This window comes from Enterobacter sp. BNK-18 (assembly GCF_047456135.1).
In the GTDB taxonomy this organism is placed as follows: domain Bacteria; phylum Pseudomonadota; class Gammaproteobacteria; order Enterobacterales; family Enterobacteriaceae; genus Enterobacter; species Enterobacter ludwigii.
This window is the reverse complement of record NZ_CP179899.1, coordinates 1943384-2058726: the sequence shown is the minus strand read 5'-3', so window position 1 is coordinate 2058726 and position 115343 is coordinate 1943384. Positions and strand designations below refer to the sequence as shown.

Annotated in this window: 112 protein-coding genes, 3 tRNA genes and 1 pseudogene (2 of these 116 running past the window's edge); 79 read left to right on the top strand and 37 right to left on the bottom strand. The window is 52.4% G+C overall.

Features of this window, described 5'->3' with window-relative positions; genetic code table 11:
- Nucleotides 1-1280: the 3' portion of a host specificity factor TipJ family phage tail protein gene (locus ACMGG3_RS09885; RefSeq protein WP_414149825.1), read on the top strand. 1204 nt of this gene lie to the left of the window's left edge; 1280 of the gene's 2484 nt are visible here — the last part of the coding sequence; its start codon lies off the left edge, out of view; the stop codon is at nt 1278-1280.
- Nucleotides 1281-1337: 57 nt separating this feature from the next.
- A complete protein-coding gene (locus tag ACMGG3_RS09880; protein ID WP_414149824.1) occupies nt 1338-3269 on the top strand; it encodes a hypothetical protein in 1932 nt (643 codons plus the stop codon).
- A 23-nt stretch (nt 3270-3292) separates the two neighbouring features.
- Here the strand turns inward: ACMGG3_RS09880 and ACMGG3_RS09875 are convergent, their stop codons facing one another.
- From ACMGG3_RS09875 to ACMGG3_RS09865, 3 genes are read right to left on the bottom strand one after another with little or no spacing between them, the layout of a single operon-like run.
- Complete coding sequence (locus ACMGG3_RS09875; RefSeq protein ID WP_414149823.1) at nt 3293-4726, bottom strand: glucosyltransferase domain-containing protein; 1434 nt, start codon at nt 4724-4726, stop codon at nt 3293-3295.
- Between the two features lies 1 nt (nt 4727).
- Nucleotides 4728-5642, bottom strand: a complete 915-nt coding sequence (locus tag ACMGG3_RS09870; protein WP_406767131.1) for a glycosyltransferase family 2 protein — start codon at nt 5640-5642, stop codon at nt 4728-4730.
- On the bottom strand, nt 5639-6001 hold the full coding sequence (locus ACMGG3_RS09865) for a GtrA family protein (protein ID WP_406767132.1): 363 nt from the start codon (nt 5999-6001) through the stop codon (nt 5639-5641). The genes ACMGG3_RS09870 and ACMGG3_RS09865 overlap by 4 nt, the downstream gene beginning before the upstream one ends.
- A 113-nt stretch (nt 6002-6114) precedes the next feature.
- Here ACMGG3_RS09865 and ACMGG3_RS09860 point away from each other — a divergent pair, with 113 nt between their 5' ends.
- The 4 genes from ACMGG3_RS09860 (at nt 6115) to ACMGG3_RS09845 (ending at nt 9336) form a co-directional block, all read left to right on the top strand.
- Nucleotides 6115-6423 (top strand): hypothetical protein, encoded by a 309-nt coding sequence (locus ACMGG3_RS09860; protein WP_333178903.1) that lies wholly within the window; start codon nt 6115-6117, stop codon nt 6421-6423.
- A gap of 179 nt (nt 6424-6602) precedes the next feature.
- Nucleotides 6603-7022 (top strand): translesion error-prone DNA polymerase V autoproteolytic subunit, encoded by a 420-nt coding sequence (locus tag ACMGG3_RS09855; RefSeq protein ID WP_041162631.1) that lies wholly within the window; start codon nt 6603-6605, stop codon nt 7020-7022.
- Between the two features lie 2 nt (nt 7023-7024).
- Complete coding sequence (locus ACMGG3_RS09850; RefSeq protein ID WP_414149822.1) at nt 7025-8293, top strand: Y-family DNA polymerase; 1269 nt, start codon at nt 7025-7027, stop codon at nt 8291-8293.
- 41 nt (nt 8294-8334) lie between these two features.
- Complete coding sequence (locus ACMGG3_RS09845; protein WP_414149821.1) at nt 8335-9336, top strand: hypothetical protein; 1002 nt, start codon at nt 8335-8337, stop codon at nt 9334-9336.
- Here ACMGG3_RS09845 and ACMGG3_RS09840 read toward each other — a convergent pair.
- Nucleotides 9329-9997 (bottom strand): SOS response-associated peptidase, encoded by a 669-nt coding sequence (locus ACMGG3_RS09840; RefSeq protein WP_414149820.1) that lies wholly within the window; start codon nt 9995-9997, stop codon nt 9329-9331. The genes ACMGG3_RS09845 and ACMGG3_RS09840 overlap by 8 nt on opposite strands.
- 393 nt (nt 9998-10390) lie before the next feature.
- Here ACMGG3_RS09840 and yedD point away from each other — a divergent pair, with 393 nt between their 5' ends.
- The gene (gene yedD / locus ACMGG3_RS09835; RefSeq protein ID WP_020883340.1) at nt 10391-10804 is read left to right on the top strand and encodes a lipoprotein YedD; all 414 of its coding nucleotides are present in this window, start codon (nt 10391-10393) and stop codon (nt 10802-10804) included.
- Between the two features lie 64 nt (nt 10805-10868).
- Here yedD and amyA read toward each other — a convergent pair whose 3' ends face one another.
- The 4 genes from amyA to fliD form a co-directional block, all read right to left on the bottom strand.
- Complete coding sequence (amyA, locus tag ACMGG3_RS09830) at nt 10869-12356, bottom strand: alpha-amylase (RefSeq protein WP_079231920.1); 1488 nt, start codon at nt 12354-12356, stop codon at nt 10869-10871.
- Nucleotides 12357-12420: 64 nt separating this feature from the next.
- Entirely contained in the window at nt 12421-12783 is a 363-nt protein-coding gene (gene fliT, locus ACMGG3_RS09825; RefSeq protein WP_086463537.1) for a flagella biosynthesis regulatory protein FliT, read from the bottom strand.
- A 5-nt stretch (nt 12784-12788) separates the two neighbouring features.
- Complete coding sequence (gene fliS / locus ACMGG3_RS09820) at nt 12789-13193, bottom strand: flagellar export chaperone FliS (RefSeq protein ID WP_086463538.1); 405 nt, start codon at nt 13191-13193, stop codon at nt 12789-12791.
- A 13-nt stretch (nt 13194-13206) separates the two neighbouring features.
- Nucleotides 13207-14625, bottom strand: coding sequence for a flagellar filament capping protein FliD (gene fliD / locus ACMGG3_RS09815; RefSeq protein ID WP_044856850.1), 1419 nt, complete (start codon nt 14623-14625; stop codon nt 13207-13209).
- A 365-nt stretch (nt 14626-14990) separates the two neighbouring features.
- Here fliD and ACMGG3_RS09810 point away from each other — a divergent pair, with 365 nt between their 5' ends.
- The 15 genes from ACMGG3_RS09810 to sdiA all read left to right on the top strand — a co-directional run bounded on the left by ACMGG3_RS09810 (nt 14991) and on the right by sdiA (nt 32087).
- Nucleotides 14991-15827, top strand: a complete 837-nt coding sequence (locus ACMGG3_RS09810) for a flagellin (RefSeq protein ID WP_020883343.1) — start codon at nt 14991-14993, stop codon at nt 15825-15827.
- Between the two features lie 203 nt (nt 15828-16030).
- Nucleotides 16031-17425, top strand: a complete 1395-nt coding sequence (locus tag ACMGG3_RS09805) for a hypothetical protein (protein WP_414149819.1) — start codon at nt 16031-16033, stop codon at nt 17423-17425.
- Nucleotides 17426-17467: 42 nt separating this feature from the next.
- Nucleotides 17468-20818: a methyltransferase regulatory domain-containing protein gene (locus ACMGG3_RS09800; RefSeq protein WP_414149818.1), complete on the top strand. Its 3351-nt coding sequence runs from the start codon at nt 17468-17470 to the stop codon at nt 20816-20818.
- Between the two features lie 64 nt (nt 20819-20882).
- Nucleotides 20883-22022 (top strand): DegT/DnrJ/EryC1/StrS family aminotransferase, encoded by a 1140-nt coding sequence (locus ACMGG3_RS09795; protein ID WP_041162748.1) that lies wholly within the window; start codon nt 20883-20885, stop codon nt 22020-22022.
- 44 nt (nt 22023-22066) lie between these two features.
- Nucleotides 22067-22759, top strand: a complete 693-nt coding sequence (locus ACMGG3_RS09790; protein WP_041162747.1) for a WbqC family protein — start codon at nt 22067-22069, stop codon at nt 22757-22759.
- Nucleotides 22760-22763: 4 nt separating this feature from the next.
- Nucleotides 22764-23759 (top strand): hypothetical protein, encoded by a 996-nt coding sequence (locus ACMGG3_RS09785; RefSeq protein ID WP_148264542.1) that lies wholly within the window; start codon nt 22764-22766, stop codon nt 23757-23759.
- Nucleotides 23756-25033, top strand: a complete 1278-nt coding sequence (locus ACMGG3_RS09780) for an ATP-grasp domain-containing protein (protein WP_014170716.1) — start codon at nt 23756-23758, stop codon at nt 25031-25033. Before ACMGG3_RS09785 ends, ACMGG3_RS09780 begins: the two co-directional genes overlap by 4 nt.
- Nucleotides 25008-26168, top strand: coding sequence for an FkbM family methyltransferase (locus ACMGG3_RS09775; protein WP_187290410.1), 1161 nt, complete (start codon nt 25008-25010; stop codon nt 26166-26168). The genes ACMGG3_RS09780 and ACMGG3_RS09775 overlap by 26 nt, the downstream gene beginning before the upstream one ends.
- Nucleotides 26169-26398: 230 nt before the next feature.
- A complete protein-coding gene (locus ACMGG3_RS09770) occupies nt 26399-27118 on the top strand; it encodes an RNA polymerase sigma factor FliA (protein ID WP_014170714.1) in 720 nt (239 codons plus the stop codon).
- A gap of 54 nt (nt 27119-27172) precedes the next feature.
- The gene (gene fliZ, locus ACMGG3_RS09765) at nt 27173-27724 is read left to right on the top strand and encodes a flagella biosynthesis regulatory protein FliZ (protein WP_014170713.1); all 552 of its coding nucleotides are present in this window, start codon (nt 27173-27175) and stop codon (nt 27722-27724) included.
- Nucleotides 27725-27810: 86 nt separating this feature from the next.
- On the top strand, nt 27811-28611 hold the full coding sequence (tcyJ, locus tag ACMGG3_RS09760) for a cystine ABC transporter substrate-binding protein (protein WP_414149817.1): 801 nt from the start codon (nt 27811-27813) through the stop codon (nt 28609-28611).
- A gap of 107 nt (nt 28612-28718) precedes the next feature.
- Nucleotides 28719-29705: a D-cysteine desulfhydrase gene (gene dcyD / locus ACMGG3_RS09755; protein WP_047366323.1), complete on the top strand. Its 987-nt coding sequence runs from the start codon at nt 28719-28721 to the stop codon at nt 29703-29705.
- A 20-nt stretch (nt 29706-29725) separates the two neighbouring features.
- A complete protein-coding gene (tcyL, locus tag ACMGG3_RS09750) occupies nt 29726-30394 on the top strand; it encodes a cystine ABC transporter permease (protein ID WP_014170710.1) in 669 nt (222 codons plus the stop codon).
- Complete coding sequence (gene tcyN, locus ACMGG3_RS09745) at nt 30391-31143, top strand: L-cystine ABC transporter ATP-binding protein TcyN (protein ID WP_414149816.1); 753 nt, start codon at nt 30391-30393, stop codon at nt 31141-31143. The genes tcyL and tcyN overlap by 4 nt, the downstream gene beginning before the upstream one ends.
- A gap of 221 nt (nt 31144-31364) precedes the next feature.
- Nucleotides 31365-32087 (top strand): transcriptional regulator SdiA, encoded by a 723-nt coding sequence (gene sdiA / locus ACMGG3_RS09740; protein WP_014170708.1) that lies wholly within the window; start codon nt 31365-31367, stop codon nt 32085-32087.
- A 66-nt stretch (nt 32088-32153) separates the two neighbouring features.
- Here the strand turns inward: sdiA and ACMGG3_RS09735 are convergent, their stop codons facing one another.
- On the bottom strand, nt 32154-32378 hold the full coding sequence (locus ACMGG3_RS09735; protein ID WP_003859644.1) for a DUF2594 family protein: 225 nt from the start codon (nt 32376-32378) through the stop codon (nt 32154-32156).
- 465 nt (nt 32379-32843) lie between these two features.
- Here ACMGG3_RS09735 and uvrY point away from each other — a divergent pair, with 465 nt between their 5' ends.
- From uvrY to ACMGG3_RS09705, 6 genes are all read left to right on the top strand, one after another.
- Nucleotides 32844-33500 carry a UvrY/SirA/GacA family response regulator transcription factor gene (gene uvrY / locus ACMGG3_RS09730; RefSeq protein ID WP_013096026.1) on the top strand — a complete coding sequence of 219 codons (657 nt, stop codon included), beginning with the start codon at nt 32844-32846 and terminating at the stop codon, nt 33498-33500.
- Nucleotides 33497-35329, top strand: a complete 1833-nt coding sequence (gene uvrC, locus ACMGG3_RS09725; RefSeq protein ID WP_014170707.1) for an excinuclease ABC subunit UvrC — start codon at nt 33497-33499, stop codon at nt 35327-35329. The genes uvrY and uvrC overlap by 4 nt, the downstream gene beginning before the upstream one ends.
- A gap of 56 nt (nt 35330-35385) precedes the next feature.
- Nucleotides 35386-35934 carry a CDP-diacylglycerol--glycerol-3-phosphate 3-phosphatidyltransferase gene (pgsA, locus tag ACMGG3_RS09720; protein WP_014170706.1) on the top strand — a complete coding sequence of 183 codons (549 nt, stop codon included), beginning with the start codon at nt 35386-35388 and terminating at the stop codon, nt 35932-35934.
- Nucleotides 35935-36086: 152 nt separating this feature from the next.
- Nucleotides 36087-36162 (top strand) — tRNA-Gly (locus tag ACMGG3_RS09715).
- Nucleotides 36163-36208: 46 nt separating this feature from the next.
- Nucleotides 36209-36282: transfer RNA gene (locus ACMGG3_RS09710), tRNA-Cys, on the top strand.
- Between the two features lie 11 nt (nt 36283-36293).
- A tRNA-Leu gene (locus ACMGG3_RS09705) sits at nt 36294-36380 on the top strand.
- 269 nt (nt 36381-36649) lie between these two features.
- Here the strand turns inward: ACMGG3_RS09705 and ACMGG3_RS09700 are convergent.
- Nucleotides 36650-36892 (bottom strand): annotated as a pseudogene (locus tag ACMGG3_RS09700) (iron-containing alcohol dehydrogenase); the annotation flags it as partial.
- Between ACMGG3_RS09700 and fucR the strand changes: the two are divergent.
- On the top strand, nt 36850-37572 hold the full coding sequence (gene fucR, locus ACMGG3_RS09695; RefSeq protein WP_414149912.1) for an L-fucose operon activator: 723 nt from the start codon (nt 36850-36852) through the stop codon (nt 37570-37572). The pseudogene ACMGG3_RS09700 and the gene fucR overlap by 43 nt on opposite strands.
- Before the next feature lie 194 nt (nt 37573-37766).
- On the opposite strand, the gene ACMGG3_RS09690 is transcribed toward fucR, so the two are convergent.
- Both ACMGG3_RS09690 and ACMGG3_RS09685 read right to left on the bottom strand, forming a co-directional pair.
- Entirely contained in the window at nt 37767-37994 is a 228-nt protein-coding gene (locus ACMGG3_RS09690) for a hypothetical protein (protein WP_014170703.1), read from the bottom strand.
- A 57-nt stretch (nt 37995-38051) separates the two neighbouring features.
- On the bottom strand, nt 38052-38246 hold the full coding sequence (locus ACMGG3_RS09685; RefSeq protein ID WP_032669962.1) for a hypothetical protein: 195 nt from the start codon (nt 38244-38246) through the stop codon (nt 38052-38054).
- Between the two features lie 125 nt (nt 38247-38371).
- On the opposite strand from ACMGG3_RS09685, the gene ACMGG3_RS09680 reads away from it, so the two are divergent.
- The gene (locus ACMGG3_RS09680) at nt 38372-38542 is read left to right on the top strand and encodes a YnfU family zinc-binding protein (protein ID WP_305961753.1); all 171 of its coding nucleotides are present in this window, start codon (nt 38372-38374) and stop codon (nt 38540-38542) included.
- A 296-nt stretch (nt 38543-38838) separates the two neighbouring features.
- Here the strand turns inward: ACMGG3_RS09680 and ACMGG3_RS09675 are convergent, their stop codons facing one another.
- On the bottom strand, nt 38839-39057 hold the full coding sequence (locus ACMGG3_RS09675) for a cold shock domain-containing protein (RefSeq protein WP_014170702.1): 219 nt from the start codon (nt 39055-39057) through the stop codon (nt 38839-38841).
- A 285-nt stretch (nt 39058-39342) separates the two neighbouring features.
- Between ACMGG3_RS09675 and cspF the strand changes: the two genes are divergently transcribed.
- Nucleotides 39343-39555, top strand: coding sequence for a cold shock-like protein CspF (gene cspF / locus ACMGG3_RS09670; protein WP_025203826.1), 213 nt, complete (start codon nt 39343-39345; stop codon nt 39553-39555).
- 103 nt (nt 39556-39658) lie between these two features.
- Here the strand turns inward: cspF and ACMGG3_RS09665 are convergent, their stop codons facing one another.
- The 5 genes from ACMGG3_RS09665 to ACMGG3_RS09645 all read right to left on the bottom strand — a co-directional run bounded on the left by ACMGG3_RS09665 (nt 39659) and on the right by ACMGG3_RS09645 (nt 44666).
- Nucleotides 39659-40375: an ABC transporter ATP-binding protein gene (locus ACMGG3_RS09665; RefSeq protein WP_014170701.1), complete on the bottom strand. Its 717-nt coding sequence runs from the start codon at nt 40373-40375 to the stop codon at nt 39659-39661.
- A complete protein-coding gene (locus ACMGG3_RS09660) occupies nt 40372-41247 on the bottom strand; it encodes an ABC transporter ATP-binding protein (protein WP_414149815.1) in 876 nt (291 codons plus the stop codon). The genes ACMGG3_RS09665 and ACMGG3_RS09660 overlap by 4 nt, the downstream gene beginning before the upstream one ends.
- Nucleotides 41244-42518: a high-affinity branched-chain amino acid ABC transporter permease LivM gene (gene livM, locus ACMGG3_RS09655; protein ID WP_020883360.1), complete on the bottom strand. Its 1275-nt coding sequence runs from the start codon at nt 42516-42518 to the stop codon at nt 41244-41246. Before livM ends, ACMGG3_RS09660 begins: the two co-directional genes overlap by 4 nt.
- Before the next feature lie 11 nt (nt 42519-42529).
- Complete coding sequence (locus ACMGG3_RS09650; protein WP_025203827.1) at nt 42530-43444, bottom strand: ABC transporter permease subunit; 915 nt, start codon at nt 43442-43444, stop codon at nt 42530-42532.
- Between the two features lie 100 nt (nt 43445-43544).
- A complete protein-coding gene (locus ACMGG3_RS09645) occupies nt 43545-44666 on the bottom strand; it encodes a branched-chain amino acid ABC transporter substrate-binding protein (RefSeq protein ID WP_020883361.1) in 1122 nt (373 codons plus the stop codon).
- Nucleotides 44667-45091: 425 nt separating this feature from the next.
- Between ACMGG3_RS09645 and ACMGG3_RS09640 the strand changes: the two genes are divergently transcribed.
- The gene (locus ACMGG3_RS09640) at nt 45092-45760 is read left to right on the top strand and encodes a YecA family protein (protein ID WP_020883362.1); all 669 of its coding nucleotides are present in this window, start codon (nt 45092-45094) and stop codon (nt 45758-45760) included.
- A gap of 31 nt (nt 45761-45791) precedes the next feature.
- Here ACMGG3_RS09640 and tyrP read toward each other — a convergent pair whose 3' ends face one another.
- A complete protein-coding gene (tyrP, locus tag ACMGG3_RS09635; protein ID WP_414149814.1) occupies nt 45792-47003 on the bottom strand; it encodes a tyrosine transporter TyrP in 1212 nt (403 codons plus the stop codon).
- A gap of 246 nt (nt 47004-47249) precedes the next feature.
- Here tyrP and ACMGG3_RS09630 point away from each other — a divergent pair, with 246 nt between their 5' ends.
- Nucleotides 47250-47591: a hypothetical protein gene (locus ACMGG3_RS09630; protein WP_414149813.1), complete on the top strand. Its 342-nt coding sequence runs from the start codon at nt 47250-47252 to the stop codon at nt 47589-47591.
- 53 nt (nt 47592-47644) lie between these two features.
- Here ACMGG3_RS09630 and ftnA read toward each other — a convergent pair whose 3' ends face one another.
- From ftnA to ACMGG3_RS09615, 3 genes are all read right to left on the bottom strand, one after another.
- Nucleotides 47645-48142, bottom strand: coding sequence for a non-heme ferritin (ftnA, locus tag ACMGG3_RS09625; protein WP_014170693.1), 498 nt, complete (start codon nt 48140-48142; stop codon nt 47645-47647).
- A 202-nt stretch (nt 48143-48344) separates the two neighbouring features.
- A complete protein-coding gene (gene yecR, locus ACMGG3_RS09620) occupies nt 48345-48683 on the bottom strand; it encodes a YecR family lipoprotein (protein WP_086463542.1) in 339 nt (112 codons plus the stop codon).
- A gap of 103 nt (nt 48684-48786) precedes the next feature.
- The gene (locus ACMGG3_RS09615; protein ID WP_414149812.1) at nt 48787-50940 is read right to left on the bottom strand and encodes an HD domain-containing phosphohydrolase; all 2154 of its coding nucleotides are present in this window, start codon (nt 50938-50940) and stop codon (nt 48787-48789) included.
- A gap of 247 nt (nt 50941-51187) precedes the next feature.
- Here ACMGG3_RS09615 and ACMGG3_RS09610 point away from each other — a divergent pair, with 247 nt between their 5' ends.
- From ACMGG3_RS09610 to ACMGG3_RS09600, 3 genes are all read left to right on the top strand, one after another.
- On the top strand, nt 51188-51826 hold the full coding sequence (locus ACMGG3_RS09610) for an RpiB/LacA/LacB family sugar-phosphate isomerase (RefSeq protein WP_163326612.1): 639 nt from the start codon (nt 51188-51190) through the stop codon (nt 51824-51826).
- 150 nt (nt 51827-51976) lie between these two features.
- Nucleotides 51977-52060, top strand: coding sequence for a stress response protein AzuC (gene azuC / locus ACMGG3_RS09605; protein ID WP_014832437.1), 84 nt, complete (start codon nt 51977-51979; stop codon nt 52058-52060).
- Between the two features lie 109 nt (nt 52061-52169).
- Complete coding sequence (locus ACMGG3_RS09600) at nt 52170-52421, top strand: DUF2766 family protein (protein WP_014170688.1); 252 nt, start codon at nt 52170-52172, stop codon at nt 52419-52421.
- Between the two features lie 49 nt (nt 52422-52470).
- Here ACMGG3_RS09600 and ACMGG3_RS09595 read toward each other — a convergent pair whose 3' ends face one another.
- Together ACMGG3_RS09595 and ACMGG3_RS09590 are read right to left on the bottom strand one after the other, a co-directional pair.
- The gene (locus ACMGG3_RS09595; protein ID WP_020883368.1) at nt 52471-53814 is read right to left on the bottom strand and encodes an anaerobic C4-dicarboxylate transporter; all 1344 of its coding nucleotides are present in this window, start codon (nt 53812-53814) and stop codon (nt 52471-52473) included.
- A gap of 176 nt (nt 53815-53990) precedes the next feature.
- Nucleotides 53991-54494 carry a non-heme ferritin-like protein gene (locus ACMGG3_RS09590; RefSeq protein WP_020883369.1) on the bottom strand — a complete coding sequence of 168 codons (504 nt, stop codon included), beginning with the start codon at nt 54492-54494 and terminating at the stop codon, nt 53991-53993.
- A 506-nt stretch (nt 54495-55000) separates the two neighbouring features.
- On the opposite strand from ACMGG3_RS09590, the gene ACMGG3_RS09585 reads away from it, so the two are divergent.
- From ACMGG3_RS09585 to otsA, 6 genes are all read left to right on the top strand, one after another.
- Entirely contained in the window at nt 55001-55558 is a 558-nt protein-coding gene (locus tag ACMGG3_RS09585) for a DJ-1 family glyoxalase III (protein WP_032679709.1), read from the top strand.
- A gap of 316 nt (nt 55559-55874) precedes the next feature.
- Nucleotides 55875-56864, top strand: a complete 990-nt coding sequence (gene araF / locus ACMGG3_RS09580; protein ID WP_020883371.1) for an arabinose ABC transporter substrate-binding protein AraF — start codon at nt 55875-55877, stop codon at nt 56862-56864.
- A 71-nt stretch (nt 56865-56935) separates the two neighbouring features.
- A complete protein-coding gene (gene araG, locus ACMGG3_RS09575) occupies nt 56936-58450 on the top strand; it encodes an L-arabinose ABC transporter ATP-binding protein AraG (RefSeq protein WP_050736994.1) in 1515 nt (504 codons plus the stop codon).
- 14 nt (nt 58451-58464) lie between these two features.
- A complete protein-coding gene (gene araH / locus ACMGG3_RS09570; RefSeq protein WP_014884358.1) occupies nt 58465-59445 on the top strand; it encodes an arabinose ABC transporter permease AraH in 981 nt (326 codons plus the stop codon).
- A 176-nt stretch (nt 59446-59621) separates the two neighbouring features.
- Complete coding sequence (otsB, locus tag ACMGG3_RS09565; RefSeq protein ID WP_331704428.1) at nt 59622-60425, top strand: trehalose-phosphatase; 804 nt, start codon at nt 59622-59624, stop codon at nt 60423-60425.
- Nucleotides 60400-61824 carry an alpha,alpha-trehalose-phosphate synthase gene (gene otsA, locus ACMGG3_RS09560; protein WP_014170680.1) on the top strand — a complete coding sequence of 475 codons (1425 nt, stop codon included), beginning with the start codon at nt 60400-60402 and terminating at the stop codon, nt 61822-61824. The genes otsB and otsA overlap by 26 nt, the downstream gene beginning before the upstream one ends.
- A 15-nt stretch (nt 61825-61839) precedes the next feature.
- On the opposite strand, the gene uspC is transcribed toward otsA, so the two are convergent.
- Complete coding sequence (uspC, locus tag ACMGG3_RS09555; RefSeq protein ID WP_040017806.1) at nt 61840-62268, bottom strand: universal stress protein UspC; 429 nt, start codon at nt 62266-62268, stop codon at nt 61840-61842.
- 797 nt (nt 62269-63065) lie between these two features.
- Here uspC and flhD point away from each other — a divergent pair.
- From flhD to cheW, 6 genes are all read left to right on the top strand, one after another.
- A complete protein-coding gene (flhD, locus tag ACMGG3_RS09550; RefSeq protein WP_020883374.1) occupies nt 63066-63416 on the top strand; it encodes a flagellar transcriptional regulator FlhD in 351 nt (116 codons plus the stop codon).
- A 2-nt stretch (nt 63417-63418) separates the two neighbouring features.
- Nucleotides 63419-63997: a flagellar transcriptional regulator FlhC gene (flhC, locus tag ACMGG3_RS09545; RefSeq protein ID WP_014170677.1), complete on the top strand. Its 579-nt coding sequence runs from the start codon at nt 63419-63421 to the stop codon at nt 63995-63997.
- Nucleotides 63998-64120: 123 nt separating this feature from the next.
- Nucleotides 64121-65008, top strand: a complete 888-nt coding sequence (gene motA, locus ACMGG3_RS09540) for a flagellar motor stator protein MotA (protein ID WP_008500417.1) — start codon at nt 64121-64123, stop codon at nt 65006-65008.
- Nucleotides 65005-65934: a flagellar motor protein MotB gene (gene motB, locus ACMGG3_RS09535; protein WP_014170676.1), complete on the top strand. Its 930-nt coding sequence runs from the start codon at nt 65005-65007 to the stop codon at nt 65932-65934. The genes motA and motB overlap by 4 nt, the downstream gene beginning before the upstream one ends.
- A gap of 4 nt (nt 65935-65938) precedes the next feature.
- Nucleotides 65939-67972 carry a chemotaxis protein CheA gene (gene cheA, locus ACMGG3_RS09530; protein WP_020883375.1) on the top strand — a complete coding sequence of 678 codons (2034 nt, stop codon included), beginning with the start codon at nt 65939-65941 and terminating at the stop codon, nt 67970-67972.
- A 19-nt stretch (nt 67973-67991) separates the two neighbouring features.
- Nucleotides 67992-68495 carry a chemotaxis protein CheW gene (gene cheW, locus ACMGG3_RS09525; RefSeq protein ID WP_020883376.1) on the top strand — a complete coding sequence of 168 codons (504 nt, stop codon included), beginning with the start codon at nt 67992-67994 and terminating at the stop codon, nt 68493-68495.
- 189 nt (nt 68496-68684) lie between these two features.
- Here the strand turns inward: cheW and ACMGG3_RS09520 are convergent, their stop codons facing one another.
- Nucleotides 68685-69944, bottom strand: coding sequence for a dicarboxylate/amino acid:cation symporter (locus tag ACMGG3_RS09520; protein WP_025203835.1), 1260 nt, complete (start codon nt 69942-69944; stop codon nt 68685-68687).
- Between the two features lie 430 nt (nt 69945-70374).
- On the opposite strand from ACMGG3_RS09520, the gene ACMGG3_RS09515 reads away from it, so the two are divergent.
- The 16 genes from ACMGG3_RS09515 to ACMGG3_RS09440 all read left to right on the top strand — a co-directional run bounded on the left by ACMGG3_RS09515 (nt 70375) and on the right by ACMGG3_RS09440 (nt 88878).
- The gene (locus tag ACMGG3_RS09515; protein WP_020883378.1) at nt 70375-70947 is read left to right on the top strand and encodes a spore coat protein U domain-containing protein; all 573 of its coding nucleotides are present in this window, start codon (nt 70375-70377) and stop codon (nt 70945-70947) included.
- Between the two features lie 12 nt (nt 70948-70959).
- Entirely contained in the window at nt 70960-71508 is a 549-nt protein-coding gene (locus ACMGG3_RS09510) for a spore coat U domain-containing protein (protein ID WP_025203836.1), read from the top strand.
- Nucleotides 71509-71524: 16 nt separating this feature from the next.
- Complete coding sequence (locus ACMGG3_RS09505; protein ID WP_395016292.1) at nt 71525-72286, top strand: molecular chaperone; 762 nt, start codon at nt 71525-71527, stop codon at nt 72284-72286.
- Entirely contained in the window at nt 72262-74646 is a 2385-nt protein-coding gene (locus ACMGG3_RS09500) for a fimbria/pilus outer membrane usher protein (RefSeq protein ID WP_150344113.1), read from the top strand. Before ACMGG3_RS09505 ends, ACMGG3_RS09500 begins: the two co-directional genes overlap by 25 nt.
- Nucleotides 74643-75605 (top strand): spore coat protein U domain-containing protein, encoded by a 963-nt coding sequence (locus ACMGG3_RS09495; protein ID WP_032680768.1) that lies wholly within the window; start codon nt 74643-74645, stop codon nt 75603-75605. Before ACMGG3_RS09500 ends, ACMGG3_RS09495 begins: the two co-directional genes overlap by 4 nt.
- Before the next feature lie 84 nt (nt 75606-75689).
- Entirely contained in the window at nt 75690-77354 is a 1665-nt protein-coding gene (tar, locus tag ACMGG3_RS09490; RefSeq protein WP_020883382.1) for a methyl-accepting chemotaxis protein II, read from the top strand.
- Nucleotides 77355-77398: 44 nt separating this feature from the next.
- Entirely contained in the window at nt 77399-79000 is a 1602-nt protein-coding gene (tap, locus tag ACMGG3_RS09485; protein WP_032680769.1) for a methyl-accepting chemotaxis protein IV, read from the top strand.
- Between the two features lie 19 nt (nt 79001-79019).
- Nucleotides 79020-79886: a protein-glutamate O-methyltransferase CheR gene (gene cheR, locus ACMGG3_RS09480; protein ID WP_083599652.1), complete on the top strand. Its 867-nt coding sequence runs from the start codon at nt 79020-79022 to the stop codon at nt 79884-79886.
- Nucleotides 79883-80932 (top strand): protein-glutamate methylesterase/protein-glutamine glutaminase, encoded by a 1050-nt coding sequence (locus tag ACMGG3_RS09475; protein WP_014170663.1) that lies wholly within the window; start codon nt 79883-79885, stop codon nt 80930-80932. The genes cheR and ACMGG3_RS09475 overlap by 4 nt, the downstream gene beginning before the upstream one ends.
- 17 nt (nt 80933-80949) lie before the next feature.
- Nucleotides 80950-81339, top strand: coding sequence for a chemotaxis response regulator CheY (cheY, locus tag ACMGG3_RS09470; protein ID WP_000763862.1), 390 nt, complete (start codon nt 80950-80952; stop codon nt 81337-81339).
- Nucleotides 81340-81352: 13 nt separating this feature from the next.
- Nucleotides 81353-81997 carry a protein phosphatase CheZ gene (gene cheZ / locus ACMGG3_RS09465; RefSeq protein ID WP_013096065.1) on the top strand — a complete coding sequence of 215 codons (645 nt, stop codon included), beginning with the start codon at nt 81353-81355 and terminating at the stop codon, nt 81995-81997.
- 277 nt (nt 81998-82274) lie between these two features.
- The gene (flhB, locus tag ACMGG3_RS09460; protein WP_014170659.1) at nt 82275-83423 is read left to right on the top strand and encodes a flagellar biosynthesis protein FlhB; all 1149 of its coding nucleotides are present in this window, start codon (nt 82275-82277) and stop codon (nt 83421-83423) included.
- A complete protein-coding gene (gene flhA, locus ACMGG3_RS09455; RefSeq protein WP_014170658.1) occupies nt 83416-85494 on the top strand; it encodes a flagellar biosynthesis protein FlhA in 2079 nt (692 codons plus the stop codon). Before flhB ends, flhA begins: the two co-directional genes overlap by 8 nt.
- Entirely contained in the window at nt 85491-85886 is a 396-nt protein-coding gene (gene flhE, locus ACMGG3_RS09450) for a flagellar protein FlhE (protein ID WP_123266835.1), read from the top strand. Before flhA ends, flhE begins: the two co-directional genes overlap by 4 nt.
- Before the next feature lie 264 nt (nt 85887-86150).
- Entirely contained in the window at nt 86151-87734 is a 1584-nt protein-coding gene (locus tag ACMGG3_RS09445; protein WP_025203842.1) for an MFS transporter, read from the top strand.
- A 4-nt stretch (nt 87735-87738) separates the two neighbouring features.
- Complete coding sequence (locus ACMGG3_RS09440; RefSeq protein WP_032680772.1) at nt 87739-88878, top strand: glycoside hydrolase family 105 protein; 1140 nt, start codon at nt 87739-87741, stop codon at nt 88876-88878.
- 34 nt (nt 88879-88912) lie between these two features.
- Here ACMGG3_RS09440 and argS read toward each other — a convergent pair whose 3' ends face one another.
- Nucleotides 88913-90646, bottom strand: coding sequence for an arginine--tRNA ligase (gene argS / locus ACMGG3_RS09435; RefSeq protein ID WP_014170653.1), 1734 nt, complete (start codon nt 90644-90646; stop codon nt 88913-88915).
- A gap of 239 nt (nt 90647-90885) precedes the next feature.
- Here argS and ACMGG3_RS09430 point away from each other — a divergent pair, with 239 nt between their 5' ends.
- Both ACMGG3_RS09430 and cutC read left to right on the top strand, forming a co-directional pair.
- Complete coding sequence (locus ACMGG3_RS09430) at nt 90886-91446, top strand: VOC family protein (RefSeq protein WP_044867377.1); 561 nt, start codon at nt 90886-90888, stop codon at nt 91444-91446.
- Nucleotides 91447-91522: 76 nt separating this feature from the next.
- Nucleotides 91523-92266, top strand: a complete 744-nt coding sequence (gene cutC / locus ACMGG3_RS09425; protein ID WP_041162738.1) for a copper homeostasis protein CutC — start codon at nt 91523-91525, stop codon at nt 92264-92266.
- Between the two features lie 184 nt (nt 92267-92450).
- On the opposite strand, the gene cmoB is transcribed toward cutC, so the two are convergent.
- The 5 genes from cmoB to ACMGG3_RS09400 are packed head-to-tail and all read right to left on the bottom strand — an operon-like array spanning nt 92451 to nt 96031.
- Nucleotides 92451-93422: a tRNA 5-methoxyuridine(34)/uridine 5-oxyacetic acid(34) synthase CmoB gene (gene cmoB / locus ACMGG3_RS09420; RefSeq protein ID WP_020883389.1), complete on the bottom strand. Its 972-nt coding sequence runs from the start codon at nt 93420-93422 to the stop codon at nt 92451-92453.
- Nucleotides 93419-94162 (bottom strand): carboxy-S-adenosyl-L-methionine synthase CmoA, encoded by a 744-nt coding sequence (gene cmoA, locus ACMGG3_RS09415; RefSeq protein ID WP_014170649.1) that lies wholly within the window; start codon nt 94160-94162, stop codon nt 93419-93421. Before cmoA ends, cmoB begins: the two co-directional genes overlap by 4 nt.
- A gap of 40 nt (nt 94163-94202) precedes the next feature.
- Nucleotides 94203-94598 carry an MAPEG family protein gene (locus tag ACMGG3_RS09410; protein ID WP_020883391.1) on the bottom strand — a complete coding sequence of 132 codons (396 nt, stop codon included), beginning with the start codon at nt 94596-94598 and terminating at the stop codon, nt 94203-94205.
- 51 nt (nt 94599-94649) lie between these two features.
- Nucleotides 94650-95468 (bottom strand): DUF72 domain-containing protein, encoded by an 819-nt coding sequence (locus tag ACMGG3_RS09405; RefSeq protein WP_020883392.1) that lies wholly within the window; start codon nt 95466-95468, stop codon nt 94650-94652.
- On the bottom strand, nt 95465-96031 hold the full coding sequence (locus tag ACMGG3_RS09400) for a hydrolase (protein ID WP_032678431.1): 567 nt from the start codon (nt 96029-96031) through the stop codon (nt 95465-95467). The genes ACMGG3_RS09405 and ACMGG3_RS09400 overlap by 4 nt, the downstream gene beginning before the upstream one ends.
- 264 nt (nt 96032-96295) lie before the next feature.
- Between ACMGG3_RS09400 and aspS the strand changes: the two genes are divergently transcribed.
- From aspS to ruvB, 6 genes are all read left to right on the top strand, one after another.
- Entirely contained in the window at nt 96296-98083 is a 1788-nt protein-coding gene (aspS, locus tag ACMGG3_RS09395; RefSeq protein ID WP_032678430.1) for an aspartate--tRNA ligase, read from the top strand.
- 1 nt (nt 98084) lies between these two features.
- Nucleotides 98085-98528, top strand: coding sequence for a dihydroneopterin triphosphate diphosphatase (gene nudB, locus ACMGG3_RS09390; RefSeq protein WP_014170644.1), 444 nt, complete (start codon nt 98085-98087; stop codon nt 98526-98528).
- A 27-nt stretch (nt 98529-98555) separates the two neighbouring features.
- On the top strand, nt 98556-99296 hold the full coding sequence (locus ACMGG3_RS09385) for a YebC/PmpR family DNA-binding transcriptional regulator (RefSeq protein WP_014170643.1): 741 nt from the start codon (nt 98556-98558) through the stop codon (nt 99294-99296).
- A gap of 34 nt (nt 99297-99330) precedes the next feature.
- Entirely contained in the window at nt 99331-99852 is a 522-nt protein-coding gene (gene ruvC, locus ACMGG3_RS09380) for a crossover junction endodeoxyribonuclease RuvC (RefSeq protein ID WP_025203848.1), read from the top strand.
- Nucleotides 99853-99932: 80 nt separating this feature from the next.
- Nucleotides 99933-100544 carry a Holliday junction branch migration protein RuvA gene (ruvA, locus tag ACMGG3_RS09375; protein ID WP_020883395.1) on the top strand — a complete coding sequence of 204 codons (612 nt, stop codon included), beginning with the start codon at nt 99933-99935 and terminating at the stop codon, nt 100542-100544.
- An 8-nt stretch (nt 100545-100552) separates the two neighbouring features.
- Nucleotides 100553-101563, top strand: coding sequence for a Holliday junction branch migration DNA helicase RuvB (gene ruvB, locus ACMGG3_RS09370; protein ID WP_414149811.1), 1011 nt, complete (start codon nt 100553-100555; stop codon nt 101561-101563).
- Between the two features lie 39 nt (nt 101564-101602).
- Here the strand turns inward: ruvB and znuB are convergent, their stop codons facing one another.
- On the bottom strand, nt 101603-102388 hold the full coding sequence (gene znuB / locus ACMGG3_RS09365) for a zinc ABC transporter permease subunit ZnuB (protein WP_032680775.1): 786 nt from the start codon (nt 102386-102388) through the stop codon (nt 101603-101605).
- Nucleotides 102385-103140, bottom strand: a complete 756-nt coding sequence (gene znuC, locus ACMGG3_RS09360; protein WP_014170638.1) for a zinc ABC transporter ATP-binding protein ZnuC — start codon at nt 103138-103140, stop codon at nt 102385-102387. Before znuC ends, znuB begins: the two co-directional genes overlap by 4 nt.
- Before the next feature lie 77 nt (nt 103141-103217).
- Here znuC and znuA point away from each other — a divergent pair, with 77 nt between their 5' ends.
- From znuA to lpxM, 3 genes are all read left to right on the top strand, one after another.
- On the top strand, nt 103218-104162 hold the full coding sequence (gene znuA / locus ACMGG3_RS09355; protein ID WP_410398260.1) for a zinc ABC transporter substrate-binding protein ZnuA: 945 nt from the start codon (nt 103218-103220) through the stop codon (nt 104160-104162).
- Between the two features lie 15 nt (nt 104163-104177).
- Entirely contained in the window at nt 104178-105497 is a 1320-nt protein-coding gene (mepM, locus tag ACMGG3_RS09350) for a murein DD-endopeptidase MepM (protein ID WP_014170636.1), read from the top strand.
- 119 nt (nt 105498-105616) lie between these two features.
- Nucleotides 105617-106588, top strand: coding sequence for a lauroyl-Kdo(2)-lipid IV(A) myristoyltransferase (gene lpxM / locus ACMGG3_RS09345; protein WP_032678429.1), 972 nt, complete (start codon nt 105617-105619; stop codon nt 106586-106588).
- A gap of 55 nt (nt 106589-106643) precedes the next feature.
- Here the strand turns inward: lpxM and pyk are convergent, their stop codons facing one another.
- Entirely contained in the window at nt 106644-108086 is a 1443-nt protein-coding gene (gene pyk / locus ACMGG3_RS09340; RefSeq protein ID WP_020883399.1) for a pyruvate kinase, read from the bottom strand.
- 124 nt (nt 108087-108210) lie between these two features.
- Nucleotides 108211-109080, bottom strand: a complete 870-nt coding sequence (locus ACMGG3_RS09335) for a MurR/RpiR family transcriptional regulator (RefSeq protein WP_025203851.1) — start codon at nt 109078-109080, stop codon at nt 108211-108213.
- A gap of 357 nt (nt 109081-109437) precedes the next feature.
- Between ACMGG3_RS09335 and zwf the strand changes: the two genes are divergently transcribed.
- The 3 genes from zwf to kdgA all read left to right on the top strand — a co-directional run bounded on the left by zwf (nt 109438) and on the right by kdgA (nt 113640).
- Entirely contained in the window at nt 109438-110913 is a 1476-nt protein-coding gene (gene zwf / locus ACMGG3_RS09330) for a glucose-6-phosphate dehydrogenase (RefSeq protein WP_020883401.1), read from the top strand.
- Nucleotides 110914-111147: 234 nt separating this feature from the next.
- Nucleotides 111148-112959 (top strand): phosphogluconate dehydratase, encoded by a 1812-nt coding sequence (gene edd / locus ACMGG3_RS09325; protein WP_014170631.1) that lies wholly within the window; start codon nt 111148-111150, stop codon nt 112957-112959.
- Nucleotides 112960-112998: 39 nt separating this feature from the next.
- Complete coding sequence (kdgA, locus tag ACMGG3_RS09320; RefSeq protein WP_020883402.1) at nt 112999-113640, top strand: bifunctional 4-hydroxy-2-oxoglutarate aldolase/2-dehydro-3-deoxy-phosphogluconate aldolase; 642 nt, start codon at nt 112999-113001, stop codon at nt 113638-113640.
- 41 nt (nt 113641-113681) lie between these two features.
- Here the strand turns inward: kdgA and purT are convergent, their stop codons facing one another.
- Nucleotides 113682-114860, bottom strand: a complete 1179-nt coding sequence (gene purT, locus ACMGG3_RS09315) for a formate-dependent phosphoribosylglycinamide formyltransferase (RefSeq protein ID WP_414149810.1) — start codon at nt 114858-114860, stop codon at nt 113682-113684.
- A 170-nt stretch (nt 114861-115030) separates the two neighbouring features.
- Here purT and ACMGG3_RS09310 point away from each other — a divergent pair, with 170 nt between their 5' ends.
- Nucleotides 115031-115343, top strand: partial view of a tellurite resistance TerB family protein gene (locus ACMGG3_RS09310; RefSeq protein ID WP_014170628.1) — the beginning only. Its footprint extends 338 nt past the window's final position; the window shows 313 of its 651 coding nt (coding positions 1-313); its start codon is at nt 115031-115033; the stop codon falls past the right edge of the window.

The window sequence follows — 115343 nt, the reverse complement described above, 5'->3', positions numbered from 1 at the left end:
ATGACTACATGTCTGAGACTTTTAACAGGACAGATAAATTGATCCCGACTGGCGGGTATGGGCGCTATGCGATCACATTCCAGAGGACTGATAACAGCAGTGACGCCAGCAAACTGCAGGTAGAAGAAATCCATGCGGTAAATGTGAGGACAAACGTCGTTCACGCTGAAGATTCGCTGGTAATGGTAAAGGTCCGGGCCACTGAAAATGCAACGAGCGGCCGCGACAGAAAATACAACGCGCTGATCACCCGCCACGTCATCAGTTACAACATGACGACGCAGCAGGTAGATTACACGCTCAGGCCATCACGGAAATTTGCAGATATCGCCCTGTTTAACTGGCTTGTTGTCGGGCAGCAACCGGTATCCAGCATTGATATCTTCGGCTTGTACCAGATTCAGGCTGAGATAGACGCCATCGATCCACGACTCGGATACTTCGATTACACGTTTGACGATGAGGATGTATCGCTCGGTTCGCGGATGGAAACCATCTGTGACGCTGCCAGCGTGTCCGTATATGACGATAACGGTGTGCTGTCATTCACCCGAGACAGCAGGAAAACTTCTGCGGCCACGATATTCAACCGTTCAAACACAAAGCCAGATGGTTACTCGCTTTCGTACGATATGACGCTTCCAGGCGGCTATGATGGCGTTGAAGTACAGTTCCGCAATCCGGACACCAATAAGCAGGACTTTGTCCGGTACCGGATATCCGGCAATTCCATCATCGAAGGATCGCCGGCCAAAGCCAAGAAGTTTGAAATGCTGTACGTCAGAAACAGGTTTCAGGCGGACGAGCGGGCGCTGCGCGAGTGCAAGAGGCTCATCTTCTCCCGTATGACTATGGCTATTACAGCAATGGCAGATGGAGAGTGGGTTAATATTGGCGACATGGTTCAGGTGCCGGATACATATGACACCAACCAGCAGGCGGGATATATCGTTTCACGGGTCGGCAATGACTTCGAGACGAGTGAGCGTATCAACTTCTCCGGGACTATGTTTGTACAGGTCACGGATTCAACGGGCGCTACCACAGCCAGATACCCGGCATCTTCCCGCACTGACACCGCGTTTGGATTTACTGCTGCCATTCCAGACATTGACCTGAATCTGTTCGACGGTGTAGACGTCCAGTCTCCTTCCCGGTACGTCATTGCCACGTCACAGGAGCTCGATGCAGGTCAGTGGACTATTACAGCCAAGCAGCCAGACGGCAAGGGAAGTACCGCATTAACCCTTTCTGAGTATAGCGATCTGATTTACCAATAAGACCTATCCCGACCATCACAACCCGGCCACCGCGCCGGGTTTTTTTATGGAATAAATATGGCTACGCAACCTACCAATTTGCCTGTTCCGAGTGAATCGCCGCGCGACCTTAAGTTTAACGCGGGGAAAATTGATGAGTTCGTTACCTCGCTGGTAAACACTTATGTTGACCGGTTCGGGAATGAGCATTACACCATCGAAGGACTGCGCTGGCTGGCGCAGCAGGCCATTGCCCAGTATGGGTGGATCCCTGTTGGTACATTCCAGGCTGGGGCAACGTTAACCCTCCCGAACCAAATACTGAAAGACACAACTGATGGAGAATACTATCGGTGGGATGGATCATTCCTGCCAGATGGCAAAGTCGTGTCGAACGGTTCTACACCAGGAACGACTGGTGGTATTGGGGTTGGGGCATGGATAAGCGTTGGCGATTCTACACTACGGGCATTACTTGCTTCAGCGAATGGCGCTGCACAAGTAGGTACCAGTCATCGTGGACTGTTATCCTCAGATCTCAATGCTATAGACCGCAGGCCGAGCGGGTATGGTGATTCTGTTTCGGCAGTTCTTGGCAATGGTCATGATGTTCATATTGATGAGCAATACGCTATCAATGACGCCGCCGTTCTTGGCGATGGTCAGGTTATTTTCGGCGCTGGCGGGAGCCTGAATACTGTCAGCCCTGCATCATATGCCGTTTATATTGATAACCAGAGAATTAGCGCAGCACGCGCTATGCTGTTAGACCTTAATTTAACTGGCACTGTCACTCCTGAAGGGTCTCCGGGTTACTCCGTACTTGTGCGAGAGACTCAGGATAACGTTATTGCAAACATGCACTCATCAGGCTTCACTGGTGGTGTTGAAGCTAACCAAACCAAGTGGCTTCAGGTTCGCGGTATCCGAGTAACCGATTCAGTCTATCATCCATCAAGGACTGCTGGAGGTTATGCGGTCGTAACAGGAAACTCAGAAAATAGTCTTATTGATGGAGTTATGTTTGACGCTTCGTCAGGCAATGATGGCCGTCATATGATTTATATTTCTCGGTATGACAGGACCGATGGTGGATACGACGGTAGCAAAAACACCATTGCCACCAACATGATTGCACAGTATCAAGGGAAAGATGACCGCAATTTCCCGGCGATTAACTCCAGAAAGTCTGACAAAACGATTATCAGTAATTTCATTATAGATGGGGCCAATGGAGGGGTTGCTTCAAACGTTCAAAACGGGAACATTTTGACCCAGTTGGTTGGTAACGGCATCGTCAATGTTCTTAAATATGTTGACGGCACTACCGTTTATGGCGTTGGACAGCAAACAGTCGACACTTACACGCATATCGGCTTTCTTTATCATGATCTCATGGTAGAAGTTAAGCCTAAGGTGCAGGATGGAAGTTTAAATTATCAGGACTGCGTTGCTTTTAACATTGTAGGTCAGCATGGTTTGGTCACTGATTGCGTAACAAACGTGGCGAGAAGTGGCAGGCCGTTCTATATAGGTGCCGGTGCAACCAATGTCACTATAGACGGAGTAGTTGACTATATAAGTGATAATGGAACGGGCACCATAACGCCAATGTTTACATTCACTGGTCCATGCTCAAATATTTCAATCAAGAATATTAGAACTTCAAGACCAATGTTTTCTGGACTATCAAATGTAACCGATATGACAGTAGACTGGGTGCGTCGGGCAACAATTACTATAACATCTGGTGCTGCTGTTATCAGTAACGATACCTATGGTATTGTTAGCTCAGTGAATGCCGGGGCATCTGCAATTACGATAGTTCTCGCCTCACATGTGACGCAAGATTCAACTATTACTGCTCGGATCATTCCAAGAACGGCAAACCACTTGATAATTTCCACGACGTCAAACAAGACCCTAGGGGTGTCAGCTTATACCATTACAGGTACAGCTGTAACACCTTCAATTTCATCTCTTACATTTGATGTAATTCTGCAAAGTTGAAAAAAGGGGCATTGCCCCTTTTCCTATTTACAGTTGTTAAAGTCAAAAATCAAAGTGTTGCCACTCTTTATAGTGCTGAATAAAGAATTATTGCTAACTCTGTTTTTGCAATCATTTTTTATAATTGACTTAATATCAACGGCAGAGTCATGATCTACCTTCACACCCATTCTGTGTAACTGGAACGCGCCAAACATCCAATCACTTCTGATGTATGAAGGGGTGATGATTTTTATGATTCCGCTTTTCTCAGCCGCGTTTGATGCTGTAGGAGAAATGTCAACTGTGCCATTGAAACGTATTTTTTCAATACCAGGGTTGCTTATGACCTCTTTAGCAACTAATTCAAAAACGAAACCTTCCTTCTCCTTTTGAGCGCTCAATGAATTCCCATAACTGTAGGAGAGAAGAATGCTAGCCACAAGAGGAATAATCAGAACCGGCGTCATTTTCTTACAGAAGAGACTTGTCGCAACAAATCCAGAAAAAACAATGCCACAGAAACCGACTAAAACACGTGGATAGATGACTGGATCATGCAAGGCTATGAGTACACCAATGTAAGAAAAGGCGATAGATATTATTGACAGGATAGAAACAATAATAAATTTAGCGTCTTTTTTTGTTGCAGCGTGGTATGCGATTGCCGAAAGTGGAAGAATGGCCAGCAGTGACATTGCCTTGCCATAGTTGCCGATGAATGTTTCATTGAACATCCACGCATAAGCCTTCATTGTCTTGATTACAGATTCTATGCTTGAGGCTGACTCTGCGTGCGACTCACTATAAACACCACTGACAAAAACGGAGGCTATGCAGAATTTATAGATGAGGAGTGCGACCACTATTGTAGAGGCGTAACAAACTGATTCTAAGAACGTAGATTTGAATTGAGTGTTTCGATACGAAATTAGTGCATTAAGTCCAATCATCGCTATACATATGTTTGCAGACGATTGATAAAGGCTAAGGGAGGCAACGATCAACAAGCCAGAAAGAATAAATCTCGCATAACCACTTCTGTTTAATAAAACCGCTGAGCTAAGAACGCATGCGGCTACCGAAAGCGACATAGTAAAAACATCAAACCGGTAGGAAATGTTCTGAAGATAAAAAGGAGAGATCAGAAGCGAAACAGATGTAATGGCTACAGTTACTCTTCCTTCTATACTAGCCTTAAAGCAGTAATAATAACCAGATAACACCACTACCAGAACTGATAGTATTAAAGGCAAAGGTGCAAGGTCAATGACTCTTCCGCCAAAAGACATTCCTTTGATTATGTACTCAGCAAGAGGCCTGCCATTATCAGACCATCGGGCATAGCCAGCCACGCTTCTGGCTAAGTCATCAACGTAATAGAAATTTGCCAATATGATAGGAAGGACATAAAGCCCTCCCAGTGCTAGAGAGAAATAAATTCCATTGCGCTTTAAATAGTCCTGAAACGGATTCATATCACTTCCTTTTCAACACATATCGAGGTCTATTTTTTACCTCAACATAAATCCTGCCTATGTACTCTCCCAAAACCCCTATCCCTATCAGCTGTATGCCACCAAGAAACAGAATAGAGACGAGTAGTGACGGATACCCTCGAACAGCATTTCCAAACACCAGAGTGTCGAAAATCATCCACGCCCCGTACAGGAAGGCAGCGCCTGCAACAAACAGGCCGATATAAGTCCACATCCGCAGAGGGAAGGTTGAGAAGCTCGTGATGCCCTCAAGAGCCAGGTTCCACAACTTCCATCCGTTGAATTTTGTGCTGCCTGCTATGCGCTCTGCTCGGGCATATTCCACGACATCAGTACGACCGCCAACCCAGCTCAAAACTCCCTTCATGAACAGGTTTCGTTCTGGCATGAGCTTAATGTTTTCGACAACTTCGCGAGACATCAGACGGAAGTCACCAACGTTTTCCTCAATCTGAGGGTTACTGATTTTGTTGTGCAGCTTGTAGAACCACTCAGCCGTCTTGCGCTTCAGTCTGCCATCAGTGGAGCGGTCAGTGCGTTTAGCCAAAACCATATCAGCACCATCCTGCCATTTCTCTATCAGGTGCGGAATAACTTCGATAGGGTCCTGTAGGTCAACGTCAATCGGGATAATCGCTTCACCTGTAGCATGGTCAAGACCGGCGAACAGAGCAGGCTCTTTTCCGAAGTTACGAGTGAATGACAGTGGGACCACAAGCGGATCAGCAATAGCAAGCGCGTTAATAATTGATTCTGTAGCGTCTTTGCTGCCGTCATTTATGAAGACGATTTCGACTTCATGTTGCTGTAATGCCGCAAACTCACGAACCGTTTTATAGAAGATTGGAATTGCTTCCTCTTCATTAAACACCGGAACGACCAGAGAAATTTTCATTTCGCATCCCTAAAGACAATGAACTTTGAATAGATAAATCCGCACACCAGGCTGATGGCGGAGAAAAGAATTAAGGTGATGATTGGTGCCAGACCAGACTTATCCGCCGCCCAACCAACTGCAGCGCTCAGAGACCCCATGAACCCTACATAGAGCATGTAGCGCATGGTGGTCGTAGAAGACTTAAAGGTGAATCTGGCATTGGCGAAGAAACTAAATGACACAGCGACAACAAATCCTGCGAAATTAGCCAGAGCCTGGCCTGTATGGAAAACGTAAATGCAAATGGCAAACACAACCCAGTGGATGAGCGTGTTGATGACACCGATTGATGTGTACCTGGCGAAGAGCTTTAACATTATATAAATCAGTCAATTCTGAAAGGTCTGAAGTTTAGCACCAGATGATCACTTGATCGACCCTCAAAATTTACGATACTGAGTTTATATACAGTGGTCATTGTGAGGTGCTCATGCCACGCACAGCAGACATGCAAGCCGTCTTTGTTGCGATAGAGGAGCCATTAATTCCTCTTTCTGCAAGCATCGTTGAAACGCAGGAAGGTTATGATGTCATTGGGAAGGCAACGCTGCTTAAGCGCGGAGACATATTGCTCATCTGGTTTTGCGGTCGTCAGCAGCATGCATACTGGGCTGGTGACGCACTGATCACCGATGATGGTCAGGCCATCGAAGGCGATGCGCTTGATGACGTTTGCCTGGTTGGTGTAGTTACGCATACCATTCATCCAGTTTCTACAGACGAAAATCCCTTCATGTAGTATCTAAAGTGAGCAATCGAAGCTCTTTCTTCCGAAATTTACAAACACCAAAATTCCAACAGCGTTACAGGCTTAGAAACGAAGCGGCTATGAAGTAGCCAGCCACACACGAATGCCCATCTTGATCAGCGCCTCAGATGAAACTACTGTATATAAAAACAGTATTGGAGGTATGCATTATGGAATTCTACAGACCGGCTGAATTACGCGAAATTATTGCAATCCCGCTTTTCAGCGACTTAGTGCAATGCGGCTTTCCCAGCCCGGCAGCTGACTACGTCGAACAGCGCATCGATCTTAATGAGTTACTGGTGTCACACCCGAGCTCGACGTATTTCGTTAAGGCCGCGGGCGACTCGATGATCGAGGCCGGAATTAGCGACGGCGATCTGCTGGTGGTGGATAGCTCACGTACCGCTGAGCATGGAGACATTGTCATCGCCGCGGTAGAAGGTGAGTTCACAGTCAAACGTCTGCAGCTCCGCCCGACCGTTCAACTCAATCCGATGAATAGCGCTTATTCGCCGATTATCGTCGGCAGCGAGGACACGCTCGACGTTTTCGGCGTCGTGACTTTCATAGTTAAATCGGCGAGCTGAACATGTTCGCGCTCTGTGATGTGAACTCGTTCTACGCATCATGCGAGACGGTCTTCAGGCCCGATTTAAGAGGCCGGCCGGTTGTCGTTCTCTCAAACAATGACGGGTGTGTCATTGCACGCAGCGCCGAGGCCAAAGCCGCTGGAATTACCATGGGGGAGCCTTTCTTCAGGCAAAAGGACTTATTCCGGCGTGCCGGGGTTGTGTGCTTCAGCAGTAATTACGAGCTGTACGCAGACATGTCGAACCGGGTAATGACGACCCTTGAGGAAATGAGCCCTCGTGTCGAAATTTATAGCATCGACGAAGCATTTTGCGACCTGACAGGTGTTCGCAACTGCCGGGATCTGACGGATTTCGGTAAAGAGATCCGCGCTACGGTTCTGAAGCGTACGCATCTGACTGTAGGGGTTGGCATCGCGCAGACAAAAACACTCGCAAAGCTGGCCAACCACGCCGCAAAGAAATGGCAGCGGCAGACGGGTGGGGTAGTTGACCTCTCAAATGTTGATCGCCAGCGCAGGCTGCTTTCTGTGGTACCTGTAGAGGACGTCTGGGGTGTTGGTCGCCGAATCAGTAAAAAGCTAAACGCGATGGGTATTAAAACGGCCTTAGACCTCTCAGAGCAAAGCACATGGATTATCCGCAAACACTTCAACGTCGTGCTGGAAAGAACAGTGCGCGAACTGCGCGGCGAACCATGCCTCGATCTGGAGGAGTTTGCTCCGGCAAAGCAGGAAATCGTCTGCAGTCGTTCATTCGGCGAACGCGTTACCGACTATGAGCAGATGCGCCAGGCTATTTGTTCCTATGCTGCCCGTGGCGCAGAAAAGCTTCGTGGGGAGCACCAATACTGCCGCTTTATCTCTGCCTTCGTGAAAACCTCTCCATTCGCGCTTAATGAGCCGTATTACGGTAACAGCTCTTCAATTAAGCTTCTCACACCCACCCAGGATAGCCGCGACATCATTAACGCTGCAGTAAAGTGTCTGGACAAAATCTGGAAGGATGGTCATCGGTACCAGAAAGCAGGAATTATGCTCGGAGACTTCTTCAGCCAGGGAGTTGCTCAGCTAAACCTGTTCGACGAGAATGCGCCGCGAGAAGACAGTACCCAGCTGATGCAAGTGCTCGACCAACTGAATGCCAAGGGGGGAAAAGGCACGCTCTATTTTGCTGGCCAGGGCATTCAGCAGCAGTGGCAGATGAAACGCGAAATGCTGTCACCACGCTATACAACACGATATAATGATTTATTAGTCGTGAAATAAAAACGAACAATACAAACAATCATTTACTTCGAGGTGGCTAAGTGCACGGTATTTGTTATAAGAACACTCAAACAAACTTTCCTGGCTTTCCTTCAGATTATCATATTCGTTATCCATATGGATATGCATATGAATCAAACACACATTTCATACATTTTTATGGCGTTCATGATTCTTTTTATAGTATAGAAAACCTATCTTTTGTATCGGAAGGGAAGTCTGGGAGTTTGACAGATTGGGTAAAGAGAATTTTTGGTGCTCATGATATCAATCCCCTCTCCAATAAAATTGGAGAGGTGGTAGAGGGTATATGGCGGCCCGGATTCTGTTTTTTTGAAACAATACCTACTGCATTAAACATTGATCTCCATGAACAGATGTCATCAGGTCAGGCACTAAGAAATATTATTAATAAGATTGATGAGCTTTTACTGTATATTGAGCCTTCAATGCAGGGGTTACAATCTTACGGACATAAGTCTAGAGAACTATTGATTCTTGCATGCACTGAGGTGGAAAATCAGTGGGCATCATTGATTAAGAAATCGAATCTCTATCAGCCTAACAATAACAAGCAAAAATTTACTACAAATGACTATGTTAAATTGCTAGAACAATGTCATTTTAACGAGTATCAAATAGAATTTAAAAATTATGCTGGATTGAAATTCGTACCATTCGCAAACTGGAGCGCAACGGATCCTACACAATCACTGCAATGGTATAATGCTTATAATAAGACCAAGCACGACAGAGCTCAAGGATTCCAATTCGCAACGTTAGAGAATGTCATGAATGCAGTATCAGCTTGTTTAATAATGTATTGTGTAAAGTATGGACCACACGATTTATTATATAAAAACAATCAATTATCTGGGGTGATTAACGAGCATTTTGACATTTCGTTACAAAATAGTAATTTGGCGAGTCACTATATTGCTGAAGTGACTTTACCTCTAAATGCTGGGGAAACACTTAATGTTCAAAATATTTATAACGCTGATCAAATTTGCTCTTGGACAACCAAAAGTTTGATTATATAGGTTTAATGATTTCGCTTCCTTGATATTTCACATTGCCCATGGCACGTGTCACTGCGTGCCAGATAAACTTGTCTGCTGGCACTGAGCCATTTGCGATTATCTCTTCAGTTTCTTTCCCGCTGATATCCTGACGCATCCACTCGCGCGCCGCTTCAGGTGACAGAACCAGCGGCCGCCGATCGTGAATATCGACCAGTCCTTTATCAGCTGCCGATGTCACTATCAAGAAGCCTTCCGCTTCGTCACCACGTTCGAATGGTGTGCTGCCGATCGCCGCCATAAAAATCGGCTGGCCGTCAGCGCGGTGGATGAAGTAGGGCTGTTTCTTGTCGCCTTCCTTCTTCCATTCAAACCATCCATCAGCGAAGCAGATCGCCCTGCCATGCTGCCAGAGAGGTTTAAACATTCTGCTGGTGGCAGCGGTTTCGACGCGAGCGTTAATCAGTGGCGGTTTATCCCACCACCCGGGTGCGTATGACCACAGGACCGGATCAAGATGCAACTGCTCGTCTCGCTCGCTCAGCAGCAGCACTTTGGTACCGGGCGCCACGTTGTAACGTCCAATGGGTTCCGGGTCATATGCGATGTCGCGATCGCCTTCGTCGGCCAGGTAAGCCAGATATTCTTCACGGGTTTGAGCTTGTGCAAAACGTCCACACATAGAAACCTCCAGCCTGATGTCAGACTGAAAGTATAGGGCAGGGAGAAAAAACAGGTGCGCACCGAAACTTTATGATTTGAAACAGGGGCATGATGATGGAAATCAGCGAGGCGGTAAAGCGGGGCTTCGTGAAACTGGAAGGAGCTACGCAAAGTTTGGCGGTGGGGCATGGGTGGGACATAAAACAGCACTCGCTCTAAGGTGAACTTAGACGACTGATGTTTTCGACGACTCTAACCATCTGTTATTTAGTGCGCTCTTGGACGATCTTTGTCGTTTATGAAAAATGTATGCTCATGTGATGGGGATGCAGGTTTAAGCCCCGTCGATCTTCGCTGGCAGCCCAAGCGCTTTAATGCCACAATATTTTTTTCTTCGAATGCAGGAAAGATGATGAAAAAAATAGCAATTGCTGGCGCGCTGCTGGCACTGACCGGGTGCGTTCAGGTGGATAACTATCAGGAAGTGATCAAACACCCCGTCCCGGCGCATCTGGCAGGGTACTGGCAGTCAAAAGGGCCGCAGAGCAAAATGGTGAGCCCAGAAGCGATTGCCACGCTGGTGGTGACGGAGGAGGGCGATACGCTGGACTGCCGTCAGTGGCAGCGAGTAATCGCTGTACCGGGTAAAATCATGCTGCGTTCAGACAGTTATTATAACGTCACCCGCAAGCTGGATATTTATCCGCTGGAGCGCGATGGCTCTGTTCTTGAGTATGATGGTATGGAGCTACAGAAGGTCGATCGCCCGACGGTAGAGTGCGCAGATTATCTGAGCAAAAATCCGCTGGAGAGTAAACTTCCGTAGTGCATGTTGCCGGGTGGCAGCTTCGCCTGACCCGGCATTCAATTCACGTCAGATGCTTTTACAACTACAACGCATCCTCAATCACCCACACACTGACGCTTCCACCTTTGCAGGTAAAGGTGCCTTCGCCATCCGCTGCGGTAGTGACCGTTTCTTCGCGATTGCCGAGAAAATCACGCCACGTTTTATTGCCGTAGTTTTCACCCAGACAAATCACTTTCTCGCCGTCATCGCCATTCGACATCACCACCACACAGCCAGGATCGTCTTCGGTGCCGCTGCGGCTGAAGGCGATACAGTTTGGGTGATCGAAGAACAGCGTCTGCACGCCGTGGGCAAAACGCTGGCGGGCGAGGATCAGCTCGTGAAGCTGCTCGATGACCGGCATATCAATATGGTAGGTTTCGCCGTCACCGCCCGTATCGTCATAGCTGGCACCGAATAAATCCGGATAAAAGACGCTGGGCACTCCGTTTTCACGCAGCAGGATCAGGGCATAGGCCAGCGGTTTAAACCACGCTTCAACCGGCGCTTCCAATGCCTGCAAAGGCTGAGTGTCATGGTTGGCAACCAGAGTTACTGCATGGAACGGATCGGCTTCGACCAGGGTGCCGGTAAAGATTTGGCTCATGTCGTATACCCGACCCTGGCGCGATGCTTCGTGGAATTTCATCTGCAGGGGGGCATCGAACAGCATCGTCTTGCCATCGACCTGGTCAATATAGGCCTGCAGTTTATCCACTTCGTGGGACCAGTATTCCGCCACGATAAACAACGGTTGCGTTGCGACTTCCTGAACGTGCTCAATCCACTCCTTATAAAACCAGGCGGGAATGTGTTTGACGGCGTCCAGACGAAAACCGTCACAGCCAGTTTGTTCCATGACCCAGCGGGCCCAGTATTTGATCTCCTCGGTGACGGCATGGTTGCGAAAATCAATGTTTTCGCCCATCAGGTAATCAAAATTACCCATCTCATCATCAACCTGGTCGTTCCAGCCTTCACCGGTGTAGTCGTTGACGATTTTAAAAATGCCGTCTTCATCGGGGTTTTCAATATGGTCGACGCCGCTGAAGCATTTGTAATCCCAGATAAATTGCGAATATTGCCCGGCACGGGCAGGGAAGGTGTAGCGTGTCCAGGCTTCACACTCAATGATCTCATCGTCGATCTGCGTGCGATCCTGTTCGTTGACGCGCTGAACGCGGACGGGTTCTTTCTCGTCTGCGCCCATTTTGTGGTTAACCACCACGTCCAGGAGGACGGCGATCTCATTACTTTTGAGTGCGTCGATGGCCTCCAGCAGCTGAGCTTTGTCACCGTACTTGGTGGCGACGCTGCCTTTCTGGTCAAACTCACCGAGGTCGAAAAGATCGTAAGTATCGTATCCGACCGAGTACCCGCCGGATGCGCCTTTACAGGCTGGCGGCAACCAGATCATATTGATGCCGATTTCGTTAAGATTGGGGGCTAACGCCGTGACCTCTCGCCACAATTCACCGCCCGCAGGGTAATACCAGTGAAAACATTGTAACAGGGTGGGGTTTTTCATCGTCCGTGCTCCAGAAGCCGTTTGGCAGACTTCTGGAGTATGGATCAAGAATCGCTAATGTGAATTAATGATTCATCTCTCCGGGAAATAATATGTTGCCTGACAACTTCCCGTAGGTAACGTTAACGTTTTTTTGCTTGTTGGTTTGGGCAATAAGACCGCTCAACTCACTCATTCTTTCCTGCAACAAATCCTTGAGGAGGAGCTCATTCTGCAGCACCTGATTCAGTATCACCATCGCCTGATCCTGGATGTGTTTGCTGTCGGGTGGAAAAGGAGTCGTGCTGATCTCTTCAACCAGCGAAATGTATGCAACCTCCTGTTCGATGAGCTCATCCCATTTCCCGGATTGAGCAAGGCTCAGCATTGTATTGCTAAGCGCATAAAGAGCATGCCACTTTTTAAGGGATAAGCTGGAGTCGTTCATTAAAGTTAATCCTGCTTGGGAGTATAACCCGGGCCGATTTGCTTCCAGGCGTCGGAAATATTGAGCAGCAGAGCCTCGACTTCGGTAATAGCTTCGATGTCATTGCGCAGATTGGCATGTAACAAACGGCGTACCATATAGTCGTAAAGCGCAGAAAGGTTGCGGGGGAGTTCTCCTCCCACATCCATATTTAACCCAGCCTTAAGGCCATTTTCGATAATATTAATGGCCTTAGACAGGGCCTCTCCTTTTGCCTGGATGTCCCCTTGCTCAAGGAAAAGGCGCGCCCGGATAAGCGCGCTATGGATACCGTCGAACAACATGACAACCAACTGGTGCGGGCTGGCACTCAAGACAGCAGATTCAAGACCTACCTGCTGATAGGCTTGTACACCAGATTTGCTATACATATCGTTTCCTTTCTTACTTACTGCTGAACTGTTGGGTCAAATAAGTGGCCGTACCATTGAATTTAGTGACCAGCTTATCTAAATCGTTAAACTGCTTTTTATAGCGTGCCATCGTGGCTTCAATCGTCAACTCCATCGCGTCATAACGTTTACCGATGGATTTGAGCGTGGCGTTAATACCGTCCTTCGCATTCTGAATGACGCCTTCTTTACCTACAGAGGTGCTCAGCATGTCAGTCAGCGTATTGTTCATCTGGGTGGCGAAACCGGTGGTTTTACCATCCCCGACAAAATAGGCCTGCACGCCAGCCGGGTCATCCGTGAGAATCTTGGTTAATTTCTTATCATCAATTTTCAGGTTGCCAACCGCGCCGTCCGCGCCTTTGACCGGGTCCTGTGTGATGCCAAGTTGGGCCATAATGGCATAGGAACCGCTCTGCACATTGGTCAATAAAGCACGCAGATCGGATTGTACTCCGCGGATAGTACTGTCACCCATCAGTACGCCGTTATTCGAAGACTGGGCGGTTGCACCCACCGCAGGTGGCTCATATTTCGTCAATGAGGCAATGGTGGACTGCAGAGAGTTATAGGCAGTTACCCATTCTGTAATGGCTTTTTTGTTATCGTCTGTAGAGCGGGTTACGGTCAGGGTTTCATCGGCCGTGCTCTGTGCTTTCAGGGTTAATGTTACCCCTGGAATGGCGTCAGTGATGGTATTGGTCTGGCGGACAATCTGGATACCGTTGACGTTAACGACGGCATTTTGTGATTTCACCTGTTCGGTAAGTGCGCCACTGCCAATGATGCCTTTCAGCGTATCGTCGCCGGTCACAGTTACCGTCATATCAGAATCGGTACCGGTGGTTTTGGAGGTCAGCATCAGACGATAGTCGCCATCATCCGCTTTCACCACACTTGCCGAGACACCGCCGTTGGCAGCGTTAATGGCTTTAGCGATCCCGTTCAGGGAGGTATCGCCATCGGCCAGGGTTACCGTCAGTGGTTTACTGTCAGCGCCTGCCTGGGTAATGGTAATGGTTCGGCTGTTGGTGCCCGTGGTGCCACCTAACTGCTTAGTATTGCTGTCGATAGTGCCTGGCGTGGTCGTCAGCACCTGGCCTTTAGCAATCTTGCTGACGTTGACTGTCACATCACCAACGTTAGCGCCGGAGGTGCTGATAGCCGAAAATGCAGTATTGGTGCTGCTAATGGAGGTTGAGTTCCACGTATCTGTTTTTGCGAGCTTAGCAGCTGCGGTTTGCAGATTCGTCAGGGCGCTTTGTAATTTGCCGTAACCGGTAATCTGCGCGTCGTAGGTGGTTTTTTGCTTGGCAATAGCCGTCAATTTTGTTTCTTCTGCTGCCTGCAGCTTATCGTACAGATCTGACAGGCCGGGCATGCCCACCCCGAGATTACTGATAGTCGCCATGTAGTGTTCCTTCTTAATGGATGTTTCAGTCGTTTATCGGCCCGTTCGACGAAAAGTTTACGGCAAGCTTAAAAAATATATCGCTGAATAAGCGACCTAAATGACGCGTTTCAAATCAACAGGGTGCATGACGAAGAAATATACCGAAGAGAATAAGACGGTGATTTTTTGCGTTAATCTTTTATTCATCATGCACTCTGTAGCCGCTTTAGTGTAAAATAAATCTTTATAAAACAATCAATTAAATATTTTCTTCGATATTTTCTAAAGTCTGCTGTTCGAGCGTCGATAACCTTGTTGACGGTGAGAGACGCCGTGAGTGTTAGGCACCGACCCTAGAAACCATTTTTGAAGGAATTAAAATTATGTCAGTTATCAATACTAACCTGTTGTCCCTGACCACTCAGAACAACCTGAACAAATCTCAGTCTTCTCTGGGCACCGCTATTGAGCGTCTGTCTTCTGGTCTGCGTATCAACAGCTCTAAAGATGATGCTGCGGGTCAGGCGATTGCAAACCGTATGAACTCTCAGATTAAAGGGATGACTCAGGCTGCTCGTAACGCCAACGACGGTATCTCTCTGGTTCAGACCGCTGAAGGTAACCTGAACGAGATCAACTCCAACTTACAGCGTATCCGTGAGCTGGCTGTTCAGGCTGCGAACGATACTAACGGTACCACTGACTACACCTCAATCAGCACTGAAATTACTCAGCGTCTGGGTGAAATCGACCGTATCGCTGGCGCTGCTAACTTCAACGGCAAAAAACTGCTGGACGGTAGCCAGACTGCTTCTCTGAACATCCAGGTTGGCGCAGGTACTGGTGCAACTGATAGCATCGCTATCACCACTGGCGCACTGATTGATGCTAAAGCTACCAGCCTCGACACTGGCCTGACCGGTACTATCACCGATAACAGCACTGCTAAAGCTTTCATCACTGCAGCTGACAACGCTATCTCTAAAATTGATACCGCTCGTTCTAACATGGGTGCGATTCAGAACCGTTTCGAATCTACCATTAACAACCTGAACAACTCTATCACTAACCTGTCTGCTGCTCAGTCTCGTATCCAGGATGCTGACTACGCAACTGAAGTATCTAACATGTCCCGCGCGCAGATCCTGCAGCAGGCTGGTACTTCCGTGCTGTCTCAGGCAAACCAGGTTCCACAGGCGATGCTGTCCCTGCTGCGTTAATAGACGCACTATCTTTAAAAAAGGTTGCTGGAAACAGCAGCCTTTTTTTTCACTATTTTTCCGTAAAATCACCGGATCGTAATCTGTAAAATAAGGCTGCATTTAGCAGCGTTTTCCCGCCATCACCCCCCGAAACACAGTGTTACTCTGCCTAAAATCTCCTTTTCCGGTCGTCTGACGACAGTTTACCGAAGAGTTATAAGATGAGTGAATTCGCACGTAGCCGGGCTATGCGTCAGTTTTATCGGAATGTGTTTACCCGATTCATTGATCTGCCAGAAGCAGATGTTATGCCCGCCAACATCACGGCCGAAATTTTCAGTTTTAAAAGCACTAATTTCACTGCGCTCGAACCCATGATTCGTGTGGCCGAAACGGGACTGGATGCTGAAAAGGATACGGCTTTAAAAGACATGCTATGTGCCATCGTGCTGGCAAACACCGCACTGGATGAGTCCGTCATTGGCGAAAAACAAACTCTTTCTGCCGAGATGAGTACCCAACTGACAGAATATATTGTGTCGGCGTTAAAAGCCGATGACAACATTCACTATCTTGTCGCCGCCATTCAGCTTCTGTTCCGCGTCAATGAAATCAGCTCAGCGTTATTTTTAATTAACAACAACCTTTCGCTGGTCAGCAATTCGGCACCTGTGCTGAAAATCCTGCTGTTGATCTGTTTAATGGAAAATGATTTCAACCAGGCGATGGTTGTTATCCAGGCTCTGACGGCAGACGCTGCATTAATCGGCGAAGATCCTATGGCCCTGTTGATGATTACCTGCGGCATATACAGGCTGGGGGGCATACCCGATTCATACATCGATTTTCGATCGCTTCATATGAGCGAGCACGCGGTGGAAAATCAATCCTACGATTACTGGATCGCAAAAAGCACAGCTGCCAAAACAACGGTGCTAGTCACGTGCGACAGCGAGGATTATTTCGAGCACGCTGTGCCGATGCTTTATTCACTCTATGAGACCAATCGCGACGTCCTTGATGTGCACGTGCATCTAATTAACGGCAATGATGATGTTAAACATAGCCTGATGACCCTTCGCGAACAGCTACCTGAGCTCAACCTCTCTGCAAGCCATGAGCAAATAACCCGTAATGAGGACATGTCGGTAGTCCGTGCTGCACGTCGCATCGTTTTCCTGCACCACGCACTGCAGGCGTTTAACACTCCCATTATTGCCATTAACCCTAATGTGCTGGTGCGTAAGCCGTGGTGTGAGCCAGAAACGGCGCTGTTGCTCCTGCAAACCGAATCCTCACCTTTCTGGGAAGAGGTTTTTGCCGGTTTTATTTACGCAAAACCCGGCGGCGTAGCGCAACGATATTTCGACCGCGTTGTGCCGTTCATCCATACCAACCTCGCCAGCGGCAATCATGCGCCTGGTCTGGAGCAAGTCGCTCTCTTTTCCTGTCTGGACATGCTTTCGCCAGAAGACCGTCTGGCGATCGCGCGTGCCGAGCGTAGCGGAATATTCGATAGCCAGTCGGGTGAGGAGGCGTTCTGTTGGGTGGCAAGGAACACAGCAGGCCCATACCAGGAATATAAATCGTCGCTTATTCGCACGTATCAACGCTGAAGCATTTGCCCTGTGACCGTAAGAACAGAATCTGGAAAAAACGTGACGACACAGTACCCCTATTATCGGGTCAGCCCCGAGACCATTCATGCCGCTGCGGTGCTTAATCATCTGACCACGCCACTGCCTGCGTTTGCCCGTGTCATGGAGATTGGCTGTGGTTCAGCAACGCGTCTGATTATGCACGCATGGGCGCATCCTGAGAGTATCGCGCTGGGTATCGATATTGACGAAGAGGCGATCGAGAAGGGGCAGAAGTTTGCTGCCGAACTGGGATGTCACAATGTTGAACTGTTTGCTGCAGGATTAGGGGATTTGCTCGCCGCGGATCCGGGCGAGTTAGATTACATCATTATTCATCAGACCTTTGCTTTTCTTGGAAAAAGTGAACGGGAAGCGTTGCTGACATGGTGCCAGGCGCATTTATCTGCCAACGGCGTTATTGCCATTAAGTGGTCAGTACTGCCTGGCAGCATAGCGCGCATAACGTTGGGTGAAGCGTTACGGTTCCATCTTGATCGCGCAGAAGAGGGCAGCGACCTGCTGGCGTCAGCCCGCGCCATGCTGAGCTTTATGTTGCTCACGCTGGAAGAGGGTTCGCTGAAAAATGAAGTCCTTCTCGCTGAAGAAATGGATGATAACGCGCTCATTCTGGCCTATTTAAGCCCGAGTGACGGGGCATGCACCCTTGGGGATTTTAACGCACAGGCTGAACTCGCCGGTCTGCAGTTCCTGGGCGATTTGCTGCCACAGTCGGAACTGGGAAGCTTCTATAGTCCGAGAATCGAACAGTTACTGGGTGCCGTCAGCGACGGGGCAAGCAGAACCTTGTCACAGCAATATCTTGATTATGCCGTTCAACGCGAAGAACGCTTTTCCTTGCTGTGCCACCTAAATCACCTCTCGCCGCCGGTTCACCCGGATCTGAACCTCCTGAGAAACCTGCACTGGGCCGGAAGCTTTATGCCGATCGAACTGGATTCTGCAAAAGCGCCCCGCGTGTTCAGAAATAATAATGGACGGATCATGCGTACCGACAATGCCATTATTATCAGGATCATGGAGTTGTTGGGCAATGCCTGGCCTATGTCCTTAAGTTTCGAACAGCTTGTGCTCAATTGCCGGGCTCCTGAAACGCATGAGGATTATCAGGAGACGGTGTGGGAAGCATTAAAAACGCTGTTTATGACCTGTGCTGACGGATTTTTCTGGAGTGCCACCCCAGGGGCATACAACGCTGCGCAAAATGGTGAGCTGGCACCGGTAGGGCTGTTACCACCAGAGCGTCCTGCGAACAATGTAAGCATCATGAACCTGTGGGGAGAGTGGGTTTCATTGACCCCTGCTGAGTGGAATTATTTGCGCTTCGAAATGGGGCATGCCGGGCAGACGAACTGGGAACTCTACTCTTCATTGAAAATTAAAGGGTTGCTAACCGGCTCGCCTGAGGCCTGGAAAAAGCAACTGCAGTGTTTTCTGCGTGCAGGCATGCTCGACGTACTAAAATCGCAACTTTCTCTGTTGTTGTTGCTTAGTGTCGATCAACAGCAGGGCGGAATGCTTATCAAGAGCAATGCCGAACCCGTATTAGCCGACCCGGACGTGGACGCTATCTACGAGCGCGCAAACAGCCTTATCCAAAAAGGCCGTTCTAAAGAAGCCCGCGAGTATGCTCGTGGGTTAATGGAAAAAAATCCAGACAATATTCACGTCCTTCGCTGCTATTCAAAAACATGCGTGCTGACCTCCGCCTGGGATGACGCGCTGGCGTCGCTTTGTAAACTGATGGGCTATTATTTCTCGAGCCTTGATATCTATTATGATCTTGCCACGGTGTTGCAGCGTAAGCGTGAATTCTACGGTTCACGGCAAATTGTCCGTACCTTGCTTCGTCTGAATAATAAAAATATTGATTACTGGCTAAGTCTGGCATCGCTGCATCACGCCTATGGCGATATGACATTAGCGGAAAAATGCTGCAGGGAGATTATGCGCTTCCAGCACCCGGGGCCCAGTTCACTTGGGCTCACCGGGATTGTATTGAGTGACAACCATAAAATGGCAGAAGCGCGCTATTTTATGGAAAAGGCCGTAGAGCTTAGCAATTATAATTTCGGCTACTTCAGTAATTTACTGTTTGTAATGAGCCACGACGCTAGCGTAACGGCCGAGACGTTGCTGGAAAGGCACCTTGAATACGGCCGCCGCGCAGCAACCTGGGCAACAGAGAGCGGGGTAAAACTGGTTCTCAATAATTCCAGAGAACCTCAGCGTAAGCTTCGACTTGGCTTTGTTTCAGGCGATTTGCGTAAGCACCCGGTGGCGAATTTTCTTCTGCCTTATTGGGATGCCATCAATCGTGAACAGTATGATTTGGTGGCCTATAGCACCCTGTTCCTTGAAGAAGATGACACGTATTGTCACCTTCGCCAGAGCGCAACGCTATGGCGTCAGGTTGATGCTATCAGCGATATTGAACTGGCGAAACTGATAGCTGAAGACGGGATTGATATTCTGTTCGATTTATCGGGTCATACAGCCTACAACCGATTGCCTGTTTTCGCGTTGCGTCCGGCTCCGATTCAGATCACATGGATAGGTTATCCGGGCACTACGGGTCTGAAAGAGATGGACTATATACTTCTTTCGGCGAGCCTGGCGCAGTCTCAGGAGCTTGAAAAACAGCTGGTGGAAAACGCGATGTTCGTTGCGACACGCAAGAGTTTCGAACCTCATCCTCTCAGCCCGGACATCAATCCATTACCTGCGCTGCGTAACGGTTATATTACCTTTGCCAGTTTTAACCGCTCTAAAAAAATTAACGATCAAGTGCTGAATGCATGGGCATCTATTTTAACGGGTTACCCTGAAGCCAGGCTGTTAATCGGTAACATGACTGATGCCGAAATGATTTCGGCCATGACAAAACGCCTGCAACAGCGCGGAATTTCTCGCGACAGATTGCTCTTCCGGGGACTCGTGGAAATGGATGAGTACCTCGCGATGCACCATGAGATTGATATTTTACTTGATGCATTCCCTTATAGCGGTGGAACGACGACGCATCATGGCGCCTGGATGGGTATACCAACACTGACACTGAATGGAACAACAATCCCTTGTCAGCAGGGGGTGGAAATTATGCGTTCATATAAGTTAGAAGAGTTCATTGCATCTGATGTTGAAGATTATATTAAGAAAGCAATCAACTGGCGCGATCAAATTCCAAAGCTTGCTGAAATACGTAGCGCTATGCGTTCTCGTATTTCTCCTGGAGCTGACTATGATTTGAATTGCACTGAACATTTTGAGACAGCACTTCGAAAAGCCTGGGGGATATATTGCAGGGGGGAACTGCCCCGTAAATTTATTATCTCACAAACGAATTTTTAAGATTAAAAAATAGTTGTGATAACCGTTTTTACATATGTCAAACGGTATCAGTAAAGAGGTTAATATGGGAAAGGTATACGTAACAAGTCCGTTGATGCCCCCACTAGAAGAGTTTATACCTTATCTTGAGAAGATTTGGGAGAACAAAACATTAACGAATGGTGGCGTTTTTCATCAGCAATTAGAGAAAGAACTAGCTGATTTTCTCGGCGTAAAGCATGTATGTCTTTTTGCCAATGGCACGTTGGCTTTGCTAACGGCCTTACAGGCATTGAGAATAACAGGTGAAGTCATTACTACGCCATATTCGTTTGTTGCAACGTCCCATGCACTTTTGTGGAATGGATTGACACCGGTATTTGCGGACATTAACCCCCAAACATACAATATAAATCCAGAGCGTGTAGAAGAATTAATTACGCCTAATACAACCGCGATTCTTCCTGTTCACTGCTATGGTATTCCCTGCGATGTCGATAAGATTCAAGAAATCGCTGATATTTATGGGTTGAAGGTCATTTATGATGCAGCTCATGCTTTCGGTGTAAATAAAGGCGGGACAAGCATATTGAATTATGGCGACCTTTCTGTGCTAAGTTTCCATGCAACTAAAGTGTTTAATACATTTGAAGGTGGCGCCATCATTTGCCACAATGAACGTACAAAACAGCGCATAGATTATCTTAAAAACTTCGGTTTTGCTGGCGAGACCACCGTGGTGGCTGCGGGTATAAATGGCAAGATGAATGAAGTGCAAGCTGCTTTTGGTCTCTTACAATTGCAGAATATTGAAGGTGCGCTGAAAAAACGTCGCGAGATAGATGCGAGATACCGGAGTATTCTTAAGAATATTCCCGGCATATCTTTACTTGAAATAGCAGAGAATGTTGAATGGAATTATGCTTATTTTCCCATTAAAATAGAGGAGGATTATCCCATCAGTCGTGATGAGCTATATTCCATTTTGAAGGAAAATGACATTATGACACGTCGTTATTTCTATCCACTTATAAGCAACTTTCCAATGTATCGTGGATTGCCTAGTGCATCTAAAACTCTGTTGCCGCTGGCAAATAAGGTCGCAGATGAAATTCTTTGCTTGCCTATTTTTCCTCAATTAGAATATGATGAGCAGGATAAAATTGTGGCAATCATTAGATCGCCAGAAGTTGCGTGCAATGATCTTCTGGATAAAGTTTCTTGAATGTTAAAAATTTTAGATACATCAGCACTTATTGGAGGTGGCAAATGAGTATTGCTATTATGCAGCCGTATTTATTTCCATGGATTGGTTATTTCCAATTGGTGTGGCAGTCTGATGTCTTTGTACTCTATGATGATGCTAGATATATCAAGCAAGGTTATATAAACCGTAATAGTATTTTATCCTGTGGAAAGGCTCAACGTTTTACGCTACCCGTCCCAGGTGCATCAATAAACAAAAACATTAGTGAATTGGCCTTTAGTAAGCAGGTCGATAAAATACTCAAATCAGTAAAGCAAAATTACCAGAAGGCCCCTCATTTTGAAGAGGTGTTCGCCCTAATTGAGGGGGTTCTGACCTGCTCTGAACGTGATATTACAACCTGCTGTAGCAAAGCTATTTCAGACATCTTTTTTTATCTCGGTGAGGAAAAAAAACTGATGCGTTCCTCATCGCTTAATTATAAGCGCAGTGAAAATGCAGAAAATAAAGTCATAAGTATATGTCAGACACTGGGGGCTACAAAGTATGTTAACAGTATAGGTGGGCGTCAGCTTTATGATGCTCAAAATTTTGCCAGAGCAGGCATTGAGTTAAAATTTCTACAGACTCAGTCGCATTACTACCATCAGGGTCAGGATGGTTTTATACCAAATCTCTCCATTATCGACGTTCTTATGCACTGTGAGCCTATAATGGTAAAGAAATTGCTCACTAAATTTGAGCATGTGGGCTGACATTATGAATAATGAGACATTCGGCGGTTATTTACCATTGGAGCTTCCTACTCCTGTGGCACATTACTACCCGGCAGCGAAGTGTTACATGTCCGCTCGTACAGCATTATGCCATTTTTTGACAACTTTCAGGCCAGAACGGATGTGGCTTCCACATCTGATCTGTCACAGCGTGATAGATGCCGTTCGTCTGGCAAATGTGGAAATCGTGTGGTATCACCTTGATGATAAATTTTTTGCTATACTCCCACCCGAGCTTAATGAAAAAGAATATATTTTTTATGTTGATTATCTAGGGCAAGGAGTATTGCAAAAAAATGAGCTTTTACGACGCTATCCGAAGGGACAAATTATTTTTGACAATTCACAGGCTTTTTATGCACCACCATTGCCTGTTTTAGCGACGCTGTACTCACCACGTAAATTTTTTGGTTTACCGGATGGCGGCTTGCTAATAACTTCATTACCTTTACCGCCGCCAGAATTGCACGATAGCGCATCACTTAACCGCGTTTCACATCTGTTGCTGCAACATAACTTTGATATTCGTGAAGGATATAGTGCTTTTCAGCAGGCGGAGTTAACTTTGGAAAATACTCCAGTCAGCGGTATGTCACAGTTGAGTGAAAGGTTACTATTGTCCATTGATTATTTTAGTATCAAGCAAAAGCGTGAGCGTAACTTCAAATTACTACATGAAAGACTTAAGGGTATTAACTCATTCCCGCTAAATTTAGATTCTCCGCAAGGACCGCTTTGCTATCCACTATACTTCCCAGCTCGAAGTTTGCATTCAGTTTTAATAAAAAATGGTGTGTTTGTTCCAACTTACTGGAAGGAAGTACTACAACATGTGCCAGCCGAGTCTGTAGAAGCTAAATTTGTAAAATATATGGTTGCTATCCCTTGTGATCAACGTTACAGCCAGGGAGACATAGAGCGGCTAAGCAAAGTAATAATGAAAGTCGTCACTGATGACAGTATTGAGATAAATAAATGATGAAGTTAAATATACTTGTTTTTCCATGCGGTTCAGAAAATGCAGGTGAAATCGCTCATTCATTACGCTATTCATTACATGTCAATCGATTGATTGGCGCGTCAAGCGTAGAAGATCATGGACGATTCCATTTTCAAGATTATATTAGTGATGTTCCGTTCATTCATTCACCCGATTATGAAGATTATTTTGTCGATCTGATAGCTACATATAATATTGATGTTGTATTTGCAACACACGATTCTGTAGTTGAAAAACTTGCTAAGCTTGCGCACAAGCATGGCTTCCATTTGGTAAATGGTGACCTAAGAACAACGCATATAGCCAGATATAAAAGTCTAACTTACCGTTTATTTGCCAACATGCCGTGGGTACCAGAAATATGGGGGATAGATGAGCAACCCACTCGCTGGCCAGTAGTGGTAAAACCTGATTGTGGTCAGGGCGGAAATGGTGTAGCAATAGCTGAAAATCCTTCGCAGTTGGCAAAACATGTTGAGGATATAGAATTACCGGTTGTCGTGGAATATCTTCCCGGAAAAGAGTTAACTGTAGACTGCTTTACTGATCGTAACGGGAAGATAGTGTGGGTCAGTCCGCGAACTCGCGAACGTGTGCGGGCTGGAATTGCCATGCGCTCTTGTCTTCTTCCACCCAATGAGGAGATAACTAATATCGCAGAGCATATTAACCGTAACCTTACACTTCGTGGCCCTTGGTTTTTCCAGTTAAAAGAAGATATTGCGCAGAAATGGAAATTACTTGAGATCTCATGTCGTATAGCGGGAACGATGGTAGCACAGCGTGCGCATGGTATTAATTTACCACTCATGACACTTCATGATTTTATGGGCAGAGATGTTGTTCCACTGCCGGAACCTCACGTCAAGCTCATCGACAGGTCAATCAAAACACGTGCCCATACCGAGTTATATTGGCAACGGGTTTATGTTGATATGGACGATACATTAATTATCAATGGCTTAGCGAATCCCTCTCTACTTGCATTCATCTATCAGTGCCGTATGAAAGGAAATACTATCCATCTTATAACGCGGCATGACGCCGATCCTGTTAAAACCTTAGATAATGCAGCAATTTCTCCATACTTATTTGATGAGATTATTCATGTAAAGTCTAGCGAAAAAAAATCGCAGTATATTACTGGGCCAGCTGTCTTTATCGATAATTACTTTCCGGAACGAGTAGATGTTGCGCAGTATAAGGATGTCCTCGTGATGGATGTTGATGCAGTTGAATTTTATATTGAATAAGTTTGGGGTTTCTATGACTATAAATTCTGCAAATTCTGCAAATTCTGCAAATTCTGCAAATTCTGCAAATTCTGCAAATTCTGCAAATTCCGTGCGCGATTTGTGTGATGAATTTAATTTTGGCAGCTCACCTCGCTATATTTTTGGGCGGACACCTTACGCTGCGGATATCATCAAAAAATGTAAACCACATGCTGTTGTAGATGATTTCACGAACGAAAGTCATTTCAACGGCATCCCAGTCATTAAGCTTAATGAGATTGATGTTAATGGTATTGTAGTATCAGCCATTGTAGATGGAAGGCCGGTGACCGCAACTCGCACCTTAAAAAATAAAGGTATTCGATACCTTGATTATTTTAGCTTCAAGAAGTACGCACCTTACAAATTAAAGGAACCTCCCCATGTATCGTCTTCTGCTTTCTCGGCTGATTACTATATAAATAAAAAAAAATATGACGCAATCTATCAACTACTTGCCGATGAAACCTCAAAAGAAACCTTCTCCAGATTGGTTAAATTTCGCCTGACTGAAGATTTGACTCCAATGGAGTATTTTACTTTCCGTCCTGCGGATATTTACTTTGAATCCTTTGTAAATTTCAGGGTTGAAGGGACGGTTTTTGTTGATGTCGGCTGCTTCGATGGAAGTAATGTCATTGATTTTATTAGGCTTTGCCCTGATTATCGTAGCGTACATCTTTTCGAGCCTGAACCAAAACAAATGGAACAAATCAAGAAGAGTTTAGGCGATTTTCGCAATATTACATATCATCAATATGGTGCGTCAAATCGAGCAGGGGCATTAAGATTTACCTCTTCAGGAATTTGGTCGCATATGGATGATGCTGGCGAAACGGAAGTTAAAATCAACACCATTGATGCTCTAGTTAACGAAAAAATCACCTTCATGAAAATGGATATTGAAGGGCACGAGTGTTCCGCATTAGAAGGTGCACGACAGCATATAATAAATGACCATCCGTCACTGGCCATATGCGCCTACCATCTCGTAGATGATTTCTGGAAGATACCTGAACTCGTGTTATCGTTTCGCCCCGATTACCACGTTTATATGCGTCATTATACGGAAGGCGTACTGGAAACCGTCTTCTATTTTGTGCCCGTCCATTAATTTTGGCTTTGGGGCACGTTAATCTGATGTGTTTTATGGCAATGCTGCTAAAGAGTCGCAACATATTGACATTTACCCCTGCCCAGAATGCCTTACGGGCAGGGGGGGGTAGGGATGAAAATTTTTATTACTCAAAATAACCCCCCATTTTACCCACTATTCATCCAATTGAACGCCCTGCAGAATCGGATAATCATGCCGATAACTCAACTAACGCAGGGCTGTTTATCGTGAATTCACTCTATACCGCTGAAGGTGTAATGGATAAACACTCGCTGTGGCAGCGTTATGTCCCACTGGTGCGTCACGAAGCATTGCGCCTCCAGGTGCGTTTGCCGGCGAGCGTGGAACTTGACGATCTGCTACAGGCGGGCGGTATCGGGTTATTGAATGCAGTTGACCGATACGACGCTCTGCAAGGAACGGCATTTACGACTTACGCAGTTCAGCGTATTCGTGGTGCGATGCTGGATGAGCTGCGCAGCCGCGACTGGGTGCCGCGCAGTGTTCGCCGCAACGCGCGCGAAGTGGCGCATGCGATGGGGCAGCTGGAACAGGAACTGGGACGCAACGCAACGGAAACAGAAGTGGCGGAACGTCTTGGCATTGCTGTTGAAGAGTATCGTCAGATGTTGCTCGATACCAATAATAGCCAACTCTTCTCTTATGACGAGTGGCGAGAAGAGCATGGCGATAGCATCGAGCTGGTGACGGATGAGCATCAGCAAGAAAACCCGTTACACCATTTAATGGAAGGTAATTTACGCCAGCGCGTAATGGAAGCGATTGAGGCTTTACCTGAGCGCGAACAGCTGGTGTTGACCCTCTATTATCAGGAAGAGCTTAATCTCAAAGAGATTGGCGCTGTTCTGGAAGTGGGGGAGTCTCGGGTGAGCCAGTTGCACAGCCAGGCCATTAAACGTTTACGCACAAAGCTGGGTAAGTTATAGGTGATTGATTCACCTGAAAAATGCCGCACAACGTATTGACAACCAGGAGTTATCATGACGGTGCAGCAATCTAAAAGACGGCCTTTAAGCCGCTACCTGAAAGACTTTAAACACAGCCAGACGCATTGCGCCCACTGTAACAAGTTACTCGATCGTATCACGCTGGTTCGTCGAGGCGAAATCGTTAATAAGATCGCGATTTCACGCCTCGACACGTTGATGGATGAAGCAGCATGGCTCGAAGAACAAAAAGAGTGGGTGGCGCTTTGCCGTTTCTGCGGTGATCTCCACTGCAAAGAGCAAAGCGACTTCTTCGACATTATCGGCTTCAAACAATTCCTGTTTGAACAAACGGAGATGAGCCACGGAACCGTACGCGAATATGTCGTCCGCCTGCGCCGTCTCGGACAACATCTCACCGTGAACAACATCTCCCGCGATCTGCTGAAGACCGGCTATCTGGATGAGAATCTTGAGCCGTGGTTGCCTGCGACCAGCACCAACAACTACCGCATTGCGCTGCGCAAGTATGCACAATATAAGGTACAAATGCCGGGTGTCATAAAGCAGAAAGCCCACGCTGGAACAACTTCTGATATATATTAAAAAAGAATAAGATGTAGCGCAGTCGCCTTTGACCTTGCAGGTGATTTCTCTACACTACTCAAAAATTCCACTATATCGGGGTATTTATGAAATTAGCACTTCTGGGTCGTCAGGCGCTGATGGGTGTAATGGCAGTCGCGCTGGTCGCGGGTATGAGCGTGAAAACGTTCGCCGCAGAAAATCTGCTGAATAAAGTGAAAGAGCGCGGTACGCTGCTGGTCGGGCTGGAAGGAACCTATCCTCCGTTCAGCTTCCAGGGCGATGACGGTAAACTCACCGGTTTTGAAGTGGAATTTGCACAGGAACTGGCGAAACACCTTGGCGTGAAAGCCTCCATCAAACCGACCAAATGGGACGGTATGCTGGCGTCGCTGGATTCCAAACGTATTGATGTGGTGATTAACCAGGTGACCATTTCTGACGAGCGTAAGAAGAAGTATGACTTCTCCACGCCGTACACCGTGTCCGGTATCCAGGCGCTGGTGAAGAAAGGTAACGAAGGCACCATCAAAACGGCCGCTGACCTGAAAGGCAAAAAAGTCGGTGTCGGTCTGGGAACCAACTATGAAGAGTGGCTGCGCCAGAACGTTCAGGGTGTGGATATCCGCACTTACGATGATGACCCGACAAAATACCAGGATCTCCGCGTAGGTCGTATTGATGCGATTCTGGTTGACCGTCTGGCCGCGCTGGATCTGGTGAAGAAAACCAACAATACCCTGGCGGTAGCCGGTGATGCGTTCTCTCGTCAGGAATCCGGTGTAGCCGTTCGTAAAGGCAACGACGACCTGGTTAAAGCGATTGACTCTGCGATTGCTGACATGCAAAAAGACGGCAGCCTGAAAGCCCTTTCTGAGAAGTGGTTCGGGGTAGACGTCACGAAATAAGTCTTTGACGTTAAAAAAAGGCGCTTTTAAAAGCGCCTTTTTTATTTCTTACGCGTCTGCGTGCATAATGAAAAATATCACATTGAGTCAGTGTTACCGGAGAACCCATGTCACTACAGAATTTAACGCGCTTTCCCCGCCTGGAGTTTATCGGCGCGCCGACTCCACTGGAGTATCTGCCGCGATTTTCTGACTATTTAGGACGCGATATTTTTATTAAGCGCGATGACGTAACGCCGATGGCGATGGGGGGCAATAAGCTGCGTAAGCTGGAGTTTCTGGCCGCTGACGCCCTGCGTGAAGGCGCGGATACGCTCATTACCGCAGGTGCCATTCAGTCTAACCATGTCCGCCAGACCGCCGCGGTGGCCGCAAAGCTGGGTCTCCACTGTGTGGCATTGCTGGAAAACCCAATTGGAACGCAAGCAGAAAACTATCTGACTAACGGCAACCGTCTGCTGCTGGATCTGTTTAACGTACAAGTCGAAATGGTCGAGGCATTAACCGACCCGACCGCACAACTTGATGAACTGGCGACGCGTCTGGAAGCGCAGGGTTTTCGTCCCTACGTTATTCCTGTCGGCGGCTCGAATGCGCTGGGCGCGCTAGGGTATGTGGAAAGTGCGCTGGAGATTGCCCAGCAATGCGAGGGAGCGGTCAGCCTCTCTTCTGTCGTTGTTGCTTCCGGCAGTGCAGGTACCCACGCAGGGCTGGCCGTAGGTCTGGAGCAATTATTACCCGATGTCGAGCTTATTGGCGTGACGGTATCGCGTAGCGTCGCGGACCAGAAGCCGAAAGTGGTCACCTTACAGCAGGCGGTGGCAGAGCAACTGGCATTGAAGGCAACGGCTGATATCCAGCTCTGGGACGACTATTTTGCACCAGGCTACGGCACGCCTAATGAAGAGGGGATGGACGCGGTGAAATTGCTGGCGCGCCTCGAGGGTATCCTGCTTGATCCCGTGTATACGGGCAAAGCGATGGCCGGTCTTATCGATGGCATTGAACAGAAGCGCTTTAAGGATGAAGGGCCGATTTTGTTTGTTCACACCGGCGGGGCACCTGCGCTGTTTGCCTACCATCCTCATGTCTAAAATCAGGTCGAAAAATAATAATGCAAGAAAGTATTCAACTGGTTATTGATTCCCTGCCGTACCTGCTTAAAGGTGCGGTATTTACGTTACAGCTCAGTATTGGCGGGATGTTCTTCGGTCTGGTACTCGGGTTTGTGCTGGCCTTAATGCGTATGTCACCCGTCTTACCAGTACGCTGGGTGGCACGTTTTTATATCTCTGTGTTTCGCGGCACGCCGCTTATCGCCCAGCTCTTTATGATCTACTACGGTTTACCGCAGTTTGGTATTGAGCTGGATCCGATCCCGGCGGCGATGATTGGTTTGTCGCTCAATACGGCGGCATACACCTCTGAAACGCTGCGTGCGGCAATCTCGTCCATTGATAAAGGGCAGTGGGAAGCGGCGGCCAGTATCGGTATGACGCCCTGGCAAACGCTGCGCAGAGCCATTCTGCCTCAGGCGGCGCGTGTGGCGCTTCCACCGCTCAGCAACAGCTTTATCAGCCTGGTGAAAGACACGTCGCTGGCGGCCACCATTCAGGTACCGGAACTGTTCCGTCAGGCGCAGCTTATTACCTCGCGCACCCTGGAAGTGTTCACCATGTATCTGGCGGCCTCGCTGATTTACTGGGTAATGGCGACGGTGTTATCCGCCTTGCAAAACTATTTCGAAAACCAGCTTAACCGCCAGGAGCGTGATCCAAAATGAGTGCTATCGACGTTAAAAACCTGGTGAAAAAATTCCACGGTCAAACGGTGCTCCACGGGATTGATCTGGAGGTTGAGCAGGGCGAAGTGGTCGCCATTATCGGCCCGAGTGGTTCCGGGAAAACAACGCTGCTGCGCAGCATCAACCTGCTTGAACAGCCTGAAGAAGGCACGATTCGGGTGGGGAACATTACGATTGATACCGGCAAATCCATCAGCCAGCAAAAAGGTCTGATTCGCCAGTTGCGCCAGCATGTGGGCTTTGTTTTCCAGAACTTCAATCTCTTCCCACACCGGACGGTGCTGGAGAACATCATTGAAGGCCCGGTCATTGTAAAAGGGGAAGCCAAAGAGGACGCGACGGTTCGCGCGCGCGAGTTGCTCGCAAAAGTCGGGCTGGCCGGTAAAGAAACCAGCTACCCGCGCCGCCTGTCAGGTGGTCAGCAGCAGCGTGTGGCGATTGCCCGCGCGCTGGCGATGCGTCCGGATGTGATCCTCTTTGATGAACCGACCTCTGCGCTCGACCCTGAGCTGGTGGGCGAGGTGCTGAACACCATCCGCCAGCTGGCACAGGAGAAACGCACAATGGTTATCGTTACCCACGAGATGAGCTTCGCTCGTGATGTGGCGGACCGCGCCATTTTCATGGATCAGGGAAGGATCGTGGAGCAGGGGCCGGCAAAACACTTATTTTCCAACCCACAGCAGCCGCGAACCCGTCAGTTCCTTGAAAAATTCCTTATGCAGTAGAATTTTTGCACTAATTTGCTCCAGAAAATTCATCTGGGGCAAATTATTCTCCCCCTGCGCCCGACACCGTGTTTTTTTATTCCGCTCAGGCCCAATAAACCTTATCAAACGTAAAGTTAATTGTGCTGTTGCCGATATTTTGTAGTTAGAAATAAGTTTTATGTGTTAGGTTATATTCACCATAATAATGAATATCATTTCAGAGGCTTCATTTAGTAAGTATGAAGGATTCAGACTTTTTCACCTGGCGACGGGAATGCTCCCTCCGGTTTCAGAAATTGACCTGTGCCGACGAGGTATATCAGGAACTTCAGCGACAAACTCAGGCGCTAGAATTTGATTATTACGCACTCTGCGTACGCCATCCCGTGCCTTTTACGCGGCCTAAGATTTCTGTGCATACCACTTATCCGCCACAGTGGCAGGCGCAATATCAGTCGAAGAATTATTTCGCCATTGACCCGGTGTTAAAACCGGAGAATTTCATCCAGGGGCATTTACCCTGGACTGACGAATTATTCGCGGATGCTGAGGAATTATGGCATAGCGCACGGGAGCACGGCTTACGTACAGGAATAACGCAGTGTCTGATGCTGCCGAATCATGCTCTCGGTTTTCTGTCGGTTTCTCGTACTAGCATGCTGGAGAGCCCGTTAGACCACGAGGAAATAGAGCTGCGGTTACAACTGCTGGTGCAAGTGGCCTTAACATCGTTGATTCGATTTGAAGATGAGATGGTGATGCCGCCTGAGATGAAATTCAGCAAACGTGAACGGGAAATTCTTAAATGGACCGCGGAAGGGAAGACGTCGGCGGAAATTGCGATCATTCTCTCCATCTCAGAGAATACGGTTAACTTTCATCAGAAGAATATGCAGAAAAAATTCAATGCGCCTAACAAGACGCAGATCGCGTGTTACGCGGCGGCGACCGGGCTTATTTGAGTAGAGAGTACGTTCTGCGTGTCAGACGAGGCAACGGCTGAATGCACCGCATCCAGCCGTTTTTTATTACTGGCGGTAGGCTTGTTTAATTTGCTTAACGGTGTTGGCAAATACCGCGGATTCAGCCTGGTCTTCCATCTGCGCGATTTGTTTTTCCATTTTAATGATCACACGACCGGCGTCAGCCTGGCCCATCGCCTGTAGCATCAGCGTTAGCAGCGATTTCAGGCAGTTTACTTCCTGTGCCAGTTCCTGGTTATTCTCCGCAGTGGCAAATTCAGGTGTGCTCATTTATTTTCCTCATTATAAAACGGCGCTCGTGCGCGACGATGAAAGTCAAGGCGGCGGAGTATACCACAAGGCGCAGCAAAAAATGCAGCGGTTGTTTTTCGTACTTTTACACAGGATGTTTATTTGCGTAAACAACGCGTGCCGCTAAACTGTGCGGCGTTAATAGCGACGAATTGTTTATACCCGGTTCGCTTGCCGTTAATTATTGTTACAAAAATTTAAGAACTGTTTTTTACGGACTCAGGCGACAGGTTTTTTGTAACTTTTTGAATACAGATGCTTAAAAAAAGCTGCACAAGCCCTGGTGGCGCGGGCTCTCTTTCCACGTTCTGTACAGCCTAATTTCCAAAAACGAGAGCGAAATCGAATAGCCGATTTTTTAACGTTTTAATCTTGTGAGGAAAACCGTTAATATAAACCAAATTATCACTCAGTAGCGTTATCCCTATTCTGGAGACATTTCCTTTGATCAACGTCCTTCTTGTTGATGACCACGAACTGGTGCGCGCAGGGATACGACGCATTCTTGAAGATATAAAAGGTATTAAAGTTGCTGGTGAGGCTTGTTGCGGCGAAGATGCCGTAAAATGGTGCCGCACTAATTCGGCCGATGTGGTGTTGATGGATATGAACATGCCCGGTATCGGTGGTCTTGAAGCAACCCGCAAAATCGCGCGTACCTTTGTTGATACAAAAGTCATCATGCTGACCGTGCATACTGAAAACCCGCTGCCCGCGAAAGTGATGCAGGCGGGCGCTGCCGGTTACCTGAGTAAAGGTGCCGCGCCGCAGGAAGTTGTCAATGCTATCCGTTCCGTTTTTGCCGGTCAGCGTTACATTGCTTCCGACATTGCTCAGCAGATGGCCCTGAGTCAGATCGAACCCGAGAAAACGGAATCGCCGTTTGCCAGTTTGTCCGAGCGTGAATTGCAGATTATGCTGATGATCACCAAAGGTCAGAAGGTAAATGAGATCTCGGAACAGCTGAATCTTAGCCCGAAAACGGTGAACAGCTATCGTTATCGCATGTTCAGCAAACTGAACATTCATGGTGATGTTGAACTGACTCATCTGGCCATCCGGCATGGTTTATGTAATGCGGAGACGTTGTTAAGTCAGTGAGTGATGTGTTCGATTCAAAAGCATTTCTGAAAACCGTAACCAGCCAGCCTGGCGTCTATCGTATGTATGACGCTGGCGGTACGGTTATCTACGTGGGGAAAGCGAAAGATCTCAAAAAGCGCCTCTCCAGCTATTTTCGCAGTAACCTTGCCTCCCGCAAGACCGAAGCACTGGTCGCACTCATACAGAATATTGATGTTACCGTCACGCATACCGAGACGGAGGCGCTGCTGCTTGAGCATAACTATATTAAGCTCTATCAGCCGCGCTACAACGTGCTGTTACGCGATGATAAATCCTATCCGTTTATCTTCCTGAGCGGCGATACGCACCCCCGGCTTGCTATGCACCGCGGTGCAAAACATGCCAAGGGTGAATATTTCGGCCCGTTTCCCAATGGCTATGCCGTACGTGAGACGCTGGCGCTGCTGCAAAAAATCTTCCCTGTTCGCCAGTGTGAAAACAGTGTCTATCGCAATCGCTCGCGCCCGTGTCTGCAGTACCAGATTGGCCGCTGTCTGGGGCCATGCGTTGCCGGGCTGGTGAGTGAAGACGAGTATGCGCAGCAGGTCGAGTATGTGCGCCTGTTTTTAGCCGGGAAAGACGATCAGGTATTAACGCAGCTGATCGCCCGGATGGAGAAAGCCAGTGCAGCGCTGGAGTTCGAAGAGGCCGCGCGGATCCGCGACCAAATCCAGGCGGTGCGCAGAGTCACTGAGAAACAGTTCGTCTCGAACACCGGTGACGATCTCGACGTGATCGGTGTTGCCTTTGACGCCGGCATGGCCTGCGTGCATGTGCTGTTTATTCGTCAGGGTAAAGTGCTCGGGAGCCGCAGCTATTTCCCGAAAGTGCCGGGGGGGACGGAGCTGGGTGAGGTGGTTGAAACCTTCGTCGGCCAGTTCTATCTGCAGGGGAGTCAGATGCGCACGCTGCCATCGGAGATCCTGCTTGATTTCAATCTCGACGATAAAACGCTTTTGGCGGATTCGCTGTCAGAACTGGCTGGTCGTCGGGTTAACGTGCAGACCAAACCGCGCGGTGACCGCGCGCGTTACCTGAAGCTTGCCCGGACCAATGCGGCGACGGCGCTTACTACAAAACTGTCCCAGCAATCGACGGTCCACCAGCGTTTAACGGCACTGGCTACGCTCCTGAAGCTGCCGGAGGTTAAACGGATGGAGTGTTTCGACATCAGCCACACGATGGGCGAGCAGACCGTGGCCTCCTGCGTGGTGTTTGATGCTAACGGCCCGCTGCGCGCGGAATATCGTCGCTATAACATCACCGGGATCACGCCGGGTGATGACTATGCAGCCATGAACCAGGTGCTGCGCCGTCGCTACGGTAAAGCCATCGAAGAGAGCAAAATCCCGGATGTGATACTGATTGACGGCGGGAAAGGGCAGCTCGGGCAGGCGAAAGCGGTCTTTGACTCACTTGATGTGAGCTGGGATAAAAACCATCCGTTGCTGCTGGGCGTGGCAAAAGGGGCCGATCGTAAAGCCGGTCTGGAGACGCTCTTCTTTGAGCCGGAAGGGGAGGGCTTCAGCCTGCCGCCGGATTCTCCGGCACTGCATGTTATCCAGCATATCCGCGATGAGTCACACGATCACGCCATCAGCGGGCACCGGAAAAAACGGGCGAAGGTAAAAAACACCAGTACGCTTGAGACCATCGAAGGCGTAGGGCCAAAACGCAGACAGATGTTGCTTAAATATATGGGCGGATTGCAAGGATTACTCAATGCCAGCATGGAGGAAATTGCAAAAGTGCCGGGTATTTCGCAAGCGCTGGCAGAAAAGATCTACTACTCGTTGAAACATTGAGGGCTCTGTAGCAACATAGAGCTAAATTTTACTGACAACAAACAGTTACCGTCATTATGCAATTTAATATCCCTACGTTGCTCACTCTTTTTCGCGTTGTGCTTATCCCGTTCTTTGTACTGGCGTTTTACCTGCCAGTCGTCTGGGCCCCTTTTGCCTGTGCACTGATTTTCCTGGTGGCTGCGGTTACGGACTGGTTTGACGGTTATCTGGCACGCCGCTGGAACCAAAGCACCCGCTTCGGTGCCTTCCTCGACCCGGTCGCCGATAAGGTCATGGTCGCTATCGCGATGGTGCTGGTGGCTGAGCACTACCACACGTGGTGGGTAACGCTGCCTGCAGCAACCATGATTGGTCGTGAGATCATCATCTCTGCGCTGCGTGAGTGGATGGCGGAGCTGGGTAAGCGCAGCAGCGTCGCGGTATCGTGGATTGGTAAAGTGAAAACTACCGCGCAAATGGCCTCGCTGGTCTGGATGCTCTGGCGTCCAAACGCCTGGGTTGAGTGGGCGGGGATTGGGCTGCTGTGGGTTGCTGCGGTACTGACGCTGTGGTCTATGCTGCAATATTTAAACGCTGCCCGCGGCGATTTGCTTGATCAGTGATCGTTTCGACGTAATTTTCAGCAAACGATCCGGGGATGCAAAAAATAACGTTGACTCATACCGTCATATCAGTAGAATGCAACGCATCGAACGGCGGCACAGCTAGCCGGACGATAATGAAATCAAGTGGTTAGAAGTTAACTTGATGACATGCGGGAATAGCTCAGTTGGTAGAGCACGACCTTGCCAAGGTCGGGGTCGCGAGTTCGAGTCTCGTTTCCCGCTCCAGATTAAAGACATGCGCAATCGCGGGTGTCGCGTAAAAAAGTTTTACGGCGCGTTAGCAAAGCGGTTATGTAGCGGATTGCAAATCCGTCTAGTCCGGTTCGACTCCGGAACGCGCCTCCACTTTCTTCCCTGGCCGGATGGTGGAATCGGTAGACACAAGGGATTTAAAATCCCTCGGCGTTCGCGCTGTGTGGGTTCAAGTCCCACTCCGGCTACCATGGGAAAAAGCAGAATAATCAAAGCAATAAGCAGTGTCGTGAAACCACCGAAAGGTGGTTTTTTTGTGCCTGTTTTTCGCCGTATACCCTAGTTTCACCCTTCAACTTCGCCACAATAAGAGGGCAATCATGCCCAACAATGGCCATTACCGATAGGATCTGTTGGCGTCGGTCGTCAGCTGCGAAATCACGGTTTTAAATACTGATGGCACTGTCTCTCTGCGTCACCCGGCCCAGAAGGGTCCTCTAAACCGGGTAACGCAGTCGCACTACCAGGCGGTATGGTACAGCTCGCTAATATCTGCCAGGCTCGCTTCCCGTGGGTTGCCGGCAGTACAGACATCATCATATGCCGCCTGGGCAAGCATCGGGATATCTTCCTTTTGTACTCCAGCCTCACGCAGATGGAGCGGGATCCCCACATCGTGATTAAGCCTGAAGACGGCATCCACGGCAGCATTGCGCGCGTCTGCAAGGCTCAGCCCTTCCACTTTCACGCCCATCGATTCAGCATCATAGTCTGACGACGGACGTTTTATCCACCCAGCTTAACGTCAGTAAAGAGACCATTCGCCGCGATCTCAGCGAACTGCAGGCGCAGGGAAAAGTGCTGCGCAACCACGGTCGGGCGAAATATATTCACCGGGAAAACCAGGACAGCGGCGATCCTTTTCATATTCGCCTTAAGAGCCACTTCACGCATAAAGCGGATATCGCCAGAGAAGCGCTGGAGTGGATTGAAGCCGGGATGGTCATTGCCCTGGATGCCAGCTCAACCTGCTGGTACCTTGCGCGTCAACTGCCTGACATCGATATTCAGGTCTTTACTAACAGTCACCCCATCTGCCTGGAACTGGGCAAACGTGAACAGATTCAACTTATTAGCTCCGGCGGTAAACTCGAGCGTAAGTATGGCTGCTACGTTAACCCCTCGTTGATTTCACAACTTAAACTGCTGGACATCGACCTGTTTATCTTCTCCTGCGAAGGGATAGACAGTCATGGAGGGTTGTGGGATTCCAACAGGGTCAACGCTGGCTTCAAATCGCTGCTACTCAAGCGCGCTTCTCAGTCTTTATTGTTGATAGATAAGAGTAAGTTTAATCGTTCAGGGGAGGCCCGAATTGGGCACCTGGATGAGGTAACGCATATTGTGTCTGACACACAACTGAATGAATCAGGGCTGAGATAATAAGCCACCTGACACATTATGACGCAATTAAGTCTATTAGGGATGTGTTTGTTCGCGATAGCGTTAACGTATTATTCATTCCGTATAAGATTTTTAACGCGGGGAGGGTAAACAAAAGATGTTAGCAGCAAAAATAAGAAGGGGGTTACCCTTAAACAAGGGCATCTACAAGAACAGCCATACATTCAGAATAATTATAAATATTTCTTAGCCGCATCCAGAATTTCCTGAGAAGTCAGCTCCCTGTCCGACGCCACATAAACCACTTCATGATCGCCGGTCAGAGAAGGAAAACCTGCGGACATTATCTGCAGGTTTATCGCTTCACCATTCGGATATTCCTGCCGTATGGATGTAATACCCTTAAGCACGGTGACAACATTGCTCGGTTTACCATTGAAAAAGACGATGACTTTCTTCATATCTCACCTTGTTGGTCGTTATCTGCTTAAGCACCTTCTCTGTGAAGGCGAGGGGAATCAGGACGGCGCGAAAATTTTTGTCTGGCTGTCAGGTCTGTCTGCGAATGTCATCGTCGATTTGCAGAAAATGCATTTAGCGCCATACGGATTTTTTTCAGACACATCAAAAATCGACGTTCTGTATTGGGAGCCATGACAACATGGGCATCTGAAGTGAATATTTAAGTTGATATCATTTACCTTTTTTAACATTAGCGGTATTTAATTTTCGAAAAAGCGTTGCATTTGTACTTTCTTTGGTTTTTGCAATCATTCGGAAATAAAAGCAAGCAATCATCTTCGTGAACGTGTATGGTGACAGTCGTTTAAATCAGGAGATGCCTATGTCAGGACGTAAAAATACACAATTCCGTCGCAATTACTTAGTTAAATGTCCATGTCCAAACTGTTCAAAAGACTCTGAGCATAGTTTCAGCCGTGTACAAAAAGGGGCTCAACTTGTCTGCCCACACTGCAGCACTCTTTTCAAAACCGCTCAAAAATTCTAAAATGCATTTGCCAGATGATGAATTTGCGTCTTTAAAGACGATCTCATTTGGCAAAGCAACATTGAAGAAGTGATGCTTTTGGAGGTTGCCTGACCTCTTACGCACTTTGATATTTTACAAGCAGCTCGCTTCTGCTTTAAGACTCTTCGTGCAGCAGACCTGCACTTCATCACATCGGTCAGCACACTCTTTCTACGAGAAAAATATGCTGACCTGTTGCTCAGAAAAAGCCTTCTAATCCAGGACCCGTCTACTCAGGAAAAATCCATCATCGTGATCGCGGGTCCGTGATAACTTTATCTATCGCAAAGTATTACGCTTGCAGCAGCAGGGCCTTTTTCGCCACTCTGGATAGCAAATTCGACCTTCTGGCCTTCAAAGAGAGTTTTAAAATCATCACCCTGCAGAGCAGAAAAGTGCACAAACACATCTTTGCTACCATCGACAGGAGAGATAAAACCGAAACCTTTATCTTCGTTAAACCACTTAACCAAACCTATAATTCTTGAAGACATGCAGACTCCTTGTGAGTATTTGAAATGCTAAGAAACGTATAATATTAAACGTATGGACTCAAAAGGAGGGGATATCAGCGATAGCGCCTGGTTATGAGGACTGCCGGGTAAAATTTTTTACGCTCGTGTGTGGATTAAACCAACGACTTCATTAATGCATGAGGCGGGAGAATTAGCAATTTTTATTTTAGCCTTCCGGAAGGCTCACATAAAAAGTGTCACGCTGCATTAGCTTAAAATTAATTTGTGTGTATAGTTAATGCATGTTTTCTAAGAGGATCTTATTTGTCTCGTAAAATGACAGGAATTGTCAAAAGTTTTGATATGCACAGTGGCAAAGGCCTAATCATCCCTTCAGATGGTCGAAAGGACGTTTTTCTCCACATTTCAGCCTTTAATAACAACGAAAAAGAAACGCTCCTTCCCGGGATTCGCGTTGAGTTCTGTCGTATCAACGGACTCAGCGGACCGATGGCCGCAAATGTCTATCTTTCATAAATAATCAGCGAAGATGTTAATAGCGGTAACTTGAATCACCCGCGTCGTATCGCCTGACATATATTTACAGTTATGCGCGACATGCGTATGACACGCGTATGAATTACACTCCGCCTAAATAGGCTTTTCTTACCTCCTGGTTTCCCAGCAACTCCTCGCCGCTGCCGCTGAGGCGAATTTGCCCGTTGACCATGACGTAGCCACGGTCAGAAAGCTTCAGAGCATGATGCGCATTTTGCTCTACCAGAAAAATGGTCATGCCGTTGCGAGCCAGCTCGCGCAGCGTCTGGAAGATCTGCTTAACCACTATGGGCGCCAGACCCAGGCTGGGTTCATCCAGCAGTAGCAGTTTAGGGCGGCTCATTAGCGCGCGGGCGATGGCAAGCATTTGCTGTTCTCCGCCGGACATGGTCATGGCTCGCTGTTTACGGCGTTCTTTGAGGCGTGGGAACAGCTCAAACATGCTCTGCATATCGTCGGCGGCAAATTGATTGCCGACAGGAATGGTCCCCATCAGCAGGTTCTCTTCAACCGTCATATCCGGAAAAATACGCCGCCCCTCGGGTGCCTGCGCTATGCCGCCGGAGGCCACATAGTGGGTAGATTTATGGCTGATGTCTTCGCCGCAAAACAGGATCTGCCCGTTACGAATACGCGGCTGGCCAAAAATAGACATCAGCAATGTCGATTTACCCGCGCCATTCGCGCCGATAAGCGCCACCGTTTCCCCTTTATGCACTTCAAGGGATACCTGCTTCAGCGCCTGGATCACGCCATAGAACACATCCACCTCGCGAAATGCCAGCAGCGGCTCATTCATAGGGTGACCTCGCTTTCATCGGTGCCCAGATAGGCGGCAATCACCTTTTCGTCATGCTGGATCTGCTCAGGTTTCCCCCGGGCAATCACATCGCCATGGTCGAGCACAATAATGTCGTCCGATATTTCCATCACCATCCCCATGTCGTGCTCAATCAGTAATACCGTTATGCCGTGGTTGTCGCGCAGAAAACGAATAATGTTACTCAGCTTATGTGTCTCTACCGGGTTCAGCCCGGCGGCGGGTTCATCCAGACAGATCATTTCCGGGCCGGTGCACATGGCCCGCGCGATCTCCAGGCGCCGTTGTTGACCGTACGACATCTCGCCCGCCAGGCGGTTGGCGCACTCCACAAGATCGACCACCTCCAGCCAGTAAAAGGCCCTGTCCAGCGCGTCGTTTTCCGCCCGACGGTACGCTGGCGTTTTGAATACCCCAGCCAGCAGGTTGCGATTGACGCGCATGTGCTGTGCCACGAGCAGGTTTTCCACGACCGACATCTCGCGAAAAAGACGAATATTTTGAAAGGTGCGCGCAAGTCCGGCGCGGTTCACCAGGTGAGTGCCGCCGAACATTTTGTAGAACAGGCGTTGCCCAAACTGCGCAGGGTGGATCCAGTCTCCTGGCTGGAATTTTTGCCCGAGGATCTGAATGACGTTGGTCGTCTTATTGCGCGTATTAAAGAAAATATTGCCGCCGGAAGCCTTATAGAAACCGGTCAGGCAGTTGAAGACGGTGGTTTTTCCCGCGCCGTTTGGGCCAATAAGCGCAGTAATTGAACCGCGCTGCACGTCCAGGTTGACATCGTTTAACGCCTTGATCCCGCCGAAATGCATCATAAGATGTTCAACGCTTAATATCGTTCCGTTCATGGCGCTACGCCCTTACGCACGGCAAACCCGCTGCGGTTAATGCGGATCAACCCGCGTGGACGCCAGATCATCATCACCACCATCAGCATGCCAAACAGTAAAACCCGGTACTCGGCAAAACTGCGCAGCAGCTCCGGCGTCACCGTGAGCACAAACGCCGCCAGCACCACGCCAAGCGTTGAGCCCATACCGCCGAGCACCACAATCGCCAGGATCAGCGCCGATTCAAAAAAGGTAAACGATGTCGGGTTGACAAAGCCCTGATAAGTGGCAAAAAACACCCCGGCGATGCCGGCAGTCGACGCACCCAGCGTAAAGGCCGAGAGCTTGACCAGCACATGATTTAAACCCATTGAGCGACAGGCGATTTCATCTTCCCGCAGGGCTTCCCATGCCCGACCAATCGGCATCCGCGTCAGACGATGCTTGATATACAGCACCAGCATCACCACCAGGAACAGCACCGTGTAGATAAAGATAAACTTCATGTTCGGGTTGTAGGTCAAATGGAAAAATTCGTGAAAGGGCACGCCTCCTTCTTTGGCGCGGCGGCCAAACTCCAGTCCGAAAAAGGTGGGAGGCGGGGCAGAAACGCCGTTCGGGCCACCGGTGAAGGTCAGCCAGTTGTTGAGGATCAGGCGAATAATCTCCCCAAAGCCAAGCGTGACGATCGCCAGGTAATCACCGTGCATGCGCAGCACCGGAAAGCCGAGCAGGGCGCCGGCCGCGGCAGCCATAATCGCCGCCAGCGGCAGCATGCTCCAGAATCCTAATCCCAGATACTGATACCCCAGCGCCAGCCCGTAAGCGCCGATGGCATAAAAAGCGACATAACCGAGATCCAGAAGCCCGGCCAGACCGACCACAATATTCAGCCCGAGACCGAGAAGCACGTAGATAAGCCCAAGAATGGCGACGGTGAGAACGTACTTGGTGGCAACAAAGGGGAAGCAGATCGCAAGGGCGATAATCAGCGGGATTATCCAGCGCATGCGGCTTTTGTATTCCGGCGGCCGGACATAAACCCCCGCGCTGTCGGCTTCAAAACGTGCCTGGAAACGTGCACCCGGAGCGGTACCTAAAAAAGCGCTCAGCAGAAAACGGCCCAGCATCACGATGCCGACTATCCATGCGAGCCGCTGTCCGGCGAAATTAAAGCTGTATCCGTCCAGCACCACGCCGGCAATCGGGCCAAAAATTATTAACGCAATCAGCCCGGAAAAAATGGCGTCCAGAATGCAGCGCTTAAGCGAAAAGCCGTGAGAGGTCATCGTATTCTCCTTCACACTTTGGCGACAATCGGGCGGCCAAGCAGACCCTGAGGACGAAAAATCAGGATCAAGACCAGCAAGCCAAACGAGAACACATCTTTATAATCTGAGTTCACCATGCCGGAAAATTGCGCCTCGGCGACGCCCAGAATCAACCCGCCGAGCATCGCACCGGGCAGGGAGCCAATCCCGCCGAGCACCGCTGCGGTAAACGCCTTGATGCCAATGACAAATCCGACGTAGAAATCGAAGGTGCCGTAATTCATGGTGATGAGTACACCCGCCAGACCGGCCATCGCCGCGCCAATCACAAAGACCAGCGAAATGATTCTGTCGGTGTTAATGCCCAGAATGGAGGCCATTTTGCGGTCCTGCTGCACCGCACGGCACATCCTCCCAAGCCGGGTATTGTTGATTATCCATGTCAGCAACAGCATGCCGGCGAACGAGGCAACCAGAATAAACACTTTGGTGTAGGTTATCTGAACGAACCCCTCACCAATATGCAGGCGAAGTACGCCATCCAGCATCGTGGGCACCCCTTGCTGACGTGGCCCCTGGCTCAGCTGCGCGTAGTTTTGCAAAATCAGAGACATCCCGATGGCGGAGATAAGCGGTGCCAGACGGGTAGAGTTGCGTAGCGGCTTATAGGCAATACGCTCGATAGTCCAGCCGTAAACACCGGTCACCACAATCGTGAAAATCAGCGTACCGAGGATAAGCAACGGGAACGACTGCAGGCCGAAGAAGGAGAGCAGCGCCAGGCCAATGGCGCAGAGGTAGGCGGAGATCATATACACTTCGCCGTGGGCGAAATTAATCATACCAATGATGCCATACACCATGGTGTAGCCGATGGCGATTAATCCATACACGGAGCCCAGCGTTAAGCCATTTATTAACTGTTGCAGGAAGAATGTACTCATCATAGCGCGCTCGTTATTTTAAGCTGCGCGGCACGCGCAGCCTGATGTTTATTACGCGCCGACAGGCGAACCTGCCGGCGTTGAGCGTGACTCCGTCCCGTTACTGAACTTCCTTATATTTTCCGTTATCGTCCCACTGATATACCACGTAGTCAGACACTTTCAGATCGCCTTTGCTGTCCCAGGCTTTTTTGCCCATAACCGTGTCGACGGCATTGGCTTTCAGCCATTCGCTGGCTTTGGCCGAGTCTTTACCGCCCGTAGCCTTGAAGGCCGCGGCAATGGCCTGAACGGAGGCATAAGAGTAGAGGGTGTAACCTTCAGGCTCGAATTTACCGGCGCGGAATTTCTCAATGACCGCTTTCCCATCCGGGATCAGACGCGGGTCTTTACCAAAAGTCATATAAATACCCTTGGTATATTGCGGCCCACCCGCCGCGGTCACCATCTCTTCGTTGACGATACAGTCGCCGGAGAAGAATTTCGCCTGCACGCCCTGTTCACGCATCTGGCGAACCAGCGGGCCGGCTTCAGGGTGACAACCCCCGAAGAACACCACATCCGGCTTTTGCGCGCCGATTTTTGTCACCAGCGCGTTAAAGTCTTTCTCACCACGGGATAAGCCCTCATACATCACATCCTGAACCCCGCGCTTCGCCAGCGCAGCTTTGGTGGCGTCTGCCAGCCCCTGACCGTAGGTGTCTTTGTCATGGATGATGACCACACGTTTGGCTTTCAGCTTATCGATAATGAAATCGCTGGCGACCTGGCCCTGCTGGTCATCGCGACCACACATGCGGAACATATCGGTCATGCCTCGTTCGGTAATGAGCGGGTTGGTCGAGCCCGGGGTAATGGCAAGGATCCCCGCGTCGCTGTACACCTCGGAGGCGGGCATTGTGGAAGAGGAGCAGAAATGGCCGACCACCGCGTTGACTTTATCCTGGTCGACCAGGCGGTTGGCGACGGCCACGGCTTGTTTCGGCTCGCAGGCATCATCCCCCTGAACCAGCTTAATCTTCTCGCCGTTAATGCCGCCTGCGGCGTTAATGTCTTCAGCGGCCTGCGTTGCACCGTGCCAGTACTGATCGCCATAGGTGGCGTTTGGACCGGTAAACGGCCCGGCCACACCAATGACAATATCTGCATGCGCAGAAAATGCCGTCACCAGACAACCGGCCAGCACGAGAGAAAGGGGAGTTCTGATAAATTTCAGCGACATTATTATGTTCCTTAGCAAAGAGGTTTTTGCACCACGACGTAAACCCGGACGCCGACGGCGCAGCCAATCCAAAAACACGAGCAAGAACAAAATGCACTAAACGAACAAGATCCAGACAACGCCTGAGTAATACGGCGAGGTTTCCCTGCGCAGGTTCGCGCGAAGAACATTAAGCAAAATCGTTGCCAGAATGGTTAACCCATTGAGCGGGTTGTGACATGTTTGAGTATAGAGTGCGGTGATATGGCACCTTGTGGGACGCGATGAAATTACAGCGGAGATCACATATCGTTAACAACAAAGCCCATAAGTTGTGCAATGGTCACGATTTGCACGTTTTTGCAGCAATAAAGACCTAAACTTCAGATAGGAAAGCCGTGAGATATGTGTCAGGATCTTTTCCTTTTTTATCAGGAGTGTCAGCGATGACTGAAGGCCCATTGAATGAAAGCGAAATGGCGTGGCTTGAAGAGACATTAATGTCTTACGGTCATGACGATGCGTCCGTGATTGACGTGTCTGAACTGGACGGCATGCTTACCGCAGTCCTTTCCGGCCCTGTTGTCGTTGAGCCAGATACCTGGCTGGTGGCCGTGTGGGGTGGCGAGAAATACATTCCGCGCTGGAAAAACGATCGTGAAATGCACCGTTTTATCGATCTCTGCTTTAAGCATATGAACGACATTGCTGAGCGCCTGAGCGAATACCCGGATCAGTTTGAGCCGATGTTTGGTTACAACGATGTCGACGGCGAGAGCTATACCGTTGTTGAAGAGTGGTGTTATGGCTATATGCGCGGTGTGGCGCTGACGGACTGGTCAGCCTTACCGGAAGCACTGAAGGCCGATCTTGATGCGATTGCGCTGCACGGTACAGACGAGAACAGCGAGAAGCTGGATGAGCTGAGCGAAGACGAATATAAAGCCAGCATTGAGAGCATTCAGCCTGCGGCTCTGCGTTTGTACAATTACTGGGTGGACAACCCACAGCAGCCGGAAGCAAAAAAACCGATTGTTAACGGCACAAAGGTCGGGCGTAACGATCCGTGTCCGTGCGGCAGCGGGAAGAAGTTTAAGAGCTGCTGTTTGCACTAATAAAAAGGGGCTGATTTCAGCCCCTTTTTTGTTAACCCACTTCCGGTAGCATTCCTGCGGCTATCAAGCACTGCACCAGAATAATCATCACTCCGCAGGCAAACACAATGTACAGCAGCGGTTTGCCGCCCATGACGCGGTACCCTTGCTGAGGGTGCTGCTGGCGGCTCTTCCAGGCCAGCAGGGAAGGGAGCAGCAGGGCCAGCACGGATAACGCCACACCTGCATACCCCAGCGCCATCACGAACCCACGCGGGTAAAACAGCGCGAACGCCAGAGGAGGCAGGAAGGTGACTGCCCCCGTCTGTAAGCGTCCTGCGGCAGTATTACGACGCTGGAACAGATCGGCCAGGTAATCAAACAGGCCGAGCGCCACGCCCAGGAATGAGGTGGCCAGCGCCAGGTCGGCAAACAGATGGACCGCCAGCTCAACGTGCGGGGAGGTGACTACCTCGCGCAGTGCCAGCAGAAAGCCGTTCAGGCCAGCGTGTTCCGCCATCAGCCCGGTAAAGGTCGACGCGTCAATGCTTCCCAGCGTCACCAGTTGCCAGAAAATATAGGCAATCAGCGGGATAGCGCTCCCCACCATAAAGACGCGGCGTAGCTTACGGATATCGCCGTTCATATAGCTCACGATGCTGGGCACGCTGCCGTGGAAGCCAAACGAGGTGAAAATAACCGGGATCGCGGACAGCGCCAGCCCTTTTTCCAGCGGCAGCGTCAGCAGATTAACCTTGTGAACATGCGGTGCCAGCAGAACCAGCATCACAATCAGGAACAGTATTTTGGCGCTGAACAGAAAACGGTTAAACAGATCGACCAGCGAAGTCCCCACACAGACCACCCCCCCGCCAATAAGCGCAAAGAAGATAACGCCCGTTGAAGGCGTGATATCAGCGTCGAACCAGTCGTTAACGCTGGAGGCGATTAACTCCCCGGCGCCGCTGATATAGGCTGCGGTCAGGGCGTACATCAGGAACATCATGCTAAAGCCGGTTATCCACTGGCCATAGCGTCCCAGGTAGCGTGCCGCAAGAGAACCCAGGCCGGTATCCGCGGGCACATGCTGATAAACCTCAAGCAACAGCAGGGCGGTGTAGCACATCAACGCCCAGAGTGTGCCAAGGAGCAGCAGTGTCATTCCAAATCCAACACCTGCGGCAGCCAGAGGCATCGCCAGCATTCCTGCGCCAATCGTCGTTCCGGCGACGATAAAAATACTTCCCAGGGTTCTGTTTTTCACGCATTCCTCTACAACGATTCGTAATCGCGACAAATTCTGCGGCGCAGAGTAAGGGAAAAGCCCCGCTTCGTCAAATGACCGTTACAGTAGGTGTAATGAATTATTTACGATATTTTCGACTTTAGGTAATTTACCCGGACCTGCCCCTTTGGGAGGGGATACCTACTTCGTAAGGGCACTATTTTTGCCGAAAAATCAGGCGTAATTTAAACAATAACTATAAGTTTTCAAATAAAGTGAGGGCAGATGGCGGGAAATAATCCCTTTACCGCGGCGTGGAGCCGGGGCGGTAATTTACTGTGCCATGGTCACTGGATAATCAGCTGGCAGAACCAGATCCTGCAGCTTCCTGAATCGCGTCGTGAAAAGGATATGGGTACCTGGGCTATTTATTCGATCATCGATCCTGAGGACGACACCTTTGCGCAGGGGCTAAAAGAAGATGAGTGGATCATCGAAAACGTAGACTGGCTGACAGATGTTTTTTTTGATGCCGGTATTCCGCTGGAGACGGCTAACTACCGGTATTTTTACCAGGCGGTCAATGCGCAGGACTGGCGGTGTACAAGCTGTGCGGGGGGTATGTAAATCTGTGCGCGGAGAATAAAAAGTGCGGCGCTGAAAACAGCACCGCAGCAATATTATTTCTGTGTATCGAGGGTAGAAAGTTCTTTATCGATAAAGTAAAGACCTTCGCCTGTTTTCCCCACCAGAGACAATTTATCCAGCACGGATTTAAACAATTTCTCTTCTTCGTGTTGCTCTGCCACGTACCACTGCAGGAAATTAAAGGTCGGATAATCCTGGCCGATCATTGCCGCATGAACCAGTTCGTTAATTTTTTGCGTAATCAGCTGCTCGTGCTCATAGGTCGCACGAAAGAGCTCATCAAGCGAATTATACTCGGCAAACGGGGACGCAACGTTATCGATGCGCGGCAGGCTGCCCGTGTCAGTCAGATAATCAAACAGACGCTGCATGTGGGTCATCTCTTCCTGCGCGTGGCGGCGCAGGAAGGCGGCAGCGCCTTCAAAACTGTGGTAGCTGCACCAGGCGCTCATCTGCTGGTAGAGAAGGGATGAAAAAAGCTCAAGGTTCATTTGCGCATTGAGCTTGTCGATCATTTCAGTTTTCAGCATGGTGACGCTCCGGGTTATTAATTCTGGTTCACAATGAGCGACACTATAATTTGTTATTTAATTATTTGCAAAACGTAAAATAATTATTTCTTTATTTAAAATACGAATGGGAATAAAACGCATTGCCGATTTTATATTTTATTAATGAGAATTGTTTTTGTTCGTAATGAAATACACTGCCAGTCAATACTGGCAGCACAGATTAATACCACGGGTTATTTGCTTTAGGGTTTACGGCAAAGCCCATGCATTTATACTGGATCGTCACGCTCTCATTGAGACACAGAGAGCCGCTGGTCAGGGTGCAGGTTTTAATGGGCTGGCCATAGGCAGAGGCGGTGGCATACCCCATGCTCTGACACGCTTTAGCTGCGGTGCCGTTATTAACATACTCATCGGAATAGGCGTTTTGCAGCATTGCTTGCCCGTAGTCGAGGCGGACGATGCCGTTTGGCGCGTCCAGGGCGCTGACCTCAGCCTGGCGATTAATGTTACAGCCCGCCAGCAGCAGGATCGTACCGGCGACGAAGACTCTTTTCATGGTTCGCTCTGAGTGAGTGGAAATACGTTATCGTACCTGCAGATGTGAGTCGCAATGCGAGGAATAGCCGGGCAATCTGCGCTTTCTCTTTGCGACGGGCCGTTTAGTCGGCCAGGCTGTCAAAAATGGTTTTAAACTTAAGATGATGCAGGCGAAACAGCGCAATAAGCTGCGGGTCAAAATGGCGGCCGTCACCCTCCAGAATGATTTTGCAGGCTTGCTCGTGAGTGAATCCCGGCTTATAGACCCGCTTTTGCCTCAGGGCATCATACACATCGGCCAGCGCCAGTATGCGGGCTTCCAGCGGGATCTGTTCTCCCCGTAGCCCCTGCGGATATCCGCTGCCATCCCATTTTTCATGATGGAAATGGATAATATTCTCCGCAACTGCGCCCAGCTCTAAGCCCTGAATAATCCGCCACCCTTTCACGGTATGAAGTTTCATCTCGGCAAACTCGTCCTGGGTCAGCGGGCCTTGCTTACGCAGAATACGCTCCGGCACGGCAATTTTTCCGACATCGTGAAGTGAGGCAAAATGTTCTATCTCACGGGTCATTTTGCGCGAAAGCCCAAGCTCACGCGCCATTAAGCCGCAATATCGGGCTACGCGCTGAATATGGCTGCCGGTCTCGTCATCGTGCGCGCGGTTTACCTTCTCCAGCGCCTGCACCATATTGCGGTTAACCATCCGGTTCTGGCGTAAATGGCGACGCATCATGATCAGCATACCGATGCTGAACAGGGCCACGATCAGCAAAATCACGCTGATAATCTTCAGCGTGTTTTTAGAAAAATCGGGTAAGTAACTCTGCTCATCCTGACGTTCTATTTGTGTGCGGTATTCTGACAGGCGATGAACCTGAGTCAGCAGATGAAAGAGCGGATGCTGCGGGTCCACCCACGGGCCAATAATAAATTCAGAGCGGGTGACCCCCGCGACTTTCAGCACCCCGCGAAACAGTTCGTTGCCGCGAAGCGTGGACTCCAGCGAACTGAGGTCGCCCAGAATATAGTCAATCTCATCGTTCTCAATCGCGTCGATAAGACCGTCAATGGTTGGCCGGGTCACGATGATCACATCGCTGCCAAAACGCTGGCGTAAATAGGCTGCGGCAAACGAACCGTCGAGTACGCCGACGCGCTGGCTGCGAATACTCTCTTCGTTCCACAAGAAGGGCTGACTGCTGCGATTGTAATAGGCGTTGTGCCAGGCGATGTCGGGGCCGATACGGCCCTGTGCATGCGCACTGTCGCTTCGATCAACGATATCAATCAATCGAACCGCCCACTGCTGTCGCGGAAGACTCGAATAGTGATCGATAAAATTGACCTCAACCTTCATGCCCAGTAAATCGCGCATGTCGTTAATCATATCAATGGCTGTGCCGTGGTAGCCCTTGCTGTCCCGCCAGATAAGCGGGGCAAAATTCTCGTTTTTGGGCAGGTTGATCTGCAGGCGGTTATGCGCGATCCAGGTTCGCTCCTCCTCTGACAGGGTGATACGGCTTAGCAGGTAATTGCGCTTGCTCTCCTCCAGCATCGTGTTGATTTCGCCGTTGCGATACCAGGTGCCAATTAGCGCATTGATTTTATCCCGCAGGGGAAGCAGGTCAGGGCTGAAGGCGAGGACGACAGGAATGCGTAGCTCAGGAAAGGGCCGGGAGACCAGATAATAGCGCTGGGTATTCTCCATCTCCGGAGCGTCATTAATATAGAAATCAGCCTGGTTGTCGCTCAGTAAGCGAAAAGCTTCATCGCTGGTGGCGACGAGTCGCAGAGAACGAAATTTAAGGTCGGGATAACGTTGTTGCACGCTGTCGAGCGTCGCGTCATCTTTACGGAACAGCACCCGGGCATGACTGAGCTGTCCGGCGGTTGTCACCGTCATCGTTGGGCTGGCGGCCACCACGTCGTTATCAAATAAACGTGCTGAGAGAATTTTGGTTCTGGCTCGCTTCTCCGTGCGCAATACCCCGGCATACACGCCATACTCATTTTGTGCAAAACGCTGGCTAATATCGGCACCGGAGAGCGGCCGCAGCTGCAGCTGCGTACCCGCCTGTTTATTGATGGCCTTAATCAGTTCAGGATAAAAACCCTGCCACTCTCCTTGCGGTGTGCGCCAGAATTCGAAGTTGTTAGCATCAAAGATCCAGACCGGTACAGGCTCTTCTGCCCGGGCAGGGGGGCAAGCAAGCAACAGACCCGTCAACGCGAGTAGAAAGAGGGAGCGAAGCATCCGGCAGCGCTGATTCACAGGTCAACCCCATACGGTTTTAGCGTGTACTTTTGCAGTCTAGCTAACGGGCAGAAGCGGCAACAGGTTTGCTTTAACTTTTTAATGCACGTTTGGCGTACGGTCTCATTCTCGCTAAATTGTGAACCCGTCTTTGTTTTTTAAAACAACCTTTCATTTAATTTGAAAGGTTGTTTGTTTGATAGTAGGGTGAACAGGTAAAGGTATCCATAGCGGGATCTCCCGCCACGCATTCAGGAGAGATGAAATGAAAATTGCACTGATGATGGAAAACAGCCAGGCCGCGAAAAACCCAGTGATACTGAAAGAGTTGAAAACGGTAGCCGATGAAAAAGGGTTCCCGGTTTATAACGTGGGCATGAGCGACGAGAATGACCATCACCTGACCTATATCCATCTGGGGATTATGGCGAGCATTTTACTGAATGCGAAAGCCGTTGATTTTGTTGTGACCGGCTGCGGTACGGGGCAGGGAGCATTGATGTCGCTGAACATCCATCCGGGCGTCATCTGCGGCTATTGCATTGATCCTGCGGATGCGTTCCTGTTTGCTCAGATCAACAACGGTAACGCGCTCTCCCTGCCGTTTGCCAAAGGCTTCGGTTGGGGGGCTGAACTGAACGTTCGGTTTATCTTTGAAAAAGCGTTCACTGGTCGAAACGGTGAAGGTTATCCGCCCGAGCGCAAAGAGCCGCAGGTGCGTAACGCCGGTATTCTGAACCAGGTTAAAGCGGCGGTCGTGAAAGAAAACTATCTGGATACGCTGCGCACAATCGATCCCGAGCTGGTGAAGACGGCCGTTTCGGGTCAGCGTTTCCAGCAGTGCTTCTTTGAGAATTGCCAGGACAAAGAAATCGAAGCTTTTGTTCGCGGGATCGTAGGCTGACGCTTTCAGGTGCCGTGAGCCCCACTTTTCAGGTTTGGCACGAAGAATAAAATTGTGATGCGCGTCACAAAAATATTGATTTTTGTGACGATGGTCATATTATAAGCACATTGACGATAAAGTTGTATAACAAGTTAATGGAGCTACCTGATGAAACTTCGCAAAATCCTGAAAAGTATGTGGGCTAACTACTGCAACACTTTTAAAGACGTGCCACCGGGCGCAATGTTCTGATGAAAAAAACCTGCTTCGGCGGGTTTTTTTGTGCCCGTAAGCGACGAGAGGGAGATGAATGGGCCTGCGTTTTGTTACTATGGCGGCCTTTAAATAAGGAGAAAGCCCCATGTCACAAAACCTGAGCGCCGATCAGGAGCTGGTGTCTGACGTTGTCGCCTGTCAGTTAGTTATCAAACAAATCCTTGATGTCCTGGATGTTATTGCGCCGGTTGAAGTGCGCGAGAAGATGTCCACGCAGCTGAAAAATATCGATTTCAACAGCCATCCCGCTGCGGCTGACCCGGTCACGCTTCGCGCTATTCAGAAAGCCATCGCGCTGATTGAACTGCGATTCACGCCGCAGGGCGAGTCTCACTAAAGCCCGCCTGACGCTAAAAAGGGCGACCGTTTGTCGCCCTTCGCTCACCTTAAAAGAACGTCTGTACCAGCAGATAGCTCGCCGCACACGCGCAGCTAACGCCAATTAATCCCGGCAGAATAAAGCTGTGGTTAATGATAAATTTGCCGATGCGGGTTGTGCCCGAACGGTCAAAGCCGATGCAGGCTAAATCGCTTGGGTAGGTCGGCAGGACAAAATAGCCGTAAGAGGCCGGGAAAAAGGCGATCAGCATTTTCGGGTCGATTCCCAGCATCAGCCCCATAGGCGCAACGGCCGTCAGGGCTGCCGCCTGGCTGTTCACCAGCTTTGATACCAGGAACAGCACAATCGCGTAGGTCCACGGATGGCTTTTCACCACGCCTTCCAGCGCCAGCTTTAACTCATCAAGATGCGCCTGGAAAAAGGTATCGCTCATCCACGCCACCCCGAACACCGAGAAGATCGCGACCATACCCGCCTTAAACACCGCGCCGTTAGAAATGGCAGACGCATTGACCTTGCAGGCCATCAGCATTACGGCACCGGCAATTAACATCATCATCTGGATGACAAGGTTCATCGACAACGCCGTCATTTTTCCTTTTATCTCAAATGCAGGGCGCAGGTCAGGGAATGCCCCCAGCAGGACAACCACGGCAATGCCGGCGAAGAAAATCCACGTGGACCAGTAGGCCTGTTTTGGAAAACGTTGATTCATTAACGTTTCCGTCCCGCCGTAGATGAATTCACGCTGCTTCGGATCTTTGAGCTTTTCCTGAAACTCCTTATCGTCCGCTAGCGCTTTCCCGCGACGCAAACTCCACAGCGCAGCAATCGCCACACCGAACAGTGAGGCAGGAACCGAGACGGCGAGAATTTCCAGTATTCCCCACGCGTGGCCGAGCCCATGCTGCGCGCCCAGAATGGAGACCAGTGACACAACGGCCACGGAGACCGGCGAGGCCGTAATTGCCATCTGCGATGCCACTGATGCCACGGCCATTGGGCGTTCCGGGCGGATCCCTTTTTTCAGGGCGATATCCGCAATGATGGGAAACATGGTGTACACCACGTGTCCGGTCCCGCAAAGAAAGGTCAGCATCCAGGTGGTAAAAGGGGCGAGAAGCGTGATGTGTTGAGGATGTTTGCGCAGCAGGCGCTCAGCAAATTGCATCATGACGTTCAGGCCGCCTGCGGTCTGAAGCGTTGCGGCACACCCAATGACGGCGAGAATGGTCAGCATCACGTCAACCGGCGGTTTGCCGGGTTGCAGACCAAAGACAAAACATAAAATAAAAAGCCCAATACCGCTTATCAACCCAAGCCCCATGCCGCCGAAACGCGTACCTGTCAGCAGGCAGAGGAGGATGACAATAAACTCAATGGTGATCATGATGCTCCCTCGTCAATGATAATGTAATTAAATAAATCATTACATGTTGTGTGGTTAATCATTGAGAGCGAGATCTGATTTGTTAAATCTGAGCAAAAGCAGAAGGTTGGCGACGAGAAGGGGAACCTGCTCCCGGTGGGCCGAAAAGCGCGCCTCGCAGGGAGCAGGAAAAATGATCAGTGGTGCTGTACCGTCACAAGGTCAAGCAGATGACGGTCGGTTTGTTCCGGACATAAACCCGCCTGCTGCGCGTTATGGATTTCGTCCGCCAGCGTTTTAAGCAGCATGCCGTCCTGCTGTTGCGCTTTATCCATATCGCGTAAGAATTTAAGGGTTTTGGTGTCGTGTTGTGCTCTGGCTTCATCGGCCAGCTTGTTAAGCGTGCTGCAACGCTGTTCGTACTGTTCCAGTGTTTTCTCAAACAATTCTTCCAGAGAAGAGTAGTTATCGTCGATCGTATCAAGCGCTTTTACGGTTGGGTTCGCCCCTGCGGCTTTCATGAAGTTAAAAACACGCATCATATGGGTGACGTTGCTTTGCGCCTGGCTGCGAAAAAAAGTGGCGGAGCCATTGAGACTGTTTTCGGAACACCACGAGCTGATATGCAGGTGCAGATTCGAGGCATAGAACTCGAGGTTCAACTGGGCATTGAGTTTTTGCATCATCGTTTGGGTAGTCATACTCATATCCTTATTGACTGTGGGACGTGATGTCCGCGGCTAACCTGACCCGGCAGGCACATATAATGGAATGCAGAAATGGCATTTCTGCGGCGACAAAAGTCGATCGAATATTCACTTCCTGTGTTCGATATAAATAAGCATACCCTTGTATTCTGTCTAAGAAAACTCTTAATTAGGCTGTGTTTACCATACATTACAAAATTTAATATAGTACAGAAATGAAAACAGGTGGATATAAATTAACATATTGATAACTAATTGATTTTTATGTGTTTGTGTATTGTTTGTCTCGTTTTTTCAAGAGTGAAAATATTAAGGCAACAGAATCTTCTGTGACGATGTGAAAAACAGATCAATCAATCAGGATATATTTTGAGGAATAAAATTGCGCTAAATCAATTTATCGCTAAAAGATGAGTGTGTGATCGCCGTGCAAGATTGTTCTTAATGATTATGTAAAAATGAAACACTGTTTTATCTTGTTTCAATCATTGAGGTTTATGATGGCAAAGGTTGCGGTGCTGTTGGCACCCGGTTTTGAGGAAGCAGAGGCGATTATCACCATTGATATTTTGCGCCGGCTGAACATCGACGTGGAAACTCTGGCCTGCGCGCAGTCGCGTGCAGTGGTCAGTTACCATAACATTCCCATGGTGGCAGACAGCACCTTATCAGAACGCAGCGATTCGCTTTACGATGCGATTGTTCTACCCGGGGGACCCCAGGGCAGCGCAAATCTGGCCGCGGATCCGCAGGTTATCCGTTTTATTTCTGCACATGACGCGCGCGGAAAGCTGATTTGCCCTATTTGTTCAGCAGCGGCGCGCGTGCTGGGGGGAAATGGGCTGCTTCGGGGGCGTCGCTACGTCTGCTCCGGGGATTTATGGGAGACGGTAAAAGACGGTGAATATGTGGATGCACCGGTCGTCCAGGATAAAAACCTGCTCAGTGGCAAAGGTCTTGGTCATGCTTTTGACTTTGCGCTGGCCCTTGCTGCTCGACTGTTGGGTGACGAAACGCCCGTTCGCGATCACGCTGACCACATCTATTACGCCTGGTAAATTTCCCGCCGGATGCTAGAGCGTCCGGCGCTCAGGGACTTCTTAGCTGATCTTATGGATAATTCTGCTTAACCCCGTTTCATTTGTCCGACAATTCCTGCCATTTTTATGTCATTTTCCGCTGAATTTATGTACGCAATTACTGTAATTCTGCGGTGTGATGGCGCTCTCTTATGGATGATTAATTTCCCGCTAAAACTATCACCAGCAATAACGCTTATGACGAGGTAAGCGCTAATGCCTTGTTTTAAGTCCGATTAAATAAGAAGCACGCAAATATTCCCTACAGAAAAGAATGCTAAAGCTGGAGTTTACCATGCACAAATTTACTAAAGCGCTGGCGGCCGTTGGTCTGGCTGCTGTTATGTCACAATCCGCTATCGCAGAGAATTTAAAACTCGGTTTTTTGGTAAAACAGCCAGAAGAGCCGTGGTTCCAGACTGAGTGGAAATTCGCCGATAAAGCCGGAAAAGATTTAGGTTTTGACGTCATTAAAATCGCCGTGCCTGACGGTGAAAAAACCCTGAACGCCATCGACAGCCTGGCGGCCAGCGGTGCGAAAGGTTTCGTTATCTGTACACCCGATCCAAAACTGGGGTCGGCAATTGCGGCTAAAGCGCGCGGTTACGACATGAAGGTTATTGCCGTTGACGATCAGTTCGTCAATGCCAAAGGCAAGCCAATGGACACCGTGCCGCTGGTAATGATGGCCGCGACCAAAATTGGTGAGCGCCAGGGTCAGGAACTCTATAAAGAGATGCAAAAGCGCGGCTGGGATGTAAAAGAGACGGGCGTCATGGCCATCACGGCTGATGAGCTGGATACTGCACGTCGTCGTACTACCGGTTCCATGGACGCTCTGAAAGCCGCCGGCTTCCCGGAAAAACAGATCTATAAAGTTCCTACCAAATCCAACGATATCCCCGGCGCGTTCGACGCCGCGAACTCAATGCTGGTTCAACACCCGGAAGTTAAACACTGGCTGGTGGTCGGTATGAACGACAACACCGTGCTGGGTGGCGTGCGTGCGACAGAAGGTCAGGGCTTCAAAGCTCCGGATGTTATCGGTATCGGCATCAACGGCGTTGACGCCGTCAGCGAACTGTCCAAAGCGCAGGCGACCGGCTTCTATGGCTCTCTGCTGCCAAGCCCGGACGTACACGGCTACAAATCCAGTGAAATGCTCTACAACTGGGTGACCAAAGGGGCTGAACCGCCGAAATTTACTGAAGTGACCGACGTGGTGCTGATTACCCGCGACAACTTCAAAGAGGAACTGGCGAAAAAAGGATTGGGCGGTAAGTAATACGCTGTGATTGCGCCCCTCATTCACCATGAGGGGCCAGACGTACACACTACAGGAATCACGGAGACGTTATGCGACAGTCTGATCCGTATCTCTCATTTCGCGGCATCGGGAAAACGTTCCCCGGTGTTAACGCGCTGACCGATATCAGTTTCGACTGCTATCCCGGCCAGGTCCATGCCCTGATGGGTGAAAACGGCGCGGGAAAATCCACGCTGTTGAAAATCCTCAGCGGCAACTATTCCCCTACGACCGGCACACTGGCCATTCGTGGCGAAGAGGTGGCTTTTGCTGATACCACGGCGGCGCTTAATGCCGGGGTGGCCATTATCTATCAGGAACTGCACCTGATCCCAGAGATGACCGTGGCCGAGAACATCTATTTAGGACAGCTCCCGCACAAAAGCGGCGTGGTTAATCGTTCGCTACTTAATTATGAAGCAGGGCTGCAGCTTAAACATCTTGGGCTGGACGTCGATCCTCAGACGCCGCTGAAATACCTCTCCATCGGCCAGTGGCAGATGGTTGAAATTGCCAAGGCCCTGGCGCGTAACGCCAGAATTATTGCCTTTGATGAACCCACCAGTTCGCTATCCGCACGTGAAATCGAAAACCTGTTCCGCGTGATCCGGGAGTTACGCCAGGAAGGCCGCACGATTTTGTATGTTTCGCACCGTATGGAAGAGATATTTGCCCTGAGCGACGCCATCACCGTGTTTAAAGATGGCCGCTATGTGCGCACCTTTAGCGATATGGCGCAGGTGAACCATGACCAGCTTGTCCAGGCGATGGTCGGACGCGATCTGGGGGACATTTACCACTGGAAACCGCGTGAGTACGGCCCTGAACGCCTGCGACTGGATAATGTAAAAGCGCCGGGAGTACGCATGCCGGTTTCGTTATCGGTACGCAGCGGTGAAATCGTCGGACTGTTCGGCCTGGTGGGCGCAGGGCGTAGCGAGTTAATGAAAGGGTTGTTCGGCGGCACGCGCATTACCGAGGGCGTGGTGTCTATTGACGGCGCAGCGGTGGATATTCAGAAGCCCGCCCACGCGATTAAGGCAGGCATGATGCTCTGCCCGGAAGATCGCAAAGCGGAGGGGATTATTCCGGTGCATTCGGTGCGTGACAACATCAATATCTCTGCCCGTCGCAAATTTATTCGCGCAGGATGCCTGATCAACGATAGCTGGGAATCGAGCAATGCCGATCACCACATTCGTTCACTCAATATCAAAACGCCGGGACCGGAACAGCTGATCATGAATCTTTCCGGGGGGAACCAGCAGAAGGCCATTCTGGGCCGCTGGCTGTCGGAGGATATGAAGGTCATTTTACTGGACGAACCGACGCGTGGTATCGATGTGGGGGCAAAACACGAGATTTATAACGTGATCTATGAACTGGCAAAACGCGGCGTGGCGGTGCTCTTCGCCTCCAGCGATCTGCCTGAAGTGCTTGGCGTCGCCGATCGCATTGTCGTCATGCGTGAAGGGGAAATTGCCGGTGAATTGCTTCATGAACAGGCGAATGAACAACAGGCGTTGAATCTCGCCATGCCTAAAGTCAGCCAGGCTGTCGCCTGAGTAAGGAGTTAATGATGTCCTCTGTTACTACATCCGGAGCGCCAAAGTCGGCGTTCAGTTTTGGCCGAATCTGGGATCAGTACGGCATGCTGGTGGTTTTTGCCGCGCTGTTTGTCGCCTGTGCGATCTTCGTTCCTAATTTTGCCACTTTTATTAATATGAAAGGGCTGGGGCTGGCCATTTCCATGTCCGGCATGGTGGCCTGCGGTATGCTGTTCTGTCTGGCCTCGGGCGATTTTGACCTGTCGGTGGCCTCGGTTATTGCCTGTGCCGGTGTCACCACGGCTGTGGTAATCAACATGACGGAGAGCCTGTGGATTGGCGTGCTGGCGGGTCTGTTACTGGGCGTGCTCAGCGGTCTGGTGAACGGCTTTGTCATTGCTCGTCTGAAGATTAACGCCCTGATCACAACGCTTGCGACCATGCAAATTGTGCGTGGTCTTGCCTATATCATCTCTGACGGTAAAGCGGTGGGGATTGAAGACGAGCGCTTCTTTACCCTCGGTTACGCTAACTGGCTGGGGCTGCCAGCGCCAATCTGGCTGACCGTGGCCTGTCTTATCCTGTTCGGGTTCCTGCTCAACCGGACCACGTTTGGCCGTAATACCCTGGCTATCGGGGGCAATGAAGAAGCCGCACGTCTGGCCGGTGTGCCGGTGGTGCGTACCAAGATTATTATCTTTGTTCTTTCCGGGCTGGTCTCTGCAGCCGCAGGGATTATTCTGGCGTCGCGAATGACCAGTGGCCAGCCAATGACCTCTATCGGTTATGAGCTGATCGTCATTTCAGCCTGTGTTTTGGGGGGCGTTTCCCTGAAAGGCGGCATCGGAAAAATCTCATATGTGGTGGCCGGTATCCTGATCCTGGGGACGGTAGAGAACGCCATGAACCTGCTCAATATTTCGCCATTCTCTCAGTACGTCGTTCGTGGGCTGATCCTGCTGGCAGCGGTGATATTCGACCGTTACAAGCAAAAAGCGAAGCGTACCGTCTGAGGTTTTTCCTATCTTTATATTGCTCAACTAATAACCTTAGCTGACCCCCGAACCGCCTCGCCAGTTTTGCTGGCGGGGCGGTTGTCAAATGGCGAGCGACGTCACACTGTCTATACTTACATGGCTATGAAAGAGGTAAAGGCGTTTACCTCTCGTAAACCGTAAGGAGGAATAGGGTGGCTGACTTGTTAACTGCACCGCCTGTACTGCCCGGACACTATGCTTTCTTTTTTGATCTCGACGGTACGCTCGCCGAGATAAAGCCGCATCCTGACCTGGTGGCGATCCCCGCCACGGTTCTTCAGAAGTTGCATCAGCTCTCGCAGGTGACTGAGGGAGCAGTGGCATTGATATCAGGGCGCTCGATGGCCGAACTGGACCAGCTTGCCAGGCCTTATCGCTTTCCGCTGGCCGGTGTACACGGAGCGGAGCGCCGCGACATCCATGATCAAACGCATATCGTTTCACTCCCCGATGCATTAATCCAGGCGCTACAGGTACAACTCTCGTCTGCGCTGGCAGAACTGCCCGGTACGGAGCTTGAAGCCAAAGGGATGGCTTTTGCCCTGCATTATCGCCAGGCGCCGCAGCACGAAGCGGCTGTGCTTGCGCTTGCGACCGCTATAGCAAATGCACATCCGGAGCTGGCGCTGCAGCCGGGTAAATGCGTGGTGGAGCTTAAACCTAAAGGGATCAATAAAGGCGCGGCGATTGCGGCGTTTATGGCGACACCGCCTTTTAACGGCAGGACGCCCGTTTTTATTGGGGATGACCTGACCGATGAGGCAGGGTTTCGTGTGGTGAATCAGGCCGGAGGGATCGCCATCAAGGTCGGGCCTGGTGAGACTGTCGCCGAATGGCGTCTGGCGGATGTCGCCAGCGTCTGGCAGTGGATATCTGACATCGCTAACCAGCAACAACAACAAATAGCGCAAAACAAAGGGGGAAACCATTATGGGTCGCTTAGTCGTCGTCTCTAACCGAATTGCACCGCCTGATGATAAAAAATCCAGTGCAGGTGGCCTGGCGGTTGGGGTATTAGGTGCCTTAAAAGCCGCCGGTGGGCTGTGGTTTGGCTGGAATGGTGAAATCAGTGAAGAACAGAAACCGCTCAAGAAAGTGACGCGCGGAAATATTACGTGGGCGTCGTTTGCGTTAAACGAAAAAGATTATGACGAGTATTACTCGCAGTTCTCCAATGCTGTGCTGTGGCCAGCGTTTCACTATCGTCTGGATCTGGTTAAATTCCAGCGCGAGTCCTTTGAAGGCTACACGCGGGTGAATTCGCTGCTGGCGGATAAACTGCTGCCTTTAATCGAGGAAGACGATATTTTATGGATCCACGATTATCACCTGCTGCCCTTCGCCAGAGAGTTGCGTAAAAGGGGAGTGAATAACCGGATTGGCTTTTTCCTGCATATTCCGTTCCCGACGCCGGAAATCTTTACCGCGCTGCCGCCGCATGAAGAGTTGCTGGATGCGCTGTGTGACTACGATCTGCTGGGCTTCCAGACCGAGAATGATCGACTTGCGTTCCTTGATTCTGTGTCCGGCAAAACGCGAGTGGTGACCAAAGGGGGGAAAACCCATACGGCCTGGGGCAAGACATTCCACACTGAAGTGTATCCCATCGGTATTGAACCTGAAGAGATTGCCGAGCAGGCTTCCGGTCCGCTGCCGCCCAAACTGGCGCAGCTTAAGAATGAACTCAAGCACGTGAAGAATATCTTCTCGGTGGAGCGTCTTGATTATTCCAAAGGGCTGCCAGAACGTTTCCTGGCGTATGAAACGCTGCTGGAGAAGTATCCGCAGCATCACGGTAAAATCCGCTATACGCAGATAGCGCCCACCTCGCGCGGTGAAGTGCAGGCTTATCAGGATATTCGTCACCAGCTGGAGACGGAAGCAGGGCGCATTAATGGCCGCTACGGTCAGTTGGGCTGGACGCCACTCTTTTATCTCAATCAACACTTTGACCGTAAGATCCTGATGAAAGTGTTCCGCTATGCGGATGTCGGGCTGGTAACGCCATTGCGGGACGGGATGAACCTGGTCGCGAAAGAGTACGTCGCCGCCCAGGACCCCGCCGATCCGGGTGTGCTGGTGCTTTCCCAGTTTGCCGGGGCCGCCAATGAATTGACGTCTGCGCTTATCGTCAACCCTTACGATCGTGACGACGTGGCGAATGCCCTCAACCGTGCGCTGACGATGCCGCTCACGGAGCGTATTTCCCGCCATGCCGAGATGATGGAAACGATCCGTAAGAACGATATTAACCACTGGCAGGCGCGTTTTATTCGCGATCTTCGTGATATTGCGCCGCAGAGTAATGAAGGCCATCTGCAAAAAAAGATCGCGACATTCCCTAAACTCGCCTGATTTTCCTCTGGGGGTTTAACGGCCCCCAAGAGGCACTAACAACACATCCACCTGGCTTGACGCCACAATCGATTTCGCCGCACAGGCTGCGCGAGAAAAAAAGCTGTGGTTATGATTCCCGCATATTACTAAATCAATATTCTGCTTACTGCACATGTTAAGAATATGCGCATTAAGCTCCCCTGTCGCAATAATGGTGTCATATATAGGATATTGCGCCTTTTCTACCAGCTCGCGCATAAATTGCTGCGTTTCTTCCTGTAATACCTCACGAATATCTTCCAGCATGGGGGCAGCCAGTTGATTATACATCTCAGGCTCGGCCGCGAGGGTGATCAGGCTGATACGGGCATTATGCGGTCTGGCAATGGAAACCGCCCGGGCGATGAGTTCATGGCTTTCGGGCGAAACCGCAACAGAAACAAGAAGATGGGAGTAACTCATAACGCACTCCTTAGGTGTCTGAAAGACAGCGTCTTAGTCACCATTACCGCGATTTCACCGGATCTGCAAGAGGTGAATACGACATAAGTGTGAAGCTAATCATAATTATTCATTAATTATTCTTATAAGAAGAATAACGGGAAAACGTGCCTAAATGAAAAAAAATTAACAACTTAACCTGAATCACACTTTTTTACGTTTCCGGTGTTAAATCGTTTTAAGACGTTATAAACACATTTCTAATGATTACCATGTGAAACAATTGTTATGGGCGTTTTTCATAACTACATGTTTTTTATAGGTAATGAAAATGTGACCTTAAGATGGATTCACTGTGACGCGCATCCGGTCGCTGACACGTTTCGAACAGCACATGTCATGCCACTTCTGCTCATACTCCTGCATGAGTATTCGCCCATAAAGAATAGAAAACAGTGTTGATCGTTCAAAAAATAACCAATTTACAAGTCATACTGATGGATTTATGGGAGATATTCACTTAAATTGTGTGACGTAGATCACATTTTTTTTAAATTTGGGGGTAGCTGCATTGTATGTGTCAAAACTGACGAGTAGAGTTTGCGTCGAATTAGGAAAAATCTTAGTTATTTGTAAGAAATGATAAAACGTGTAAGAGACGTAACCGCGTTTCAGCTGTTGCGCGTTTCAATGAATACAAACCTAAATTCGACTATGCATTTAGCCTTTTCTTTTTTATACCGGGTGATTTCCCGGCGACATCACGGGGTGCGGTCTTTCCGCATAAAAATAATAGTTGGTTATTCGGGATGGGAACAATGCATACATCCGAGTTGCTAAAACATATCTATGACATCAATTTGTCGTATTTACTGCTCGCGCAGCGTTTGATTAGTCAGGACAAGGCGTCCGCGATGTTTCGTCTGGGTATTAATGAAGAAATGGCAACCATGCTGGGTGGGTTAACCCTTCCTCAAATGGTTAAACTGGCGGAAACAAACCAACTGGTTTGCCAGTTCCGTTTTGACAATCCTCAGACTATCACGCGTCTGACGCAGGATTCCCGTGTTGACGATCTTCAACAGATCCATACCGGTATTCTTCTTTCCACTCGCTTGCTTACCGAAATCAGCCAGCCTGATGACGCAGCCCGTAAGAAAAGGGCCTAGCAATGAGCGAGAAAAGCATTGTTCAGGAAGCGCGTGACATACAGTTAGCAATGGAGCTGATTACGCTCGGTGCTCGTTTACAAATGCTGGAAAGCGAGACTCAGCTGAGTCGTGGTCGCCTCATCAAATTGTATAAAGAGTTACGTGGTAGTCCCCCGCCGAAAGGAATGCTGCCGTTTTCAACGGACTGGTTTATGACCTGGGAACAGAACATTCATGCCTCCATGTTCTGTAATGCCTGGCAGTATCTTCTCAAAACCGGTTTGTGTAGCGGCGTTGATGCCGTGATCAAAGCGTATAAACTTTACCTTGAACAATGCCCGCAGCAGGACGAGGGTCCTTTGCTGGCGCTCACCCGCGCATGGACGCTGGTGCGTTTTGTTGAAAGCGGAATGCTTGAGCTGTCGCGCTGTAACTGCTGCGATGGCAATTTTATTACCCATGCGCATCAGCCTGCAGGCAGCTTCGCCTGTAGTTTATGCCAGCCTCCATCCCGAGCAGTAAAAAGACGTAAACTTTCCCGGGAAGCTGCCGATATTATTCCACAACTGCTGGATGAACAGATCGAACAAGCTGTTTAACCCGAACGTGTGGGCAAGATTCCAGCAGCGGTAAGCAATTACCGCTGCTTTTTTTTACCCCGCAAACGGTAAACGCTGCGAGCTGAACATCCTTGCCATAGTCACTAGCGGAAGGATGATGTCGTGCTTATCTTATTAGGTTACCTGGTAGTTCTCGGTACAGTTTTCGGCGGTTACATGATGACCGGCGGGCACCTTGGAGCACTCTATCAACCGGCTGAACTTATTATCATCGGCGGCGCAGGGGTAGGGGCTTTTATCGTTGGTAATAACGGTAAATCGATCAAGGGCACGCTGAAAGCTATTCCACTGCTGTTCCGTCGCTCTAAATACACCAAAAGCATGTATATGGATCTGCTTGCGCTGCTCTATCGTCTGATGGCGAAGTCGCGTCAGCAGGGCATGTTCTCGCTTGAGCGGGATATTGAAAACCCGAAAGAGAGCGAAATTTTTGCCAGCTACCCGCGCATTCTCGCTGACGCAATGATGCTGGATTTCATCGTCGATTACTTGCGACTGATCATCAGCGGCAACATGAACACCTTCGAAATCGAAGCGCTGATGGACGAAGAGATTGAAACGCACGAAAGCGAATCCGAAGTGCCGGCAAACAGCCTGGCGCTGGTGGGCGATTCCCTCCCTGCGTTCGGTATCGTCGCGGCGGTGATGGGCGTGGTACACGCGCTGGCCTCGGCGGATCGTCCTGCGGCAGAGCTGGGCGCGTTGATTGCGCATGCGATGGTGGGCACCTTCCTCGGTATTTTGCTGGCGTATGGTTTTATCTCTCCGCTGGCCAGCGTTCTGCGTCAGAAAAGCGCGGAAACGACCAAAATGATGCAGTGCGTGAAGATCACGCTGCTCTCTAACCTCAACGGTTATGCGCCACCTATCGCAGTTGAATTCGGCCGTAAAACGCTTTATTCCAGCGAGCGCCCGTCGTTTATCGAGCTTGAAGAACACGTGCGTGCGGTGAAAAACCCAAACCAACAGACGACAACTGAGGACGCATGAAAAATCAGTCCCATCCGATCGTCATCGTAAAAAAACGCAAGCACAAGGGGCATGGGCACGGCGCGCATGGCTCCTGGAAAATCGCGTACGCCGATTTTATGACCGCAATGATGGCATTCTTTCTGGTGATGTGGCTCATCTCCATCTCCAGCCCGAAAGAGTTGATCCAGATTGCCGAGTATTTCCGAACGCCGCTGGCGACCGCCGTGACCGGTGGGCAGCGAATCTCTAACAGCGACAGCCCGATCCCTGGCGGCGGCGATGATTACACCCAGCAGAAGGGTGAGGTGAAGAAAGAGCCGAACATCGACGAGCTGAAAAAACGTATGGAGCAAGCGCGCCTGAAGAAACTGCGCGGCGATCTCGATCAGCTGATTGAGGCGGATCCTAAACTGCGTGCCCTGCGACCACACCTGAAGATCGATCTGGTGCAGGAAGGTTTACGTATACAGATTATTGATAGCCAGAATCGCCCGATGTTCAAAACGGGCAGCGCGGAAGTTGAGCCATACATGCGCGACATTTTGCGCGGCATTGCGCCAGTGCTGAACGGTATTCCTAACCGTATCAGCCTGTCTGGACACACGGATGACTTCCCATACGCCACGGGTGAGAAGGGATACAGCAACTGGGAGCTTTCTGCCGATCGTGCCAACGCCTCGCGTCGCGAGCTGGTGGCAGGTGGGCTTGATGATGGCAAGGTACTGCGCGTGGTCGGCATGGCATCAACCATGCGTGTCACTGACCGCGGGCCGGATGACGCCATCAACCGTCGTATCAGTCTTTTAGTGCTGAACCAGCAGGCGGAGCAGGCCATCCTGCACGAAAACGCCGAAAGTCAGAATGAGTCACTGGACGATTTAAAACAGCCTGGGGCCGTTCCTTCGGCTGCCGTTCCAACATCGCCACCAGCCAATCCGAGGTGATAGCGTGAGCATGGATATTAGCGATTTTTACCAGACATTCTTTGATGAAGCCGACGAATTGTTGGCCGATATGGAGCAACACTTGCTGGATTTGGTGCCTGAAGCACCGGACTCCGAGCAGCTCAATGCCATCTTCCGTGCAGCGCACTCGATTAAAGGCGGAGCCGGAACGTTTGGATTTACCATCCTGCAGGAAACGACCCATTTAATGGAAAACCTGCTGGATGAAGCACGACGCGGTGAGATGCAGCTCAATACCGACATTATCAACCTGTTTTTGGAAACCAAAGATATTATGCAGGAACAGCTCGACGCCTATAAAAGCTCGGCAGAGCCTGATGCCGCCAGCTTTGAATACATCTGCAATGCGCTGCGCCAGCTCGCGCTGGAAGCCAAAGGTGACGCAGCCGCAGCTGTTGTTCCGGCAGCCAAACTGAGCGTTGTCGATGCCGTTACCGCACAAGAGGCGGCCCCGGCCGCCGCTGCGAGTAAAGTGCGCGTGGTGCTGTCTCGCCTCAAAGAGAACGAAGTTGACCTTCTTGAAGAAGAGCTGAGTAACCTGGCGAAATTAAGCAACGTGGTGAAAGGCAAAGACAGCCTGAGTGCGACGCTGGAAGAGGGGATCAGCCAGGACGATATCGTGGCGGTCCTGTGCTTTGTTATCGAAGCCGACCAGATCGCGTTTGAAACCGAAACGGCGGCGGTTGACGTGCCAGCGGCAGTGGAAGAGGTGGCGGTTGTTCCTCAGGCGGCCGCGCCTGCCGTTGCGCCTGCGGCGCCGGTATTGAAAGCGGTGCCAAAAGATGCTGCCGCGCCAGGCCGTGGTGAAAAACCGGCCGCGCGCTCCAGTGAATCCACCAGCATCCGCGTCGCCGTCGAGAAAGTTGACCAGCTGATTAACCTGGTGGGTGAACTGGTGATTACCCAGTCGATGCTGGCACAGCGGTCTAACGAACTGGACCCGGTGACCCACGGCGATCTGATCACCAGCATGGGGCAGTTGCAACGTAATGCCCGCGACCTGCAGGAATCGGTGATGTCCATCCGTATGATGCCGATGGAATATGTCTTCAGCCGCTTCCCGCGTCTGGTGCGTGACCTGGCCAGCAAACTGAATAAACAGATTGAACTGACGCTGATGGGCAGCTCCACCGAGCTGGATAAAAGCCTGATCGAACGCATTATCGACCCGTTAACGCACCTGGTGCGTAACAGCCTCGACCACGGTATCGAACTGCCGGAAAACCGCATTGCCGCCGGAAAATCCCCGGTCGGGAATCTGATCCTCTCCGCCGAACACCAGGGCGGGAACATCTGCATCGAAGTGACCGATGACGGTGCGGGCCTGAACCGTGAGCGCATTCTGGCGAAAGCCATTTCGCAGGGAATGGCGGTCAACGAAAACATGACTGACGAAGAAGTGGGCATGCTGATCTTCGCGCCAGGCTTCTCGACCGCAGAGCAGGTGACGGACGTTTCCGGACGCGGCGTGGGAATGGACGTGGTGAAGCGTAACATTCAGGAGATGGGCGGCCACGTTGAGATCAAGTCTAAGCAAGGTTCCGGCACCACCATTCGTATCCTGCTGCCGCTGACGCTGGCAATCCTCGACGGCATGTCGGTGAAAGTGGCGGACGAAGTCTTTATTCTGCCGCTGAACGCGGTGATGGAATCGCTGCAGCCGCGTGAAGAAGATCTGCATCCGCTGGCGGGTGGCGAGCGCGTTCTTGAAGTGCGCGGTGAGTACCTGCCGCTGGTCGAATTGTGGAAAGTGTTCGAAGTGGATGGCGCGAAAACCGAGGCCACGCAGGGGATCGTGGTGATCCTGCAAAGTGCGGGTCGCCGCTACGCGCTGCTGGTTGATCAGCTGATTGGCCAGCACCAGGTGGTCGTGAAGAACCTCGAAAGCAACTACCGCAAAGTGCCAGGTATTTCTGCCGCCACTATTCTGGGTGACGGTAGCGTGGCGCTGATCGTTGATGTGTCGGCGCTTCAGGGATTAAATCGTGAACAACGTGTGGCGTACACAGCCGCCTGATTAAGTAGAAGGTAATAACATGACCGGTATGAGTAATGTAACGAAACTGGCGGGCGAGCCATCAGGGCAGGAATTCCTGGTATTCACTTTAGGCGATGAGGAGTACGGCATCGATATCCTGAAAGTGCAGGAAATTCGTGGTTACGACCAGGTTACCCGCATCGCGAACACGCCTGCCTTTATTAAAGGTGTCACCAACCTGCGCGGCGTGATTGTGCCTATCGTTGACCTGCGCGTGAAGTTCAGCCAGGGCGACGTGGACTATAACGAGAACACCGTGGTGATTGTCCTGAATCTGGGGCAGCGCGTGGTTGGGATCGTGGTGGATGGCGTATCTGATGTGCTGTCCCTGACGTCCGATCAAATCCGTCCGGCGCCGGAGTTTGCGGTCACGCTGTCTACCGAGTATCTGACGGGGCTGGGAGCGCTGGGTGAGCGTATGCTGATTCTGGTGAATATTGAGAAGCTGCTGAACAGTGATGAGATGGCGCTGCTGGATATCGCGACGAATCACGTGGCGTAATGTTTCTCTAAACGGTTCTATGAGGCTTTCGTGGAACCGTTTCGTTCAGTCGGGCATTTCGGTTATCTGATTCGCCCGCTGCGGTGAACGTATTAAGGGGGCTATTGCAGCCCCCTTATCTTATTCGACTACTGCAGACATGGTATTTTCTGCTGGTCTTAAGGTGAACGAAACCATTCCGCCAACCCGTTACGCTTCCTGCTCTACCAGCTCAGTCTCCGCTTCACGCGCCCCTTCATTTTGCGACAGCATCGCAGTCGCAATACCGTTACCCAGCACGTTAATCGCTGAACGTCCCATATCCAGGAAATGATCGATCCCCATCAGCAGCAAAATACCCGCCACCGGAATATTGAAACTCGGGATGGTTGCCGCCAGCACCACCAGCGACGAACGAGGCACCCCCGCAATCCCTTTTGAAGCCAGCATCAGCGTCAGCATCAGCACGGTCACTTCGGTGAAGCTCAGGTGAATATTGTACGCCTGGGCGATAAACATCGAGGCGAAAGAGCAATACACCATAGAGCCCACCAGGTTAAAGGAGTAACCGATCGGCAGAACGAAAGAGGCGATATTGCGCGAGCAACCAAAACGCTCAAGCTGCTCCAGCGTTTTTGGATACGCCGCTTCTGAACTGCTAGTGGTAAACGCCACCAGCACCGGGTCCTTCAGCATGCTGACCAGGCGGAACACCTCTTTCTTCAGCACCATATAGCCGACGGCCAGCAGCACCATGCAGGTGAGAAGGATTGCCACGTAGTAGCCGCCAATAAAGGAGGCGTAGTTCAGCAGAATGCCCAGACCCTGAGTGGCAATCACAGATGAGATGGCGGCGAAAATGGCCAGCGGGGCGACGTACATCACGTAACCCGTCACCTTCAGCATGATATGGGAGACCACATCCAGCGCGGCCACCAGCGGGGCATTGAATTTTTGCCCCAGCGACGCGCCGGCGATGCCGAAGAACATAGAGAAGACCACAATCTGCAGGATTTCATTGTTCGCCATCGCACCGGCAATACTGGTCGGAATGGTATGGGACAAGAACGCTTTCAGCGTCATCCCCCCCACCGCAAGGCCGGTGTCTACCGCCTCTTTCGGGATAGCCAGGTTCAGGCCGCTGCCCGGACGCTCCAGCGTGACGATAAACAGTCCCACCAGAATGGAAAGCACGGATGAGCTAATAAACCACACCATCGCTTTGCCGCCCACGCGACCAATGGTGGAGGTTTCACCCAGTTTCATAATGCCCACGGTCAGCGTGCTGAAGACCAGTGGCGCAATAACCATTTTAATCAGACGCAGGAAAATATCGGTCAGCAGCGTGATGTTATCCGACCATGCTTTGATAGCATCCGCAGAGGCATACTCATGAATCGCCGCCCCTGAAAGAATACCCGCCAGCATGAATATCACGATGAAGAGTGTGAGTTTGTTTGCACTTGCCACGAAAAAAGACCCTCTATGCGCTTTGGTTGCCGTCTGCGCCGATGTATATAGATTTTTTATTACGACGCAGGAAATTATTCGGCACATAAATTGAAGTAAAGCGGAGGGAGATACAACTAGTTTTTAATTTTTATTAATTTTGTTGTTAACGCCTCGACGATATATTGTGATGCAGATCACATTTCAATGGATATATCCTCTGCGTATACGAGAAATAAGGCATTTACAAAGTATTAACATCCTGTTTTATAAATAAATATTCAGTCAATAAGCCATTAGTCTTGCCCTCCGCGGCGCGGGTGGTCGAAGCGGTATCCATAAACTAAATTCTCAATAACCCCCGGAAGAGGAACGTTAAGTGGGGCTAACATCTTGAACAGCAAAAATAAAATGTGGCAAGCGAACGGAAATGTCTTCTGGAGGGTGGTAAATGAAAAGAAAACTCCTTTTGATCTGTGCAGGCACGTTGCTGACGGCGACAACAGCCCAACAGGCGCTGGCGGTGACCAGCAGCGGTACTATTGGCGCGACGTTAACCCTGACGAACGGTTGTCTGATAAACGGCTCGCCCACGCAAAATGGCATTAACTTCGGGACCCTGGATTTCGGCACCCATCCCGCAACGTTTTCCACCCTGACGACGCAGCTGACCGGTGCCAGCGGCGGTAACACGTTCACCATTCAATGTACGACCGCCAGCTATACGGTGGCGATCACCGGGAATACCAACTCCACCGCGCCGGGTACCGTCGTGGGGACGCCAGGCACGCCTGCGCGCTATCTGGTCAACACCACCAATGCTGCACAGGGTGTGGCTTACAGCCTGTATAGCGACAGCGGATTTAACAACGTCGTTGCCAACAACGCGGCACTGCCAATAGCGTCAACCGCCGGGGGCATCGACAGTTACACACTTTACGGGCGCATTACCGGGGGCGGTAACAGCGTTACGGTCGTTCCGGGTACCTACACCGACACGATTAACGTCAGCGTCACCTACTAGTTTCACGCAGCCATGAAGGCATCCATTTTGCGTCTGCGCAACAGCGCGGAGGGGATCGTGCACCCTTTGTACGCGCTGATCGTCTGCCTGATGCTGGTGCCTGCGGCGGGTGCTGTGACGTCCCAGTCATTTAAGGTCAGCGCGACCATTGTGCCCGGGTGCGCGGTATCCACGGGCAGCGGAGGAGTTTTCGGTACGCTCGATTTCGGTACCCACAACGGGGTGGAAAGTGCCCCGGTGAGCACCAGTTTTGTGCCTAACGGGGCCTTGTCCATCGCCTGCACGCCCGGCGTGGCGCTGAGTATGAGCATTAACGGCGGACAGAATTACTCCTCCGTTCGGCGTATGAAGCGCTCAGGGGGAACGGAAGTGGTGGGATATCGCCTTTACAGCAGCAGTTCGCTGGCGGCGAACAGCGAAATTGGCGTCAATCAGGCAATACCGGTGACCTATACCAACAGTAATAACATTGCGCTGCCGCTTTTTGGCGTGGCGCTGCTGACCGGGTTTAGCCCGGCAGGAACGTATTCTGATCAGCTCACCGTGACCTTGTCATGGTGATAAAGGGAGACAGTCGATGAAGCCATTTTTCAGACACCTTTGTCTGGTGAGTTTGTTGGGGGGAATGGCTGCGGCGACAGGCCAGGCGCAGGCGGCGGCAACCATTCTGTTGTGGCCCATCGATCCGTGGCTGTCAGCGGATGCCAAAGCCACTGAATTATGGATCCAGAATCAGGGGAACAGCGCAACGACAATGCAGGTCCGCATTGTGCGCTGGAAGCAGGAGGGCGGTTATGAACGCTACTCCGCACAGCAGGACGTGGTGGCCAGCCCGCCCATCGTCACCATTGGCAAAGGCAGTAAGCAGCTTATTCGTCTGATTAAGCAGGGTACGGTGCCGCTCGGCGTCGAACAGGCCTACCGCATTATTGTGGATGAAATCCCCCAGCCGGATGCCAAAGCCGAGCCGGCCATTGGCCTGAAATTGCAAATGCGCTACTCCATTCCTTTGTTCGTTTATGGACAGGGAATCCCGACCCTCAAAGAGGGGGCACATCATGCGCTGGTGGAGACCAAAAATCTGAGCTGGCGGGTGACGCAGGAGAAGGGACATCCTGCCCTGGTGGTCCGTAATCAGGGGGATGTGCACGTCAAACTCAGCCAGGTGGCGCTGGAGCAGGGCGGGCAGAAGCGGACGGTTGCAGACGGATTACTCGGGTATGTTCTTGCGGGTAGCACCCGCACCTGGTCAATCCCGGCCGGAATAGGTCAGCCAGACCGGCTGAGCGCGCAGATTAATGCCAGGGATACGCAATGGCAGTCGACGCCCGTCAACTGAAACCGGCGATGATGATCCTGCTCTGCGTCAGTACCAGCACCTGGGCTGAGCCCGGCGATGACAGTTTACCGCCGCCGCCGCAGGCTCAGGCGTTGAACGGCGAAGCGGTCTTTCAGCTCTCGATTGTGTTGAATCACTACGACACCGGTATGGTGGTGCCCGTGACGCAGCGCGAGGGGGCATTCTTTATTTCCAGCGCCGACCTGCTGCGGGCAGGGCTCCCGCCGGAGCATGTGCCTGCCGGAGACGTGAACCTTTCTACCCTGCCGCAGGTGCGCGTAGAGTACGACAGCGCCGCGCAGCGTCTGCTGCTGGGCGTTCCGGCCGACTGGGTCGCCTCACGCGTGACCCCTTTCAGCGGACAAATGTCACAAAGCAAACCACACTTCGGGCGTGGAGCGCTGCTCAATTACGATCTCTACACCAACCATACGGAACATGTCGGCGGACAGGCCTCGCTCTGGCATGAATTCCGCTACTTCAATGAGAACGGCTCCTTTTCTTCAACCGGCTATGCCCGGGAAAATTTCACCGGAAACGACGGTCAGCAGGAAGGGTATGTGCGCTATGACACGACGCTTCTGATGACGAACGAGGACGAGGCCACGACCTGGACCGCCGGGGATGTGATCAGCGATGCCCTGAGCTGGAGCACCAGCGTGCGCATGGGCGGGATCAGCTACGGGCGGGATTTCTCCCTGCGTCCTGACCTCGTGACCTGGCCACTGCCAGAGTTCTCGGGCGAAGCGGCGGTTCCCACCTCGGTGGATCTCTTTATCAATGGCTATCGTTCCGGCTCGACCCAGCTTCAGCCGGGACCGTTCACCCTGACCAATCTGCCCTATATCAACGGAGCAGGGGACGCGGTACTGGTCACCACCGATGCGCTGGGGCGCCAGGTGAGTACCACGCTGCCGTTTTACGTCACCAGCGAATTGCTGAAACAAGGCCTGAGCGACGGGGCGGTGACGCTCGGCAGCCTGCGGCGTAATTACGGCATCAAGAATTTTGACTACGGCCCGGCGGCGGGTAGTGGGTCGTATCGCTACGGCGTTACGGACTGGCTGACGCTGGAGGGCCATGCCGAAGGGGCAGAAGCGCTGGCGCTGGGCGGGATGGGGACGGTGGTTAAATTGGGTCGGTTTGGCGTCGTGAATACCGCGTACTCTCAAAGCCGCATGCGTGGAGATAATGGCGGGCAAATCAACTGGGGCTATCAGTACAGTACCAGTGAATTTAGTGTAGCGACACAGCATACGCGGCGCGATCGCGACTTTGGCAACCTCGCCCTCTACGACCAACCGACGGTCTATGACGAAAATGACCGGCCCATCGCCAGTTTTAGTCGCAACACCGACCAGTACTCTCTCACCTTTAACCTGGGTGAGTATGGCAGTCTCGGTGCTGCGTGGATCGGCGTGGAGAGCTTTGACAACCAAAAAACCGAACTGCTGAATCTCTCCTGGAGCCGCAATTTGTGGGGGGCGAGCAGTATTTATCTGGCTGCAAGCCGCGATCAGCAGCGGGGAGACTGGACGGTGGCCATGTCGCTTCAGGTGCCGCTGGGAGAGCGTGACAGTGCCGCCGTAACCTATGAAAACACGCCAGATGCCGGCAGCACGCAGCGTATCAACTACAACCACTCCATGCCTTCCGACGGTGGCTTTAGCTGGAACATGGCATGGGCCAACCAGTCGAAAGCCAATGATTATCAGCAGGGAACGCTGGGCTGGCGCAATAACAACATCGAACTTCAGGGCGGTGGTTATGGCGAAAGGGGCATGATGACCTGGTGGGGAGAGGCGATGGGCGCGGTTGTGCTGATGGACGGCGAGCTGTTTGCGGCAAATAAAATCAACGATGCGTTTGTGGTGATCAGCACCGACGGTCACCCGGACGTTCCCGTCAGCTATGAGAACCAGCCGGTCGGCAAAACGAACAATAACGGCTACCTGCTGGTCAGCGGGGTATCGGCTTATTACCCGGCCAGTTATCGCATTGATACCCTGAATCTGCCCGCGGATACCCGGCTGAAAGAGACAGAGCGGCGGATCGCTATTCGCCGCCACAGCGGTTATCTGGTCGATTTCCCGATGGAGCAGGAGCGGGTGGCAAGCGTCATTCTGCATGACAAGCAGGGGCAGGCTATCCCGGTAGGCAGCCAGGTTCGACGCGCCTCGCGCAACAATGCGGTGGTGGGGTATGACGGCATCGCCTGGCTGGAAAATCTCAGCGATGTGAACCCGCTTGAGGTGATTACGCCAGACGGAAAACACTGCTCGGCCACGCTGACCGTGGGGGCCAATCCGGAACATAAGCTGCAGACATACGGACCGCTGATTTGCCGGGAGGAACGGTGAAGCGCTTACTGCTGTTGATGCTGCTGCTGTTTTCCGGCGGCGGCTGGGCGGCGTGTACCGTCAGTACGGTAAATGCGTCATTTGGTAGCGTCACCTCGTTCGCGCTCAGCGGAACCGGGGAGGTCGAAACCACCGGCAGGCTGATTGTGGCATGCGACGCCGTGCTCAATCTTCTGACCAACGACTCGGTGACGCTGAACTACACCGCCGCGTCGGTTTCAGGCAACAGCCGTGCCACCATGAAACGCACCGACAATGCGGCCATCACGGATGTGATCCCCACCCGGTTGTGCGGGTTAACGGGGTGTTCGGGCAATAGCGAAGTGCAAATCAGCAAAGCTTATACCTGGAGCGGCAACACCCTGCTGGGATTACTGGGGTCAAAACAGTACAGCATTCCGCTTTATTTCCGCACCGTTGCCGGACAAAACGTCACAGCCGGGCCCTATCAGGTGCTGCTCACCTTCAGCATCAACTACAGCGTCTGTTCCGTGGGCGTGCTGGGCCTTTGCACCGTTCCCCAGACAGGCACGGCGACCACCAGTATTCTTCTCAACATGACCGTCACAAACGACTGCAGCGCCATGACCACGCCGGACGTCAACTTCAACAGTGCGCCGCTGGTGCAAAGTTTCCCCACTGTCTCGCAGGCGATTGCCGTCACCTGTACCAAAGGAAGCACTTACACTATCGGAATTAATAATGGTGCCAACGCGCTGAATAATGTTCGCCGCATGGTGAGCGGCAGTAACTACATGAGTTACGACATTTATAAAGAAGCCACGACCAACCGCTGGGGTGGCAGCGGTACCGAGCGCTGGACCAGCGCAACCTCCTCGCAGGTCAGTACCGACGGTTTATTGCGAACCTACAACTACACTGCCAAAGTCCTTACCAGCCAGTCTACGCCGCCTGCCGGCACCTATACCGATACGCTGATCGTTGACGTTGCGTTTTAACCCCGCGCTTTTCCCTTTCTCAAATGTAAAGTTCCTGTAGTCAGTGCCGATAACACCGTTAATAAATCTATGAGAAGGTGTTGTATGTTGAACCGTATCCGCGTTGTCACAATGCTTATGATGGTGCTGGTCATTTTCGCACTTCTTCAGCTTACCTCCGGCGGGCTTTTTTTCTCGTCACTTAAACAAAACCAGGACAGTTTCGCCGCCTCGAACGATCTCCGCGTACAGCAGAGTGAACTGACGTCGACGTGGGATCTGATGCTGCAAACGCGTATCAACCTGAGCCGCTCTTCCGCCCGCATGATGATGGATCCAAATAATCAGCAGAGCAGTGCGAAAACGGAACTGCTGAAAAATGCGCGGGCGACCCTTGCTGACGCCGCGAAACACTACGACGCCTTTAAGAAAATCACGCCACAGCCTGCCATGGCGCAGGTGAGCCAGAATATCGATGAAAAGTACAACGCCTACTATGCCGGTCTGACGGAGCTTATTCAGTTCCTGGAAAGCGGTAACATGGACGCGTATTTCGCGCAGCCTACCCAGGGGATGCAAAACGCCCTCGGTGCGGCACTCGGGGAATATGCCAAAGCCAGTGGCGACCTGTATCACTCGGCCTTTACGCAAAGCCAGAATGATTACCGCTTTGCCAAATGGCAGATGGCCGTCATGGCGCTGGCGCTGGTCATCGTGCTGGTGGGCGTGTGGTACGGCATTCGCCACATCCTGCTTAATCCTCTCGGTCGCGTCATTGCCCACATTCGCGAGATTGCCGGTGGTGACCTGACCAAAACGCTGACCGTTTCCGGGCGCAATGAAATTACCGAGCTGGCAAACAGCGTTGATCATATGCAGCGCTCGCTAATTGAGACCGTCGCCAACGTGCGTAACGGATCGGAAGCCATTTATACCGGTACCAGCGAAATTGCGATGGGCAACAACGATCTGTCGTCGCGCACCGAACAGCAGGCCTCGGCGCTCGAAGAGACCGCCGCCAGCATGGAGCAGCTTACCGCAACCGTGAAGCAGAACGCGGACAACGCCCGTCAGGCCTCACAGCTGGCGGAAAGCGCGTCCGAAACGGCGCAGCGAGGCGGTCGCGTGGTGGACGGCGTGGTGAAAACCATGCACGAAATCGCCGACAGTTCGAAGAAAATCGCCGACATCATTAGCGTTATCGACGGCATCGCTTTCCAGACCAATATCCTCGCCCTCAACGCCGCCGTTGAAGCCGCACGTGCGGGCGAGCAGGGGCGCGGGTTTGCCGTGGTGGCCGGGGAAGTGCGCAACCTTGCCAGCCGCAGTGCCAACGCGGCGAAAGAGATCAAGGCCCTGATTGAAGACTCCGTTTCCCGCGTCGATACCGGCTCCGTGCTGGTAGAAAGCGCAGGGGAAACCATGAATGACATCGTGAATGCCGTTACCCGCGTAACGGACATCATGGGTGAAATCGCCTCTGCGTCGGATGAGCAGAGTCGTGGTATCGACCAGGTCGCTCTGGCGGTATCGGAAATGGATCGCGTGACACAACAAAACGCCGCGCTGGTGCAGGAATCCGCTGCGGCGGCCGCTGCGCTGGAAGACCAGGCAAGCCGTCTGAAGATGGCCGTCTCGGCGTTTCGTCTCGCTTCACTCGCTGGAAACACGGTCACCCCGCAAGCAACGTATCTCGCGCCTGCCGCAGCAGCGGCAGCGACCCGTAAACCTGCAGCGACGACCGGACATGAAAACTGGGAAACATTTTGACTGACATTTAAACCGCGGCTGCTTGCCGCATGATGGGAGCGTGGATGTTAAATCGTATTCGTATCTCGACCACACTGTTTTTGATTCTGATCCTTTGCGGTGTGTTGCAGGTTGGCAGTAACGGGTTGTCTTTTTGGGCGTTTCGCGATGGCTATCAGAATTTGCAGGAAGTTGAGGCGAGTAACCAGCAGCGCGCCGCCGTGGCACAGACGCGCGCCGTACTGTTGCAGGCAAGCACGGCGCTGAACAAAGCGGGAACCTTAACCGCCCTGAGTTATCCGCCGGATGACATCAAGGCGTTGATGGTGACCGCGCGCGACAGCCTGAAGCTGGCTGACGCGCAGTTTAACGCCTTCGCGGCACAGGACGCCGGCAGCGCGGAAGTGAAAGCGCTGAAAGTCGCGATGAAGAAGCGTTTTGATCAGTGGCACAGCGACCTGGATCACCAGGCGACCTGGCTTGAGAACAACCAGCTCTCGGACTTTATGACCGCGCCGGTCCAGGCGTCCCAGGCGGCGTTTGATGCGAGCTTTAATGCCTGGCAGCAGAACATTAACCAGTTTGTCCAACGCGCCGGGAATGACAGCCGTAAAAACTACCATATGTCAGGCGTGATTTTTGCCGTGGTGGTGATTCTGGCGGTGCTGCTGACCGGCGGTGCCCTGTACTGGTCGCGCAGAATGATTGTGCAACCGCTGGCGATCGTCAGCAGCCACTTCGACAGTATTGCGAAGGGTAACCTGGCGCGTCCGGTGGCGGTGTACGGCAAGAACGAAATTTCGGCGATTTTTGCCAGCCTGAAGGCGATGCAGGGCGCCCTGCGGGAAACGGTCTCCGATGTGCGACAGGGCAGTTATGCCATGCACACCGGGATCTCGGAGATTGCGGCAGGCAATAACGATCTCTCATCGCGCACCGAGCAGCAGGCAGCTTCGCTGGCGCAAACGGCTGCCAGCATGGAGCAGCTCACCGCGACGGTAAGCCAGAACGCGGATAACGCGCGTCAGGCGTCTGACCTGTCCAGACAGGCGGCGATGACGGCGAAGAAAGGGGGCGATCAGGCCTCTCACGTGGCCAGTACCATGCAGGATATTGCCGCCAGTTCACAGAAAATTGGCGACATCATCAGCGTGATTGACGGTATTGCGTTCCAGACCAACATTCTGGCGCTGAACGCGGCCGTTGAAGCGGCACGCGCCGGTGAGCAGGGGCGTGGTTTTGCGGTTGTGGCCGGTGAAGTCCGTAATCTGGCGAGCCGCAGCGCCAACGCCGCGAAAGAAATTAAAGGACTGATTGAAGAGTCCGTTTCGCGCGTCCAGCAAGGCTCTGCCCTGGTGGACACGGCGGCGAAAACCATGCACGAAATCGTCACCTCCGTTACGCGGGTTAACGACATCATGGGCGAGATTGCTTCTGCGTCCGATGAACAGCGTCGCGGAATTGAGCAGGTGGCCCAGGCGGTAAGCCAGATGGATCAGGTCACGCAACAAAACGCCTCGTTAGTGGAGGAAGCGGCAGCGGCAACCGATCAGCTGGCCAGCCAGGCGGATCATCTGACCGGGCTGGTCGCGGTATTTAATGTGAAAGAGCACGTTGAAGCAGTAACAGAAGTCGGGCGGTCGCAGGCCGTGCCAGTTGTATCCTGAATGTAATTAAGAAGGCGCTATGACATCACCAATGCCCCCAGGGCAAACGTCATTACTGTTGCAGATGACACAGCGCCTCGCGCTGTCCGACGCGCATTTTCGTCGGATATGTCAGTTAATCTACCAGCGTGCGGGGATTGTGCTTGCCGATCATAAGCGAGACATGGTCTACAACCGTCTGGTGCGGCGCTTGCGTACGCTGGGGCTGGACGATTTTGGTCGCTATCTGAGCATGCTCGAAGCGAACCAGAACAGCGCAGAGTGGCAGGCTTTTATTAACTCGTTAACCACCAACCTGACCGCATTTTTCCGTGAAGCTCACCACTTCCCGGTCCTGGCGGAGCACGCGCGTCGCCGCAGCGGGGAGTATCGCGTCTGGAGTGCGGCCGCCTCAACCGGGGAAGAGCCGTACTCGCTGGCGATCACCCTTGCCGACACGCTGGGTATGGCGCCTGGACGCTGGAAAGTCTACGCCAGTGATATTGATACCGAAGTGCTGGAAAAGGCACGCAACGGCGTGTATCGCCAGGATGAGCTGAAAACGCTGTCACCTCAGCAGTTGCAGCGTTACTTCATGCGCGGAACCGGCCCGCATGAAGGCCTGGTGCGCGTGCGCCAGGAGCTGGCGAACTGTATCGAATTCGCGCCCGTTAACCTGCTGGATAAGCAGTACAACGTGCCGGGGCCATTCGACGCTATTTTTTGCCGTAACGTCATGATCTATTTTGATAAAACGACGCAACAGGACATTCTGCGTCGGTTTGTTCCGTTGCTCAAGCCTGACGGTTTACTGTTTGCCGGGCACTCGGAAAACTTCAGCAACCTCGTGCGTGAGTTTAGCCTGCGTGGGCAAACGGTATATGCGCTGAGTAAGGAAAAAGCATGAGTAAAATCAGGGTGTTGTCTGTCGACGATTCTGCGCTGATGCGCCAGATCATGACTGAAATTATCAATAGCCACAGCGACATGGAGATGGTGGCGACAGCGCCTGATCCGCTGGTAGCGCGGGATTTAATTAAAAAATATAACCCCGACGTGTTAACGCTGGATGTCGAAATGCCGCGCATGGATGGCATTGATTTCCTGGAAAAATTGATGCGCCTGCGGCCCATGCCGGTGGTGATGGTCTCATCCCTGACCGGAAAAGGATCTGAAATTACCCTGCGTGCGCTGGAGTTAGGGGCGGTGGATTTTGTCACCAAACCTCAGCTTGGCATTCGTGAAGGGATGCTGGCGTACAGCGAAATGATCGCCGAGAAGATCCGCACCGCGTCACGTGCGAAGCTTGCCGCGCACAAACCGATGGATGCACCGGTAACGCTGAAGGCCGGTCCTTTACTCAGTTCGGAAAAACTGCTGGTGATTGGGGCGTCAACCGGGGGAACAGAGGCAATTCGTCATGTACTCCAGCCATTGCCGCTTTCAAGTCCGGGTATTCTGATCACGCAGCATATGCCGCCAGGCTTTACCCGCTCGTTCGCCGAGCGTCTGAACAAGCTGTGTCAGATCAGCGTGAAAGAGGCGGAAGACGGTGAGCGCGTACTCCCCGGCCATGCGTATATCGCACCGGGTGACAAGCATATGGAGCTGGCGCGCAGTGGCGCTAACTATCAAATCAAAATTCATGACGGGCCGCCGGTAAACCGGCACCGTCCGTCGGTGGATGTGCTGTTTCATTCGGTGGCGAAACATGCGGGGCGCAACGCCGTTGGGGTGATCCTGACGGGGATGGGTAACGACGGTGCCGCCGGAATGCTTGCAATGCACCAGGCTGGCGCCTGGACGATTGCGCAGAATGAAGCAAGTTGTGTGGTGTTCGGCATGCCGCGCGAGGCCATCAATATGGGTGGCGTGAGCGAAGTGGTCGATCTTAGCCAGGTAAGCCAGCAGATGCTGGCGAAAATCAGTGCCGGACAGGCAATACGTATTTGACTCAGGAGTATTATTTTATGGCGGATAAAGAGCTTAAGTTTTTGGTTGTGGATGACTTTTCCACCATGCGTCGTATCGTACGCAACCTGCTGAAAGAGCTGGGCTTCAACAACGTTGAAGAAGCAGAAGACGGCGTTGATGCGCTGAACAAACTGCAGGCGGGCGGGTTTGGTTTTGTTATCTCCGACTGGAACATGCCAAACATGGACGGTCTGGAACTGCTGAAAACCATCCGTGCGGACGCGGGAATGGCATCATTGCCGGTTCTGATGGTGACCGCAGAAGCGAAAAAAGAGAACATTATTGCCGCAGCACAGGCGGGCGCTAGTGGCTATGTTGTGAAGCCGTTCACTGCGGCCACCCTGGAAGAGAAGCTCGGTAAGATCTTCGAGAAACTCGGCATGTGAGGTGTTGGTTATGATGATGCAACCTGCTATGAAACCCGTTGAAGAACACTCGCCCAGCGATATCATTGCCCGCATCGGCAGCCTGACACGCATGCTGCGTGACAGCCTGCGTGAACTGGGGCTGGACCAGGCAATTGCTGAAGCGGCGGAAGCCATTCCGGATGCCCGCGATCGTCTGGACTACGTTGTGCAGATGACCGCTCAGGCGGCTGAACGTGCGCTGAACAGCGTTGAAGCGTCACAACCGCATCAGGATGCGATGGAGAAAGGCGCGAAAGCGCTGACCAAACGCTGGGATGAGTGGTTTGAGAATCCAATCGAGCTGGCGGATGCCCGCGAGCTGGTCACGGATACCCGTCAGTTCCTGGGCGATGTGCCGGGCCACACCAGCTTTACCAACGCGCAGCTGCTGGACATCATGATGGCGCAGGATTTCCAGGACCTCACGGGCCAGGTTATCAAGCGCATGATGGATGTGATTCAGGAAATTGAACGTCAGCTGCTGATGGTGCTGCTGGAGAACATTCCGGAACCGGCCGCTCGTCCAAAACGCGAGAACGAAAGCCTGCTCAACGGTCCACAGCTCGACGCCACCAAAGCGGGCGTTGTGGCAAGCCAGGATCAGGTAGACGACCTGCTGGACAGCCTTGGTTTCTGATTGAGGTGATGACCCTCAGGTTGCGTACGCAACCTGAGGGTATGCCGCTTAATTTTGAGTGCATAACGCTGGGGTGGCTGGCCCTTGCTCACGCCCTGCTTGCTGACAGTGTTGCCAAACGCTATCTCAAATTTTTTTTTTGCCGTTTTTTACTCATCACCCGATTGCTCCGACGCTGAACTGGCTAAAAGAACCCGGTTATTGGGTTTTTTCAACCCATTGATGAAAGGTCAGGCTGGCATGATACCCGTGACTAAATGGGCTGCGAGCAGGCACTGTGGCAGAAGAGAACGACGACAAAACGGAAGCCCCCACACCCCACCGACTAGAAAAAGCGCGTGAGGAAGGGCAGGTCCCCCGATCCCGAGAACTGACATCCCTGCTGATCCTCATCGTAGGCGTGTGCATTATCTGGTGGGGTGGGGAGGCGCTCGCCCGCAAACTGGCGGGAATGCTCTCGGCTGGCCTACGTTTTGACCACAGTATGGTCAACGACCCTAACCTGATCCTCAGCCAGATAATCCTGCTCGTTAAAGATGCCATGCTTGCGCTGTTGCCCCTGATTACCGGCGTCGTGCTGGTGGCGCTGGTCTCGCCCGTGATGCTGGGCGGTCTGGTGTTTAGCGGGAAATCGCTGCAACCCAAGTTTTCGAAACTGAACCCGCTGCCGGGGATTGCGAAAATGTTCTCGGCGCAAACCGGTGCGGAGTTGCTTAAAGCGATTCTGAAATCGGTCCTGATGGGCAGTACCGGCGGTTTTTTTCTGTGGCACCACTGGCCGGAAATGATGCGCCTTATCAGCGAATCGCCGTTAACCGCGATGAGCAATGCGCTGAACCTGGCCGGGCTCTGTGCCCTGCTGGTGGTGCTCAGCATTATTCCTATGGTGGGTTTTGACGTTATCTTCCAGCTTTACAGCCACTTCAAGAAACTGCGCATGTCTCGTCAGGATATTCGGGATGAATATAAGCAGATGGAAGGTGACCCGCACGTGAAAGGGCGTATCCGCCAGATGCAACGTGCTGCCGCCCGTCGACGGATGATGGAAGATGTGCCAAAAGCCGACGTCATTGTGACTAACCCGACACACTATTCCGTTGCGCTGCAGTACGACGAAAACAAAATGAGCGCGCCGAAAGTGGTGGCGAAAGGGGCGGGGCTCATCGCCCTGCGTATTCGTGAAATTGGTACCGAAAACCGGGTGCCCATACTCGAAGCGCCTCCGCTGGCGCGCGCGCTGTATCGCCATGCGGAAATTGGACAACAGATCCCAGGACAACTCTACGCCGCGGTGGCGGAAGTGCTGGCCTGGGTATGGCAGTTGAAACGCTGGCGTCTGGCTGGCGGTCAACGGCCTGTGAAACCTGAGAACCTTCCGGTGCCTGACGCGCTGGATTTTATGAACGAGAAGGACACTGATGGCTAATCTGGTGGCAATGTTGCGCCTGCCCGGCAACCTGAAATCGACGCAATGGCAGATCCTTGCCGGACCGATTCTCATCCTGCTAATTCTGTCGATGATGGTGTTGCCGCTTCCGGCGTTCATCCTCGACCTGCTTTTCACATTCAACATTGCGTTGTCCATTATGGTTTTGCTGGTGGCGATGTTCACCCAGCGCACCCTTGAGTTCGCCGCATTCCCGACCATTCTGCTGTTTACCACCTTGTTAAGGCTGGCGCTGAACGTGGCGTCAACCCGTATCATTCTGATGGAAGGCCACACCGGTGCTGCCGCGGCGGGTAAAGTGGTTGAGGCATTCGGCCACTTCCTGGTCGGCGGTAACTTTGCCATCGGTATCGTGGTGTTCGTCATTCTCGTCATCATTAACTTTATGGTTATCACCAAAGGTGCCGGACGTATCGCGGAAGTGGGCGCGCGTTTTGTGCTTGACGGGATGCCGGGCAAGCAGATGGCCATCGACGCGGATCTGAACGCCGGGCTTATTGCCGAAGATGAAGCCAAAAAGCGCCGCTCGGAAGTGACGCAGGAAGCTGACTTCTACGGCTCAATGGACGGTGCGAGTAAGTTTGTTCGCGGTGATGCCATTGCGGGCATCCTGATCATGGTGATTAACGTGGTCGGCGGCCTGCTGGTGGGCGTGCTGCAGCACGGCATGGACATGGGCCACGCGGCGGAAAGCTATACGCTGCTGACCATTGGTGACGGTCTGGTGGCGCAGATCCCGGCGCTGGTCATCTCAACGGCGGCGGGGGTTATCGTGACCCGCGTCAGTACCGATCAGGATGTTGGCGAGCAGATGGTCGGGCAGCTCTTCAGCAACCCGCGCGTGATGCTGCTGGCCGCCGCGGTGCTGGGCCTGCTCGGTCTGGTGCCGGGAATGCCAAACCTGGTGTTCCTGCTGTTCACTGCGGCATTGCTGGGCCTTGCCTGGTGGATGCGTGGCCGTGAGATGACCCCGGCAGCGGAACCTGCTCCGGTAAAAATGCCGGAGAACACGCAGGCCGTGGAAGCGACCTGGAACGACGTTCAACTGGAAGATTCGCTGGGAATGGAAGTGGGGTATCGCCTCATCCCGATGGTCGATTTCCAGCAGGATGGCGAACTGCTGGGCCGAATCCGCAGCATCCGTAAAAAATTCGCCCAGGACATGGGCTTCCTGCCGCCGGTGGTTCACATCCGCGACAATATGGATCTGCCGCCTGCGCGCTATCGAATTCTGATGAAAGGCGTAGAGATTGGCAGCGGTGATGCTTATCCTGGCCGCTGGCTGGCCATTAACCCGGGCACCGCGGCAGGTACGCTGCCGGGCGAGCAAACCATCGATCCGGCTTTTGGCCTGGCTGCCATCTGGATTGAAAGTGCGCTGAAAGAGCAGGCGCAAATTCAGGGCTACACCGTGGTGGAGGCGAGTACCGTGGTGGCGACCCACCTGAACCATCTGATTGGACAATTCTCGGCAGAGCTGTTTGGTCGTCAGGAAGCCCAGCAACTGCTCGATCGCGTCACGCAGGAGATGCCGAAGCTGACAGAAGATCTCGTGCCAGGCGTCGTGACGCTGACCACGCTGCACAAGGTGCTGCAAAACCTGCTCGAGGAAAAAGTGCCGATCCGCGATATGCGTACCATTCTGGAAACCCTCGCCGAGCATGCACCGTTGCAAAGCGATCCGCACGAACTGACGGCGGTGGTGCGCGTGGCACTGGGACGGGCGATCACGCAGCAGTGGTTCCCGGGCACCGGGGAAGTGCAGGTTATCGGCCTCGATACGCCGCTTGAACGTCTGCTGCTGCAGGCTCTGCAGGGCGGTGGAGGGCTGGAACCTGGCCTGGCCGACCGTCTGCTGGAGCAAACACAAGAGGCGCTGGCGCGTCAGGAGATGCTGGGTGCGCCACCGGTTCTGCTGGTGAACCATGCGCTGCGTCCGCTGCTGTCGCGCTTCCTGCGCCGTAGCCTGAACCAGCTGGTCGTGCTGTCGAATATGGAGTTGTCGGATAACCGTCATATCCGTATGACGGCGACGATAGGAGGAAAATAATGCGTAAGTGGTTATGGATTTTACTTTTTCCGCTGGTGGCCCAGGCCGCCGGGGAAGGGACCTGGCAGGCCAGCAGCATTGGCGTGACCCTCAGCAACCGCGGTGTCGCCATGTCTTCGCGACCGCTATCACCGACTGAGCCGGTGTCCGGTCTGATGACCCTGGTGGTCTGGAACTACACGCTTATTGGCCCAACGCCTGCCGGGCTTCGGGTACGGCTGTGCTCCCAGACACGCTGTACGGAAATTGACGGAGAGAATGGCACCACTCAGGCCTTCAACGGCGTGCCTGCTGTCGAACCTTTGCGCTTTATCTGGGAAGTGCCGGGCGGCGGACGCCTGATCCCTGCGCTGAAAGTTCAGCGTAATTCCGTCATCGTCAACTACCGCTAATACCCCGCTTTCTACGACAGCCATCAGCCATTTCTGATGGCTGGCTCGCAAAAAATGACCTCCTCTTTTGATGTAAAAGAAACGCTGTTTTATAAATCAGTGACACGCGTAACGACACTCTTTGCATTTTTGCCAGCCGCTTGCCGGTGATGGCAAAAACAGAAAGGTATCACCAGGTCGATACTCTTACTGTAGCCGTGTAATAACTCCCGGATCAGATTTTGCTTACAGGGAGTCTCCCAAAACTGAGTAGGGTTGACGGCAATGAAAACACGAAAAATTGGACTCGCAAATTATCTTGCTTACGGGTCAGGCGATTTCCTCGGGGCGGGAACCACCGCCCTGACGGCGGCCTGGCTTTTGTATTTTTATACAACGTTCTGTGGACTCTCCCCGATTGAAGCAACCTTCATCTTTGCTGCCGCAAGGGTACTGGATGCCGTCGTCAGCCCTTTGATGGGCTTTTTGACCGATAACTTTGGCACGACCTGGCTCGGCAAGCGCTTCGGTCGGCGTAAGTTCTTTATTCTGTTGGGGATCCCGTGCGTATTCAGCTACTCCCTGATGTGGGTGGGGGAGATGAGTTTCTGGTATTACCTGCTGACCTATCTGGTGTTCGATATCGTCTACACCATGATTCTGGTGCCGTACGAAACGCTGGTGCCGGAAATGACCGACGACTTCAAACAGAAAACCCGCTTCTCAGGTGCCCGTATCTCGATGGCGCAAATGTCTGCCATCCTGGCCTCATTCCTGCCGGGGATCCTGCTCACGCATTTCGGCAAAGACAACGCGGTCTCCTTTTTCTATGCAAGCCTGGTCTTCTCCGTGCTGTGCGCGCTGATGCTGATGCTCGTCTGGTTCTTCACCTGGGAGCGACCGCGGGAAGAGTGGAGCGAAGCCGCCCTGCGTGCCGAAGAAGAGAAGAAGAAACTGTCGCTCGGGCAGAGCCTCAACCGCCTGTTTGTGGAGTTGAGCTCTACGCTGCGCGTGAGAATTTTTCGTCAGCATCTGGGGATGTACCTTGGCGGGTATATCGCCCAGGACGTCTTTAATGCCGTGTTTACCTACTACGTGGTTTTCGTGCTGATGCAGGAAGCATCCATGGCCTCCAGCCTGCTGGGCACGATGGCCATCTTCCAGTTTATTGCGGTTATCGCCATGATCCCGCTGTGCATTCGCTTCGGACCCGCGCCGTCCTATCGGATGGTCGTGGTGCTGTTTGGCCTGGCATCGCTTTCCTACGCCGTGCTGTATTACGCGGGCCTGAGTGATATCTACTCTCTGTTATTGCTGGTCTCTGCAGTTGCCGGTCTGGGACGCGGTGGGATCAACTATGTACCGTGGAATACCTACACCTACATTGCTGATGTCGATGAAGTGATCACCGGCCAGCGCCGCGAAGGGATTTTCGCCGGCATCATGACGCTGACCCGTAAAGCCTCGCAGGCGGGGGCGGTAATGCTGGTAGGCATTGTGATGCAGATGTCCGGCTTTGTAAGCGGACAAAAGACCCAGCCCGCGGAAGTGAGCCACACCATTCTGCTGATCCTGAGCGTGGGAACGCTTCTGGTTCTGTTCTGCGGCTTCCTGGTTTCGCTGCGTTTCAAACTCAATTTGCACACCCACACCACGCTGCGTGAAGAGACCGCCAAAATGCGCGCGTCTGGCCGCGCCATTCCTGAGAGTGCGACACCAGAAGCCCGCGCCACCGTGGAGATGCTGGCCGGTATGCCTTATGCGTCGCTGTGGGGCAATAACAACATCGGTTATCTGAATCGTAATAAGCCTGCGGCACCTTCGCTGAAGGGGCGCGCGGTACTGAATTCGACATACAACAGAGGTTAAGATAATGAAAGTTTGGCCGGTCAAACACAGTCCACTCCTGCGTCAGCCTGCGCATTTCATCGCCCGGGACGAGCTGAAATCGCTGATTGAAAAGGTGACGCATAACCTCGTTAATATCCACGACACAACAGGTGAATTTTTACTGCGCCTGGACGACGGGCGGGTCATTGACACCAAAGGATGGGCAGGCTGGGAGTGGACCCACGGCGTGGGGTTATACGGTATCTGGCAGTATTACTGCCAGACGGGCGACGAAGCGATGCGTGACATCATTGACCGCTGGTTTGCCGATCGTTTCAGGGAAGGGGCGACCACCAAAAACGTGAATACCATGTCACCGTTCCTGACGCTGGCTTATCGTTACGAAGAGACCAGAAACCCGGCCTGGCTGCCGTGGCTGGAAAGCTGGGCGGAGTGGGCCATGAATGAGATGCCGCGCACCGACCATGGCGGCATGCAGCACATCACCCTGGCGGAAGAGAATTCTCAGCAGATGTGGGATGACACGCTGATGATGACGGTTCTGCCGCTGGCGAAAATCGGCAAACTCCTTAATAAACCGGAGTACGTTGAAGAGGCGGTGTATCAGTTTCTGCTGCACGTGCAGAACCTGATGGATCGCGAAACCGGCCTGTGGTTCCACGGCTGGAATTACGAAGGCCACCATAACTTTGCGAAGGCACGCTGGGCACGAGGCAATAGCTGGCTGACCATCGTGATCCCTGATTTCCTTGAGCTGGTGGATTTGCCTGAACATAACGCCGTTCGCCGCTACCTTGTGCAGGTGCTGAACGCGCAGATTGCGGCCCTCGCCAAATGTCAGGACGATAGCGGCCTGTGGCATACGCTGCTCGACGATCCGCACGCCTACCTTGAGGCGTCAGCCACGGCAGGCTTTGCCTACGGTATTCTGAAAGCGGTGCGTAAACGCTATGTCGGCGCGGAATATGCTGAGGTGGCGGAGAAAGCGATTCGCGGCATTGTGGAAAATATCTCGCCGGAAGGGGAGTTACTACAGACGTCGTTCGGTACGGGGATGGGCAGCGATCTGGCGTTCTATCGCCAGATCCCACTCACGTCGATGCCCTATGGACAGGCCATGGCAATCCTGTGTTTAACGGAATACCTGCGCAAATATTTTTGAACATAAAAAACCCGGCGATGGCCGGGTTTTTTTATTACATGCGCTCTACGGTTTCGATACCCAGGGTATCCAGACCCAGCTTCAGGGTCTTCGCCGTCAACTGAGCCAGCTTCAGGCGGCTGTTGCGGACCGCTTCGCTTTCCGCAGACAGGATAGGGCAGTGTTCGTAGAAACCGGAGAACAGACCCGCCAGATCGTACAGGTAAGAGCACATCACGTGCGGGGTACCGTCACGTGCGACAACGGCCAGCGTCTCTTCAAACTGCAGCAGACGTGCCGCCAGCTGGGCTTCGCGATCTTCGGAAATGATCACCTCAGCATTGGCCAGCGCGCTTTCATCGATACTGGCTTTACGGAACACGGAGAGCACGCGGGTGTAGGCGTACTGCATATACGGCGCAGTATTACCTTCAAAGGCCAGCATGTTATCCCAGTCGAAGATATAGTCGGTGGTACGGTTCTTGGAGAGATCCGCGTACTTCACTGCACCGATCCCCACGGCGTTGGCGAGTTTTTCCAGCTCATCGGCAGGCATATCCGGATTCTTCTCGGCCACCAGACGGCGGGCGCGTTCCAGCGCTTCGTCCAGCAGGTCGGACAGCTTCACGGTACCGCCTGCACGGGTTTTGAACGGCTTACCGTCTTTACCCAGCATCATGCCGAACATATGGTGTTCAAGCGGCACGGAATCCGGCACGTAGCCTGCTTTGCGCACGATAGTCCACGCCTGCATCAGGTGCTGGTGCTGACGGGAGTCAATGTAGTACAGCACGCGGTCCGCATGCAGCGTTTCGTAACGGTATTTCGCACAGGCGATATCGGTGGTGGTGTAGAGATAGCCGCCATCCTTTTTCTGGATGATCACGCCCATCGGTTCACCTTCCTTGTTTTTATACTCATCAAGGAACACGACCGTAGCGCCTTCGCTCTCAACCGCCAGGTTTTTGGCCTTCAGGTCAGCCACAATGCCAGGCAGCATCGGGTTATAGAGGCTTTCACCCATCACATCGTCACGGGTCAGGGTGACGTTCAGACGGTTATAGGTGAGCTGGTTCTGGGACATGGTGATGTCAACCAGTTTGCGCCACATCTCGAGGAAGTACGGGTCGCCGCCCTGCAGTTTTACCACGTAACTGCGCGCGCGCTCGGCAAAAGCGTCGTCTTCGTCGTAGTGTTTTTTAGCTTCGCGGTAGAACCCTTCCAGGTCTGCCAGGGCCATCTCACCCGCGTTTTCCTGCTGCTGTTTTTCCAGGTAAGCAATCAGCATCCCGAACTGGGTACCCCAGTCACCCACGTGGTTCGCGCGGATCACTTTGTGTCCGAGGAACTCCAGGGTACGCACGGCCGCGTCACCGATAATGGTGGAACGCAGGTGCCCGACGTGCATCTCTTTCGCCACGTTTGGCGCTGAGTAGTCAATCACCACGGTCTGCGCTTCTGGCTGGGAGACACCCAGACGGTCAGATTTCAGCGCCGCGTCAACGTGGCGTGCCAGGAAAGCAGGCTCAAGGAAGATGTTGATAAATCCAGGGCCGGCGATTTCAGTTTTGCTGGCAATACCGGTGAGATCCAGATGAGTCAGCACCTGCTCAGCGAGTTGTCGCGGCGGCATACCCAGTTTTTTAGCCACTGCCATCACGCCATTAGCCTGATAGTCGCCAAACTGTACTTTTGCTGACTGACGAACCTGCGGTTCGCAATCCGCAGGCGCACCTGCGGCAATCAGTGCCTGACTGACTTTTTCGGAGAGAAGAGCCTGAATATTCACCTGGATACCTTACATTTTTGATGCGGGCAAATAACCGCCCGCGCCAGTTAAAGAATTTAGGGCGGGAGTATACTGCAAATGCCTTCTGGCGTCAGCATTGCGGGGGCCGAAGATTGCTCAGAATCCAGGCTAAGAAAGCATGCATAAACATGCAGTCGTAAAAACCGCTATTCAGAGGTTGGTCGAAAGAGGGCAACAGAGTAAATTAGCGGCTTTGCGACACGATAAGAGACTGACGTATGGCGAACTGGCACTCCATTGACGAACTGCATGATATTTCCGCAGATTTACCGCGCTTCACCCAGGCGTTCACAGAACTTGCCACCCGCCTTGGTCTGGATATTGCGCCGCTTGAGGCCGATCACATCTCCTTGCGCTGCCATCAGAACGCAACCGCCGAGCGCTGGCGTCGCGGGTTTGAACAGTGTGGCGAGTTACTCTCAGAGAACATCATCAACGGTCGCCCCATCTGCCTGTTCAAACTGCAAGAACCGGTTTGCGTGGCTCACTGGCAGTTCAGTGTGGTCGAATTGCCCTGGCCGGGCGAGAAACGCTACCCGCATGAAGGCTGGGAGCATATCGAAATTGTCCTGCCGGGTGAGCCCGAAACGCTGAATGCTCGTGCACTGGCGCTGTTGTCTGACGAGGGTCTGAGCAAGCCTGGCATTTTTGTGAAAACAAGTTCCCCGAAAGGCGAACGTGAGCGTCTGCCTAATCCTACTCTGGCCGTCACTGACGGACAGGTTACCGTGAAGTTCCATCCCTGGACGATTGAACAGATTGTTGCCAGCGAAGCATAAGATGTGACCGTACGCTGAGACCGGGCGTAGCCTGCGTGTCATGATGGTGCGTTAAGTGGATATTAAGGAGGATGTAATGGCGCTGCTGGAGATTTGTTGTTACAGCGTGGAGTGTGCCGTCACCGCGCAACAGCACGGGGCTGACCGCATTGAACTGTGCGCCGCACCCAAAGAGGGTGGGTTAACGCCTTCGTACGGGATGCTGAAGTCTGCCCGTCAGGCTGTCACCCTTCCGGTACACCCGATTATTCGTCCTCGCGGCGGCGATTTCTGTTACACGCCGGGCGAGTTCAGTGCCATGCTTGAAGATATCACTCTCGTTGGCGATCTGGGATTCCCCGGCCTGGTTATTGGGTTGCTTGATGAAGACGGCAATGTCGATCTGCCGCGCATGCGTCAGGTCATGAACGCGGCAAAAGGGATGGCGGTCACTTTTCATCGCGCGTTTGATATGTGTAAAGATCCCCTGCAATCCTTTGATATTCTTGCTGAACTTGGCGTGGCGCGGGTCCTGACATCGGGTCAGCAGTCCTCTGCTGAAAAAGGACTGCAATTAATTACGGAACTAAAAGCACATTCCGGTGTTCCAATAATAATGGCGGGTGCGGGAGTGCGTGCCAGCAATATGGAACTGTTTTTAAACGCCGGGGTAGAGGAGCTTCACAGCTCTGCAGGCAAATGGATGCCATCGCCCATGCGTTATCGCAACACAGGGTTGTCAATGTCGACGGATGCTGAAGCGGATGAGTACTCACGCTACGGTGTAGAGGGAGAGTCGGTTGCGGTAATGAAATCGATGATTGAACGTCATCACGTGTAGCAACGTACCGATTTTTACCGCGCATCATGTCGCCCAATATGATGCTTGCTTGTACCAGGCCCCTGCAATTTCAACAGGGGCCTTTTTTTATGCCCCTCACCCTAACCCTCTCCCCAAAGAGGAGAGGGGACAGTACGGTGCGGTCTTTTCTCCCTCGCCCCTTTGGGAAGAGGACCGGGGGAATCTACGGTTTCGTCGCGATCAACACCGCGCGCATTGGCGCAGGATACCCTTCGACAGTCTTGCTGTGGTCTGCCGGGTCGAGGAATTCCGCCAGCGATTCGGTGATCATCCAGTCGGTGCGACGCTGTTCTTCAGTTGACGTTACGCAGACATCGGCAATACGGACATCCACAAAACCGCACTTCTCCAGCCAGTTTTTCAGCGCCGGCGCGGAAGGGATAAAGTAAACGTTCCGCATCTGCGCATAGCGATCGCCCGGCACCAGAACGGTATTCTCATCACCCTCTACCACCAGCGTTTCCAGCACCAGCTCGCCGCCGCTGACCAGCTGATCTTTCAGCTGCCACAGATGTTCGAGTGGGGAGCGGCGGTGGTACAGGACACCCATCGAAAACACGGTGTCAAACGCCTTCAGGGCAGGGAGCTGCTCAATACCCAACGGCAGCAGGTGCGCGCGCTGGTCGTTACCCAGCAATTTACGCACCGCTTCAAACTGGCACAGGAACAGCTGCATAGGGTCAATCCCCACTGCCAGATGTGCCCCTGCGCCAATCATGCGCCACATGTGGTACCCGCTGCCGCAGCCAACATCCAGAATGGTTCGCCCGGTGAGGTCGGAAAGGTGAGGCAGCACGCGATCCCATTTCCAGTCAGAACGCCATTCAGTATTAATGTTAACGCCGTAGAGTGAGAACGGACCTTTGCGCCACGGCATCAGGTTACGCATCAGCGTTTCAATGCGGTTTATCTGCCCGGGCGGAAGCGGCGTTTCGCTTTGCGCGGTAACGCTGTGGAGCAGATCCAGACGGTGCGGAGTCAGTTCCGGCAGAAACTCCACCGCGTTGGACCACTGCTTTAACAGACCATGCTGCTGATCCCGCTGCCAGGCAGCAATTTGTGCAGGCAGCGTCTCCAGCCAGTGGGAGAGGTGGTTTTTGGCAATCAGCTGATAGAAATTACTGAACTCGATCATGCGATGTCCCCACCTTTCAGCGCCACCAGCGAGCCGAAGTTGAAGCACTGGAACCACAGTTCGCTGTGCTCGAAGCCTGCCTGACGCAGGCGTGCTTTATGGGTTTCGACGGAGTCCGTCAGCATCACGTTTTCGAGCATGCTACGTTTCTGGCTAATTTCCAGTTCGCTATAGCCGTTGGCCCGTTTGAAGTCGTGGTGCATATTGAACAGCAGCTCACCCACTTCGGCATCTTCAAAGCTGAATTTCTCGGACAGCACCAGCGCGCCACCGGGTTTCAGGCCTTTATAGATTTTGTCCAGCAACAGCTGACGGTCTTCAGGCACCAGGAACTGCAGAGTAAAATTCAGAACCACCAGCGACGCGTTATGGATGTCGATATCACGGATATCACCTTCCACAACCTCGACTGGCGTCGGGGCTTTATACGCGTCGATGTGGCGACGGCAGCGTTCCACCATGGCCGGGGAGTTATCGACGGCAATGATTTTGCAGCCTTCATGGTGAACGTTACGACGAACAGACAGCGTTGCCGCGCCGAGCGAGCAGCCCAGATCATATACCTGCGTGCCGGGTTGAACGAAACGCTCAGCCAGCATGCCGATCATAGAGATGATATTGGAATAACCGGGAACAGAGCGCTGGATCATATCCGGGAAGACTTCGGCTACCCGTTCATCAAAGGTCCAGTCGCCCAGGCTGGCGATAGGCGCGGAAAAAAGCGTGTCGCGATCTGACATAACGTAAAAATCCGGGAAAAATAAAGTGGCGTATTGTGCGCTAATGGAAGGAGAAAACCAACTCCCACGGCATATACCAAAGGTTAGCCAGCACCATCAGCAAAAGCGAACACCAGGTCGCGCTCATGCCGGAACGACGCCAGCGGAATAAGCGGTGGTGAAAGCCGTAATAATGCATTAACCGGCCGGCAATCAGAAGCAGGCCGCAGACGTGCACCATCCAGGTTTCCGCGCCGTTCATTTCCATAAACAGCAGCAAAATTAACGCAACGGGGATGTACTCAACCGCGTTACCGTGAATGCGGATAGCGCTCTGTAACTCCGAAAAACCGCCGTCACCGTAAGAAACACGGTACTGCATTCGCAGGCGCACAACATCAAATGAAAACTTAATCAGCAGTAATGCACCTAACACCGCATACAGCGCGCTGACCATACTAACTCCCTGTTTTTGGCAGATGGCACCTTCCTATGATAGGGGCTGATATCAGAAAAGAGAAGATTGTTGTGGGATAGAAGGGGCGCTGCCTACAGACGGAACCGCAGCCTGCAAGGCCTGCCAGAGAACATCGACCAGTTCGGGGGCATGAGCGATATCCGGCGTATGGAGAAAGAGATACGGCGTGGTGGTTTGCTCCCATTTCGCTAATTTTTGCAGCCAGACGGCGAACATCTCCTGGTTTTGCTGCATATTATCGCTGCCGATAAACCTGACCATCGGGTTTTGCGCGGTGACCACGGCGTGAACAGGCACTCTGGGCTTTTTACGCTGGGCATCAATGATGGCCTCGTTATGCGGGATGGCGCTGTGCACGGGACGGCTGTCGAGAATCACCCGGTTCACCCCGCGCGCATGTAAGCCACGGTTAAGGGCCGTTTCAGCCTCTCCCTTGGCAAAAAACGCCGCATGTCTCACCTCAACGCCATAGGTAAAGTCCTTGGGCAGGGTATCAAGAAACTGCCATAGCGCAGGCAGGTCGCGTGGGCTAAAGGTGGCCGGAAGCTGCAACCAGTACTGACCGATGCGGTTCGCCAGCGGCGACATCCGGCCAAAGAACTCGTCGGTCAAATCACCGCAGTTTCGCAGCGCAGCGGTGTGGGAGATCGTCGCCGGAAACTTGAAGCAGAAGCGGAAATCATCGGTCGTCTGGTCGCGCCAGCGCTCAACAATCTCTGCTCTGGGCAACGCGTAGAGGGTGGTATTGCCCTCGACGCAGTTGAAATGACGGGCATATTCTTCAAGGCTGGTAATACCCAGGCGCACCCATTTCGGGTGCGACCACTGGGGCAGGCCAAGGTAGATCATAGGGCGCTTATAATGTCGTCCGTGCTACGCACGCGGCCAATGCGCGGGAAGATGTGGGTCATACTGCCCTGGTGCTGCTCCGCAGACGCTGCGCTGCATGCATCTTCAGCAATCACCAGGTTAAAGCCCAGTTCCCAGGCGTTTCGGGCGGTGGATTCCACGCCAATGTTGGTGGAGATCCCACAGAGAATCAGGGTGTCGATACCGCGCCGACGCAGCTGCAGCTCAAGATCGGTGCCGTAGAATGCGCCCCACTGGCGTTTGGTCACTTCGATATCGCTGTCCCGTTTGCCGAGCGAAACCGGATAGGTCCACCAGTTTTCAGGTAGTGAATGTGCTGCAACCTGAGCATCGACAGGCTGTTTTAAGGCCTCCGCGAAATCCGCTGACCAGCCAACGCGCACCATGATCACAGGGGCACCGCTGGCACGGCATTTTTCTGCCAGACGCGCGGCGCGGCTGACAACATCTTCGGCGCTGTGCGGGCCTCCGGCAAACGGCAGGATCCCTTCCTGTAAATCAATCACCACAAGCGCGGTTTTGCGGGCATTAAGTGTTAACATGGTAACTCCAGTGAAATGAGTCGCTTCCGCTACACCTTACGACGTAATGACCTGTTATCGGTCGGATAATTTTGTTAATTTTTGTGAGAATACACAATAAGCGCGCAGCAAACGACCGTCTGGCCGTGGTTCGCTCTTATCGTCTGGCGGAATTTCCAGTATAATAGCCGCCTTTTTTCATCCAGTTGTGACATACAGAAAGCTGCGACATAGTAGCCTGCATTCCAGGCGACATTTAGCCTGCGGCTAATTAAGGGATATCTCATGCGTACAGAATATTGCGGGCAGCTGCGTCAGTCCCACGTTGGACAGCAGGTAACCCTGTGTGGTTGGGTCAATCGTCGTCGTGATCTTGGGAGCCTTATCTTCATCGATATGCGCGACCGCGAAGGTATCGTTCAGGTGTTCTTCGACCCAGATCGCGCAGATGCGTTGAAGCTGGCTTCTGAGCTGCGTAATGAGTTCTGCATTCAGGTCACCGGCACCGTGCGTGCGCGTGACGAGAAAAACGTTAACGCAGACATGGCGACCGGCGCAATTGAAGTGCTGGCGTCGGATCTGGTTATCATCAACCGTGCTGAAGCGCTGCCGCTGGACTCCAACCACGTCAACACTGAAGAAGCGCGTCTGAAATACCGCTATCTGGACCTGCGTCGTCCGGAAATGGCTCAGCGCCTGAAAACCCGTGCGAAAATCACCAGCCTGGTGCGTCGCTTTATGGATGACCACGGTTTCCTCGACATCGAAACCCCGATGCTGACCAAAGCCACGCCGGAAGGCGCGCGCGATTACCTGGTTCCATCCCGTGTACACAAAGGCAAATTCTACGCGCTGCCACAGTCTCCTCAGCTGTTTAAACAGCTGCTGATGATGTCCGGCTTCGATCGCTACTATCAGATTGTAAAATGCTTCCGCGACGAAGACCTGCGTGCTGATCGTCAGCCAGAATTTACCCAGATCGATGTGGAAACCTCCTTCATGACGGCCGAGCAGGTGCGTGAAGTGATGGAAGCCCTGGTGCGCAGTCTGTGGAATGACGTGAAAGGCGTGGAACTGGGTGATTTCCCCATCATGACCTTCGCTGAAGCTGAACGTCGCTACGGTTCTGACAAACCAGACCTGCGTAACCCGATGGAGCTGGTGGACGTTGCAGACCTGGTGAAATCCGTTGAGTTCGCGGTATTTGCCGGCCCGGCTAACGATCCAAAAGGTCGCGTGGCTGCCCTGCGTGTACCGGGCGGTGCGGCGCTGAGCCGTAAGCAGATTGACGATTACGGCAACTTCATCAAGATCTACGGCGCGAAAGGTCTGGCCTATATTAAAGTGACCGAACGTGCGAAAGGTCTGGAAGGCATTACCAGCCCGGTGGCGAAATTCCTGAACGCGGAAATCGTGGAAGCGATCCTCGAGCGCACGGGCGCACAGGATGGCGACATGATCTTCTTTGGCGCAGACAACAAGAAAATCGTTGCTGACGCGATGGGCGCGCTGCGCCTGAAGCTGGGTAAAGACCTGAGCCTGACGGATGAGAGCAAATGGGCTCCGCTGTGGGTAATCGACTTCCCAATGTTCGAAGACGACGGTGAAGGCGGCCTGACCGCAATGCACCACCCGTTCACCTCGCCAAAAGACATGACGGCGGCAGAGCTGAAAGCGGCACCGGAAGATGCGGTAGCAAACGCGTATGACATGGTTATCAACGGCTACGAAGTGGGTGGCGGTTCCGTGCGTATTCACAGCGGAGAAATGCAGCAAACCGTGTTTGGTATTCTGGGAATTAACGAGCACGAACAGCGCGAGAAATTCGGCTTCCTGCTGGACGCTCTGAAATACGGTACGCCGCCACACGCGGGTCTGGCATTCGGTCTTGACCGTTTGACCATGCTGCTGACCGGCACCGACAACATTCGTGATGTTATCGCCTTCCCGAAAACCACGGCTGCGGCCTGTCTGATGACGGAAGCCCCAAGCTTTGCCAACCCGGCCGCGCTGGCTGAGCTGGGCATTCAGGTGCTTCCGAAAGCTTCAAAAGAGATTTCGGAGAACGAATAATATGCAGTATAAGCGTCCCGTTTCGGTTCTGGTTGTCATTTATGCAGAAGATACGAAACGGGTGCTGATGTTGCAGCGGCGCGATGACCCTGATTTCTGGCAGTCGGTTACCGGTAGCCTGGAAGAGGGGGAGACCGCGTCGCAGGCCGCCGCGCGCGAAGTAAAGGAAGAGGTCACCATTGACGTTGCTTGCGAGCAACTGACCCTGAAGGACTGTCAGCGCACGGTGGAGTTTGAAATTTTTAGCCATTTACGTCATCGCTATGCGCCGGGTATTGAGCGCAATACGGAATCGTGGTTCTGTCTCGCGCTCCCCCATGAACGGGAGATCGTGTTTACCGAACACCTGACCTACCGCTGGGTGGATGCGGCGGATGCCGCTGCACTGACCAAATCGTGGAGCAACCGGCAGGCGATTGAAGAATTTGTAATTAACGTAGCCTGAAAAGGCGCGCTCTTTGAGGAAATTTTTATGGCAGGTCATAGTAAGTGGGCCAACACCAAACACCGCAAAGCGGCACAGGATGCCAAGCGCGGTAAGATCTTCACCAAAATTATTCGTGAACTGGTTACAGCGGCACGTCTGGGCGGCGGCGATGCGGCGTCTAACCCGCGTCTGCGCGCGGCAGTGGATAAAGCCCTGTCCAACAACATGACGCGTGACACCCTGAACCGTGCTATCGCACGTGGCGTAGGCGGTGATGAAGACGCGAACATGGAAACCATCATTTATGAAGGTTACGGTCCTGGCGGTACGGCGGTGATGGTTGAATGTCTGTCCGACAACCGTAACCGTACCGTAGCGGAAGTGCGTCATGCCTTCAGCAAATGCGGTGGTAACCTGGGCACTGACGGCTCCGTGGCCTATCTGTTCAGCAAAAAAGGTGTCATCTCCTTCGAGAAAGGCGACGAAGACGTAATCATGGAAGCGGCGCTGGAAGCCGGTGCAGAAGACGTTGTGACCTATGATGATGGCGCAATCGACGTCTACACCGCGTGGGAAGAGATGGGCGCGGTACGTGACGCGCTGGAAGCGGCGGGTCTGAAAGCAGACAATGCTGAAGTCTCCATGATCCCGTCAACCAAAGCGGACATGGATGCGGAAACGGCACCTAAACTGCTGCGTCTGATCGACATGCTCGAAGACTGCGACGACGTGCAGGAAGTGTATCATAACGGTGAAATCTCTGATGAGGTTGCAGCGACTCTCTGATGAGAGCGTATAAACCGTTTACGGGAGACGCGTGATGTCGATTATCCTCGGGATTGACCCCGGCTCGCGCGTCACCGGTTATGGCGTCATCCGGCAGGTAGGGCGCCAGTTAACCTACCTTGGCAGCGGCTGTATTCGGACCAAAGTGGACGATCTGCCGTCGCGCCTGAAGCTAATCTATGCTGGCGTGTCGGAGATCATCACCCAGTTTCAGCCCGACTTTTTTGCCATCGAGCAGGTCTTTATGGCGAAAAACGCCGATTCAGCGTTAAAACTGGGTCAGGCACGGGGCGTTGCCATTGTGGCGGCGGTGAATCAGGATCTTCCGGTGTTCGAATACGCAGCCAGACAGGTCAAACAGACCGTCGTGGGGATTGGTAGCGCGGAGAAAAGTCAGGTGCAGCATATGGTGCGCACGCTCCTGAAGCTTCCCGCGAACCCGCAGGCAGACGCCGCCGATGCGCTGGCGATAGCCATTACCCACTGTCATATAAGCCAGAACGCGGTTCAGATGAGCGAATCGCGGCTTAATCTGGCGCGAGGCAGGTTACGATAATGACAAATCAGGCTGGATGTTTATCCAGCCTTTTTTTATTATGTCGGCAGTTAATTTCTTCCAGAACGCAGGAGCGTCATGTGATAGGCAGACTCAGAGGCATCATCATTGAAAAACAACCCCCGTTAGTGCTGCTGGAAGTCGGTGGCGTGGGCTATGAAGTCCATATGCCGATGACCTGCTTCTATGAGTTGCCGGACGCGGGCAAAGAGGCGATTGTCTTTACCCAGTTTGTGGTGCGTGAAGATGCCCAGTTGCTGTATGGCTTCAACAACAAACAGGAACGGATGCTGTTTCGCGAGCTGATCAAAACCAACGGCGTAGGGCCGAAGCTGGCGCTGGCTATTTTGTCCGGCATGTCCGCTCCACAGTTCGTCAATGCCGTTGAGCGCGAAGATCCTGCTGCGCTGATTAAACTCCCGGGTATCGGCAAGAAAACCGCGGAGCGTCTGATTGTCGAGATGAAAGACCGCTTTAAAGGTCTGCATGGCGATCTGTTCACGCCTGCCGCTGATCTGGTGCTTACCTCGCCGGGCGCGCAAGCCTCTGACGATGCTGAACAGGAAGCGGTTGCTGCGCTGGTGGCGCTGGGATATAAACCTCAGGAGGCCAGCCGGATGGTGAGCAAAATTGCCAAACCGGATGCCAGCAGTGAAACCCTGATTCGTGAAGCGCTACGCGCGGCATTGTGAGGTAAAGGATGATTGAAGCAGATCGCCTGGTATCGGCAGGCACCCTTCAGGCAGAAGACGTGGTGGATCGCGCCATCCGCCCGAAACTGCTTGATGAGTATATTGGCCAGCCGCAGGTTCGTTCTCAGATGGAGATCTTCATCCAGGCGGCAAAACTGCGCGGCGATGCACTCGATCACCTGCTGATTTTTGGCCCCCCCGGTCTGGGGAAAACCACGCTGGCGAACATTGTCGCCAATGAAATGGGCGTTAACCTGCGCACAACCTCTGGCCCGGTGCTGGAAAAAGCGGGCGATCTGGCGGCAATGTTGACCAACCTTGAACCGCATGACGTGCTGTTTATCGATGAGATCCACCGTTTGTCGCCGGTCGTGGAAGAGGTGCTCTATCCGGCGATGGAAGATTACCAGCTAGACATCATGATCGGTGAAGGTCCGGCAGCACGTTCCATCAAGATCGATCTGCCTCCGTTTACCCTGATTGGCGCGACGACGCGTGCCGGGTCATTGACCTCTCCGCTTCGCGATCGTTTTGGTATCGTTCAGCGTCTGGAGTTCTATCAGGTTGCGGATCTTCAGCATATCGTTGGCCGCAGTGCCCGCTATATGGGGCTGGAGATGAGCGAGGAAGGGGCGTTTGAGGTAGCGAAGCGCTCGCGGGGGACGCCGCGTATTGCGAACCGCCTGTTGCGTCGCGTACGTGACTTTTCCGAAGTAAAACACGATGGCACGATCTCGGCTGAGATTGCAGCGCAGGCGCTGGATATGCTGAATGTGGATGCCGAAGGCTTTGACTACATGGACCGTAAGCTGTTGCTGGCGGTACTGGATAAGTTCTTTGGCGGTCCGGTCGGCCTGGATAACCTGGCGGCAGCGATTGGTGAAGAGCGCGAGACAATTGAAGATGTGCTTGAGCCGTATCTGATCCAGCAGGGTTTCTTGCAACGTACCCCGCGCGGTCGTATGGCAACGGTGCGGGCGTGGAACCATTTTGGTATTACCCCGCCATCGATGCCGTAGCAGAGGTTCCCTCTCCCGGGTGGGAGAGGGGAGAGGCGATCAGCTTGCAGGCTTCTTCATCATACTGAAGATAAACAGCAGCGCCGCACACAGCACCACAGACGGGCCTGCAGGGGTATCGTAGAACGCCGAGAAGGTTAACCCTCCCGTTACCGCAATCATCCCGATGATAACCGCGACACCGGCCATTTGCTCCGGCGTACGGGCAAAACGACGCGCAGTGGCCGCGGGGATAATCAGCAGGGAAGTGATGATCAGCGCGCCGACGAATTTCATCGCCACACCAATCGTTAACGCCGTCACCAGCATCAGCAACAGCTTCACGCGCTGCAGCTTCACGCCATCGACAAACGCCAGATCCGGGCTGACGGTCATCGCCAGCAAATTACGCCACTGCCAGAGCAGAATACCCAGCACGACCACCACACCACCGGCGATGGAGATCAGATCTTCAGGCGTCACGGCCAGCAGGTCACCGAACAGGTAGGCCATCAGATCAACACGAATGTTCGACATCAGGCTCACGACCACCAGACCCAGCGACAGGGCGCTGTGGGCCATAATACCAAGCAGCGTATCGATGGCGAGGTGAGGGCGCTTTTCCAGCCATACCAGCCCTGCGGCCAGCAGCAGCGTGACCACAATCACCGCGTAGAAGGGATTCACGTCCAGTAACAGGCCAAAGGCAACGCCCAGCAGAGATGCGTGTGCCAGCGTATCGCCAAAATAGGACATTCTGCGCCACACCACAAACGAGCCCAGCGGGCCCGCGGCGCAGGCAAGCATAATCCCGGCCAGCCAGCCGGGCAGTAACAGTTCAATCATGAGTGTCCATTTCCCCGGCGCAGGACAATTCGTCCCTGTAAATCATGGCGGTGATTGTGATGATGGCGATAAATTCCCAGCTGCTCAGCGCCGCGAGGGCCGAACATGGAGATGAATTCAGGGTGCATTGACACCACTTCCGGCGTGCCGGAACAGCAGATGTGATGGTTAAGGCACAGCACTTCGTCGGTCTTGGCCATCACCAGATGGAGATCGTGGGAAACCATCAGCACCGCACAGTTGAGTTCGCGGCGTAGCTGGTCGATTAAATCGTAAAGTGCGACCTGACCATTGACGTCCACACCCTGCGTCGGCTCATCCAGCACCAGAAGCTGTGGGCTGCTCAACAGGGCGCGGGCAAGCAATACGCGCTGGGTTTCACCGCCGGACAGTTTCTGCAGCGGGGCATCAATCAGATGGCCTGCCTGCACGCGTTTCAGCGCCGGAAGAATATCGGCTTTATGTGTCCCGGGGCGCAGACGCAGGAAGCGGCTAACCGTCAGCGGCAGCGTGGCGTCGAGGTGGAGTTTTTGCGGCACATAGCCGATGCGTAATTTTTCCTCACGGCGGATAACCCCTTCGTCAGGTGTTACCAGACCCAGCACCACACGCACCAGGGTGGATTTCCCTGCGCCATTGGGGCCGAGCAGCGTCAGAATTTTGCCGGGTTTCAGATCCAGCGACACGTCAGAGAGGACGCGGCGTTGGCCAAATGAGACCGAAATATTGTCGAGAGAAACCAAAGTCGTCATGTCAATTTAAGCTTGCAGAAGTCAACGAATGTTATAATATCACATCCCACGCATTCATTACGATGATTAGTCGCATTATGTTACATAAAAATACGCTTCTTTTCGCAGCATTATCCGCTGCCCTTTGGGGTTCAACAGCACAAGATGTTAACGCTGCTGTTGTCGCTTCGCTTAAACCGCTCGGTTTCATTGCTTCCGCGATTGCAGATGGGGTTACTGACACCCAGGTTCTGCTCCCTGATGGGGCTTCCGAGCATGATTATTCCCTGCGTCCATCTGATGTAAAACGCTTACAAAACGCGGACTTAGTTGTATGGATTGGTCCAGAGATGGAAGCGTTTATGCAGAAGTCGGCAAAACAGGTGCCGGGCGAAAAACAGGTCGCCATTGCCGAACTCCCGGGCGTGAAAACGTTGCTCATGAAAGGGGCTGACGACGACGGTGATGAACATGATGCCGGACACGCCGACGGCGAAAAAGGTGATGGGGATCACCATCACGGCGAGTACAACATGCACCTTTGGCTATCCCCAGAGATAGCGCGGCTTTCGGCGGTTGCAATCCATGACAAATTAGTGGAACTTATGCCGCAAAGTCGAGCCAAACTAGACGCCAACCTGAAGGATTTTGAGGCACAATTAGCCGCAACTGATAAGCAGGTGGGTAATGAGCTCGCACCGTTGAAAGGAAAAGGGTATTTCGTTTTTCATGACGCCTATGGCTATTACGAGAAACACTACGGCCTGACCCCGCTGGGGCACTTTACCGTCAACCCTGAAATTCAACCTGGTGCGCAGCGTTTACATGAAATCAGAACACAGTTGGTTGAGCAGAAAGCGACATGCGTTTTTGCTGAGCCACAGTTCAGGCCAGCGGTCGTAGAAGCCGTGGCCAGGGGAACATCCGTGCGCATGGGAACCCTTGACCCGCTAGGAACGAATATCCAGTTGAGCAAAGCGAGCTATTCGCAGTTTCTCAGCCAACTGGCGAACCAGTATGCGAGCTGCCTGAAAGGAGATTAACGAGGAAGTGAATACGTGCAACAGATAGCCCGCTCTGTCGCCCTGGCATTTAACAATCTGCCTCGACCCCATCGCGTTATGCTGGGGTCTCTTACAGTTCTCACGTTAGCGGTCGCCGTCTGGCGGCCCTATGTTTACCATCCGAGTTCTGCCCCAATCATCAAAACCATTGAGCTTGAGAAGAGCGAGATCCGCTCTCTCCTCCCTGAGGCCAGTGAACCTATCGACCAGGCGGCTCAGGAAGATGAAGCCATCCCGCAGGATGAGCTGGACGATAAAACCGAGAATGAAGCGGGGATCCATGAATATGTCGTTTCGACGGGTGATACGTTAAGCAGCGTTCTGAACCAGTACGGTATCGACATGGGAAACATCAGCCAGTTGGCGGCGGCTGATAAAGATCTTCGTAACCTGAAAATTGGTCAACAGCTCTCCTGGACGTTAACCGCTGATGGCGATCTGCAACGCCTGACCTGGGAAATGTCCCGTCGCGAAACCCGCACCTACGATCGCACTGCAAACGGTTTCAAAATGACCAGTGAAATGCAGAAAGGCGACTGGGTGAACAGCGTGATGAAAGGGACCGTAGGCGCAAGCTTCGTCTCCAGCGCGCGCGATGCGGGGCTGACCAGCGCCGAAATCAGCTCGGTAATCAAAGCCATGCAGTGGCAAATGGACTTCCGCAAACTGAAGAAAGGCGATGAATTCTCTGTCCTCATGTCCCGTGAAATGCTTGACGGCAAGCGTGAGCAGAGCCAGCTGGTGGGCGTGCGTCTGCGCTCTGATGGCAAAGATTACTACGCCATTCGTGCCGAAGACGGTAAGTTCTACGACCGCAGCGGTACCGGGCTTGCGAAGGGTTTCCTGCGCTTCCCGACGGCTAAACAATTCCGTGTTTCATCCAACTTTAACCCGCGCCGTCTTAACCCGGTCACCGGGCGTGTTGCGCCGCACCGTGGCGTTGACTTTGCCATGCCACAGGGGACACCTGTGCTGGCTGTGGGTGATGGCGAAGTGGTGATTGCAAAACGCAGCGGTGCAGCCGGGTATTATGTCGCGGTGCGTCATGGTCGTACCTACACCACCCGCTATATGCACCTGCGTAAGCTGCTGGTTAAGCCGGGACAGAAAGTGAAACGTGGCGACCGTATCGCGCTCTCCGGGAATACCGGGCGCTCTACCGGGCCGCATTTGCACTATGAGGTGTGGATTAACCAACAGGCAGTGAACCCGCTTACGGCGAAACTGCCGCGTACCGAAGGCCTGACAGGTAAAGATCGTTCCGATTACCTGGCGCAGGTGAAAGAGGTGATTCCGCAGCTGCGCTTTGATTAAGCCCTCTGTTTAGTGAAAAAGCCGGCCTCAGTATGTGCCGGCTTTTTGTTTTGTGCGCGAGCGGCTGCCTCGCTACACTATCTGAATGAAATTTTGCGTCACCAGACCCTGGAACCAGCATGGAAACCCAAAAAAACAATATTGAGTACATTCCTGAGTTTGAAAAATCTTTTCGCCACCCGCGCAACTGGAGTGCCTGGCTTGGCGTTTACGCATTTGCGGGGATTGCGATGTTACCTGCCTCGGTTCGCGATCCGGTACTGGGAAAAATAGGCCGCCTGGCGGGTCGGTTTGGTAAAAGTGCCCGTCGCCGTGCGCAGATTAACCTCCTGTACTGTTTCCCGGAGAAGAGTGACGCCGAGCGTGAAGCGTTGATTGACGACATGTACACGACCGCGCCGCAGGCCATGGCAATGATGGCCGAACTGGCGCTCAAAGGGCCGGAGAAAGTTCAGACACGAGTTGACTGGAAAGGGCTGGAAATCATCGAAGAGATGCGCCGCAACAACGAGAAGGTGATCTTCCTCGTTCCTCACGGCTGGGGTGTGGATATTCCTGCAATGCTGATGGCGTCACAGGGGCAGAAAATGGCGGCAATGTTCCATAACCAGGGCAATAAGATCTTTGATTACGTCTGGAACACCGTGCGTCGCCGTTTTGGTGGCCGTCTGCATGCGCGTAATGATGGCATCAAACCGTTTATACAGTCCGTGCGTCAGGGCTACTGGGGTTACTATCTGCCGGATCAGGACCACGGCCCCGAGCACAGTGAGTTTGTGGATTTCTTCGCGACGTATAAAGCCACGTTGCCGGCGATTGGCCGCCTGATGAAAGTCTGCCGTGCGCGCGTCATTCCGCTGTTTCCGGTATACGACGGGAAAACCCATCGCCTGAGCATTGAAGTGCGTCCACCGATGGATGATTTACTGACGGCGGACGATCACACCATTGCGCGCCGAATGAACGAAGAGGTCGAGATTCTGGTGGGACCGCATGCTGAGCAATACACGTGGATACTGAAGTTGCTCAAAACGCGTAAGCCCGGTGAAACAGAGCCGTACAAACGCAAAGAACTTTTCCCGAAGAAATAAGCAGAAATAAAAAAAGCCCGCTCCGAAAAGAGCGGGCTTTTTAACAGGGGCGTGCTTACTCGACGGTTAATACGCGAGTGGTATTGGTCGAGCCGATGGTGCTCATCACGTCACCCTGAGTCACAATCACGATATCACCGGAGACCAGATAGCCTTTGTCGCGCAGCAGGTTCACGGCGTCGTGGGCAGCCGCGACACCGTCGTTGGTGCTGTCGAAGTGCACCGGCGTGACACCGCGATACAGCGCCGTCAGGTTCAGCGTACGCTCGTGACGGGACATGGCGAAGATGGGCAGACCGGAGCTGATACGGGAGGTCATCAGCGCGGTACGGCCAGATTCGGTCATGGTGATAATCGCCGTTACGCCTTTCAGGTGGTTAGCGGCGTACATGGCAGACATCGCAATCGCTTCTTCCACGTTGTCGAACTGCACGTCCAGACGGTGTTTAGAGACGTTGATGCTTGGGATCTTTTCAGCACCCAGGCAAACGCGTGCCATCGCGGCTACAGTTTCTGCAGGGTACTGGCCGGCTGCGGTTTCTGCAGAAAGCATTACGGCATCGGTACCGTCCAGCACGGCGTTAGCCACGTCCATCACCTCTGCACGGGTCGGCATTGGGTTGGTGATCATGGATTCCATCATCTGGGTTGCGGTGATCACGGCGCGGTTAAGCTGACGTGCACGGCGGATCAGGGCTTTCTGGATCCCCACCAGTTCAGGGTCGCCAATTTCCACGCCCAGATCGCCACGGGCAACCATCACCACGTCAGACGCCAGAATCACGTCATCCATCGCGTCCTGATCGCAAACGGCTTCCGCACGTTCCACTTTAGCAACGATTTTGGCATCACAGCCCGCATCACGTGCCAGACGGCGCGCGTAGTTCAGGTCTTCGCCACAGCGCGGGAAGGAGACGGCCAGATAGTCAACGCCAATCAGCGCAGCGGTCACGATATCCGCTTTGTCTTTATCGGTCAGCGCTTCGGCTGAGAGGCCACCGCCAAGTTTGTTAATGCCTTTGTTGTTTGAGAGCGGGCCCCCGACGGTGACTTCGGTGAATACCTTCATCCCCTGAACTTCCAGCACTTTCAGCTGAACGCGACCGTCGTCGAGCAGCAGGATATCGCCAGGCACAACGTCAGCCGGCAGACCTTTATAGTCGATCCCAACTTTTTCTTTATCGCCTTCGCCTTTACCCAGGTTGGCATCGAGCAGGAATTTGTCGCCGATATTGAGGAAGACTTTACCTTCTTTGAAGGTTGAAACACGAATTTTTGGACCCTGCAGGTCCCCGAGGATAGCAACATGACGACCAAGTTTGGCCGCAATTTCACGCACTTTGTCGGCACGTAATTTATGGTCTTCTGGCGTACCGTGAGAGAAGTTCATACGCACCACGTTGGCACCCGCGGCGATAATTTTCTCGAGATTGTTATCGCGGTCAGTGGCCGGGCCTAAGGTGGTTACGATCTTGGTTCTGCGAAGCCTTCTGGACATGTAATACTCCGTTGACTGAAACAACTTTGGTGTTGCGTGAACATTAAATCGGCCTTCATCTGCTGCAAGGCAACAGAGAGAGGACCGAATGCCGTAAATCGTTACATCGTAGTTATTAAACTATTTAGGGAACATCGCTTTTCATAAGCAATTCTTTATCAAAACGCGATTCCTTAAGCGCTTCCTTGACACGCTTCAAGTTATCTCTGAATTTTGCGCCACGACGCAGGGTGAAACCGGTTGCCAGCACGTCAATCACCGTGAGCTGCGCCAGACGGGAGACCATCGGCATATACATGTCGGTGTCTTCCGGGACGTCAAGGGTGATGGCGAGCGTTGCTTCTCTTGCCAGCGGCGTGCCCGCCGTCGTGAGGGCAATAACCATGGCATCGTTTTCACGCGCCAGTTGCGCCAGCTCCACCTGGCTTTTGGTGCGCCCGGTGTGCGAAATGAGTACCACGACATCATCTTCACTGCAATTCATACAGCTCATGCGTTGCAGGACAATGTCATCGGAATAAATGACCGGGACGTTAAAGCGGAAGAACTTATTCATGGCGTCATGCGCCACGGCCGCCGACGAGCCGAGGCCAAAGAACGCAATGCGCTTGGCCTGGGTCAGTAAATCCACCGCGCGGTTCACGGAATTCATATCCAGGGACTGGCGAACGTGGTCCAGCGTAGCCATGGCCGACTCAAATATTTTCGCCGTATAGGCATCAACACTGTCGTCTTCATCCACATTGCGATTAACATAAGGCGTGCCGTTTGCCAGACTTTGTGCAAGATGCAGTTTAAAATCAGGAAAGCCGCGCGTTTCAAGGCTACGGCAGAAGCGGTTAACCGTCGGTTCGCTGACGCCTGCCTCCTGCGCCAGAGCGGCGATGCTTGAATGAATCGCCTGAGCAGGAGCGGCAAGAATGACTTCGGCCACTTTTCGCTCGGATTTGCTAAGGTGTTCCAGTTGGAACTGGATTTTTTCCAGCATGTTCATTGTTAACAGGGCGCTCATGGGTGGAAACGATTTCATTAATTCATGAAATCATGATTCGATTTAGCCGATATTACCCCTGTGGCTTCCATAAAGGGTAACAGTCGACAAGATAATGTTGTTGTTTTTTTTCATTACTTGATCGGTGTCGGGTTTTGTTATGACCCTGTAGTTCAAAGAATCAACGCTTTTTGCGTGATTCCGCCACCACACGCGTCTGACGGCGAAAAAATCGCGGTATCGCACGCGAGGTTAAGCGCTAATGGTTTCGGGAATGACGTAAAAGCAGTACAGTGCAACGTAATAAAATTACAACGATACCTGGCAGAAGTACCAGGTGATCCAACTGAGGAGAATGACATGGCGGTAACGCAAACAGCCCAGGCATGTGACCTGGTCATTTTCGGCGCGAAAGGCGATCTTGCACGCCGGAAATTGCTGCCTTCCCTGTATCAACTGGAGAAAGCGGGCCAAATTCATCCGGATACGCGTATCCTGGGCGTTGGGCGCGCCGACTGGGACAAGGAAGCTTATACCAAGGTCGTACGCGAGGCGCTCGAAACTTTCATGAAGGAAAAGATTGATGAAAGTTTGTGGGATACCCTGAGCGGACGTCTTGATTTCTGTAACCTGGACGTGAACGACGTCAGCGCGTTTAACCGTTTAGGCGCGATGCTGGATCAGAAAAACCGTGTCACCATTAACTACTTCGCCATGCCACCAAGCACTTTCGGTGCAATCTGCAAAGGTCTGGGCGAAGCGAAGCTGAACGCTAAACCGGCACGCGTGGTGATGGAGAAACCGCTGGGGACCTCTCTTTCAACCTCCCGCGAAATTAACGACCAGGTCGGCGAGTACTTCGAAGAGTGCCAGGTCTACCGTATCGACCACTATCTCGGTAAAGAGACGGTACTGAACCTGCTGGCGCTGCGTTTTGCCAACTCCCTGTTTGTGAATAACTGGGACAACCGTACCATCGACCATGTGGAAATCACCGTGGCCGAAGAGGTAGGTATCGAAGGCCGCTGGGGTTACTTTGACCAGGCCGGTCAGATGCGCGACATGATCCAGAACCACCTGCTGCAAATCCTTTGCATGATTGCCATGTCTCCACCGTCTGACCTGACGGCGGACAGCATCCGTGACGCTAAAGTGAAAGTGCTGAAGTCACTGCGTCGCATCGATCGCTCAAACGTGCGTGAGAAAACGGTACGCGGCCAGTACACCGCAGGGTTTGCTCAGGGTAAAAAAGTGCCGGGCTACCTGGAAGAAGAGGGCGCCAACAAGGCGAGCAATACCGAGACGTTTGTGGCGATCCGCGTGGATATCGATGACTGGCGCTGGGCGGGTGTTCCGTTCTACCTGCGTACCGGTAAACGTCTGCCGACCAAATGCTCTGAAGTTGTCGTTTACTTCAAAAACCCTGAACTCAACCTGTTCAAAGAGTCCTGGCAAGAGCTGCCGCAGAACAAACTGACCATTCGTCTGCAGCCAGACGAAGGGGTGGACATCCAGATCCTGAACAAAGTGCCGGGCCTGGATCACAAACATAACCTGCAGACCACCAAGCTGGACCTGAGCTACTCCGAAACATTCAATCAGACGCACCTTGCCGATGCTTACGAGCGTCTGCTGCTGGAAACCATGCGCGGTATCCAGGCGCTGTTCGTGCGTCGCGATGAAGTGGAAGAGGCGTGGAAATGGGTCGACTCCATCACTGAAGCCTGGGCTGCAGATCAGGATGCGCCGAAACCGTATCAGGCGGGCACCTGGGGGCCTGTCGCGTCCGTCGCGATGATCACCCGTGATGGCCGCTCCTGGAATGAGTTTGAGTAAAATAATCAGCTGCCACTTAGGTGTTATTTTACCGGTAACATGATCTAACACAGCTCGTGGCACAATTTATAAACTTTTAAGCTCCGCGTGGATTCACCCGCGGAGCTTTTTTTATTACACTGCCGGAAGTGATTTTGCCCCTGAGCTCCGGACAGCAAGCGTTTCAGCGTTGTTAATAATCGCCAGCGACTTTGTAAACTCCCGAGCCCGGACAGATAAATTAGAGGAGCTTTTATGAATCCGACATTGTTACGCGTAACACAACGCATTATTGAGCGCTCGAAAGAGACCCGTTCTGCCTACCTCGCCCGGATTGAACAGGCCAAAAGTAATACCGTTCATCGCTCACAACTCGCCTGCGGTAACCTGGCGCACGGTTTCGCCGCCTGCCAGCCCGACGATAAAGCCTCGCTGAAAAGCATGCTGCGTAACAATATCGCCATCATTACCTCCTACAACGACATGCTTTCTGCGCATCAGCCGTACGAAGTGTATCCGGAGATCATCCGTAAAGCGCTGCACAGCGTCAATGCGGTAGGCCAGGTTGCGGGCGGCGTGCCGGCCATGTGCGACGGCGTGACGCAGGGTCAGGATGGGATGGAGCTCTCTCTGCTGAGCCGCGAAGTGATTGCGATGTCGGCCGCAGTGGGCCTGTCTCACAATATGTTTGATGGCGCTCTGTACCTCGGCGTGTGCGATAAAATCGTCCCGGGGCTGGCCATGGCAGCGCTGTCGTTTGGTCATCTGCCTGCGATCTTCGTGCCATCAGGTCCGATGGCAAGCGGTCTGCCAAACAAAGAAAAAGTGCGTATCCGTCAGCTGTATGCGGAAGGTAAAGCAGACCGTCAGGCACTGCTGGAAGCGGAAGCTGCCTCCTACCATGCGCCGGGCACCTGTACCTTCTACGGTACGGCCAACACCAACCAGATGGTGGTGGAATTTATGGGGATGCAGCTTCCTGGGTCCTCTTTCATTCAGCCGGATGCGCCACTGCGTAAGGCCCTGACTGAAGCAGCTGCCCGCCAGGTAACGCGTCTGACCGGTAACGGCAACGCGTGGATGCCGCTGGGTAAAATGGTCGACGAGAAAGTGATCGTCAACGGTATCGTTGCGCTGCTGGCAACCGGCGGTTCAACCAACCACACCATGCATCTGGTGGCGATGGCGCGCGCGGCGGGCATCCTGATTAACTGGGATGATTTCTCGGATATCTCGTCTGTGGTGCCACTGATGGCGCGCCTGTACCCGAACGGCCCGGCTGACATCAACCACTTCCAGGCTGCCGGTGGCGTGCCGGTGCTGATGCGCGAGCTGCTGAAAGGCGGTCTGCTGCATGAAGATGTGAACACCGTGGCGGGCTTTGGTTTGCAGCGTTATACCCATGAGCCGTGGCTCAATAACGGTGAGCTTGACTGGCGTGAAGGCGCCACCGCCTCGCTTGACGCACAGGTTATCGCCACCTTTGAACAACCGTTCTCTCGTCACGGCGGCACCAAAGTGCTCAGCGGTAACCTGGGGCGTGCGGTGATGAAAACCTCCGCCGTACCGGAAGAGAACCAGATTATCGAAGCGCCGGCCGTGGTGTTTGAAAGCCAGCATGACGTTTTGCCTGCGTTTGATGCCGGTCTGCTCGACAAAGATTGCGTCGTTGTGGTGCGCCATCAGGGGCCAAAAGCGAACGGGATGCCAGAATTACATAAACTTATGCCGCCACTTGGTGTATTATTGGACCGCCGTTTCAAAATTGCGTTAGTGACCGATGGACGCCTCTCTGGCGCATCAGGTAAAGTGCCTTCTGCCATCCATGTGACCCCGGAAGCTTACGACGGCGGTTTGCTGGCGAAAGTTCGTGATGGAGACATGATCCGCGTCAACGGTCAGACAGGTGAGTTAACCCTGCTGGTGGATGACGCTGAACTGGCGGCACGTAAGCCACATATTCCTGACCTGAGCGCATCGCGCGTGGGAACCGGACGCGAAATGTTTGGCGCGCTGCGTGAGAAACTCTCCGGTGCGGAGCAGGGCGCAACCTGTATTACGTTTTAAGACGACTTGATTTTATCGATCTGGCGAGAGAAAACTCTGATGAAAAACTGGAAAACAAGTGCAGAAGCAATCCTGACCACTGGCCCTGTCGTGCCGGTAATCGTGGTGAACAAGCTGGAACATGCTGTCCCGATGGCGAAAGCCCTGGTCGCGGGTGGTGTTCGTGTTCTGGAAGTGACCCTGCGTACCGCCTGCGCGATGGACGCTATTCGCGCTATCGCCAAAGAAGTGCCGGACGCGATCATCGGTGCGGGTACCGTACTGAACGCACAGCAGCTGGCTGACGTGACCGAAGCGGGCGCGCAGTTCGCTATCAGCCCTGGCCTGACCGAGCCGCTGCTGAAAGCTGCAACCGAAGGCACGATCCCTCTGATCCCGGGTATCAGCACCGTATCTGAACTGATGATGGGTATGGATTACGGCCTGAAAGAGTTCAAATTCTTCCCGGCTGAAGCTAACGGCGGCACCAAAGCGCTGCAGGCTATTGCGGGTCCATTCTCTCAGGTTCGCTTCTGCCCGACGGGTGGTATCTCTCCGGCAAACTACCGTGACTACCTGGCGCTGAAAAGTGTCCTGTGCATCGGTGGTTCATGGCTGGTTCCTGCGGATGCGCTGGAAGCAGGCGACTGGGATCGCATCACTAAACTGGCTCGCGAAGCGGTTGAAGGCGCGAAGCAGTAAGCGAAGACAGTATGAAAAACGGGCCTGCTGGCCCGTTTTTTTTATCCTGCAACCTTCACGTTCGCGGCGGCTGTTTTGGCTCTTGCCACAGCCTCATCCACGTTTTCACCGGTCGCTAGCGCCACGCCAAGGCGGCGCGTGCCGTCAATCTCCGGTTTCCCGAACAGACGAACCTGCAAGCCTGCACCCATAGCCCCTTCGACGTTATCAAAGGTGACGTTCTGGCTGGTTAATAGCGGCAGGATCACCGCCGAAGCCGCCGGGCCGTACTGACGAATGCCGCCAACGGGCAGGCCGAGGAAGGCACGCACATGCAGGGCGAATTCAGAAAGGTCCTGCGAAATCAGCGTGACCATCCCGGTATCGTGCGGGCGAGGGGAGACTTCACTGAAAATTACCTCATCGCCGCAGACAAACAGCTCCACGCCAAACAATCCGTGACCGCCCAGCGCCAGAACCACTTTACGGGCAATTTCCTGCGCACGTGCCAGCGCCAGATCGCTCATCTGCTGCGGCTGCCAGGACTCACGATAGTCGCCATCTTCCTGACGGTGGCCAATCGGATCGCAGAAATGGACGCCATCAACGGCGCTGACCGTCAGCAGCGTGATTTCGAAATCAAACTTTACGACACCTTCGATAATCACGCGACCGGCACCGGCACGTCCTCCCTGCTGGGCATACTCCCACGCCTTATCCAGAGTGCTGCTGTCGCGGATAAAGCTCTGTCCTTTACCGGAGGAACTCATGACGGGCTTAATGATGCACGGGTAGCCAATTTCGTCGACAGCCTGCAGGAAAGCGGCTTTATCGCCGGCAAAACGGTAGCCTGAGGTAGGTAAGGCCAGCTCTTCAGCCGCCAGACGACGAATGCCTTCGCGGTTCATGGTCAGTTTGGCCGCTTTTGCGCAGGGCACCACGCGCTGGCCTTCCTGCTCAAGGGCGATCAGCGTATCGGTGGCAATGGCTTCAATTTCGGGTACCAAGAGATCCGGTTTCTCCTGCGTAATCAGCGTACGCAGGGCATCGCCATCCAGCATATTGATCACATAAGAACGGTGGGCGACGTGCATGGCAGGTGCGTCAGCGTAACGATCCACTGCAATGACTTCCACGCCCAAACGCTGGCACTCAATGGCGACCTCTTTACCCAGTTCGCCCGATCCTAACAGCATCACACGCGTCGCCGCAGGTCGCAGCGCGGTTCCTAAACGAGTCATAACAATCCCCCTGAAAAAGTTGCGCGCATTATAAACGTAAACGTTTGCGTCTGTCTTGTTCAGGGCCCGAGAGCGGTTAAGAAATTTGCGCTTCTTTAGCCGTGGCAGACATTTCCTGACGCCTGCTCGCTTACGCTGGGAGACATATTCACCGTTAAGTGAGGGAAACCATGTCAGGCTGGCTAAATCAATTGCAATCCATGTTGGGACAGAAAACGTCGTCATCCGGCGAGCAGGGGCTGAGTAAACTCCTGGTACCGGGGGCGCTTGGCGGGCTGGCTGGACTGCTGGTTGCCAATAAATCCTCGCGTAAGTTACTGGCAAAGTATGGTACCGGCGCGCTGCTGGCGGGCGGCGGCGCTATTGCGGGTACCGTACTGTGGAACAAATACAAGGACAGAGTGCGGACCGCGCACAGCGACGAACCCCACTTTGGTGAGCAGACCTCGCCGCTGGATCTGCGTACCGAACGGCTCATCCTGG

What these genes read in the sequence shown, in the direction of transcription:
- ACMGG3_RS09880 (WP_414149824.1), top strand. Translation starts at nt 1,338, where the DNA reads ATGGCTACGCAACCTACCAATTTGCCTGTTCCGAGTGAATCGCCGCGC.
- ACMGG3_RS09875 (WP_414149823.1), bottom strand. Translation starts at nt 4,726, where the DNA reads ATGAATCCGTTTCAGGACTATTTAAAGCGCAATGGAATTTATTTCTCT.
- ACMGG3_RS09870 (WP_406767131.1), bottom strand. Translation starts at nt 5,642, where the DNA reads ATGAAAATTTCTCTGGTCGTTCCGGTGTTTAATGAAGAGGAAGCAATT.
- ACMGG3_RS09865 (WP_406767132.1), bottom strand. Translation starts at nt 6,001, where the DNA reads ATGTTAAAGCTCTTCGCCAGGTACACATCAATCGGTGTCATCAACACG.
- ACMGG3_RS09860 (WP_333178903.1), top strand. Translation starts at nt 6,115, where the DNA reads ATGCCACGCACAGCAGACATGCAAGCCGTCTTTGTTGCGATAGAGGAG.
- ACMGG3_RS09855 (WP_041162631.1), top strand. Translation starts at nt 6,603, where the DNA reads ATGGAATTCTACAGACCGGCTGAATTACGCGAAATTATTGCAATCCCG.
- ACMGG3_RS09850 (WP_414149822.1), top strand. Translation starts at nt 7,025, where the DNA reads ATGTTCGCGCTCTGTGATGTGAACTCGTTCTACGCATCATGCGAGACG.
- ACMGG3_RS09840 (WP_414149820.1), bottom strand. Translation starts at nt 9,997, where the DNA reads ATGTGTGGACGTTTTGCACAAGCTCAAACCCGTGAAGAATATCTGGCT.
- yedD (WP_020883340.1), top strand. Translation starts at nt 10,391, where the DNA reads ATGAAAAAAATAGCAATTGCTGGCGCGCTGCTGGCACTGACCGGGTGC.
- amyA (WP_079231920.1), bottom strand. Translation starts at nt 12,356, where the DNA reads ATGAAAAACCCCACCCTGTTACAATGTTTTCACTGGTATTACCCTGCG.
- fliT (WP_086463537.1), bottom strand. Translation starts at nt 12,783, where the DNA reads ATGAACGACTCCAGCTTATCCCTTAAAAAGTGGCATGCTCTTTATGCG.
- fliS (WP_086463538.1), bottom strand. Translation starts at nt 13,193, where the DNA reads ATGTATAGCAAATCTGGTGTACAAGCCTATCAGCAGGTAGGTCTTGAA.
- fliD (WP_044856850.1), bottom strand. Translation starts at nt 14,625, where the DNA reads ATGGCGACTATCAGTAATCTCGGGGTGGGCATGCCCGGCCTGTCAGAT.
- ACMGG3_RS09810 (WP_020883343.1), top strand. Translation starts at nt 14,991, where the DNA reads ATGTCAGTTATCAATACTAACCTGTTGTCCCTGACCACTCAGAACAAC.
- ACMGG3_RS09805 (WP_414149819.1), top strand. Translation starts at nt 16,031, where the DNA reads ATGAGTGAATTCGCACGTAGCCGGGCTATGCGTCAGTTTTATCGGAAT.
- ACMGG3_RS09795 (WP_041162748.1), top strand. Translation starts at nt 20,883, where the DNA reads ATGGGAAAGGTATACGTAACAAGTCCGTTGATGCCCCCACTAGAAGAG.
- ACMGG3_RS09790 (WP_041162747.1), top strand. Translation starts at nt 22,067, where the DNA reads ATGAGTATTGCTATTATGCAGCCGTATTTATTTCCATGGATTGGTTAT.
- ACMGG3_RS09785 (WP_148264542.1), top strand. Translation starts at nt 22,764, where the DNA reads ATGAATAATGAGACATTCGGCGGTTATTTACCATTGGAGCTTCCTACT.
- ACMGG3_RS09780 (WP_014170716.1), top strand. Translation starts at nt 23,756, where the DNA reads ATGATGAAGTTAAATATACTTGTTTTTCCATGCGGTTCAGAAAATGCA.
- ACMGG3_RS09775 (WP_187290410.1), top strand. Translation starts at nt 25,008, where the DNA reads ATGCAGTTGAATTTTATATTGAATAAGTTTGGGGTTTCTATGACTATA.
- fliZ (WP_014170713.1), top strand. Translation starts at nt 27,173, where the DNA reads ATGACGGTGCAGCAATCTAAAAGACGGCCTTTAAGCCGCTACCTGAAA.
- tcyJ (WP_414149817.1), top strand. Translation starts at nt 27,811, where the DNA reads ATGAAATTAGCACTTCTGGGTCGTCAGGCGCTGATGGGTGTAATGGCA.
- dcyD (WP_047366323.1), top strand. Translation starts at nt 28,719, where the DNA reads ATGTCACTACAGAATTTAACGCGCTTTCCCCGCCTGGAGTTTATCGGC.
- tcyL (WP_014170710.1), top strand. Translation starts at nt 29,726, where the DNA reads ATGCAAGAAAGTATTCAACTGGTTATTGATTCCCTGCCGTACCTGCTT.
- tcyN (WP_414149816.1), top strand. Translation starts at nt 30,391, where the DNA reads ATGAGTGCTATCGACGTTAAAAACCTGGTGAAAAAATTCCACGGTCAA.
- sdiA (WP_014170708.1), top strand. Translation starts at nt 31,365, where the DNA reads ATGAAGGATTCAGACTTTTTCACCTGGCGACGGGAATGCTCCCTCCGG.
- ACMGG3_RS09735 (WP_003859644.1), bottom strand. Translation starts at nt 32,378, where the DNA reads ATGAGCACACCTGAATTTGCCACTGCGGAGAATAACCAGGAACTGGCA.
- pgsA (WP_014170706.1), top strand. Translation starts at nt 35,386, where the DNA reads ATGCAATTTAATATCCCTACGTTGCTCACTCTTTTTCGCGTTGTGCTT.
- ACMGG3_RS09690 (WP_014170703.1), bottom strand. Translation starts at nt 37,994, where the DNA reads ATGAAGAAAGTCATCGTCTTTTTCAATGGTAAACCGAGCAATGTTGTC.
- ACMGG3_RS09685 (WP_032669962.1), bottom strand. Translation starts at nt 38,246, where the DNA reads ATGTTAAAAAAGGTAAATGATATCAACTTAAATATTCACTTCAGATGC.
- ACMGG3_RS09680 (WP_305961753.1), top strand. Translation starts at nt 38,372, where the DNA reads ATGCCTATGTCAGGACGTAAAAATACACAATTCCGTCGCAATTACTTA.
- ACMGG3_RS09675 (WP_014170702.1), bottom strand. Translation starts at nt 39,057, where the DNA reads ATGTCTTCAAGAATTATAGGTTTGGTTAAGTGGTTTAACGAAGATAAA.
- ACMGG3_RS09665 (WP_014170701.1), bottom strand. Translation starts at nt 40,375, where the DNA reads ATGAATGAGCCGCTGCTGGCATTTCGCGAGGTGGATGTGTTCTATGGC.
- ACMGG3_RS09660 (WP_414149815.1), bottom strand. Translation starts at nt 41,247, where the DNA reads ATGAACGGAACGATATTAAGCGTTGAACATCTTATGATGCATTTCGGC.
- livM (WP_020883360.1), bottom strand. Translation starts at nt 42,518, where the DNA reads ATGACCTCTCACGGCTTTTCGCTTAAGCGCTGCATTCTGGACGCCATT.
- ACMGG3_RS09650 (WP_025203827.1), bottom strand. Translation starts at nt 43,444, where the DNA reads ATGAGTACATTCTTCCTGCAACAGTTAATAAATGGCTTAACGCTGGGC.
- ACMGG3_RS09645 (WP_020883361.1), bottom strand. Translation starts at nt 44,666, where the DNA reads ATGTCGCTGAAATTTATCAGAACTCCCCTTTCTCTCGTGCTGGCCGGT.
- ACMGG3_RS09640 (WP_020883362.1), top strand. Translation starts at nt 45,092, where the DNA reads ATGACTGAAGGCCCATTGAATGAAAGCGAAATGGCGTGGCTTGAAGAG.
- ACMGG3_RS09630 (WP_414149813.1), top strand. Translation starts at nt 47,250, where the DNA reads ATGGCGGGAAATAATCCCTTTACCGCGGCGTGGAGCCGGGGCGGTAAT.
- ftnA (WP_014170693.1), bottom strand. Translation starts at nt 48,142, where the DNA reads ATGCTGAAAACTGAAATGATCGACAAGCTCAATGCGCAAATGAACCTT.
- yecR (WP_086463542.1), bottom strand. Translation starts at nt 48,683, where the DNA reads ATGAAAAGAGTCTTCGTCGCCGGTACGATCCTGCTGCTGGCGGGCTGT.
- ACMGG3_RS09610 (WP_163326612.1), top strand. Translation starts at nt 51,188, where the DNA reads ATGAAAATTGCACTGATGATGGAAAACAGCCAGGCCGCGAAAAACCCA.
- azuC (WP_014832437.1), top strand. Translation starts at nt 51,977, where the DNA reads ATGAAACTTCGCAAAATCCTGAAAAGTATGTGGGCTAACTACTGCAAC.
- ACMGG3_RS09600 (WP_014170688.1), top strand. Translation starts at nt 52,170, where the DNA reads ATGTCACAAAACCTGAGCGCCGATCAGGAGCTGGTGTCTGACGTTGTC.
- ACMGG3_RS09595 (WP_020883368.1), bottom strand. Translation starts at nt 53,814, where the DNA reads ATGATCACCATTGAGTTTATTGTCATCCTCCTCTGCCTGCTGACAGGT.
- ACMGG3_RS09590 (WP_020883369.1), bottom strand. Translation starts at nt 54,494, where the DNA reads ATGACTACCCAAACGATGATGCAAAAACTCAATGCCCAGTTGAACCTC.
- ACMGG3_RS09585 (WP_032679709.1), top strand. Translation starts at nt 55,001, where the DNA reads ATGGCAAAGGTTGCGGTGCTGTTGGCACCCGGTTTTGAGGAAGCAGAG.
- araF (WP_020883371.1), top strand. Translation starts at nt 55,875, where the DNA reads ATGCACAAATTTACTAAAGCGCTGGCGGCCGTTGGTCTGGCTGCTGTT.
- araG (WP_050736994.1), top strand. Translation starts at nt 56,936, where the DNA reads ATGCGACAGTCTGATCCGTATCTCTCATTTCGCGGCATCGGGAAAACG.
- araH (WP_014884358.1), top strand. Translation starts at nt 58,465, where the DNA reads ATGTCCTCTGTTACTACATCCGGAGCGCCAAAGTCGGCGTTCAGTTTT.
- otsA (WP_014170680.1), top strand. Translation starts at nt 60,400, where the DNA reads ATGGGTCGCTTAGTCGTCGTCTCTAACCGAATTGCACCGCCTGATGAT.
- uspC (WP_040017806.1), bottom strand. Translation starts at nt 62,268, where the DNA reads ATGAGTTACTCCCATCTTCTTGTTTCTGTTGCGGTTTCGCCCGAAAGC.
- flhD (WP_020883374.1), top strand. Translation starts at nt 63,066, where the DNA reads ATGCATACATCCGAGTTGCTAAAACATATCTATGACATCAATTTGTCG.
- flhC (WP_014170677.1), top strand. Translation starts at nt 63,419, where the DNA reads ATGAGCGAGAAAAGCATTGTTCAGGAAGCGCGTGACATACAGTTAGCA.
- motB (WP_014170676.1), top strand. Translation starts at nt 65,005, where the DNA reads ATGAAAAATCAGTCCCATCCGATCGTCATCGTAAAAAAACGCAAGCAC.
- cheW (WP_020883376.1), top strand. Translation starts at nt 67,992, where the DNA reads ATGACCGGTATGAGTAATGTAACGAAACTGGCGGGCGAGCCATCAGGG.
- ACMGG3_RS09515 (WP_020883378.1), top strand. Translation starts at nt 70,375, where the DNA reads ATGAAAAGAAAACTCCTTTTGATCTGTGCAGGCACGTTGCTGACGGCG.
- ACMGG3_RS09510 (WP_025203836.1), top strand. Translation starts at nt 70,960, where the DNA reads ATGAAGGCATCCATTTTGCGTCTGCGCAACAGCGCGGAGGGGATCGTG.
- ACMGG3_RS09505 (WP_395016292.1), top strand. Translation starts at nt 71,525, where the DNA reads ATGAAGCCATTTTTCAGACACCTTTGTCTGGTGAGTTTGTTGGGGGGA.
- ACMGG3_RS09500 (WP_150344113.1), top strand. Translation starts at nt 72,262, where the DNA reads ATGGCAGTCGACGCCCGTCAACTGAAACCGGCGATGATGATCCTGCTC.
- tar (WP_020883382.1), top strand. Translation starts at nt 75,690, where the DNA reads ATGTTGAACCGTATCCGCGTTGTCACAATGCTTATGATGGTGCTGGTC.
- tap (WP_032680769.1), top strand. Translation starts at nt 77,399, where the DNA reads ATGTTAAATCGTATTCGTATCTCGACCACACTGTTTTTGATTCTGATC.
- cheR (WP_083599652.1), top strand. Translation starts at nt 79,020, where the DNA reads ATGACATCACCAATGCCCCCAGGGCAAACGTCATTACTGTTGCAGATG.
- ACMGG3_RS09475 (WP_014170663.1), top strand. Translation starts at nt 79,883, where the DNA reads ATGAGTAAAATCAGGGTGTTGTCTGTCGACGATTCTGCGCTGATGCGC.
- cheY (WP_000763862.1), top strand. Translation starts at nt 80,950, where the DNA reads ATGGCGGATAAAGAGCTTAAGTTTTTGGTTGTGGATGACTTTTCCACC.
- cheZ (WP_013096065.1), top strand. Translation starts at nt 81,353, where the DNA reads ATGATGCAACCTGCTATGAAACCCGTTGAAGAACACTCGCCCAGCGAT.
- flhA (WP_014170658.1), top strand. Translation starts at nt 83,416, where the DNA reads ATGGCTAATCTGGTGGCAATGTTGCGCCTGCCCGGCAACCTGAAATCG.
- ACMGG3_RS09445 (WP_025203842.1), top strand. Translation starts at nt 86,151, where the DNA reads ATGAAAACACGAAAAATTGGACTCGCAAATTATCTTGCTTACGGGTCA.
- ACMGG3_RS09440 (WP_032680772.1), top strand. Translation starts at nt 87,739, where the DNA reads ATGAAAGTTTGGCCGGTCAAACACAGTCCACTCCTGCGTCAGCCTGCG.
- ACMGG3_RS09430 (WP_044867377.1), top strand. Translation starts at nt 90,886, where the DNA reads ATGGCGAACTGGCACTCCATTGACGAACTGCATGATATTTCCGCAGAT.
- cutC (WP_041162738.1), top strand. Translation starts at nt 91,523, where the DNA reads ATGGCGCTGCTGGAGATTTGTTGTTACAGCGTGGAGTGTGCCGTCACC.
- cmoB (WP_020883389.1), bottom strand. Translation starts at nt 93,422, where the DNA reads ATGATCGAGTTCAGTAATTTCTATCAGCTGATTGCCAAAAACCACCTC.
- cmoA (WP_014170649.1), bottom strand. Translation starts at nt 94,162, where the DNA reads ATGTCAGATCGCGACACGCTTTTTTCCGCGCCTATCGCCAGCCTGGGC.
- ACMGG3_RS09410 (WP_020883391.1), bottom strand. Translation starts at nt 94,598, where the DNA reads ATGGTCAGCGCGCTGTATGCGGTGTTAGGTGCATTACTGCTGATTAAG.
- ACMGG3_RS09405 (WP_020883392.1), bottom strand. Translation starts at nt 95,468, where the DNA reads ATGATCTACCTTGGCCTGCCCCAGTGGTCGCACCCGAAATGGGTGCGC.
- ACMGG3_RS09400 (WP_032678431.1), bottom strand. Translation starts at nt 96,031, where the DNA reads ATGTTAACACTTAATGCCCGCAAAACCGCGCTTGTGGTGATTGATTTA.
- aspS (WP_032678430.1), top strand. Translation starts at nt 96,296, where the DNA reads ATGCGTACAGAATATTGCGGGCAGCTGCGTCAGTCCCACGTTGGACAG.
- nudB (WP_014170644.1), top strand. Translation starts at nt 98,085, where the DNA reads ATGCAGTATAAGCGTCCCGTTTCGGTTCTGGTTGTCATTTATGCAGAA.
- ACMGG3_RS09385 (WP_014170643.1), top strand. Translation starts at nt 98,556, where the DNA reads ATGGCAGGTCATAGTAAGTGGGCCAACACCAAACACCGCAAAGCGGCA.
- ruvC (WP_025203848.1), top strand. Translation starts at nt 99,331, where the DNA reads ATGTCGATTATCCTCGGGATTGACCCCGGCTCGCGCGTCACCGGTTAT.
- ruvB (WP_414149811.1), top strand. Translation starts at nt 100,553, where the DNA reads ATGATTGAAGCAGATCGCCTGGTATCGGCAGGCACCCTTCAGGCAGAA.
- znuB (WP_032680775.1), bottom strand. Translation starts at nt 102,388, where the DNA reads ATGATTGAACTGTTACTGCCCGGCTGGCTGGCCGGGATTATGCTTGCC.
- znuC (WP_014170638.1), bottom strand. Translation starts at nt 103,140, where the DNA reads ATGACGACTTTGGTTTCTCTCGACAATATTTCGGTCTCATTTGGCCAA.
- znuA (WP_410398260.1), top strand. Translation starts at nt 103,218, where the DNA reads ATGTTACATAAAAATACGCTTCTTTTCGCAGCATTATCCGCTGCCCTT.
- lpxM (WP_032678429.1), top strand. Translation starts at nt 105,617, where the DNA reads ATGGAAACCCAAAAAAACAATATTGAGTACATTCCTGAGTTTGAAAAA.
- pyk (WP_020883399.1), bottom strand. Translation starts at nt 108,086, where the DNA reads ATGTCCAGAAGGCTTCGCAGAACCAAGATCGTAACCACCTTAGGCCCG.
- ACMGG3_RS09335 (WP_025203851.1), bottom strand. Translation starts at nt 109,080, where the DNA reads ATGAACATGCTGGAAAAAATCCAGTTCCAACTGGAACACCTTAGCAAA.
- zwf (WP_020883401.1), top strand. Translation starts at nt 109,438, where the DNA reads ATGGCGGTAACGCAAACAGCCCAGGCATGTGACCTGGTCATTTTCGGC.
- edd (WP_014170631.1), top strand. Translation starts at nt 111,148, where the DNA reads ATGAATCCGACATTGTTACGCGTAACACAACGCATTATTGAGCGCTCG.
- kdgA (WP_020883402.1), top strand. Translation starts at nt 112,999, where the DNA reads ATGAAAAACTGGAAAACAAGTGCAGAAGCAATCCTGACCACTGGCCCT.
- purT (WP_414149810.1), bottom strand. Translation starts at nt 114,860, where the DNA reads ATGACTCGTTTAGGAACCGCGCTGCGACCTGCGGCGACGCGTGTGATG.